The sequence below is a fragment of the Sphingomonas sp. BL-S-30 genome (assembly GCF_055521475.1).
In genome coordinates this window covers 3,334,326-3,445,305 of record NZ_CM145481.1, presented here as the reverse complement: position 1 = coordinate 3,445,305, position 110,980 = coordinate 3,334,326, and the positions used below count along the sequence as shown (strand labels likewise).

The 110,980-nt window shown below is 66.4% G+C and carries 111 protein-coding genes and 1 pseudogene (1 of these 112 running past the window's edge); 54 read left to right on the top strand and 58 right to left on the bottom strand.

Translation table 11 applies throughout. The annotated features are described in order from the left end of the window. Positions 1-161, bottom strand: partial view of an alpha-hydroxy acid oxidase gene (locus ACZ1I5_RS16040; protein ID WP_465170235.1) — the start only. 988 nt of this gene lie to the left of the window's left edge; the window shows 161 of its 1,149 coding nt (coding positions 1-161); it begins with the start codon at positions 159-161; its stop codon lies beyond the left edge, outside the window. Between the two features lie 210 nt (positions 162-371). Between ACZ1I5_RS16040 and ACZ1I5_RS16035 the strand changes: the two genes are divergently transcribed. From ACZ1I5_RS16035 to ACZ1I5_RS15980, 12 genes are all read left to right on the top strand, one after another. Beyond that, entirely contained in the window at positions 372-1,157 is a 786-nt protein-coding gene (locus ACZ1I5_RS16035) for a succinate dehydrogenase iron-sulfur subunit (protein WP_465170234.1), read from the top strand. Between the two features lie 73 nt (positions 1,158-1,230). Next, on the top strand, positions 1,231-1,629 hold the full coding sequence (locus ACZ1I5_RS16030) for a PaaI family thioesterase (RefSeq protein WP_465173985.1): 399 nt from the start codon (positions 1,231-1,233) through the stop codon (positions 1,627-1,629). A 109-nt stretch (positions 1,630-1,738) separates the two neighbouring features. Next, complete coding sequence (gene zapE, locus ACZ1I5_RS16025) at positions 1,739-2,851, top strand: cell division protein ZapE (protein ID WP_465170233.1); 1,113 nt, start codon at positions 1,739-1,741, stop codon at positions 2,849-2,851. A 58-nt stretch (positions 2,852-2,909) separates the two neighbouring features. Next, positions 2,910-3,236, top strand: a complete 327-nt coding sequence (locus ACZ1I5_RS16020; RefSeq protein WP_465170232.1) for a YbjQ family protein — start codon at positions 2,910-2,912, stop codon at positions 3,234-3,236. Continuing rightward, a complete protein-coding gene (locus ACZ1I5_RS16015) occupies positions 3,233-3,532 on the top strand; it encodes a hypothetical protein (protein ID WP_465170231.1) in 300 nt (99 codons plus the stop codon). Before ACZ1I5_RS16020 ends, ACZ1I5_RS16015 begins: the two co-directional genes overlap by 4 nt. A gap of 134 nt (positions 3,533-3,666) precedes the next feature. After that, on the top strand, positions 3,667-4,629 hold the full coding sequence (mdh, locus tag ACZ1I5_RS16010; RefSeq protein ID WP_465170230.1) for a malate dehydrogenase: 963 nt from the start codon (positions 3,667-3,669) through the stop codon (positions 4,627-4,629). Positions 4,630-4,702: 73 nt separating this feature from the next. Further along, complete coding sequence (locus tag ACZ1I5_RS16005) at positions 4,703-4,999, top strand: GIY-YIG nuclease family protein (protein WP_465170229.1); 297 nt, start codon at positions 4,703-4,705, stop codon at positions 4,997-4,999. A 50-nt stretch (positions 5,000-5,049) separates the two neighbouring features. Then, positions 5,050-5,934, top strand: coding sequence for a succinate--CoA ligase subunit alpha (gene sucD, locus ACZ1I5_RS16000; protein ID WP_465170228.1), 885 nt, complete (start codon positions 5,050-5,052; stop codon positions 5,932-5,934). 66 nt (positions 5,935-6,000) lie between these two features. After that, on the top strand, positions 6,001-8,937 hold the full coding sequence (locus ACZ1I5_RS15995; RefSeq protein ID WP_465170227.1) for a 2-oxoglutarate dehydrogenase E1 component: 2,937 nt from the start codon (positions 6,001-6,003) through the stop codon (positions 8,935-8,937). Positions 8,938-9,066: 129 nt separating this feature from the next. Next, a complete protein-coding gene (odhB, locus tag ACZ1I5_RS15990; protein ID WP_465170226.1) occupies positions 9,067-10,320 on the top strand; it encodes a 2-oxoglutarate dehydrogenase complex dihydrolipoyllysine-residue succinyltransferase in 1,254 nt (417 codons plus the stop codon). Positions 10,321-10,487: 167 nt separating this feature from the next. Further along, a complete protein-coding gene (gene lpdA, locus ACZ1I5_RS15985) occupies positions 10,488-11,879 on the top strand; it encodes a dihydrolipoyl dehydrogenase (RefSeq protein ID WP_465170225.1) in 1,392 nt (463 codons plus the stop codon). Positions 11,880-11,892: 13 nt separating this feature from the next. Then, on the top strand, positions 11,893-12,318 hold the full coding sequence (locus tag ACZ1I5_RS15980; RefSeq protein WP_465170224.1) for a hypothetical protein: 426 nt from the start codon (positions 11,893-11,895) through the stop codon (positions 12,316-12,318). Here the strand turns inward: ACZ1I5_RS15980 and ACZ1I5_RS15975 are convergent. Beyond that, entirely contained in the window at positions 12,315-12,992 is a 678-nt protein-coding gene (locus ACZ1I5_RS15975) for a YoaK family protein (RefSeq protein ID WP_465170223.1), read from the bottom strand. The genes ACZ1I5_RS15980 and ACZ1I5_RS15975 overlap by 4 nt on opposite strands. 76 nt (positions 12,993-13,068) lie before the next feature. Here ACZ1I5_RS15975 and ACZ1I5_RS15970 point away from each other — a divergent pair, with 76 nt between their 5' ends. Then, the gene (locus tag ACZ1I5_RS15970) at positions 13,069-13,701 is read left to right on the top strand and encodes a trimeric intracellular cation channel family protein (RefSeq protein WP_465170222.1); all 633 of its coding nucleotides are present in this window, start codon (positions 13,069-13,071) and stop codon (positions 13,699-13,701) included. A 1-nt stretch (position 13,702) separates the two neighbouring features. On the opposite strand, the gene ACZ1I5_RS15965 is transcribed toward ACZ1I5_RS15970, so the two are convergent. The 9 genes from ACZ1I5_RS15965 to ACZ1I5_RS15925 form a co-directional block, all read right to left on the bottom strand. Continuing rightward, on the bottom strand, positions 13,703-14,509 hold the full coding sequence (locus ACZ1I5_RS15965) for a hypothetical protein (protein ID WP_465170221.1): 807 nt from the start codon (positions 14,507-14,509) through the stop codon (positions 13,703-13,705). A gap of 91 nt (positions 14,510-14,600) precedes the next feature. Beyond that, positions 14,601-15,065 carry a GFA family protein gene (locus ACZ1I5_RS15960; protein ID WP_465170220.1) on the bottom strand — a complete coding sequence of 155 codons (465 nt, stop codon included), beginning with the start codon at positions 15,063-15,065 and terminating at the stop codon, positions 14,601-14,603. Next, positions 15,062-16,438 (bottom strand): glycoside hydrolase family 47 protein, encoded by a 1,377-nt coding sequence (locus ACZ1I5_RS15955; protein ID WP_465170219.1) that lies wholly within the window; start codon positions 16,436-16,438, stop codon positions 15,062-15,064. The genes ACZ1I5_RS15960 and ACZ1I5_RS15955 overlap by 4 nt, the downstream gene beginning before the upstream one ends. Positions 16,439-16,506: 68 nt before the next feature. Continuing rightward, on the bottom strand, positions 16,507-18,183 hold the full coding sequence (locus ACZ1I5_RS15950; protein ID WP_465170218.1) for a hypothetical protein: 1,677 nt from the start codon (positions 18,181-18,183) through the stop codon (positions 16,507-16,509). A 106-nt stretch (positions 18,184-18,289) separates the two neighbouring features. Beyond that, positions 18,290-19,852 (bottom strand): flavin monoamine oxidase family protein, encoded by a 1,563-nt coding sequence (locus ACZ1I5_RS15945; RefSeq protein WP_465170217.1) that lies wholly within the window; start codon positions 19,850-19,852, stop codon positions 18,290-18,292. Continuing rightward, the gene (locus tag ACZ1I5_RS15940) at positions 19,849-20,346 is read right to left on the bottom strand and encodes a Rid family hydrolase (RefSeq protein WP_465170216.1); all 498 of its coding nucleotides are present in this window, start codon (positions 20,344-20,346) and stop codon (positions 19,849-19,851) included. Before ACZ1I5_RS15940 ends, ACZ1I5_RS15945 begins: the two co-directional genes overlap by 4 nt. A gap of 201 nt (positions 20,347-20,547) precedes the next feature. After that, positions 20,548-22,365: a tyrosinase family protein gene (locus ACZ1I5_RS15935; protein ID WP_465170215.1), complete on the bottom strand. Its 1,818-nt coding sequence runs from the start codon at positions 22,363-22,365 to the stop codon at positions 20,548-20,550. A 389-nt stretch (positions 22,366-22,754) separates the two neighbouring features. After that, on the bottom strand, positions 22,755-22,946 hold the full coding sequence (locus tag ACZ1I5_RS15930; RefSeq protein WP_465170214.1) for a helix-turn-helix transcriptional regulator: 192 nt from the start codon (positions 22,944-22,946) through the stop codon (positions 22,755-22,757). Then, entirely contained in the window at positions 22,943-23,338 is a 396-nt protein-coding gene (locus ACZ1I5_RS15925; protein ID WP_465170213.1) for a hypothetical protein, read from the bottom strand. Before ACZ1I5_RS15925 ends, ACZ1I5_RS15930 begins: the two co-directional genes overlap by 4 nt. A 134-nt stretch (positions 23,339-23,472) precedes the next feature. On the opposite strand from ACZ1I5_RS15925, the gene ACZ1I5_RS15920 reads away from it, so the two are divergent. From ACZ1I5_RS15920 to ACZ1I5_RS15905, 4 genes are all read left to right on the top strand, one after another. Beyond that, positions 23,473-24,555, top strand: coding sequence for a sensor histidine kinase (locus tag ACZ1I5_RS15920; RefSeq protein ID WP_465170212.1), 1,083 nt, complete (start codon positions 23,473-23,475; stop codon positions 24,553-24,555). Then, a complete protein-coding gene (locus ACZ1I5_RS15915) occupies positions 24,552-25,292 on the top strand; it encodes a LytR/AlgR family response regulator transcription factor (RefSeq protein ID WP_465170211.1) in 741 nt (246 codons plus the stop codon). Before ACZ1I5_RS15920 ends, ACZ1I5_RS15915 begins: the two co-directional genes overlap by 4 nt. A 96-nt stretch (positions 25,293-25,388) precedes the next feature. Next, positions 25,389-27,290, top strand: coding sequence for an alpha/beta hydrolase-fold protein (locus ACZ1I5_RS15910; protein ID WP_465170210.1), 1,902 nt, complete (start codon positions 25,389-25,391; stop codon positions 27,288-27,290). After that, positions 27,274-27,816, top strand: coding sequence for a DUF6265 family protein (locus tag ACZ1I5_RS15905; protein WP_465170209.1), 543 nt, complete (start codon positions 27,274-27,276; stop codon positions 27,814-27,816). Before ACZ1I5_RS15910 ends, ACZ1I5_RS15905 begins: the two co-directional genes overlap by 17 nt. Here ACZ1I5_RS15905 and ACZ1I5_RS15900 read toward each other — a convergent pair. Further along, the gene (locus tag ACZ1I5_RS15900; protein ID WP_465170208.1) at positions 27,813-28,712 is read right to left on the bottom strand and encodes a LysR family transcriptional regulator; all 900 of its coding nucleotides are present in this window, start codon (positions 28,710-28,712) and stop codon (positions 27,813-27,815) included. The two genes, ACZ1I5_RS15905 and ACZ1I5_RS15900, sit on opposite strands and share 4 nt — an antisense overlap. Positions 28,713-28,829: 117 nt before the next feature. Here ACZ1I5_RS15900 and ACZ1I5_RS15895 point away from each other — a divergent pair, with 117 nt between their 5' ends. From ACZ1I5_RS15895 to uvrA, 3 genes are all read left to right on the top strand, one after another. Beyond that, complete coding sequence (locus tag ACZ1I5_RS15895; RefSeq protein WP_465170207.1) at positions 28,830-29,750, top strand: alpha/beta fold hydrolase; 921 nt, start codon at positions 28,830-28,832, stop codon at positions 29,748-29,750. A gap of 14 nt (positions 29,751-29,764) precedes the next feature. After that, positions 29,765-30,238, top strand: a complete 474-nt coding sequence (locus ACZ1I5_RS15890) for a cupin domain-containing protein (protein ID WP_465170206.1) — start codon at positions 29,765-29,767, stop codon at positions 30,236-30,238. Positions 30,239-30,339: 101 nt separating this feature from the next. Beyond that, entirely contained in the window at positions 30,340-33,378 is a 3,039-nt protein-coding gene (gene uvrA, locus ACZ1I5_RS15885; RefSeq protein WP_465170205.1) for an excinuclease ABC subunit UvrA, read from the top strand. 512 nt (positions 33,379-33,890) lie between these two features. Here uvrA and ACZ1I5_RS15880 read toward each other — a convergent pair. After that, on the bottom strand, positions 33,891-35,222 hold the full coding sequence (locus tag ACZ1I5_RS15880) for a hypothetical protein (protein WP_465170204.1): 1,332 nt from the start codon (positions 35,220-35,222) through the stop codon (positions 33,891-33,893). Between the two features lie 13 nt (positions 35,223-35,235). Between ACZ1I5_RS15880 and ACZ1I5_RS15875 the strand changes: the two genes are divergently transcribed. Further along, positions 35,236-35,442, top strand: coding sequence for a hypothetical protein (locus ACZ1I5_RS15875; protein ID WP_465170203.1), 207 nt, complete (start codon positions 35,236-35,238; stop codon positions 35,440-35,442). 333 nt (positions 35,443-35,775) lie between these two features. Beyond that, positions 35,776-36,080: pseudogene (locus tag ACZ1I5_RS15870) on the top strand (transposase); the annotation flags it as partial. A 101-nt stretch (positions 36,081-36,181) separates the two neighbouring features. On the opposite strand, the gene ACZ1I5_RS15865 reads toward ACZ1I5_RS15870, so the two are convergent. From ACZ1I5_RS15865 to ACZ1I5_RS15850, 4 genes are all read right to left on the bottom strand, one after another. Continuing rightward, on the bottom strand, positions 36,182-36,562 hold the full coding sequence (locus tag ACZ1I5_RS15865; RefSeq protein WP_465170202.1) for a hypothetical protein: 381 nt from the start codon (positions 36,560-36,562) through the stop codon (positions 36,182-36,184). Between the two features lie 361 nt (positions 36,563-36,923). Beyond that, positions 36,924-37,589 (bottom strand): hypothetical protein, encoded by a 666-nt coding sequence (locus ACZ1I5_RS15860; RefSeq protein WP_465170201.1) that lies wholly within the window; start codon positions 37,587-37,589, stop codon positions 36,924-36,926. Between the two features lie 352 nt (positions 37,590-37,941). Next, on the bottom strand, positions 37,942-38,787 hold the full coding sequence (locus ACZ1I5_RS15855) for an IS3 family transposase (protein ID WP_465169739.1): 846 nt from the start codon (positions 38,785-38,787) through the stop codon (positions 37,942-37,944). A gap of 23 nt (positions 38,788-38,810) precedes the next feature. Next, positions 38,811-39,221 (bottom strand): transposase, encoded by a 411-nt coding sequence (locus tag ACZ1I5_RS15850; protein WP_465169738.1) that lies wholly within the window; start codon positions 39,219-39,221, stop codon positions 38,811-38,813. A 209-nt stretch (positions 39,222-39,430) separates the two neighbouring features. Between ACZ1I5_RS15850 and ACZ1I5_RS15845 the strand changes: the two genes are divergently transcribed. The 5 genes from ACZ1I5_RS15845 (at position 39,431) to ACZ1I5_RS15825 (ending at position 42,239) form a co-directional block, all read left to right on the top strand. After that, positions 39,431-39,697, top strand: coding sequence for a hypothetical protein (locus tag ACZ1I5_RS15845; protein ID WP_465170200.1), 267 nt, complete (start codon positions 39,431-39,433; stop codon positions 39,695-39,697). A 14-nt stretch (positions 39,698-39,711) separates the two neighbouring features. After that, positions 39,712-40,197 (top strand): hypothetical protein, encoded by a 486-nt coding sequence (locus ACZ1I5_RS15840; RefSeq protein WP_465170199.1) that lies wholly within the window; start codon positions 39,712-39,714, stop codon positions 40,195-40,197. Positions 40,198-40,334: 137 nt separating this feature from the next. Continuing rightward, positions 40,335-40,562 carry a DUF6429 family protein gene (locus ACZ1I5_RS15835; RefSeq protein WP_465170198.1) on the top strand — a complete coding sequence of 76 codons (228 nt, stop codon included), beginning with the start codon at positions 40,335-40,337 and terminating at the stop codon, positions 40,560-40,562. 213 nt (positions 40,563-40,775) lie between these two features. After that, the gene (locus ACZ1I5_RS15830) at positions 40,776-41,243 is read left to right on the top strand and encodes a hypothetical protein (protein ID WP_465170197.1); all 468 of its coding nucleotides are present in this window, start codon (positions 40,776-40,778) and stop codon (positions 41,241-41,243) included. A gap of 165 nt (positions 41,244-41,408) precedes the next feature. Then, positions 41,409-42,239, top strand: a complete 831-nt coding sequence (locus tag ACZ1I5_RS15825) for an NYN domain-containing protein (RefSeq protein WP_465170196.1) — start codon at positions 41,409-41,411, stop codon at positions 42,237-42,239. Between the two features lie 39 nt (positions 42,240-42,278). On the opposite strand, the gene ACZ1I5_RS15820 is transcribed toward ACZ1I5_RS15825, so the two are convergent. Beyond that, complete coding sequence (locus ACZ1I5_RS15820) at positions 42,279-43,103, bottom strand: sterol desaturase family protein (RefSeq protein WP_465170195.1); 825 nt, start codon at positions 43,101-43,103, stop codon at positions 42,279-42,281. A gap of 142 nt (positions 43,104-43,245) precedes the next feature. Between ACZ1I5_RS15820 and ACZ1I5_RS15815 the strand changes: the two genes are divergently transcribed. The 6 genes from ACZ1I5_RS15815 (at position 43,246) to ACZ1I5_RS15790 (ending at position 47,896) form a co-directional block, all read left to right on the top strand. Further along, the gene (locus tag ACZ1I5_RS15815; RefSeq protein WP_465170194.1) at positions 43,246-43,962 is read left to right on the top strand and encodes a TonB-dependent receptor; all 717 of its coding nucleotides are present in this window, start codon (positions 43,246-43,248) and stop codon (positions 43,960-43,962) included. 20 nt (positions 43,963-43,982) lie between these two features. Beyond that, positions 43,983-44,750, top strand: coding sequence for a hypothetical protein (locus ACZ1I5_RS15810; protein ID WP_465170193.1), 768 nt, complete (start codon positions 43,983-43,985; stop codon positions 44,748-44,750). A 234-nt stretch (positions 44,751-44,984) separates the two neighbouring features. Beyond that, positions 44,985-45,209, top strand: a complete 225-nt coding sequence (locus ACZ1I5_RS15805) for a hypothetical protein (protein WP_465170192.1) — start codon at positions 44,985-44,987, stop codon at positions 45,207-45,209. Then, on the top strand, positions 45,209-46,150 hold the full coding sequence (locus tag ACZ1I5_RS15800; protein WP_465170191.1) for a hypothetical protein: 942 nt from the start codon (positions 45,209-45,211) through the stop codon (positions 46,148-46,150). Before ACZ1I5_RS15805 ends, ACZ1I5_RS15800 begins: the two co-directional genes overlap by 1 nt. A 115-nt stretch (positions 46,151-46,265) precedes the next feature. Then, positions 46,266-47,351, top strand: coding sequence for an LLM class flavin-dependent oxidoreductase (locus tag ACZ1I5_RS15795; protein WP_465170190.1), 1,086 nt, complete (start codon positions 46,266-46,268; stop codon positions 47,349-47,351). Between the two features lie 86 nt (positions 47,352-47,437). Next, complete coding sequence (locus tag ACZ1I5_RS15790; RefSeq protein ID WP_465170189.1) at positions 47,438-47,896, top strand: PA2169 family four-helix-bundle protein; 459 nt, start codon at positions 47,438-47,440, stop codon at positions 47,894-47,896. Positions 47,897-47,944: 48 nt separating this feature from the next. Here the strand turns inward: ACZ1I5_RS15790 and ACZ1I5_RS15785 are convergent, their stop codons facing one another. From ACZ1I5_RS15785 to ACZ1I5_RS15775, 3 genes are all read right to left on the bottom strand, one after another. After that, positions 47,945-48,436, bottom strand: coding sequence for a hypothetical protein (locus tag ACZ1I5_RS15785; RefSeq protein WP_465170188.1), 492 nt, complete (start codon positions 48,434-48,436; stop codon positions 47,945-47,947). A 479-nt stretch (positions 48,437-48,915) separates the two neighbouring features. Further along, positions 48,916-50,277, bottom strand: coding sequence for an aminotransferase-like domain-containing protein (locus tag ACZ1I5_RS15780; RefSeq protein ID WP_465170187.1), 1,362 nt, complete (start codon positions 50,275-50,277; stop codon positions 48,916-48,918). Next, positions 50,270-50,710, bottom strand: coding sequence for a DUF983 domain-containing protein (locus ACZ1I5_RS15775; RefSeq protein WP_465170186.1), 441 nt, complete (start codon positions 50,708-50,710; stop codon positions 50,270-50,272). Before ACZ1I5_RS15775 ends, ACZ1I5_RS15780 begins: the two co-directional genes overlap by 8 nt. 119 nt (positions 50,711-50,829) lie before the next feature. Here ACZ1I5_RS15775 and ACZ1I5_RS15770 point away from each other — a divergent pair, with 119 nt between their 5' ends. Then, on the top strand, positions 50,830-51,405 hold the full coding sequence (locus tag ACZ1I5_RS15770; RefSeq protein WP_465170185.1) for a hypothetical protein: 576 nt from the start codon (positions 50,830-50,832) through the stop codon (positions 51,403-51,405). 1 nt (position 51,406) lies between these two features. On the opposite strand, the gene ACZ1I5_RS15765 is transcribed toward ACZ1I5_RS15770, so the two are convergent. The 6 genes from ACZ1I5_RS15765 to ACZ1I5_RS15740 all read right to left on the bottom strand — a co-directional run bounded on the left by ACZ1I5_RS15765 (position 51,407) and on the right by ACZ1I5_RS15740 (position 55,892). Further along, positions 51,407-52,459 (bottom strand): phosphatidylinositol-specific phospholipase C1-like protein, encoded by a 1,053-nt coding sequence (locus tag ACZ1I5_RS15765; RefSeq protein ID WP_465170184.1) that lies wholly within the window; start codon positions 52,457-52,459, stop codon positions 51,407-51,409. 27 nt (positions 52,460-52,486) lie between these two features. Continuing rightward, a complete protein-coding gene (yghU, locus tag ACZ1I5_RS15760) occupies positions 52,487-53,362 on the bottom strand; it encodes a glutathione-dependent disulfide-bond oxidoreductase (RefSeq protein ID WP_465170183.1) in 876 nt (291 codons plus the stop codon). Between the two features lie 85 nt (positions 53,363-53,447). Beyond that, entirely contained in the window at positions 53,448-53,843 is a 396-nt protein-coding gene (locus ACZ1I5_RS15755) for a hypothetical protein (protein ID WP_465170182.1), read from the bottom strand. A gap of 9 nt (positions 53,844-53,852) precedes the next feature. Next, positions 53,853-54,683 (bottom strand): TIGR02587 family membrane protein, encoded by an 831-nt coding sequence (locus ACZ1I5_RS15750; RefSeq protein WP_465170181.1) that lies wholly within the window; start codon positions 54,681-54,683, stop codon positions 53,853-53,855. A gap of 94 nt (positions 54,684-54,777) precedes the next feature. Then, complete coding sequence (locus tag ACZ1I5_RS15745) at positions 54,778-55,200, bottom strand: hypothetical protein (RefSeq protein WP_465170180.1); 423 nt, start codon at positions 55,198-55,200, stop codon at positions 54,778-54,780. A 92-nt stretch (positions 55,201-55,292) separates the two neighbouring features. After that, positions 55,293-55,892, bottom strand: a complete 600-nt coding sequence (locus ACZ1I5_RS15740) for a DUF4126 domain-containing protein (RefSeq protein ID WP_465170179.1) — start codon at positions 55,890-55,892, stop codon at positions 55,293-55,295. Positions 55,893-55,993: 101 nt separating this feature from the next. Here ACZ1I5_RS15740 and ACZ1I5_RS15735 point away from each other — a divergent pair, with 101 nt between their 5' ends. The 3 genes from ACZ1I5_RS15735 to ACZ1I5_RS15725 all read left to right on the top strand — a co-directional run bounded on the left by ACZ1I5_RS15735 (position 55,994) and on the right by ACZ1I5_RS15725 (position 58,131). Beyond that, a complete protein-coding gene (locus ACZ1I5_RS15735) occupies positions 55,994-56,296 on the top strand; it encodes a hypothetical protein (RefSeq protein ID WP_465170178.1) in 303 nt (100 codons plus the stop codon). Between the two features lie 59 nt (positions 56,297-56,355). Continuing rightward, entirely contained in the window at positions 56,356-56,778 is a 423-nt protein-coding gene (locus tag ACZ1I5_RS15730) for a glycine zipper 2TM domain-containing protein (RefSeq protein WP_465170177.1), read from the top strand. Positions 56,779-56,904: 126 nt separating this feature from the next. Further along, a complete protein-coding gene (locus ACZ1I5_RS15725; RefSeq protein ID WP_465170176.1) occupies positions 56,905-58,131 on the top strand; it encodes a hypothetical protein in 1,227 nt (408 codons plus the stop codon). Here the strand turns inward: ACZ1I5_RS15725 and ACZ1I5_RS15720 are convergent. After that, positions 58,086-58,766, bottom strand: coding sequence for a TMEM175 family protein (locus tag ACZ1I5_RS15720; RefSeq protein WP_465170175.1), 681 nt, complete (start codon positions 58,764-58,766; stop codon positions 58,086-58,088). The two genes, ACZ1I5_RS15725 and ACZ1I5_RS15720, sit on opposite strands and share 46 nt — an antisense overlap. A 109-nt stretch (positions 58,767-58,875) precedes the next feature. Between ACZ1I5_RS15720 and hslV the strand changes: the two genes are divergently transcribed. Then, positions 58,876-59,430 (top strand): ATP-dependent protease subunit HslV, encoded by a 555-nt coding sequence (hslV, locus tag ACZ1I5_RS15715; protein WP_465170174.1) that lies wholly within the window; start codon positions 58,876-58,878, stop codon positions 59,428-59,430. Positions 59,431-59,559: 129 nt separating this feature from the next. After that, entirely contained in the window at positions 59,560-60,858 is a 1,299-nt protein-coding gene (hslU, locus tag ACZ1I5_RS15710; RefSeq protein ID WP_465170173.1) for an ATP-dependent protease ATPase subunit HslU, read from the top strand. 3 nt (positions 60,859-60,861) lie between these two features. Here hslU and ACZ1I5_RS15705 read toward each other — a convergent pair whose 3' ends face one another. The 11 genes from ACZ1I5_RS15705 to ACZ1I5_RS15655 form a co-directional block, all read right to left on the bottom strand. Continuing rightward, positions 60,862-61,245: a hypothetical protein gene (locus tag ACZ1I5_RS15705; RefSeq protein ID WP_465170172.1), complete on the bottom strand. Its 384-nt coding sequence runs from the start codon at positions 61,243-61,245 to the stop codon at positions 60,862-60,864. Further along, positions 61,245-61,637 (bottom strand): hypothetical protein, encoded by a 393-nt coding sequence (locus ACZ1I5_RS15700; protein ID WP_465170171.1) that lies wholly within the window; start codon positions 61,635-61,637, stop codon positions 61,245-61,247. The genes ACZ1I5_RS15705 and ACZ1I5_RS15700 overlap by 1 nt, the downstream gene beginning before the upstream one ends. Positions 61,638-61,684: 47 nt before the next feature. After that, positions 61,685-62,419, bottom strand: a complete 735-nt coding sequence (gene gloB, locus ACZ1I5_RS15695; RefSeq protein ID WP_465170170.1) for a hydroxyacylglutathione hydrolase — start codon at positions 62,417-62,419, stop codon at positions 61,685-61,687. Then, positions 62,416-63,471 (bottom strand): NAD(P)H-dependent flavin oxidoreductase, encoded by a 1,056-nt coding sequence (locus tag ACZ1I5_RS15690; protein WP_465170169.1) that lies wholly within the window; start codon positions 63,469-63,471, stop codon positions 62,416-62,418. Before ACZ1I5_RS15690 ends, gloB begins: the two co-directional genes overlap by 4 nt. Before the next feature lies 1 nt (position 63,472). Continuing rightward, on the bottom strand, positions 63,473-63,889 hold the full coding sequence (locus ACZ1I5_RS15685; RefSeq protein WP_465170168.1) for a VOC family protein: 417 nt from the start codon (positions 63,887-63,889) through the stop codon (positions 63,473-63,475). A 59-nt stretch (positions 63,890-63,948) separates the two neighbouring features. Beyond that, the gene (locus ACZ1I5_RS15680; RefSeq protein ID WP_465170167.1) at positions 63,949-64,743 is read right to left on the bottom strand and encodes a tetratricopeptide repeat protein; all 795 of its coding nucleotides are present in this window, start codon (positions 64,741-64,743) and stop codon (positions 63,949-63,951) included. Then, positions 64,740-65,474, bottom strand: a complete 735-nt coding sequence (locus ACZ1I5_RS15675) for an alpha/beta hydrolase (protein ID WP_465170166.1) — start codon at positions 65,472-65,474, stop codon at positions 64,740-64,742. The genes ACZ1I5_RS15680 and ACZ1I5_RS15675 overlap by 4 nt, the downstream gene beginning before the upstream one ends. A 319-nt stretch (positions 65,475-65,793) precedes the next feature. Beyond that, a complete protein-coding gene (locus ACZ1I5_RS15670) occupies positions 65,794-66,732 on the bottom strand; it encodes an alpha/beta fold hydrolase (RefSeq protein WP_465170165.1) in 939 nt (312 codons plus the stop codon). Then, positions 66,729-66,938, bottom strand: coding sequence for a helix-turn-helix transcriptional regulator (locus ACZ1I5_RS15665; protein ID WP_465170164.1), 210 nt, complete (start codon positions 66,936-66,938; stop codon positions 66,729-66,731). The genes ACZ1I5_RS15670 and ACZ1I5_RS15665 overlap by 4 nt, the downstream gene beginning before the upstream one ends. Next, a complete protein-coding gene (locus ACZ1I5_RS15660) occupies positions 66,935-67,141 on the bottom strand; it encodes a hypothetical protein (protein ID WP_465170163.1) in 207 nt (68 codons plus the stop codon). The genes ACZ1I5_RS15665 and ACZ1I5_RS15660 overlap by 4 nt, the downstream gene beginning before the upstream one ends. Continuing rightward, the gene (locus ACZ1I5_RS15655) at positions 67,138-67,545 is read right to left on the bottom strand and encodes a hypothetical protein (RefSeq protein ID WP_465170162.1); all 408 of its coding nucleotides are present in this window, start codon (positions 67,543-67,545) and stop codon (positions 67,138-67,140) included. Before ACZ1I5_RS15655 ends, ACZ1I5_RS15660 begins: the two co-directional genes overlap by 4 nt. Before the next feature lie 376 nt (positions 67,546-67,921). Here ACZ1I5_RS15655 and ACZ1I5_RS15650 point away from each other — a divergent pair, with 376 nt between their 5' ends. Then, positions 67,922-68,191 carry a hypothetical protein gene (locus tag ACZ1I5_RS15650; protein ID WP_465170161.1) on the top strand — a complete coding sequence of 90 codons (270 nt, stop codon included), beginning with the start codon at positions 67,922-67,924 and terminating at the stop codon, positions 68,189-68,191. Positions 68,192-69,125: 934 nt separating this feature from the next. On the opposite strand, the gene ACZ1I5_RS15645 is transcribed toward ACZ1I5_RS15650, so the two are convergent. After that, positions 69,126-69,929: an AraC family transcriptional regulator gene (locus ACZ1I5_RS15645; protein WP_465170160.1), complete on the bottom strand. Its 804-nt coding sequence runs from the start codon at positions 69,927-69,929 to the stop codon at positions 69,126-69,128. A 150-nt stretch (positions 69,930-70,079) separates the two neighbouring features. On the opposite strand from ACZ1I5_RS15645, the gene ACZ1I5_RS15640 reads away from it, so the two are divergent. From ACZ1I5_RS15640 to ACZ1I5_RS15630, 3 genes are all read left to right on the top strand, one after another. Continuing rightward, the gene (locus ACZ1I5_RS15640) at positions 70,080-70,769 is read left to right on the top strand and encodes an O-methyltransferase (protein ID WP_465170159.1); all 690 of its coding nucleotides are present in this window, start codon (positions 70,080-70,082) and stop codon (positions 70,767-70,769) included. Next, positions 70,766-71,515 (top strand): siderophore-interacting protein, encoded by a 750-nt coding sequence (locus ACZ1I5_RS15635; protein WP_465170158.1) that lies wholly within the window; start codon positions 70,766-70,768, stop codon positions 71,513-71,515. The genes ACZ1I5_RS15640 and ACZ1I5_RS15635 overlap by 4 nt, the downstream gene beginning before the upstream one ends. Positions 71,516-71,807: 292 nt before the next feature. After that, positions 71,808-73,091: a serine hydrolase domain-containing protein gene (locus ACZ1I5_RS15630; protein ID WP_465170157.1), complete on the top strand. Its 1,284-nt coding sequence runs from the start codon at positions 71,808-71,810 to the stop codon at positions 73,089-73,091. 46 nt (positions 73,092-73,137) lie between these two features. Here ACZ1I5_RS15630 and asd read toward each other — a convergent pair whose 3' ends face one another. From asd to ACZ1I5_RS15600, 6 genes are all read right to left on the bottom strand, one after another. After that, positions 73,138-73,989: an archaetidylserine decarboxylase gene (asd, locus tag ACZ1I5_RS15625; RefSeq protein WP_465170156.1), complete on the bottom strand. Its 852-nt coding sequence runs from the start codon at positions 73,987-73,989 to the stop codon at positions 73,138-73,140. A gap of 346 nt (positions 73,990-74,335) precedes the next feature. Beyond that, the gene (locus ACZ1I5_RS15620; protein WP_465170155.1) at positions 74,336-76,645 is read right to left on the bottom strand and encodes a TonB-dependent receptor; all 2,310 of its coding nucleotides are present in this window, start codon (positions 76,643-76,645) and stop codon (positions 74,336-74,338) included. Then, entirely contained in the window at positions 76,642-77,136 is a 495-nt protein-coding gene (locus ACZ1I5_RS15615; RefSeq protein ID WP_465170154.1) for a MarR family winged helix-turn-helix transcriptional regulator, read from the bottom strand. The genes ACZ1I5_RS15620 and ACZ1I5_RS15615 overlap by 4 nt, the downstream gene beginning before the upstream one ends. Positions 77,137-77,289: 153 nt before the next feature. Further along, positions 77,290-80,100, bottom strand: coding sequence for a TonB-dependent receptor (locus ACZ1I5_RS15610; RefSeq protein ID WP_465170153.1), 2,811 nt, complete (start codon positions 80,098-80,100; stop codon positions 77,290-77,292). A gap of 59 nt (positions 80,101-80,159) precedes the next feature. Continuing rightward, complete coding sequence (locus ACZ1I5_RS15605) at positions 80,160-81,131, bottom strand: FecR family protein (RefSeq protein ID WP_465170152.1); 972 nt, start codon at positions 81,129-81,131, stop codon at positions 80,160-80,162. Next, positions 81,098-81,676, bottom strand: coding sequence for an RNA polymerase sigma factor (locus ACZ1I5_RS15600; protein ID WP_465170151.1), 579 nt, complete (start codon positions 81,674-81,676; stop codon positions 81,098-81,100). Before ACZ1I5_RS15600 ends, ACZ1I5_RS15605 begins: the two co-directional genes overlap by 34 nt. Before the next feature lie 272 nt (positions 81,677-81,948). Here ACZ1I5_RS15600 and ACZ1I5_RS15595 point away from each other — a divergent pair, with 272 nt between their 5' ends. Together ACZ1I5_RS15595 and ACZ1I5_RS15590 are read left to right on the top strand one after the other, a co-directional pair. Continuing rightward, positions 81,949-84,444, top strand: coding sequence for a TonB-dependent receptor (locus ACZ1I5_RS15595; RefSeq protein ID WP_465170150.1), 2,496 nt, complete (start codon positions 81,949-81,951; stop codon positions 84,442-84,444). A gap of 2 nt (positions 84,445-84,446) precedes the next feature. Next, a complete protein-coding gene (locus ACZ1I5_RS15590) occupies positions 84,447-85,973 on the top strand; it encodes a CehA/McbA family metallohydrolase (RefSeq protein WP_465170149.1) in 1,527 nt (508 codons plus the stop codon). Between the two features lie 11 nt (positions 85,974-85,984). Here the strand turns inward: ACZ1I5_RS15590 and ACZ1I5_RS15585 are convergent, their stop codons facing one another. Together ACZ1I5_RS15585 and ACZ1I5_RS15580 are read right to left on the bottom strand one after the other, a co-directional pair. Beyond that, positions 85,985-86,239 carry a DUF6356 family protein gene (locus ACZ1I5_RS15585; protein WP_465170148.1) on the bottom strand — a complete coding sequence of 85 codons (255 nt, stop codon included), beginning with the start codon at positions 86,237-86,239 and terminating at the stop codon, positions 85,985-85,987. 35 nt (positions 86,240-86,274) lie between these two features. After that, positions 86,275-87,696, bottom strand: coding sequence for a glutamate ligase domain-containing protein (locus tag ACZ1I5_RS15580; RefSeq protein WP_465170147.1), 1,422 nt, complete (start codon positions 87,694-87,696; stop codon positions 86,275-86,277). Positions 87,697-87,746: 50 nt separating this feature from the next. Here ACZ1I5_RS15580 and ACZ1I5_RS15575 point away from each other — a divergent pair, with 50 nt between their 5' ends. After that, the gene (locus ACZ1I5_RS15575) at positions 87,747-88,565 is read left to right on the top strand and encodes an LD-carboxypeptidase (protein WP_465170146.1); all 819 of its coding nucleotides are present in this window, start codon (positions 87,747-87,749) and stop codon (positions 88,563-88,565) included. Here ACZ1I5_RS15575 and ACZ1I5_RS15570 read toward each other — a convergent pair. Genes ACZ1I5_RS15570 through ACZ1I5_RS15560 form a run of 3 tightly spaced genes read right to left on the bottom strand, consistent with a single transcriptional unit; the run spans position 88,562 to position 89,657 of the window. After that, complete coding sequence (locus ACZ1I5_RS15570) at positions 88,562-88,948, bottom strand: VOC family protein (protein ID WP_465170145.1); 387 nt, start codon at positions 88,946-88,948, stop codon at positions 88,562-88,564. The genes ACZ1I5_RS15575 and ACZ1I5_RS15570 overlap by 4 nt on opposite strands. Positions 88,949-88,979: 31 nt before the next feature. Then, on the bottom strand, positions 88,980-89,273 hold the full coding sequence (locus tag ACZ1I5_RS15565; RefSeq protein ID WP_465170144.1) for a YciI family protein: 294 nt from the start codon (positions 89,271-89,273) through the stop codon (positions 88,980-88,982). 3 nt (positions 89,274-89,276) lie between these two features. After that, positions 89,277-89,657: a VOC family protein gene (locus tag ACZ1I5_RS15560; protein WP_465170143.1), complete on the bottom strand. Its 381-nt coding sequence runs from the start codon at positions 89,655-89,657 to the stop codon at positions 89,277-89,279. Between the two features lie 38 nt (positions 89,658-89,695). Between ACZ1I5_RS15560 and ACZ1I5_RS15555 the strand changes: the two genes are divergently transcribed. The 4 genes from ACZ1I5_RS15555 (at position 89,696) to ACZ1I5_RS15540 (ending at position 95,844) form a co-directional block, all read left to right on the top strand. Further along, a complete protein-coding gene (locus ACZ1I5_RS15555) occupies positions 89,696-90,139 on the top strand; it encodes a MarR family winged helix-turn-helix transcriptional regulator (protein ID WP_465170142.1) in 444 nt (147 codons plus the stop codon). A 68-nt stretch (positions 90,140-90,207) separates the two neighbouring features. Beyond that, complete coding sequence (gene thrS, locus ACZ1I5_RS15550; protein WP_465170141.1) at positions 90,208-92,196, top strand: threonine--tRNA ligase; 1,989 nt, start codon at positions 90,208-90,210, stop codon at positions 92,194-92,196. A 111-nt stretch (positions 92,197-92,307) separates the two neighbouring features. Further along, the gene (infC, locus tag ACZ1I5_RS15545; protein ID WP_299913759.1) at positions 92,308-92,844 is read left to right on the top strand and encodes a translation initiation factor IF-3; all 537 of its coding nucleotides are present in this window, start codon (positions 92,308-92,310) and stop codon (positions 92,842-92,844) included. A gap of 255 nt (positions 92,845-93,099) precedes the next feature. Next, a complete protein-coding gene (locus tag ACZ1I5_RS15540; RefSeq protein ID WP_465170140.1) occupies positions 93,100-95,844 on the top strand; it encodes a TonB-dependent receptor in 2,745 nt (914 codons plus the stop codon). A gap of 180 nt (positions 95,845-96,024) precedes the next feature. Here ACZ1I5_RS15540 and ACZ1I5_RS15535 read toward each other — a convergent pair whose 3' ends face one another. Both ACZ1I5_RS15535 and ACZ1I5_RS15530 read right to left on the bottom strand, forming a co-directional pair. Next, positions 96,025-96,405 carry a VOC family protein gene (locus ACZ1I5_RS15535; RefSeq protein ID WP_465170139.1) on the bottom strand — a complete coding sequence of 127 codons (381 nt, stop codon included), beginning with the start codon at positions 96,403-96,405 and terminating at the stop codon, positions 96,025-96,027. Positions 96,406-96,425: 20 nt separating this feature from the next. Then, the gene (locus ACZ1I5_RS15530) at positions 96,426-99,173 is read right to left on the bottom strand and encodes a [protein-PII] uridylyltransferase (RefSeq protein ID WP_465170138.1); all 2,748 of its coding nucleotides are present in this window, start codon (positions 99,171-99,173) and stop codon (positions 96,426-96,428) included. Positions 99,174-99,316: 143 nt separating this feature from the next. On the opposite strand from ACZ1I5_RS15530, the gene ACZ1I5_RS15525 reads away from it, so the two are divergent. Beyond that, entirely contained in the window at positions 99,317-100,072 is a 756-nt protein-coding gene (locus tag ACZ1I5_RS15525) for a DoxX family membrane protein (protein ID WP_465170137.1), read from the top strand. 127 nt (positions 100,073-100,199) lie between these two features. Here the strand turns inward: ACZ1I5_RS15525 and mutS are convergent, their stop codons facing one another. Next, a complete protein-coding gene (gene mutS, locus ACZ1I5_RS15520) occupies positions 100,200-102,779 on the bottom strand; it encodes a DNA mismatch repair protein MutS (protein ID WP_465173984.1) in 2,580 nt (859 codons plus the stop codon). 668 nt (positions 102,780-103,447) lie between these two features. On the opposite strand from mutS, the gene ACZ1I5_RS15515 reads away from it, so the two are divergent. Continuing rightward, complete coding sequence (locus tag ACZ1I5_RS15515) at positions 103,448-104,572, top strand: MBL fold metallo-hydrolase (RefSeq protein ID WP_465170136.1); 1,125 nt, start codon at positions 103,448-103,450, stop codon at positions 104,570-104,572. 7 nt (positions 104,573-104,579) lie between these two features. Here ACZ1I5_RS15515 and ACZ1I5_RS15510 read toward each other — a convergent pair whose 3' ends face one another. The 3 genes from ACZ1I5_RS15510 to ACZ1I5_RS15500 form a co-directional block, all read right to left on the bottom strand. Continuing rightward, positions 104,580-105,494 carry a hypothetical protein gene (locus ACZ1I5_RS15510; protein ID WP_465170135.1) on the bottom strand — a complete coding sequence of 305 codons (915 nt, stop codon included), beginning with the start codon at positions 105,492-105,494 and terminating at the stop codon, positions 104,580-104,582. A 337-nt stretch (positions 105,495-105,831) separates the two neighbouring features. Further along, entirely contained in the window at positions 105,832-106,719 is an 888-nt protein-coding gene (locus ACZ1I5_RS15505) for an AraC family transcriptional regulator (RefSeq protein WP_465170134.1), read from the bottom strand. Positions 106,720-106,903: 184 nt separating this feature from the next. Next, a complete protein-coding gene (locus tag ACZ1I5_RS15500) occupies positions 106,904-107,476 on the bottom strand; it encodes a phage tail protein (protein ID WP_465170133.1) in 573 nt (190 codons plus the stop codon). Positions 107,477-107,639: 163 nt separating this feature from the next. Between ACZ1I5_RS15500 and ACZ1I5_RS15495 the strand changes: the two genes are divergently transcribed. Then, entirely contained in the window at positions 107,640-107,945 is a 306-nt protein-coding gene (locus tag ACZ1I5_RS15495; protein ID WP_465170132.1) for a hypothetical protein, read from the top strand. Positions 107,946-108,125: 180 nt separating this feature from the next. Here ACZ1I5_RS15495 and ACZ1I5_RS15490 read toward each other — a convergent pair whose 3' ends face one another. After that, positions 108,126-110,057 (bottom strand): TonB-dependent siderophore receptor, encoded by a 1,932-nt coding sequence (locus tag ACZ1I5_RS15490; RefSeq protein WP_465170131.1) that lies wholly within the window; start codon positions 110,055-110,057, stop codon positions 108,126-108,128. 343 nt (positions 110,058-110,400) lie between these two features. On the opposite strand from ACZ1I5_RS15490, the gene ACZ1I5_RS15485 reads away from it, so the two are divergent. After that, positions 110,401-110,946 carry a hypothetical protein gene (locus tag ACZ1I5_RS15485; RefSeq protein ID WP_465170130.1) on the top strand — a complete coding sequence of 182 codons (546 nt, stop codon included), beginning with the start codon at positions 110,401-110,403 and terminating at the stop codon, positions 110,944-110,946. Positions 110,947-110,980 lie beyond the last annotated feature (34 nt).

Below are 110,980 nucleotides of genomic sequence, written 5' to 3'. Positions count from 1 at the left end.
ACGCTCGGCACCAGGTCGCACGACTCGAACGCCTCGGTGTTGCGGCGCTTGGTCGCCTCGTCATCGGCGGCACCGTCGATATAGTGATACACGGGGCCGGGCAGGCGCTTGCGGGCGAGGGTGCGGAAATCCTCGACATTGTGGCAATCGCTCAGTCTCATATTTTGCCCCGTTTGGTCATATGCTGGACTTCGCCCTACGATTCTTGCCCGGTGCCCGCAACGCCGGCGATGATGCCTGCTCCGTCGCGGAATTTGCAATCATGCGGTGATCCGACGCCGCGGACCGCGCCAAAGGGTTGCACGCGCGCGCCGAAAGGCATAGCCGCTTTCCGCGACGCACCATTTCGTTTCCGCCGGAGACTTTCAGGCATGGCCGAATTCAGACTGCCCCCGAACAGCCGACCCAAAAAGGGCGGCAAGGTCCACAAGGCAGCCGCCGAGGCAAAGCGGGTCAAGAGCTTCAAGATCTATCGCTACGATCCCGATGCCGGCGAGAACCCGCATTACGACATTTTCGAGATCGATCTCGACAATTGCGGCCCGATGGTGCTCGACGCGCTGATCAAGATGAAGTCGGAGCAGGACAGCTCGCTGACCTTCCGCCGCTCCTGCCGCGAGGGCATTTGCGGGTCGTGCTCGATGAACATCGACGGCAAGAACGGCCTCGCCTGCACCACCGCGATCGAGGACGTGAAGGGCGATATCCGCATCACGCCGCTGCCGCATATGGAAGTGATCAAGGACCTCGTTCCCGATTTCACGCATTTCTACGCGCAATATTCCTCGATCAAGCCATGGCTGCAGACCGTCACGCCGCCGCCCTCGGGCAAGGAGCGGCTCCAGTCGCCGGCCGATCGCGAGAAGCTGGACGGCCTGTACGAGTGCATCCTGTGCGCCTGCTGCTCGACCGCCTGCCCGAGCTATTGGTGGAACAGCGACAAGTTCCTCGGCCCCGCGATCCTGTTGCAGGCCTATCGCTGGCTCGCCGACAGCCGCGACGAGATGACCGGCGAACGACTCGACGAGCTGGAGGATCCGTTCCGCCTCTATCGCTGCCACACGATCATGAACTGCGCGAATGTCTGCCCCAAGGGCCTCAACCCGGCCAAGGCGATCGCCGAGATCAAGAAGATGGAAGCAGAGCGAGTCGTCTGAGGCTCGTCGCGTGACCGAAACCAGCGCGCCCGCTACCTTCCTCTACGAGGAGGATCCGGATCATCCCGGCTGGATGCGGTGGGGCTTCACTGATCCATCGCGCTACAACAGCTTTCTCGGCCCGATGATGGTGCGGGTCGAAGGCGGCATTGCCCGGGTGCGCATGACGCCGGAGCGGCGCCATTCCAATCTGCGCGACAGCGTGCATGGCGGTGCGCTGCTCGGCTTCATCGATGTCGCGCTGTTCGCTGCCTCGCGCAGCTTCGGGCTGATCACCGCGGGGTCGGCGGTGACGCTCGACCTTTCGACTCAGTTCATCGGCGGCGGCCGCATCGGCGAGCTGCTGGAGGCGCAGGTCGAACTGCTGCGCGAGACCGGGCGGCTGCTGTTCCTGCGCGGCCTCGTCGTGCAGGACGAGGACAAGGTCGCGAGCTTTTCCGCCACGATCCGCAAATCGGCCCCGAAGCAATGACTTCTATCTCCGTTCGTGCTGAGCGTGTCGAAGCACTGTTCTTTTTCACGTGGGTCGCAAAGAAGAACAGCCCTTCGACAAGCTCAGGGCGAACGGGCGGAGCGCTGTAGTGCCCAACGTCCTCGCCCGCTACCAAGCGCTGATCGCCGCGGGGGAGCTCCGGCCCGATCCCGAACAGGAGGAAGCCGCTCGTCGCCTCGACGCTTTGGCGACCGAACTCGAGGCAGCGCCGAAGCGCGGGTCGGTGCTGTGGCGCGCGCTGGGCCGGCGGCCCGAGGCGCCGGCGGGCATCTATCTCTGGGGCGGGGTCGGCCGCGGCAAGTCGATGCTGATGGATCTGTTCTTCGGCTGCATCAACATGCGGCGGAAGCGGCGCATCCACTTCCTCGAATTCATGCTCGACGTCCATGCCCGCCTGCGGGTCGAGCGGGAGAAGGAAGTCGGCGACCCGATCCTCCCGGTCGCCGCCGCGATCGCCGAGGAAGTGAAGGTGCTCTGCTTCGACGAGATCATGGTCACCAACAGCCCCGACGCGATGATCCTGTCGCGGCTGTTCACCGAGCTGCTGCGCCACGGCGTGACGGTGGTGATGACCTCCAACCGGCCGCCGACCGATCTCTACAAGGACGGGCTCAACCGCGAGCATTTCCTGCCCTTCATCGACCTGATCCAGACCAGGATGCAGGTGCTCGCGCTCAACGGCCCGGTGGATTACCGACGCGACCGGCTCGGCCAGGTCGAGACCTGGCTGGTGCCCAACGGGCCCGAGGCGACCGCGCAGCTTTCCGCCGCCTTTTTCCGCCTGACCGACTATCCGCCCGAGGACCGCGACCATGTGCCCTCGGAGGAATTGCCGGTCGGCGGCGGACGCACCTTGCATGTGCCCAAGAGCCTGAAGGGCGTCGCGGTCTTCTCGTTCAAGCGGCTGTGCGGCGAGGCCCGCGGCTCGGCCGATTATCTCGCGGTCGCGCGGCGTTTCCACACCATCATCCTGGTCGGCATCCCGCGGCTCGGGCCGGAGAACCGCAACGAGGCGGCGCGTTTCGTCCAGCTGATCGACGCGTTGTACGAGCACAAGGTGAAGCTGCTCGCCGCTGCCGATGCGCCGCCGGGCGAGCTGTACGAGAAGGGTGACGGCCGTTTCGAGTTCGAGCGCACGATCAGCCGGCTCGAGGAAATGCGCTCCGACGACTATCTCGAACTGGGCCACGGCGCGAACTGACCTTCGCCATCGCCCGACCATTTGCTATCGTGCCGCGGCCGGCCATGGAGGGAAGAAGATGCTCGTCACCACCACCGAGAATGTCCCGGGCCATACCGTACTCAAGACGCTGGGTCAGGCATTCGGCGTCGTCGTCCGCAGCCGCGGCATCGGCGGCAACATCACTGCCAGCCTGCGCTCGATCGTCGGCGGCGAAATCCCCGAATATACCCGACTGGTCGAGGATACGCGGCGCCACGCGATCGACCGCCTCGTCGCCAATGCTGCGCTGATGGGCGCCAACGCCGTCGTCATGATGCGTTTCGACTCGGGCGAGATCGCCCAGGCGATGAACGAGGTGGTCGCGTACGGCACCGCCGTCATTCTCGATCCCGCGCCCGAATGATGCTGCGTACCTTCGTCCTGGTGATCGCGATGCTGTTGTTCACCGCGGCGGTGATCGGCGCGGTGATCGATCCGGCGGTGTGGCCGACGCTGATCGCGGCGACGGTCGTGCTTGCCGGCATCATGCTCGAACGCCGCCGGTACGGCGCTTCGCAGGCGAAACCGATCGGCGGCGGGTGGCGCGAGACGTCCGAACGTTTCGTCGACGACGCCAGCGGTCGTGCCGTGACGGTATGGTATAATGACGCGACCGGTGAGCGTCGCTACGTCGATCCCGAGAATGATCAACCGGCGTAAATGCACTTGCGAATTAGTTGCAATAAACACGTGAAAATATCGGGTTTTAGCGGTTGCCCCTACGGCCAAACGCGCCTAAGCCGCCGCCCAGTTTCGCCGCGCGCGCGGCTTTATCATTGCCGAAAGGACGAGGAATGGCCCGCAAGAAGATCGCGTTGATCGGTGCCGGTAACATCGGCGGCACGCTTGCTCATCTCGCAGCACTGAAGGGCCTGGGCGACATCGTCCTGTTCGACGTGGTCGAGGGCGTGCCCCAGGGCAAGGCGCTGGATCTCAGTCAGTGCTCGCCCGTCGAAGGCTTCGACGCCAAGATCACCGGCACCAATGATTATGCCGACATCGCTGGCGCGGACGTCATCATCGTCACCGCCGGTGTCGCCCGCAAGCCGGGCATGAGCCGCGACGACCTGCTCGGCATCAACCTGAAGGTCATGAAGGCCGTGGGCGAAGGCATCGCCGCCAACGCGCCCGACGCGTTCGTCATCTGCATCACCAACCCGCTCGACGCGATGGTCTGGGCGCTGCGCGAATTCTCGGGTCTCCCGCACCAGAAGGTCGTCGGCATGGCCGGCGTGCTCGACAGCTCGCGCTTCAGCCATTTCCTCGCCGAAGAGTTCAAGGTCTCGGTCAAGGACGTCACGTCCTTCGTGCTCGGCGGCCACGGTGACACCATGGTCCCGGTGATCAGCTACTCGACCGTTTCGGGCATCCCGGTTCCGGACCTGATCGACATGGGCTTCTCGACGCAGGAGCGCATCGACGCGATCGTCGCGCGCACCCGGTCGGGCGGCGGCGAGATCGTCGCGCTGCTCAAGACCGGCTCGGCCTATTATGCCCCCGCCACCTCGGCGATCTCGATGGCGGAGGCCTATCTCTACGACCAGAAGCGCCTGCTCCCGGCAGCGGTCCACCTGACCGGCCAGTACGGCGTGGACAATCTCTATGTCGGCGTGCCGGTGGTCATCGGTGCCGGCGGCGTCGAGAAGGTGGTCGAGATCAAGCTCGACGAAGAGGCACAGAACAACCTCGATGTCTCGGTCGAGGCGGTCAAGGAATTGCTGGTCGCGTGCAAGGCGATCGACGGAAGCCTGGCCTGACCTCATTGTGCTCCCGCGAAGGCGGGAGCCCAGTCTGGGTCCCCGCCTTCGCGGGGACCCAAGGAGGCGGGCGGTGCGAGAGGATAAACCCGGCTTCGTCTACATCATGGCGAAGCAGAAGAACGGAACGATCTATATCGGTGTAACCAGCGACCTGCCTGCCCGCGCGTACCAACATCGCAACGGCCTGGTCGAAGGCTTCACCAGAAAATACGACTGCAAGCTGCTCGTCTGGTACGAAGCCCATGATACGATCGAAGGGGCCAGACATCGCGAATTGCAGCTGAAGAAATGGAATCGGCAGTGGAAGCTGCGAGAGATTGAAACGATGAATCCGGACTGGGACGATCTGTTCGAGTCTTTGTTTTAGGTCTGGGCTCCCGCCTTCGCGGGAGCGCGGCAAGTGGGAACGAGAAAAATATGGCAATCCTCGTCGACAAGAACACCAAGGTCATCACCCAGGGCATGACTGGTGAGACCGGCACGTTCCACACCCAGCAGGCGCTGGCTTATGGCACGCAGATGGTCGGCGGCGTGACGCCGGGCAAGGGCGGCACCGAGCATATCGGCCTGCCGGTCTATGACACCGTTGCCGAGGCCGTTGCGAAGACCGGCGCGACCGCGTCCGTCATCTATGTGCCGCCGCCCTTCGCGGCCGACTCGATCCTCGAGGCGATCGACGCCGAAGTGCCGCTGATCGTCACCATCACGGAGGGCATTCCGGTGCTCGACATGGTCAAGGTGAAGCGCGCGCTCAGCGGTTCCAAGTCGCGCCTGATCGGTCCGAACTGCCCGGGCGTCCTGACGCCGGGCCAGTGCAAGATCGGCATCATGCCCGGCAGCATCTTCAAGCAGGGCTCGGTAGGCGTTGTAAGCCGCTCCGGCACGCTTACCTATGAAGCCGTCTTCCAGACGTCGAATGCGGGCCTCGGCCAGACGACCGCGGTCGGCATCGGTGGCGATCCGGTCAACGGCACGAACTTCATCGACGTGCTCGAACTCTTCCTCGCCGACGACGAGACCAAGTCGATCATCATGATCGGCGAGATCGGCGGCTCGGCCGAAGAGGAAGCCGCGCAGTTCCTCCGCGACGAGGCCAAGCGCGGCCGCAAGAAGCCGATGGCCGGTTTCATCGCGGGCCGCACGGCGCCTCCGGGTCGCCGCATGGGCCATGCCGGCGCGATCGTGTCGGGCGGCCAGGGCGGCGCCGAGGACAAGATCGCGGCGATGGAAGCGGCAGGGATCAAGGTAGCGGACAGCCCGTCCGAACTGGGCACGACGCTGCTGTCGGTGTTGAAGGGTTAACCAGGCCCCGCCTCGGGCGGGGACAAAGCAGCATCACCTCCCCAGGGATGCGCCGAGGAACAGCCAATGGGCTACGAAGGCCAGGATTTCGCTGACATCGCCGGGGGCGTGAGCCCGGCGTTCATCGATGCGCTCTATGCGCGGTACAAAGTGTCTCCGGACAGCGTCGAGCCGGGCTGGCGCGGCTTTTTCGAAGGCCTGGAGGGCAATGCGACCGGCCCGAGCTGGAACCAGTCCAACTGGCCGCTGAGCTCGACCGACGATCTGACCGCGGCGCTCGACCCGACCCAGATGGAGCCGGCGCCCAAGCCCGCCAAGGGCGGCGCCAAGCCTGCCCCGGCACCGGCGGCCGCCGCGCCCTCGCAGGACGACATCGTCCGTGCCGCCGCGGATTCGATCCGTGCGATGCTGCTGATCCGCACCTATCGCGTGCGCGGCCATCTTGCCGCCAATCTCGATCCGCTCGGCCTGTCCAAGCGCGAGATGCCGGCCGATCTCACCACTGAATATCACGGTTTTTCCGACACCGATCTCGACCGCCCGGTCTATCTCGGCGGCACCATGGGCCTGCAATGGGCGACGGTGCGGGAGCTCGTCGGCATTCTGCGCGCGAATTACTGCGGCAATGTCGGCCTCGAATATATGCACATCTCGGACGTGGAGGAGCGCCGCTTCCTCCAGGAACGGATGGAAGGCAAGGACAAGGCGATCGAGTTCAGCCCGCTGGGCAAGAAGGCGATCCTCAACAAGGTGATCGAAGCCGAGCAGTGGGAGAAATTCTGCGGCCGCAAATATGTCGGGACCAAGCGTTTCGGCCTGGACGGCGGCGAGAGCATGATCCCGGCGCTGGAAAGCGTCATCAAATATGGCGGTCAGTTCGGCGTGCGCGAGATCGTGTTCGGCATGGCGCATCGCGGCCGTCTGAACGTGCTGTCCAACGTGATGGCCAAGCCGTTCCGCATCATCTTCCATGAATTCGGCGGTGGCTCCGACAATCCCGACGACGTGGCCGGTTCGGGCGACGTGAAATACCATCTCGGCACCTCGACCGACCGCGAGTTCGACGGGATCAGCGTGCATATGTCGCTGGTCGCCAACCCCTCGCATCTCGAGGCCGAGGATCCCGTCGTGCTGGGCAAGGTCCGTGCGATCCAGACGATCGCCGGCGACCTGAAGGAGCACAAGGCCTCGCTGCCGGTGCTGATTCACGGCGACGCGGCGTTTGCGGGCCAGGGCATCGTGTGGGAATGCCTCGGCTTCTCCGGCATCCGCGGTTACAATACCGGCGGCTGCATCCATTTCGTCATCAACAACCAGATCGGCTTCACGACCAGCCCGCAATTCGCGCGCTCGTCGCCCTATCCGTCGGATGTGGCGAAGGGCGTCCAGGCGCCGATCTTCCACGTCAATGGCGACGATCCCGAGGCGGTGACCTTCGCCACCAAGATGGCGATCGAGTTCCGCCAGCGCTTCCACCGCGACATCGTGATCGACATGTGGTGCTATCGCCGCTTCGGCCATAACGAAGGCGACGAGCCGAGCTTCACTCAGCCGCTGATGTACGATCGCATCCGTGCGCATCCGCCGGTCAGCGAAATCTATGGGACCAAGCTGATCGAGCAGGGCGTGATCGATCGCGCCTGGATCGACGACAATATCGCGCAGTTCACCACCCTGCTCGAAGGCGAGTTCGAGGCGGGCGCGAGCTACAAGCCGAACAAGGCGGACTGGTTCGCCGGACGCTGGTCGGGCCTGCATGCGCCGGCCGATGCCGAGAGCGCGCGCCGCAATGTCGAGACCGGGATCGAACCCAAGCTGTTCGACTCGCTCGGCCGCACGCTGACCACCGTTCCCGACGACCTGACCATCCACAAGACGCTCGGCCGCGTGATCGACGCCAAGCGCGAGATGTTCAAATCGGGCGCCAATTTCGATTGGGCGACGGGCGAGGCGCTCGCTTACGGCTCGCTGCTGTCGGAAGGCTATGGCGTCCGCCTCTCGGGGCAGGATTCGGGCCGCGGCACTTTCTCGCAGCGCCACGCGGTGTGGATCGACCAGAAGGACGAGCACAAATATCTGCCGCTCGCGCAGCTCGAGCATGGCCGTTTCGAGGTGCTGGACAGCCCCTTGAGCGAATATGGCGTGCTCGGCTTCGAATATGGCTATGCGCTGGCCGACCCGAAGACCCTGGTGCTGTGGGAGGCGCAGTTCGGCGACTTCATGAACGGCGCGCAGATCATGATCGATCAGTTCATCGCGTCGGGCGAGGCCAAGTGGTTGCGCGCCAACGGCCTGGTGATGCTGCTGCCGCACGGCTATGAAGGCCAGGGTCCGGAACATAGCTCGGCACGCGTCGAGCGTTTCCTGCAGCTGTGCGCGCAGGACAATATGCAGGTCGCGAACTGCACCACGCCGGCGAATTATTTCCACCTGCTGCGCCGGCAGATGCATCGCAGCTTCCGCAAGCCGCTGATCATCTTCACGCCCAAGTCGCTGCTGCGCCACAAGCTGGCGGTATCGAGCGCGGCCGATTTCCAGGGCGACAGCCACTTCATGCGGCTGTTGTCCGATCCTTCGGCGCCGGCGGACCTGGACGTGAGGCGACTCGTGCTGTGCACCGGCAAGGTCGCTTATGACCTGATGGAGGCGCGTGATGCGGCCGGCGACAAGAACACCGCGATCGTCCGGGTCGAGCAGCTCTATCCTTTCCCGAGCGAGCCGCTGACCGCGCGCCTGCAGAAGCTGCCCAACCTCGAAGAAGTGGTCTGGGCGCAGGAAGAGCCGAAGAACAACGGCGCGTGGAGCTTCGTCGAGCCGTTCATCGAGGAATGCCTGGTCGGGGCCGGGGTCAAGCCGGTGCGCGCGCGCTATGCCGGCCGCGCCGCCGCCGCATCGCCGGCGACCGGCCTGATGAAGCGTCACCAGATGGAACAGGCCGCGCTCGTCGCTGACGCGCTCGGCCATAATGTCCGCGAAGAAATCCGCCGCACGCGGAAGAGCTGAAGCATTGGGGCTGTTCCCCGGCGAAGGCCGGGGCCCAGTCGGGAAACGGATGTGATGACTCGCGGCGCTCGCCAATGATCGCTGCGTAACTGGGCCCCGGCCTTCGCCGGGGAACAAGGGAAGTAAGAGATGGCAACCGAAGTAAAAGTGCCCGTCCTGGGCGAATCGATCACTGAAGCGACGCTCGGCGAATGGCTCAAGCAGCCCGGCGATGCCGTGGCGATGGATGAGCCGATCGCCAGCCTGGAGACCGACAAGGTCTCGGTCGAGGTACCGAGCCCCGTCGCCGGCGTCATGGGGGAGCAGGCGGTGAAGGTCGGCGATACCGTCCAGGTCGGCGCGATGATCGCGACGATCGACGCTGGCGCGGGCGCTCCCAAGGCCGCCGAGGCGCCGCAGCCTGCCGTGACCGCGGCACCTGCTGCTCCCGCTGCGCCCGCTCCCGCTGCGCCGGCCCCCGCCGCGCCGGCCGGTGACGGCCCGGCCGCGCTCTCTCCTTCAGTGCGCCGCGCGGTGCTCGAGCACGGCGTCGATCCCTCGACGGTCAAGGGCACCGGCAAGGACGGCCGCATCACCAAGGACGATGTCGTCGCCGCCGCTTCGGCCGCGCCGGCGCCCGCTCCCGTCGCGGCGGCAGTCCCGGCCGAGCCGCAGGTCGCGCCCTCGGTCGCCGCCTCGACCGGCCGCAAGGAAGAGCGCGTGCGCATGACGCGCCTGCGCCAGACGATCGCGAAGCGCCTCAAGGAAGCGCAGAACACCGCGGCGATGCTCACCACCTTCAACGACGTCGACATGACGGCGGTGATCGAGGCGCGCACCAAGTACAAGGATCTGTTCGAGAAGAAGCACGGCGTCCGCCTCGGCTTCATGGGCTTCTTCGCCAAGGCCGCCTGCCTCGCGCTGAAGGACGTGCCCAGCGTCAACGCCTCGATCGAGGGCGATGAGATCGTCTATCACGATTATGTCGATATCTCGGTCGCGGTGTCGGGCCCGGGCGGCCTGGTCGTCCCCGTCGTGCGCGATGCCGACCAGCTTTCGGTCGCCGGGATCGAGCGCACCATCGGCGACTTCGGCAAGCGCGCCAAGGACGGCACGCTCAAGATGGAAGAGATGAAGGGCGGCACCTTCACTATCTCCAATGGCGGCGTGTTCGGCTCGCTGATGTCGACCCCGATCATCAACCCGCCCCAAGCGGCGGTGCTTGGCCTTCACCGCATCGAGGATCGCCCGGTCGTCCGCGACGGCCAGGTCGTGGTCCGCCCGATGATGTACCTCGCGCTCAGCTACGATCATCGCCTGATCGACGGCCGCGAGGCCGTGACCTTCCTCGTCGCGCTGAAGAACGCGATCGAGGATCCGACGCGGATTTTGATCGACCTTTGACCCCACCGCCGTTCGTCCTGAGTAGCCATTGAGCTTGTCGAAATGGCGTATCGAAGGACAGGCCTCACGCCATGTCCTTCGATACGGGTCTTCGACAAGCTCAGCCCCTACTCAGGACGAACGGGAGTGCTTACGTGTCGTTACGCACCATGCGATTGAGATAGACAATGGCTGACTATGATTTCGACGTCCTGGTAATCGGCTCCGGCCCGGGCGGCTATGTCGCCGCGATCCGTGCGGCGCAGCTTGGGCTGAAGACTGGCTGTGTCGAGAGCCGCGAGACGCTGGGCGGCACCTGCCTCAATGTCGGCTGCATCCCGTCCAAGGCGATGCTGCACGCGTCCGAGCTGTATGACGAGGCCGTTTCCGGCCGGCTCGCCAAGCTGGGCGTGAAGGTCGAGACCAGCCTGGATTTGGAGACGATGCACGGCCAGCGCCTCGACGCGGTCAAGCAGCTCACCGGCGGCATCGCGTTCCTGTTCAAGAAGAACAAGGTCGAGTGGATCAAGGGTCGCGCGACCTTCACCGGCAAGGACAGCGTCAAAGTCGGCGATCGCGAATATCGCGCGAAGAACATCATCATCGCGACCGGCTCTTCGGTCACCCCGCTGCCGGGCGTGACCATCGACCAGAAGATCGTGGTGGATTCGACCGGCGCGCTCGAACTGCCCGCGGTGCCGAAGCATATGGTCGTGATCGGCGGCGGCGTGATCGGGCTCGAGCTCGGCTCGGTCTGGCGGCGCCTCGGTGCGAAGGTGACGGTCGTCGAATTCCTCGACCAGATTCTGCCCGGCTTCGACGGCGAGGTCCGCAAGGAAGCCAACAAGATCATGAAGAAGCAGGGGCTGGAATTCCGCCTCTCGACCAAGGTCACCGGCGTGGTCGTCAGTGGCGACACTGCCACGCTCACGCTCGAGCCAGCCGCCGGTGGCGAAGCGACGACGCTCGAAGCCGATGCGGTGCTCGTCTCGATCGGCCGCCGTCCCAACACCGAAGGCCTCGGCCTCGACGCTGCGGGCCTCGCCACCAACCAGCGCGGCCAGGTCGAGACCGATCACCGCTTTCAGACCTCGGTTCCCGGCATCTGGGCGATCGGCGACGTCATCCCCGGCCCGATGCTGGCGCACAAGGCCGAGGACGAAGGCATTGCGGTCGCCGAGAACATCGCCGGCCTCACCGGCATCGTGAACCATGATGTGATCCCGAGCGTGGTCTACACCAATCCCGAGATCGCCGGCGTCGGCCTGACCGAGGAGGCGGCCGGGGAGCGTGGCGAGGTGAAGGTCGGCAAGTTCCCGATGCTCGCCAATTCGCGCGCCAAGACCAATCACGAGCCCGACGGTTTCGTGAAGGTCATCGCGGATGCGAAGACCGATCGGGTGCTCGGCGTCTGGGTCATCGCCTCGGTCGGCGGCACGATGATCGCCCAGGCCGCGCAGGCCATGGAGTTCGGCGCGACCTCCGAGGACATCGCCTATACCTGCCACGCCCATCCGACGCATTCGGAAGCGATCAAGGAAGCCGCGATGGCAGTGCTGGGCAAGCCGATCCACATCTGACGGGGTGCGCGGGGTGAAGGATCAGATCGAGTTCGAGCCCCCGACACAGTCGACTTGCCAATGCTGCGGCGATGTCACCACCCATCTGGTCCGCTTCGTCAGCCGAGACGAAGCGGCCCTTGCAGTATATTTTGCGGACTACTCGGAAGGGCATGATTTCGTCAGCGTACTGGTCGGGTTTGGCGATTGGGCTGATGACGCAACACCGGACGATCGACTGGCTTTTGCCTTTCGTATCTGGATTGCCGAGAATAGCTATCAGGTCGGCCTCGTCGATGCGGCGGAAGCGATGTATCCGACGTCCTATCTCGGCCGCATCCTCGATCGGGATGAAGCTCTCGGCCATGCCCTGAAATCCGAGGTGTTCGATCTCAGCGACCATATCGTGGCCTGTGATGAGCCGGTGATCGCGTTCCTCAACCGCAAAGCCGCTACCTAAACCGCCCGGGCACCCCATGGCCCGACCGGCTCCGTGCCGCGCGCCATTACCGCGACCACCACCGTCAGCAGCGCCGCCGCGCCGGTCGCCAGCCACAGCGCGCCGGTGTCGAACGCGCCGTAGCAGCGCGCCCCCATCACCACGCCGCTGACGAAACCGAGCCACAGCAGCAGATACCGCAGCCAGGTCCAGCGGTCCGCATCGCCCATCAGCGCCCCGGCCAGCCGCTGCGCCATACGCACGAGCGATCCGGTCATATAGGTGAGCCCGATGCTCACTTCGCCATCGCGCAGGAACAGGCCGTTCTCCGCGCCCATCGCCGCGGCGAGCAGCAGCAGCGCCCTGGTGTTCGGCTCGAAATGCATGATCGTCGCGGCGAGACCAAGCAGCAGCGTCACCGCGATCATCACCGCTGCCTGGGCGTGCTTTGCCCAGCGTCGCGCGATCACCGTCGCGATCATCACCCCGCTGACGAAGCTCAGCAGCAGCGCGCCGGCCATCCGCACCTCGTCATAGCGCTCGGTCGCGACGGCGACGCCCAGCCGCGTCGTATTGCCGCTCATGAACGAGGCGAAGAAACCGCCAAGGCTCGAATAGGCAAGGGCATCGACGAAACCGGCAAGCGCGGCAAGGCAGATGGCAAGGGCGATCATCGACGGGCGATAGCGTTGCATGACACTGCTATGTCGCAGCGCGCGCCGAGTTTCCAGCCGCCTTTGCGCGGAGCCGTCGCTGGCGATAGAACGCGCCATGCTTCCCCACGCCCCCTGGCAATTCGGATCGATCCTCCCCTGGCTCGACCTGTTCGGCATCGCGGTGTTCGCGACCACCGGCGCGCTCGCCGCGACCCGGCGCGGACAGACCTTGGTCACCGCCGCTTTCTTCGCGCTGATCACCGGCGTGGGCGGCGGTTCGGTCCGCGATCTGCTGATCGGAGCGCCGGTCTTCTGGGTGCATGATCCGCTGGTCGCCGCGATCTGCCTCGCGGTCGCCGGGCTGGTCTGGATCACGCCCCAGGTCTGGTGGCAGGACAAGGCACTCGACTGGCTCGATGCGGTCGGCCTCGCCGCTTATGCCGTGTTCGGCGCGGCCAAGGCGCTGGCGTTCGGCATCCCGCCGGTGCCGGCCGCGCTGATGGGGGTGATGACCGCCTGTGTCGGCGGCATCATCCGCGACGTGCTGGCGGGCGAGCCGTCGATCCTGATGCGCCCCGAACTGTACGTGACCGCCGCCGCGCTCGCCGCGGGTCTGCACGTTGTCTTGGTGTCCGCGGGTGTCCCCGCCTTTGCCGCGGCGGTGGTGGCGGCCGCCGCCGGCTTCAGCCTGCGTGCCGCCGCGATCCACTGGAGGCTCGCGCTCCCCAGTTATCGCGGGCGGCGCTAAATCAACCCTTGGGATCGCCCGGCAGATACTGCCCGGTCACCAGCTTGTAGGCGTCCGACGTGCCCCGCCCGCACCAGCCATCGACCTTGACGACGACGCCCTTGAAGCTGCCCAGCCAGGTCTGCAGGGTCATGCCGGCGGCGATCACCGCCGGATCGGTCGGCTTGGCGGTGGCGAAGCGCGAGACCAGCGGCCCGGTGACCACGGACGGCAGGGGCTCGTCGGTGAAACCGATCAGCTGTTTCTCCGCCATCCGCCGCAACAGCACCGCCGCCCCGCATTGCGCGGAGGTCGCCGTATCGGACCAGGTCCCGTCGGCGACATATTTGCCCTTGGTATAATGGTTGGAGAAGCTCCACAGATAGGGCGACTTCACCTGCGGATGGTATAGCCGGTAACCCGAGCCATTATAGCGTTCCAGCTTGAACAGCGCCCCCGCCACCGACCAGTCGGTCCATGTGTTGAAGCCCTCCAGCGTCAGCGCGTCGGTCGCGCTGGCTTCCCAGGTAAAGGGCGGCGATCCCGTCTTCGGCCGGCCGGCGGGCACCTGTTTCGTGCGCGCGGTCAGCGGATCGCCATTGTGCAGGTGTTTCGCGAAGTTCTGGCTCGCTTCCATATTGTGGATCACGGCGACGAAATGCCAGGGAATGCCGAGCGGCCCGCCGACCGCCTCATAGCGGGCCCGGTTCGCGACGAGCTTGGCCACCAGCGCTTCGACCTCCGCTGCGCGTGCGGGGTTGACGGTGCAGCTGTCGAACAATGCCTTATATTCGACGCGGAGCGCATCGGTCAGCGAAAAGGTCGCCATCTCGTCTCTCCCGGAGGACCAGCGAGCGCGGAGTGTGGTGCGTTGCCGTACCGAGTCCAGCGGGAATAGAACCGAAAAGGGGCAATCTTGCCTAGGCGACCAGTGCTTCGCGCCGCATCAGGCTTGCTTCAGGCCAAAGCGCCGCGCGGTCGTAATAGATCTCCACCGCCGGCACCTCCTCGGGGAGCGCGACCCAGGGCAGCTTCGACCGGGTGAAGATATGGACGTCGGGCGGCACCGCGCCTGGCGCGTCGAGCGTACCCACGCGCACGAACGCCAGCTTGCGCCCGAGCGTGGCATAGTGGCTCCACAACGCGACATGACAGTCGGGGCAGCGCATGATCTCCTGACCCGCGCCGCTTTCCGACGGAGTCATCACGGCTTTCGGCGCGCCGGCAAGGAGGTCGATACGATCCCCCTCGATCAGCGCATTGATCACGAAGGCCGATCCGGTTTCGGTCTGGCAGCTCGTACAGTGGCAGCAATGCACGAACATCGGCGCGTCGTTCAGCCGGTAGCGCACCACGCCGCAGGTGCACCCGCCCTCAAGGCTCATCGCTTCAGCCCCTTCAGCACATTGCCTTCGGTCGACAGATAATTGTCGCGATAGTCGAAGCGCGGACAGTCGCTGAAGATCAGCCAGTAATATTTCATCTGCTCGGACCACCAGTAACCGGGGCAAGCATCGTTCCATGCCCCGGCCACGGTGACGTCGCGCAGGCCGGAATAGCCATGGGCGACCTTGCTCGTGCGTTTCATGGCAAGGAAGTGCGTCCGCGCGACCTGCCGCCAATGCTCGTCGCGATCGTGCAGCCAGAGCGTGAAGGCTGAATCGGCCAGCTCGGGGCGCAGTGCATTGCCCCTGGACGTGATCGACCAGTTGGTGGGGTCGAACGCCTCGGGCAGTACGCCGAACCTGTCCTGCGCCTTTTCCCAGCCGCGCATCGCCGCTCTGGCCTCGCCGGGCTTGCCGCCCTCGCGGAGCAACCCGGGATAGAAAGCGGACAGCTCGCTCTGCACCAGGTCGAGCTTCTCGCCGGTCTCGAAATCCACATTGGCGAACCACAGGTCGCCGGTCGTGCGGTCGGTGAGATGCGCCAGGATCGCGGCGGTGCAGCTCGTGTACGCGTCGCGCAGGCGCGGATCTCCGGTCAGCGCCCATGTATCCCACAGATATTCGAAATAGCTGTCGGTCGGCGGGCCGATGGTGGCGACGCGCGTGGTCCAGGCACCGGTGGTCACGTCGATCGTATCGGCGAGCAGGCCGATTTTCGACCGTTTCCCATACAGCGTGAGCATCGCGTCGACCGCCGCTTCGCCGAAGCGCTTCTCGCCGGTGAGTTTCGACAAGGTGAGGAATTCCGGCGCGAGCCCGCCGCCGATCTCGGCGGGGAAGCTCAGCGGATCGCGGGTCTTGCGGGTGCGGAGATTGACGTAGCGCATCGGCATGCCGGTCGGCGTATCGAAGGCGGGCATCATCCGCGTCGCGAGATCATGCGCCAGTTCGAGCAGCTTGGCCTCGCCGGTCGCGAGATGGCCGGAGAGCAGCCCGCCGACCAGCCGGATCGTCGCCTCGAACACCTGCGCATCGCCGTCGAGATCGAAGCGCAGCGACTGCTTGATCCAGCGCACCCCGTCCTCGAGCTCGGCGTCCAGCCCCATCAGCCACAGCGTGTCGAGTGCTTCGACGATCGACAGCCCGACCGTCTGGCCGGGAAACAGGAAGGACTTGCTGGTGCCCGAGACTGGCCTGATCTCGTCCTGGCCCCAGGCCAGTTGGCGATATTCGGCCCAGGCCCAGGCCATCTCCGCGCGGACCTCCCGTGCCAGCGCATGCCAGTCGGTGCGCCCGGTCCGGGCAAGGGCGGGGGAGGCCGCCAGCGCCGCCGAGGCGGCGGCGCTGGCCAGGACATGGCGACGATCGATCAAGGCGCACCCCATGAAGAACGAGCCGCCAACTCTACACCGTCACAGGCTCCCTTCAACTGCGCAGCGTGTCAGCGATTGTGATCCCTGCCGTTCCCCGGGCCAGGCTGTGGGCGTTGCGCGGCGGCGCGTTGCTGCGCTTGTTGGGCCTGTTGCGCGGCGCGCTGCTGTTGCTGGGCCGCCTGTTGCTGGGCCTGTTGCGCCGCGCGTTGCTGCGCCGCTTGCTGCTGCGCCTGTTGGCGTTGCTGCACCTGTTGCTGCTGGGCGGCGCGTTGTTGCGCCCGCTGCTGGTCGGCCTGTTGCCGCTGCGCCGCGCGTTGCTGCTGCATCTGCTGGCCGCGCTGTTCGGCGGCGCGCTGGGCTTGTTGCTGCTGCGCGGCCCGTTGGACGCGTTGCTGCTCGGCCTGCTGGCGCTGCGCCGCGCGTTGCTGCTGCATTTGCTGACCACGCTGCTCGGCGGCGCGCTGCTGAGCCTGCTGCGTGCGTTGCTGCGCCGCTTGCTGCTGGGCCTGCTGGGGCTGCTGCGCGGCGCGCTGTTGTTCGACCTGCTGGCGTTGCGCGTCGCGCTGCTGGCGCATCTGCTGACCGCGCTGCTCGGTGGCGCGTTGAGCCTCGAGGACATGCTCGCGCCGGGCCTGATCGCGCCGCGCAGCCTGTAGCTGCAGTTGCTGCTGCGCCGCCGTCTGCTGCCCGGCGGCATCGCGCCGGGCATCGGCCTGCGCGCGCTGGGCGTCGCGTATCTGCTGCTGTGCCGCCTGTTGCTGCTGGCGCTCCTGGATGGCGCGCTGCTGCCCCATCTGGCGCTGTGCCTGCTGCTGCAGCTCGGCCGCGCGCTGTGCCTGCTGGCGCGCCTGCTCGATCTGCCGGGCGCCCCCGCCGCGATCGGCCGGCACATAGAGCTGCGGCGGCGGCCCGGTCCGGCCCTCGCGCTGCCAGGAGGCGAAGCGCTCCGCCGCCCGTTCGCGGACGATCCGCTCGGGCTGGAGTCGCCGGCTTTCCTCGGCCGCATTGCGCTGGCGATAGGCCTGCCAGTCCGGCACCCGCTGCCGCGCGTCGCGCCAGTCGGTACGGGCCGCCGCGATCACCGGGCGGCGTGCCGCCCATTGCGCCGCGGCCACGCCGCGACGGTCGCGGTCCCGCGCCGCCGCGCGCAACGCCTGTGCCCGGGCATAATAGCGCGACGCCGCCTCGGCCTGGCGCTGCGCCTCGGCCGCCGCGAGATAGCGGCCCTGCCGGTCATAGACGCTGGCGATCCGACCGTCGCGATAGCCATAGGTGTAGGAAGGATCGCGCACGAGATACGGATAGTCGGCGCCCGGCTCGTAATAATAATAGCGATAGCCGTCATCGATCGGCTCGGCATAGGTCATGTAATCGCCGCTGGTTTCCCACGCCCAGGGCTCGACACCGTCATAGTCGAAATAATAATCGGGCGGGGCGTCGCCGATCGTGTCGCTGATCCAGTCGGCACGGTCGATCCAGGCGTAGCGATCGTCATAGGGCGCGTCGGCATAGCCGAGCCGCTGCACCGCCGGCAGCGCGGCGGCGCGCGGCGCGGAACGGATCGGTGTCGCCGGTCCCTCGGCCAGCGGCTGGACGACGGGCAGCGGCGGCAGCGCCGCTGCGGCTTGCGTGTTGGTGGGCGCGTCGACGCTCGCCTGTCGGGCCTGCTGCCCGCACGCGGCAAGCACGAGGGCAAGCGCGGTGGCGCTGGCGAGCCTCAGCGTGAGATGGGTCTTTCCGGCCATGGCTTATGCTCCTCTGGCTGTGAATCTGGCCAAGAGGTGGCACAACGCATCTGAACCCGCTCTGGACCCGCGGTTCATCGGAGGTTGTGGGGATCGGGAAAGGGGCTCAGGCCAGCTTGCTGCTCGTCATCCGGTCCGCGACCATGCGCGTGTGGAGCAGGCTCATCGCTTCGTGCGCGGACAGCGCGGCGCCTTCCTGCCACGCGCCGATATAGCTCAGATGCTCGCCCGCGAAGAAGATACGGTCCTCCGGCCGGCACAATTCGGCATAGTCGGTCTTGCGCTGCTCCGGCGTCCAGCGCGCGGCGATGCCTTCGCTCCACGGCGTCTCGTTCCACGCGACCGTCACGCCCTTGGTCAGCAAGGCCGATTTGCCCGGATGCATCCGCTCGATCACCTCGCGCGAGACCCGCAGCCGCTGCGCATGCGGCATGCCGGAAAAGCCTGACGCATTGCCCAGGCCGCCCGCGGCATAGGCGCCGATCAGGATGCCCTTGGGCGCATTCCACCCGCCGCTCGGATACCAGATGAGCTGGCTCGGCGCGTCAGTGAAGGCGAGGCCGCCATAGATCCCTTCCTGCTCCCAGAAGCGCGGCGCTTCCCAGGCGACCTTGGCGGAGGGCGCATAGACGGTGTTGGCCAGCGCCGCCTTCTTCGCCGGCGACAGCGGCATGTCGATCTTCTTCACCATGGTGGCGGGCAGGGTGCAGAGGCAATAATCCGCCTCGACCGCGCCGCCGTCCGCCAGCAGCACGCGCACGCCGCGCGCCATCGGCCGCACCGCCTTGACCGGCGTGTTGAGCCGCACATCGTCCTTCACCCGCGCATAGATCGCATAGGCGATGCGATCCATGCCGCCGACCGGCTGGAACATCGGCGCCTGCTGGTCGAACGTCTCCTCGAAGGTCAGCCCGCCGCCCCAGAAACCGTCGGCGACGATCTGGTCGAGCGTCAGCGGATCCATCGGAACGCCGGGATTGGCATAGCCGCCGGGATTGTCGCGAAAGCCCGCCCGGTCCGATCCGCGATAGACGCCCTTGGGGTCGAGCGCCCCCCATTGCTGGAGATAGGCGCGCAGCTTCTCGCGGTCCGCCTGAGTCACCTGCGCATCGAGCGCGCCCTGGTCCAGCGCCTTGGCGATCAGCTCGGCGAAGCGGCCCTTGGTGTCGTTGACCGCCTGGCGCTCCGTGATCGAGCGGCCGCCGAAATCGAGCCGGGCGGCGCGGTTGACGTTGACCATCACTTCGATCGGCACGTCGAATTCCCGGGCATAGCCCAGGATCGCGGTATGCGCGGTCGGCAGCCGGGCCGCGCCCGCATTGAAATAGAATCCGTTGTCGAAGGTGCAGATCTGGTCCTCGCGCCCGGTCTGCTCGATCCGGTCGCCGCCGCGGATCGACCAGACCCGCCCGCCGACTCGCCCGCGCGCCTCGAGCACGGTGACCTTGTACCCCGCCTTGCCCAGTTCATAGGCGGCGACCAGCCCGGCGATGCCCGCCCCCAGGATCGCGACGGAGCGCCCGGTGCCCGATCCCGCCGGCAGGTCGACGATCCGCGTCGCGCCCATCGCCGGCATGGCCAGCAGGCCCATCGCCTGCATCGACAGATAGACCGCGCTATAGCCGCCGGCCCTTCCCATCGCCTGCAGGAAGGCCCGGCGCGTCGTCACTTGGCGGGGACCTTGGCCGCGGTCACCTCGACCTCGACGAGATAGTGCGGCGCGACCAGGGCAGCGACCTGCACCGTCACCCTCGCCGGCTTGAGCGGCTGGTCCGGGGTGCCCCACACTTCCTTGTACGCGGTCATCATCCCCGCGAAATCCATCGCCGACGCGCCGGGCGGGGCGGCCAGATAGACGCGCATCATCACCACATCGCCCGGCTCCATGCCCTTCGCGGCGAGTGCTGCCTTGATCTTGGCGAACACCGAACGCGCCTGGGTCTCGGTATTGCCCCAGCGGCCCGGATCGGTTTCCGCCGTGCCGGGGACGGGATCGGGCAGCAACCCGCTGACATAAAGCGTGGTCGCGCCCGCCGGCACCGTTACCGAACCGGCGATCGCCGCGGTGGGCGCGCCGTCATGAACCACCTGCGCGGAAACGGGGGAGGCACCGAACGCCGCCGCCAGGCTGCCGGCGATCACGCACTTGAACGGTCGGACCATCTCTCTCCCCCTTGAGTCGAGCGTGCAGTCTATGCTGCGGCGCAGCACCCGCAAGGGGAGGGCGAAGATTGCAGGATCGCGCGCATGGGCGGCGATTTCGTGGGGAAAAACGTCAATCCGGAGGGGTGGAAATGCCTTGGCCGCCGGAATTCGCATTCCGGCGGCCGTCGGCGGCCAGCACCCGGGGAGGGGATGCCGGTGCTAGCGCAGCTCGATCCGTGCCGAGCTGAAGCGGACATTGGCCTTCGGGCTGATCTGCCGTGCGGCGAGATTGGGGGTGGTGCCCGTCACGCCGGTGCTTGGCTCGATCACCAGGGAGGTGTCGTCGCTGCCCAGCGCCTTCAGTGCCTCGGTCGCGTCGAAGCTCTTTTCGTCCGGCGCGTTCGCGGTCATGCCGGCCATGTCGCCATGGTCGCCATGCGGCGCGGTGAGGTTGAAGAAGTTGATCACGCCCAGCAGCACGCGCTTGCCCCCGGCGCCCTGGATATAGACCTCGTAGAGCACGCCCGGCGCTTCGTCATAGGTGAAGCCGTCGATCACCACCACCGATCGCGGCGCCTCGCCATTCTTCTGCGGCGTCGCGGTCAGCATCGATGCCTTCATCTCGGGCGCGATCTTCAGCGGCAGCACGGTGGTGCCGCGCTGCAACGGGGTCGGGCCGACTAGGGGATAGACGCGTAACGGTTTCTCCTGGAGCACCGCAGTCGGCAGGTTGATCTTCAGCGTCGCCGGACAGCCGCCACCACCGGCATAGCTGTAGCCAAGCTGCGCGGTGGTGAGCATGTCCTTCACCGTGCGCGTCACCAGCGCCCCGCTGCCGTCGATGAAGTTGAAATTGGTGCCCAGCTGGTTCGGGTTGTTCGGCAGCCGCGCCGCCTGGTTCACCTGCAGCCAGCATTCGTAGAGCCGGTCGATATTGGTGTGGTGAGTGTAGAAGATCGGGTCGTTCCCCGCCGCCGGCACTGCACCCATATAGCCGGTCGGGCAGTTCGCCACGCCGACCGCGCAGTGCACCGCCCCGTGCGGCGTCTGCTCGATCGCGCCGTTGAAGGGGCTGTAGCTGGTCTGCTGCATCGCATTGGTGGTCGAGACGACCGACGGGGCGAGGTTGCTCGTGCCCGCATTGAGCTGCGCCTGGCGGTTGGGGATATACAGCGGATTGGCCACGGTCTGGCCGCCCGAATTCACATAGGTCTGGTCGCGATAGGCGGCCGGCATCTGGGCGTTGGACTCATAATCCCAATAGGGCAGCCGGAGATTGGCGTCGCCCGCCGCGCTCTGCAGCACCTGCTCGAAATAATAGAGGAACATGCGGTGCCAGGTCAGGAACTGGATCGTGCCGTGCTGGCAGGTGCACCAGGTCGCATTCTCGTCGGCATTGCTCTTCGCTTGGGCCGCAAGCCCGCTCATGCCCGCGGCGCTCAGCCCCGAGACATTGGCGCATCCGGTGCCGAAATAGGCATGCATGTTCGCCCAGTAGATCCAGCTGCGGCGGAAATTGGCGCTGCCGCGCGGCTCGCTGTTCCACGCCTTCATCTGCGCGACGCCCTTGCGCAGGCTGGCCAGTTCGGTCGCGCTCAATTGCAGGACCGACTTGCGCTGGGTGGTGACGCGCACCGGCGTGATCCGCACGCTCTGGAACTTGTTCCCGGGAGGGGCGCCGGCGGGATACATGTCGAAGGTCAGGGTCGATCCGGCGCCCGCCTTGAAGGCGAAGCTCGCGCTGCCCGTGCCGCTGGCGTCGGTACGAACCTGGCCCAGCCCGCGCTGGCATTTCCAGTAGAAATCATAGGAGGTGTTGGGCGTGCCGCGGCTGATCTGCACGGCGGCGATGGTGTCCCCGGCGTCGGTCTGGGTGATCGTCACCTGGCCGCCATTGTTCGCGGGGTTGGATCCGTTGACATTGTTGTTGCCACAATCGGAGAAATCCTGGCGGACCAGCGGCCCGGACGCCTGCAGGCTGCCCGATTGCGCCGAGGCTGTGGGGACGACAGCCAGCGTGCCCATGACAAGCAACATGGCGACGCTTCCATGGAGGGCCGTAAGCCGCCCTTTTGGTATATAAGACATATCAAGCCTCTCCATCTCGTTTTCTCAGAAAACGCGCAGACGCCGGACGCGCAATCCATTAATGGAATGGCACCATGTCTTGGACGACGACTCGATCGCCTGAACTATATTCTTGAAATGTACGCCTGGTGCGACGCGCAGTCTTGCAGAACTGCCGCCAATATCGACAGCAAAGTCTATCCGGAATCCGTTCTATCCGGATCGATGCTTGACGCCGTTATTTGCCGGTCGCGGGTCGGGTCATTGCGCCTCGGAAAAGCTCGTGACGCCCGGCACTTCCACGCTGCTTGTCGCGTTCGGGCCGACAATCCGGCAACGGTCGTACCTCGAACGAAACGTCAGTCCGGAAAGAACAGCTCTTCGATCGTCATCCCGAATACCTTGGAAATATCGAAGGCGAGCGGCAGGCTCGGGTCGTATCGGCCATTCTCGATCGCGTTGACCGTCTGCCGCGAGACCTTGAGCAGCGCCCCCAGATCGACCTGGGACCAGCCCCGCTCCGCCCTCAATGCCTTTAGCCGGTTCCTCACCGGTAACGGAACCACTGAGTCCAGATGCACCCGGTCCAGATCAGGCTGAGCAGGATCAGCGGCACGTACATCGGCAGCCGGGGCCAGCCGACCACTTCGAGCAGGGCATAGGCGACCATCAGGAACAGCGCCGCGCCAAACGCCCAGGCCACGGCTTCGAGCTGCTTGCGCACCAGCATCTCGTCCATCCTTCGGAATTGCCGGACGGTGGCGCGCAGCAGCCCCGCGGCGGGGATCAGCGGAACCAGCATGACGGCACTACGCCACGCATCGAGTCCGTCGACCTTGAACGCGAGCAGCACGGCCGCCAGCAGGACGGCGATATAGGCCAGCGTCCAGCCGAGCTGCGCCGCCAGCGCGACGCGGATCACGCGCCACTGTTCCGAAGTCATTTTGGGGCCTCCTATGGAAAGTTTCTTTTCCATATCCGAGTCGTTCGGCAATGACAAGCTTCTTTTCCATCGGCGCCGGGACCGCGGCGGAATCGCGTCTATCCCGCGTCGCGCCGATCGGGCATGAAACGGGCATGATCGCGCCAGTCACAGGACAGCCGGCCAGGGGAAACGCGCTCGTCCGGTTCGCCGGAATCTGGGCGATCTGGCTCGTCATCGCGCTGATCACCTCGGTCCAGGGCTATGTCGCCGGGCTCACCGCCGGAACGCCGCAACCCTGGCTGCCCGCCTTCGGCAATGGCGTCGCCTGGTATTCGGCCTGGGCGGTGCTGACGCCGCTGGTGGTGGCGGTGGCGCGCCGCTTCGCCGGGGAGCGGCGCATCGCACGGCTGCTCGCGATCCATCTCGGTGCGGGCGTTGGCGTCGCGGTGCTGCACTCGGCGCTTTACGCGTCGCTCAACGCGATGGTGTACGGCAAGGCGGCCTGGGCGCCGTGGAGCAAGGACCTGTTGCTGCTCAAGCTCACCAGCAGCATCCATGTTCAGCTGATGATCTACGCGATCATCGTCGGGATCGTGCTCGGCGCGCGTGCCTATCGCACCCTGCGCGACCGCGAGGTCGCCGCCGCCCGGCTGGAGACAAGGCTCGCCGAAGCCGAGACGGCGGCGCTGCGGGCGCAGCTCCAGCCGCATTTCCTGTTCAACACGCTCAACGCCATCTCCGCGCTGGTGCCGGACGATCCGGTCACCGCGCAGCGGCTGATCGCGCGGCTCGGCGACCTGTTGCGGCTGTCGATCGACCAGCACCGGTCGCAGCGTGCCGCGCTCGCTGACGAGCTCGACTTCACCGACGCCTATCTGGCGATCGAGGAGGCGCGGCTGGGCTCGCGGTTGCGTATCGTCCGGCGCATCGCGCCCGAGGCGCTGGTCGTGCCGGTGCCGGCCCTGCTGCTCCAGCCGCTGGTGGAAAATGCGGTGCGGCACGGCATCGCGCCGGTCGTGGCGGGCGGCACGCTGACGATCGAGGCGGCACTTCAGGACGGGCAGCTGCGGCTGATCGTGGCCGACGACGGCAAGGGCGCCGCCGAGATCGTCGAAGGCGTCGGGCTCGGCAATGCCCGGCTGCGCCTGCGCCAGCTTTATGGCGACCGCCAGTCGCTCGCCATCGACACCGCGCCGGGCGGCGGTTTCCGCGTGACCGTCGTGATGCCGCGATGATCCGCACCCTGATCGTCGACGACGAGCCGCTCGCTCGCCGCGCGGTACGCGCGCCGATCGAGGCGCATGGCGGGTTCGCAGTGGTGGGCGAGGCGGATCATGGCCGCGCCGCGGTCGAGGCGATCGGTGCGCTGCGACCGGATCTCGTGTTCCTCGACGTCCAGATGCCGGAAATGACCGGTTTCGACGTGATCGAGGCAGTCGGCGTGGAGACCATGCCGCTCACCGTCTTCGTCACCGCGTTCGACGAGCATGCGGTCCGGGCGTTCGAGGTGGAGGCGCTCGATTATCTGCTCAAGCCGTTCGACGATCTGCGCATCGGTCGCGTGCTCGAACGGGTCTGCCGCCAGCTCGCGACCGGCGCGCCGCACGGCGCCAGGCTGCGCGGGATGCTGGACGGGCTGGCCGGGCCGCCCGGGCTGGTGGTGCGGTCGCATGGCAGCGTCAGGCTGATCCCGCTCGACCAGATCGACTGGATCGCGGCGGCGGGGGACTATGCCGAGGTCAATGCCGGCGGCCGCGCCGCGCTGCTCAATGAATCGCTCGCCTCGCTCGAGGCGCGGCTGCCGGCGGAAGCGTTCGCCCGCGTGCATCGCTCGGCGATCGTCCGTCTCGACCGGCTGGCCGAAATCCGCCCGGCCGCGCATGGAGATGCCGTGCTGCGCCTGACCTGCGGCGCCGATCTGCGTCTCAGCCGGCGCTATCGCGCGGCGGTCGACCGCTATTTAGCCCGCTGATCCCGCCCGGCGAGCCCAGGGTCCCGCCCGGCGAAAGCACCTTGCCGCCCGCCGCCGCCGCATGCCCCGATGCGCGGGCAAGCGGGGAGGGTATCCATGCGCCACATAGGATTGTTTTTCGGCCTGTTGCTGGCGCTGCTCGCGGCGCCCAGCCTGGCGGAGGCGCAGAGCCGGCTGGTGACCAGCCAGCTGCGCTCGGTCAGTTTCGGCGAGAGTCGGATCGGGGTCTCGCCGCTGCGCAACGTCACCGTCTATCTGCCGCCGCATTATGCCGACGGATCGCGGCGTTTCCCGGTGATCTATTACCTCAATCATTTCTTCGAGGATCATCGCGAGCCCTTTGCCAGCCATGATGCGCGCGCGCTGTTCGACAAGGCGATCGGCGCCGGCGTGATCGGCGATGTGATCGTGGTGACGGCGGACTTCTCCACGCCGGCGGGCAGTTCCTGGTACGTCAACTCCTCCGCCACCGGGAATTGGGAGGATTTCATGGTGCGCGAGCTGGTGCCCTGGGTCGATGCGACCTATCGCACGCTCGCCACCCGGGATTCGCGCGGCGTCGTCGGGGACGGGGTCGGCGGCTATGGCGCGGTCCGTTTCGGCATGCGTCATCCCGAAATCTTCGGCACGGTGTATGGGATGCAGGCGGTCGGCACCGGGCCGGGCGTGCAGACGACCTATAGCCGCCCGAATTTCGATCTGCTCGCTCGTGCCCGCTCGCTCGACGATCTCGGCGACGACAGCTTTTCGCGGATCTTCACCGCTATCTACCAGGCTTTCTCGCCCAATCCCGATCGGCCGCCGCTCTATTTCGATCCGCCCGCGCGCCGGGTGGACGGGCAGCTGCTGGTCGACAGCGCGGTGATGAAGCGATTCCATGAAGACATGGATCTGGCCGGCCTCGTCCCCGACTATGCGGACAATCTGAAATCGCTGCGCGGGCTGAAGATCGACTGGGGCCGGGGCGACACCATCGCGGACCATATCGCCGGCAACCAGGCGCTGTCGCGCCAGCTCGCCGAGTTCGGCGTGCCGCACGAAGCGGAGGAACATGCCGGCGGCTTTCGCGACCGGCATTGGGGGGAGGACGGGCGAGTCTATACCGACGTGCTGCCCTTTTTCGCCCGGCACCTGCTGTTCGGGCCGCCGACCGCGCCGCGCGACCGCGTGACCGCCGCGCATGGCCGGCTCGGCGCGGCGATGATCGCCGGCGACGCGGACGCGCTCGCCGCGCTGTACCTGCCCGACGCGATCAGCATGCCGGAATATCAGCCGGCCCTGTACGGCCGCACCCGGATCGCGGCCTATCAGCGCGCCATGTCCGTCCGCCGCCGCGTGACCGGCTATGTCCCGGTGGCGGCGGAGGTGATCGATCTCGGCAAGGGCGTGCTGGTCGAAACCGGCCTCTTCACCATCGCCTGGCGGCTGTCCGGCGGCGGGATCGAGGAGGAGCGCGGCAAATATGTCAATGTGTGGAGCACCGGACCGGACGGCGCGCTGAAGCTCAAGGCCGATGTCCGTGGCTATCTCCGGCCACTGGCGGACCCGTCGTCCTTCGTCGTCGCACTGCCGGCGCAGGCACCCCCGGCGTCTCCCGCCGGCGGGCCGCTCGCCGCCCGGCTCGATGCCCTGAACCGGGCCAATGCCCGCGCCGTGCAGGATCATGACGTGGCCGCGCAGCTCGCGCTTTATGCCGATGACGGCATGTTCATGCCCTTCGCCAACACCCCAAGGGCGGGGATCGCGGAGCTCCGCCCCTTTCTCACTGCCTATGTCAATGCGGGGCGCGGCGCGACTTTCGACTCAGTGCGGGTCTGGAATACCGGCTTCGAGGATTTCGGCGGCTATGTCCTGGAATATGGGAAGTTCCGCGTCGCCTGGCGGGCGGGCGGGTCGTCCGGGGTCACCCGGGGCGGCGGGCTGCGGCTGTGGCGCCGGGGCGCGGACGGCGCGCTCACGATGCTGCGCCAGATCGGGACGCATGACCATGCCGGCTGACGGCCTCGCGCGACGCGCGGTCCTGTGCGCGCTCCTCGCGGCGCTCCCCGCGACCGCCGCCGCGCAGACCAGTCCGCGTTCGATGATCCGCCTGCTCGACCAGCGCCGGCCGGCGCCGCCGGCGAGGATCGCCGACATGGCCTGGATCGAGGGCCATTGGATCGGTGCCATGCCGGAGGGGCCGGTCGAGCATGTCGTGCTCGGCGCGGCGTTCGGTCACATGCCCGGTTTCGTCCGCGCGGTCAGCCCGCAGGGCGTGGTCTTTTACGAGATCAGCGTGTTCGTCGAGACCGGCGATTCGCTCGCGGTGCGGGTCAAGCATTTCACGCCGGCGCTTGCCGGATGGGAGACGCAGCAGGGCTATGTCGATCGCCCGCTGGTCGCGCGCGACGGCGATCTTTTCTATTTCGACGGCATCACCTTCCAGCGCACCGGGCCGGACGGCTTCACCGTCTATTTCCTCGACCGCCCCGGCGGCGTGGAGCGTGCCACTTTGGTCATCCCGTTCCGGCGGAAGAGTAACTAAGCCCGGTCCCAATAAGGCGGGTCGCCGAAGCTGCGCCTGAGGCTCGCGGTCAGCGCGGCGATCTTGGTCGAGGCGCTGCGGTCGCGCAGATAGGCGATGAACAGCTCGGCGCCCTCCGCCTCGATCCCGATATCGACGATCTCCAGCGCCCCGCTCGCCAACTGCTCGTGCACGAAGAAAGTCGGCAACAGCGTGATGCCCAGCCCGGCCAGCGCCGCATCGCGCATCACCAGGCCGTTGTTCACCCGGAGCGCGGCGCGCGGCCGCAGCACCGTCCAGCCGTCCGCCCCGGCGAAGCGCCAGTCGGCGTCGCGATTGGCGTAGAGGATGCCGCAATGCCCCGCCAGTTCGGCCAGGGTGCGGGGCCGGCCCTTCTCCGCCAGATAGCGGGGCGTGGCGACCAGCACCCGCCGGGTCACCGCCAGCCGTTTCGCCACCAGCCGCGTGTCGCCGACCGGACCGTGGCGGATCACCGCGTCGAACCCGCTCGCCGCCGCATCGACGAATCCGTCGTCCAGCTCCAGCGTCAGGTCGATATCGGGATGGTCGCGCAGGAACTGGTTCAGCGCTGGCCCCAGATGCAGGATGCCGAAGCCGACCGGTCCCGATACCCGGAGCGGCCCGGCCAAGGTCCCCCGCCGCTGCGCCAGCTCCGCCGCCGCCTCGCGCGCCTGGTACAGGATCTGCTGCGCGCGCGGCAGGAAGCTGTGGCCGTCCTCGGTCAGGGTCAGCTTGCGGGTGGTGCGCTGGATCAGTCTTGTGCCCAACGTGCGCTCCAGCTCGGCCAGCCTTTCGCTCACCACTGACTTGGCGAATCCCAGCCGCCGCGCCGCCGCGCTGATCGATCCGGCCTCAGTGATCGCGGCAAAGGCGCTGAGCCCGTCCATCTTCATCATCGTTCGGTTATCCCGGACACAAGTTTCAGCTTTATGCTACTAGTCCGAACAACCGATAGCGATCATTTTCCTCGGCAAGACGGGCGGCCCCGATGGCGCCCAAACAGGGGAAATCCGATGCTTCGTTCGTTGATGCTCGCCGGCGCCGCGCTGATTATGGCGGCGCCCGCCGCCGCCCAGGTGCCGCCTTATCCGGCCGCCTTCCATACCGAGGAGATCGCCACCAACGGCGCGACCATCCATGTCCGGGTCGGCGGCAAGGGCCCCGCGGTCGTGCTGCTGCACGGCTATGGCGAGACCGGCGACATGTGGGCGCCGATGGCGGCCGACCTGATGCGCGACCACACCGTGATCGTGCCCGATCTGCGCGGCCTCGGCCTGTCCTCCAAGCCGTCCGGCGGGTTCGACAAGAAGAATCAGGCGGGCGATGTGCTCGGCGTGCTCGACCGGCTGAAGATCGCCAGGGCCGATCTGGTCACGCATGACATCGGCAACATGGTCGGCTTCGCCTTTGCCGCGCTCCACCCCGACCGGGTCGGCCGCTTCGTGCTGATCGATGCGCCGGTGCCCGGCGTCGGCCCATGGGAGGAGATCCTCAAGAACCCGCTGCTCTGGCATTTCCGTTTCGGCGGGCCCGACATGGAGCGGCTGGTGGCGGGGCGCGAGCGCATCTATCTCGATCGCTTCTGGAACGAATTCTCCGCGGTGCCCGCGCATTTCACCGAAGGCTCGCGCGAGCATTATGCAAAACTCTACGCCATGCCCGGCGCGATGCACTCCGGCTTCGCGCAATTCGCCGCCTTCGATCAGGACGCGATCGACAACCGCGCCTGGCTCGCCGCGAACGGCAAGCTCAAGATGCCGGTCCTCGCGCTCGGCGGCGAGAAGAGCTTCGGCCTGACCATGGCGGTGGTGATGCGCGCCGGCGCCGAGAATGTCACCGAAGGCGTGGTCCCCGGTTCCGGCCACTGGATCATGGAAGAGAATCCCGACGCGACCGTGACGCTGGTTCGCGGCTTCCTGGACGCGGGCAAGTGAAGGCGCGGCTCTGGTTGGCGACGGCACTCCTGCCGCTCGCCGCCACCAGCGCCGCCCAAACAGGGGCGGGGCAGTCGGGGGAGGGCGGTCACCTCCGCCTCGCCCCCGCCGACATTGCCGCGCTGCCCATGCTAGGCGCCGGCGCCGGCACCTCGGGCGTGGCGGGCATCCGCACCCGCATTCTCTCCGGCGACCCGACCAAGGCCGGCCTCTACACCATCGCGCTGACCGTCCCCGCCAACACCCGCATCGCCGCCCACCGCCACCGCGACGATCGCACCGCCACCGTCGTCGCCGGCACCTGGTATTTCGGCTATGGCGACAAGGCACCGGACGCCGCGTTCAAGCCCCTCCCGCCCGGCAGCTTCTACGCCGAACCCGGCGACGTCGCCCATTTCGCCCGGACGGGCGCCGATCCGGTGACGCTCTACATCACCGGCATCGGGCCGACCGACACCCGCTATGTCGAGGCCAGCGCGAGCCCTTGATCGAAAGCAACACGGTCGCGGCTCGAAACCGCGCCGCGCGTTCCTATATTGCCCGGTAGCGGCTCTTGCCGAATCCGAACAAATATGGAACATAACGGTCTATGCTGACCCATATCTCCGTGCGCGGCGCGCGCGAGCACAACCTCAAGGATGTCTCGATCGACATCCCGCGCGACACGCTCACGGTGATCACCGGCCTGTCCGGCTCGGGCAAGTCGAGCCTGGCCTTCGACACCATCTATGCCGAGGGGCAGCGGCGCTATGTCGAGTCGCTCTCGGCCTATGCCCGCCAGTTCCTCGAGCTGATGCAGAAGCCCGATGTCGACCATATCGAGGGCCTGTCGCCCGCCATCTCGATCGAGCAGAAGACCACCAGCCGCAACCCGCGTTCGACCGTCGCGACCGTCACCGAGGTCTATGATTACATGCGCCTGCTCTGGGCGCGCGTCGGCATTCCCTATTCGCCCGAGACCGGCCTGCCGATCGCAGCGCAGACCGTCAGCCAGATGGTCGACCGGGTCATGGCCCTGCCCGAGGGCACGCGCCTGTACCTGCTCGCCCCCGTCGTGCGCGGCCGCAAGGGCGAATATCGCAAGGAAATGCTCGAGTGGCAGAAAGCGGGCTTCACCCGCGTCCGCATCGACGGCGAGCTCTACGAGATCGACGAAGCCCCCGCGCTCGACAAGAAATTCAAGCACGACATCGAGGTGGTGGTCGACCGCCTCGTCGTCGGCCCCGACATGTCCACGCGCCTCGCCGACAGCTTCGAGACCGCGCTGAAGCTGGCCGAGGGGCTGGCCTATGTGGATCTGGTCGATACGACGGTGGCCGAAATATCCCCCTCCCGCTCGCGGGAGGGGCTAGGGGAGGGCCTGTCCGCAAGCAGCGCCGCCCTTGGTGACACGCCCTCCCCCGACCCCTCCCGCAAGCGGGAGGGGAGTAAGGTCAAGGAAGCCCCCCAGACCTTCGTCCCCGAAGGCAAGATGAAGAACACCGGCATCCCCGCCAACCGCATCGTGTTCTCCGAAAAATTCGCCTGCCCGGTCTCCGGCTTCACCATCGCCGAGATCGAGCCACGCCTCTTCTCCTTCAACGCCCCGCAAGGCGCATGCCCCGCATGCGACGGCCTCGGCGAGAAGCTGCTGTTCGACGAGGAACTCGTCGTTCCCAACCATGCGCTCTCCATCAAGAAGGGCGCGATCGTCCCCTGGGCGAAATCCAACCCGCCTTCGCCCTATTACATGCAGGTGCTGGGCAGCCTGGCGCGCGAATTCGGCTTCAGCCTCGACACGCCCTGGGAGGATCTGCCCGGCGAAGTGAAGCTGATCATCCTGCACGGCACCGCCGGCAAGCCCGTCACGCTGACCTTTATCGACGGCAAGAAGTCGTACGACGTGCGCAAGCCCTTCGAGGGCGTCATCGGCAACCTCAACCGCCGCATGCTCCAGACCGAAAGCGCCTGGATGCGCGAGGAGCTGTCGAAGTACCAGAGCAGCGCCGCGTGCGAGGTCTGCCACGGCGCCCGCCTCAAGCCCGAGGCGCTGGCGGTCAAGATCGGCATGCGCGACATCTCCTCGGTCACCCATTTGTCGGTGGTCGATGCGCTCGCCTGGTTCACCGCCATCCCGTCGGATCTGACGACGCAGCAGAACGCCATTGCCGAACGCATCCTCAAGGAGATCCTCGAACGGCTCGGCTTCCTCAACAATGTCGGGCTGGATTATCTCAACCTGGATCGCACCTCGGGCACGCTGTCGGGCGGTGAGAGCCAGCGCATCCGCCTCGCCTCGCAGATCGGCTCGGGCCTCTCGGGCGTGCTTTACGTGCTCGACGAGCCGAGCATCGGCCTGCACCAGCGCGACAACGACATGCTCTTGAAGACGCTCCGGCGCCTGCGCGATCTCGGCAATACCGTGCTGGTGGTCGAGCATGACGAGGATGCGATCCGCTCGGCCGATTACATCATCGATATGGGCCCCGGCGCCGGCGTCCATGGCGGCGCGGTCGTGGCCGAGGGAACGCTCGACGACATCCTGACGTCGACGGGCAGCGTCACCGCGGATTATCTCAACGGCACACGCGAGGTCGCGGTGCCCACGACGCGACGCAAGGGCAACGGCAAGAAGCTGACGGTGCACAACGCCACCGCCAACAATCTGCGCGGCGTCACCGCCAGCCTGCCGCTCGGCACCTTCACCTGCATCACCGGTGTGTCGGGCTCGGGCAAGTCGAGCTTCACCATCGACACGCTCTATGCCGCCGCCGCGCGCCAGCTCAACGGCGCGCGCGTGCTCGCCGGCAAGCATGAGAAGATCAGCGGCCTGCAATATCTCGACAAGGTGATCGACATCGATCAGTCGCCGATCGGCCGCACCCCGCGCTCCAACCCCGCGACCTATACCGGCGCCTTCACGCAGATCCGCGACTGGTTCGCCGGCCTGCCGGAAAGCCAGGCGCGCGGTTACAAGCCCGGCCGGTTCAGCTTCAACGTCAAGGGCGGCCGCTGCGAGGCCTGCCAGGGTGACGGCCTGCTCAAGATCGAGATGCACTTCCTGCCCGACGTCTATGTGACGTGCGACGTGTGCCACGGCGCCCGCTACAACCGGGAGACGCTCGAGGTGAAGTTCAAGGGCAAGTCGATCGCCGACGTGCTCGACATGACGGTCGAGGACGCGGTCGAGTTCTTCAAGGCCGTCCCCCCGATCCGCGACAAGATGGCGATGCTGGCGGAGGTCGGTCTCGGTTACGTCAAGGTCGGCCAGCAGGCGACGACTCTGTCGGGCGGCGAAGCGCAACGCGTCAAGCTGGCCAAGGAACTGTCCCGCCGCGCGACCGGCCAGACCCTCTACATCCTCGACGAGCCCACCACCGGCCTGCATTTCGAGGACGTGCGCAAGCTGCTCGAAGTGCTGCACGCCCTGGTCGACCAGGGCAACACGGTGGTGGTCATCGAGCACAACCTGGATGTCATCAAGACCGCCGACTGGGTGCTCGACCTCGGGCCGGAGGGCGGCGTGAAGGGCGGGGAGATCGTCGCCGAGGGCACGCCGGAGAAGGTGGCGAAGACCAAGGGATCGTTCACCGGGCAATATCTCGCGCCGCTCTTGGAGCGCGGGCGGGAGCGGGTGGCGGCGGAATAATTTCTCTCCCTAGTCTCTCTCTCTCTCTCTCTCTCTCTCTCTCTCTCTCTCTCTCTCAGTCAGAAGGAGGGGAGGGAGCCGTGCAGCCGCGGAAGGCTGAGTGTGACACCCGCGAAATCACCGAGTCGCCAGAAGGCAGGGGGCAAGCAAGAGGGTCTGCATCGACCCGAATTCGAAGCTGCCTTCCGCCCTTCGCCCGCGAGTGAGGCCATGAAACGAGCGGCTGGAATCTGAGATCACCTTCTCCGCTCGCCCTGAGCATGTCGAAGGGTTGCTTTTCTCCGAAGGAAAGAAAAGCAAAGTTCGACCAGTCGGTATCACCGTCGCCGCTTCTCTCTTACTACCCCCGCAAACGTCGTCTGCGTTCATCCCACATCCAACTATTCCCGTGACGAGGGATGGCGGAGATGAAAGAATCCTTCGAGAATGCGCTGTTTCGAGATCGTTTTCACATGAGCGTGAGGCGTTGTGAGTGACTTCACGACGCCTCACATCAGGCGAGGGTCAATCCGTCACGATCCGCCGCAGAAATAGTCGAGACTGTAGCTGCTAGAAGCGGTCAGAGCCGCACCGGGATAAAACGTGATGCCAGACGTCGCCGCGACCTTGGCGACAAGGAGGGGCGTGGGCGGTGCTCCATTTCTTTGCAGGCTGATGGCGCAGTTCGGAATACGGCCCCGTCCGATCCCGAAAGTCAGCGTTAGGACAGGGCCGATTGAGAGTGAGCCGCTGCCCGTATTGAGTGTATAAGTCCCGGAGACTTGATCGCAGCTATGGCCTGTTGCGCAGGCGACGGAGGCTCCGGAGCCGACGAAACCAGGTCCGGCAAGTGTGACGGCCGAGTTGTTCGCGGTCCCTGTAAGGGCAACGGCTGCAACCGGCTGAAGGGCCGTAACCTGCGACGCGTTGATCTGAAGCTGACTGGAGCCGGCAACGACGAACTCCCAGCCTTGGATCGTCGCTTCATTGGATATCCAGTCGTTTCCGAGTGCAGTGGGAAAGCGAAGGTTGGGGTCCGAATTGGTTGTGTTGCCGTAAATGCGCTGGCCCCTCGCGATGGTGAGCGCGGCTTGGTCGGTGCCGAACGTCGCACCTGAGAAATCGAGGCCGAACCGATATTTGCCGGTGGCGCTCCACGCGGTGTCGACAGCTCCGATGCCTTGCTGCTGCAGCCTGACGCCTGCCCACATCGTGCCGAGATTCCCGATCGCGCTTGTACGCCGCAGGTTGAACACCGCACCGATGCCAGCAACGTCATTGCCTTGGTCATCGAGATTGATCTCGATGGGATTGAGATACACTCCGTCTTGACCGGCAAAGGCATCGCCCGCGAACAGGCTGCACGCGGGGTTGGCGAGAAAATTGGTGGCGCCGGCTCGTTGCCCCGTCACGAAGCACGTACCACTGAAATTGATCAGATCGCCTTGCCCCGCCTGATAGCTTTGAATGCGATAGCCGACCGCCGCCGTGCGCCCGTCATTGCCTGACGTTGATTGATTCCAGCCGGATGCATTGTAGATCGAAAGATAATGCGGCGATGCCTCGGGCGTGAATTGGTATCCCGTAGAAGGCTGGCCGAGCGTAGCGGCGCCGTAGATGCGGTACTCTTCTCCAGCGGCGTGACGCCAATCACCATTGAATGCGGTGTCGGGCGATGAATATGTTCCCAAAGCTGATGGTGCCTGCCTTATCAGGTCGAATTTTGGCGCCCGCCAATTTCCCGAGGAATCTCCAATCTGGCCAACCCCTTTCAAAGGAGCGGGCATTACTGAAGAGCCGATATTCGTCGGAAAGCGCCCTTCGGGCACATAGGCGACCCCGGCGGCATTGACTATGTTAGTCAAAGCTGTCGCGTTGATGGACGATGATGCCGTCGTCGCCCCGCCGGGCATTCGAATATCCAACAACGTGGTCGATGCAAGCCAGCATTTTCCGTTTGCACTGGGCACCTGGGACACGCCGTCGCCTGCGCCGCTGTTCAGGGCACACGCGCTGGCACTGGCGGTAAAAGTGACAGGTGGAGAATCTCCCGCCGTCGAGAACCCATCGCGTATGATTCGTTGAAGAGTGACAGTGGATAATGTTTGAAGGGCGGTGTTGTTCGAAACATGTTGCAGGGTCGTTTGTGCGCAGGCTGGCCAGCAAATGCCGGAGAGTATTAAGTACAGCCACCGGGGACGAATTTTTAGAATATACATGAATCATATCTCCCGGTTGGTACGAGGGCATTTCATGGCGACGGCATAACTGAGTGCCATCAGCGTCATCCTTAAAGAGTTCGGTGGCCGTCGCATGAGGCCAATTAATCTCTGGTACCGTACATTTTAATCGAGCGTCGAATTGCACAGTCTTTATCCCCGCATCAACCCGTTGACGAATTACATGGGGTGATCGCGGGCGTTGCGCGGCCAGGCCGCTGACCTCAGCCGGCAGCTCGTCGCCACAGCGCGCACCAACGCATCGTGCCGACTGCTGATGTCGATCCTCGGGGTCGGCACGGTCAGTGCGACGTCCTTTGTCACAGCGATCGAGGAGCCGCAGAACGTCAAGAAAAACCGCGCGATGGGGGCGTGGCTGGGGCTAACCACCCGGCGATATCCAATCGGCCGAGGTCGATTATGACGGCCATATCTCGCGGCGCGGCGACCGGCATCTGCGCAGCCTGCTCTAACGAGGCGGCAACCGTGATCCTGACGCGCGCAGTTGCCGAATTACAGTGACGAATTACAGTGACGGTGCACTAATTGGCCGCAACGCCGCCTTCAGCGTCGTTCGGCCTCAACCTCAACCCCACCTATGTCGATCAGCCCCGCTCCACCGCCTCCGCGATATCGGTCGGGCTGGTATTGAAGCCCAGCCGCGCACCGGCCGTCGCCGCCGCATTGACCAGCGCCTCGAGCATCGGCGTCGATGCCGGGTCCAGCCGGACGCCGCCGCCGATCACGACCAGTTCGGCGGGTCTCGCGGCCAGTCGTTCGCGCAAACGCGCAGCCTCGGCCGCGGGGTCGCCGGAATAGGACACCATCACCCATTCCACATCGTGCCCGGCCGCCGCCACCCGTTCGCGGTCCGCATCGATCCCGGCCTGGATCGATTGCGCCGTGATTGGCTTCCCGCGAAAGAAGTCGCTCGTGAAATCGATGCTGGCCGGATCGAAGCCGACCACGATTACCTGCTTGCCCATATCCACCCCCATTTCAAAGCGCGCCGCCAAAGCACGCCAGCAGCCTGGTCGCCGCTGCAATGCTCGATCCGCGTCTCGCGCATTCACGGGCACGCCGCCTGATCGGAGGGATAACATAGACCAGTGTCGCGCTCGTTACAGCACAGAACAAATGGGTCGGCGTGCGATGCAGTCGTGAGAATTACGGTCAGGAATGACGGTGTCAGTCTACTGAGTAGGGCGCGAACTCATAAATCCCCCGCCCTCCCGTTTCCGTGGCGCGTGCAACACCCGACCTTACGCCCGCTCACCGCCACCCGCATATGAGCGTGCAAGGCACACCCGTTCCGGCGAACGGGTGCGTCCTCATTTCAACCGCGCGTTATCGCGCCTGAACGCTCGCCGCCGGCTGCACGGCCGGCGCAGCAGGCGTCGGGACCGCTACAGTCATCGACGCGGCGACGGGAGCTACCGTCAGCGGGGCTGGCGCGTTGGCGGCCGCAAAGGAGAGTGGCACATCCTCATCGACAAAGCCCTTCACGTTTGCGCCCATCGGGATGTTGGCGCTGGTGCCGGTCGTGAAGAAGCCGGCGATCGGCACAAAGGCGATGGCCGCTACCACGCCGGCGGTGCCGGTGACGCCCTTGTCGTCGAAAGTCCCGCTCATGCGGATCTGCCGTCCATTAACCTGGACGTACAGGATTTGCGCGCCGACATGGCCGGATTTTCCCCACATGCCCTTGTTCCGCACATCGGTCACTTCGCCCATTGCCGGGCTGCCTACCGGGATGACCACCTGTCCGTCGACCTTCACGTCCTCGGCGACGGTCATTCGAAACCGCTGGCCTACGCGGACCGCCTTGTTCTTGGTTGTCAGTCCCTCGCTCATGCGTAACGGCACTTCCGTGCCGGTCCGCAATACCGCCTGTCCGGCGGGCGCAACCGGCGGCAGTACCGACGCTGGAGATGCCGGTACCGGCATTGTCTGGGCTTGCGCCGCGGACGCAAGGCATGCCGCGCCGAAAGCGGCGATCTCAAAAACACGCATTCTATTATCCCCTCCGTTTGGCTCTCCCCAGAGCCTGACGCTGACGAAGGACATTCAGAGGGCGAGGTCAAGGTGATTCGCGTTCGGGGCTGATCGAGGTTTTGAAGATATACTAGGCGGGGTGTCTGGCTTGAAGATGTTGCTAATGCAAAGACTTCTCATCAAGCTGCGAGATACGTCATTGATCGAGATCTCGCGTCGGGATTACAGTGACGATGTGCCCTGTTCGTGCGCACACCCGAATTTCGGTCGAATTTCGGAATTTCGGTGACAGATTTCATGTCGACGGTAAAATGGGTGGTGGAGTGCACCCCAGTGTTGAGACACGATAATTAGGGACAGCGCGTTGCTGTCATGGCGAGGGGCTGCTGCGCAGCACCCCTGGCGACATTTCTTCATACTCGTCCGGTGACAGATAGGCCAAGGCGGAGTGCAGGCGCTGTCGGTTGTAGACCTGCTCGATGAAGGCGCCGATCTCGGCCCTGGCATGCGCGAGATCGCGGTAGTCTGCGCCGTTTACCTGCTCCTGCTTCAGCGTCTTCATGAAGCTCTCGGCCATCGCATTGTCATACGGGCAGGCGATCCGGCTCATGCTGGGCAGGATACCGACGGCCTCCAGACGGGCGATGTAATCGCCACACGCGTACTGAACGCCGCGGTCGGAGTGGTGGACCAGCGCACCCGATACGACCGGGCGCCGCTCCAGCGCCATCGCAAGCGCATCGAGCGCCAGCTCCGCGCGCAGGTGATCCGCCATTGCCCAGCCGACCACCTTGCGACTGAACGCATCGAGGATCACCGCGAGATAGACGAACGCCTCGGCCAGGCGGACATAGGTGATGTCCGCCACCCACAGCTGATTGACGGCGGTGGGCATCAGATGACGCGCCAGGTTGGGCCACACCCGCCAGCCATGGCGCGAGTCTGTGGTGGCCGGCCGGAACAGTGGCTTCCTCAGGCACAGCAGGTTGTCCTCCCGCATCAGGCGAAGCACGCGCTTGTGGTTGATGACCCAGTCATCGCGCCTGAGCAGCGCTACGATCCGGCGATAGCCGTAATGCCGGTGCGTGATGCAAAGGCGTTGCAGCCGATCGCGCAGCGCCGTCTCCTCGACCTTGGGGGCGCTATCGTGCCAACGCCGATAGAAAGCGGCCCGGCTCACCAGAGAGAGCCGGCACAACTGCTCCACCGACAGCATCGATCCACAGCCTTGCAGACCTGTCATCGCCTGAATCTGGGCGATGACCCCGTCACGCCATTGCCGTCGCTCGGCTGACGTGACGCCTCGATACGCTGCAAGGCACCCCTGAAAAAATCCAGCGCCACCTGCTGCTCGCCGACCTTGCGCTCCAGCTCGGCAATCTGCTGCCGCGCTTCGCTCAGGTCACGCGCGCGCGCCGCCGGACCTCGCGCCAGCGCCATCGCTGCCTTCTCCACGCCGTTGGGGCGGCCGGGGCCATCGCGTAGCGCTTCTTCGCCACCATCGCGAACCGCATCACGCCAACGGTACAGGATCGTCCGCTTGATCCCCAACTCGCGCGATAGCGCCGTCCCGCTCTCGCCCGCCGCCATGCGAGCGACCACCTCCAGCTTGAACGCTCGGCCAAATCTTCGTCGAACAATCTTGGACATCAAACCCTCCTCCAAAAGGGCTGTCCCTAATTTTACTGTCTCAATCTAGGGGTGCACTCCAGTGGGAATTACGGTGCTGAATTACGGTGCCAGTTTACTAATTGCGACCTCGATTGCCTACCGCAATGGGCCCCACCTAGGGAATCGCAGAGTGGTTTCTAGGACTCAGCACGAACCCAATGCTCGCCGAGCGAACCGCAAGACAAGGCATGTCCCCCGCGCTAGCCTGCCTTCATCATGCCGACACGCCGGAAAAATGCATCCGCAACTATGGCAACGCCATCTATCCGCGCGCCTATGATGGCGCGGAGGATGATGCGGAACTGGTCGACCTTGCCCGCTATCTGGCCAGCCTGAAGGACGAGCCGAACGTCCGCACCATCGAAAAGCGGCGCTGGCGGGACAGGCTGAGCATGCTTGATCTCCCCTCAGAACTTGGAGAGGAAGTCGCGGTGTCACGTATGGGCTGCCGTTAAAAGAGGGGAGGGTTATGCGCCAGTTATTCATTGGATCGGCGCTGGCGTTGGCGGCCTGCGGCCAACAAGCGTCCCATACTCCGGAGCCCAGGCCTCCGAGCCGGGCCATCCTGCTTTCCTGTAACGTCATGAGCGCGCAAGTTCACAGCTTCGGAACCGGTGTTCAACAGAACGTCACGACCTTTTTCGTCAGCAAATTCCGCGTCGACGAGCCCGCGAAGACGGTCGAACTATGGGACTTGGGAACAAAGCGTTTCGCTCCTTGGTGCAGCACGGGGTGCAAGTATGAATTCAGCCCGCAGACAATCTCTCTGAGCAGCACTGTTAAAGACGGAAATGATGTCGATACTCACAGGGTGCTGATCAACCGGGAATCGGGAGTGCTTCAAGGTCAGGTTGTCCGCAAGACAGGGGCGGGCAAAGACATGATCATCGTCCAGGGAAAAGACGATGGGACCTGTACGAAAATCGATGAGGCAGGCCTGAAGGCGAAATTCTGAAGCGCGTGGGCGAGAATTGTGGCGCCGGGGCACCAATTGGCTTCCGTTCGGAATGATGGTGCAGCGCACTTCATCCACCCATCGAGGCCCGCACCAAACCCGTTGACCGCCGCCGCAATCTGAGGTCCAATCCCGCCATGCCGATCGACCATGACAGGATCGATGAAGCCACGCTCGCGCTGCTCTATCTCGGGTTGCACGACGACTTTCGCGCCTGGAAGACTTTCGACTGGGGCGCCACCGATCGATTGCACGCAAAGGGATTGCTGGACGATCCGCGGAACAAGACCAAATCGGTGACCTTCACGAACGACGGGCTTGTCGCGGCGAAAACCGCCTTCGCCACGCTGTTCGGCGAGGACTAAGAGACCCGCCTATCCCGAACCGCGACGCCCGAATGCCCTTTGCGATCCAATCAGATTTCCAGTTAAGCTATTGAACAATAAAGTAATATTTCCAAAATCCCCGCCGACGCAGATACGCGACAACCGGTGTCCCATATCTCCCCCGGCTGCCTCCCCGAGCACCCGTCACCGCTCGATTCAAACCACCGAACCACGCGGCTAAAACCCCGCCGCATGACCGAGACCCGCCCCGTCCCCTACAAACCCGCTTTCGCCCGCCGCGCCCGCGAGCAATGCGCCAATGGCTTCACCGATCGCGAACTCGCCGCCGAATTCGGCGTCCCGCGCGCCACCATCGTCCGCTGGCGCGCCGCTTATCCCGACTTCGCCGAGGCCACCGCGCTCGGCAAGGCCAGGGCAAACGAACGCGTCGAGCGCGCACTCTACGAACGCGCCATCGGCTATGTGGAGGAAGCGGTCCGCGTCTTCCTGCCCGCCGGCGCCACGGCCCCGGTCATCGTCCGCTATGCCCGTGAAGTGCGGGCGGATGTCCGCGCCGGGCTGCAATGGCTGCGGGCCCGCGATCCGAAGACATGGGCCGGCGTCGGCGGGCCCGACGCCGAGTCCGATGGCCTGGTCGAGCGCCTGCGCAAGGCCATGGCCCGCGTCGCCGACAGGCAGGTGCCCTATGTCCCGGGCTGATCATCCCGCACGAAGCGGCAATCCCCGCCACCCTATGCTACCCTCATCCGGCACCGGCGACTCACGCACCGCCATCACGCCATCCACCAAGCGCCGCCGGAACATCGCGCCGCGCCCCATAAGCGGGCCCCGACAAACGATCGGGCCCCGACACGAAAGAACATCATGGAAGACTATCAACCCACCACCCCGGCCCCCAATCGCCGCATCGCGCTGCTGATCGACGCCGACAATGTCTCGCACACCAAGATCGCCTTGATCCTGGCCGAGCTCTCCAAATACGGCACCGCCAATATCCGCCGCGCCTATGGCGACTGGGGCAGCGCCGGCCTGAAGGGCTGGAAGGAGAAGCTGCACGCCTTCGCCATCCGCCCGATCCAGCAGTTCAGCTATTCGACCGGCAAGAACGCGACGGACATCGCGCTCGTCATCGACGCGATGGAACTGCTCTACACCCAGAAGCTCGACGGCTTCTGCATCGCCTCCAGCGACGCGGATTTCACGCCGCTCGTCATGCAGCTCAAGGCCAACGGCCATGACGTCTATGGCTTTGGCGAACGCAAGACGCCCGATCCGTTCGTCAACGCCTGCACCACCTTCCTCTATCTCGACAGCCTCGCTGATCCCGCCGCACCGGCCCCCGCCGCGCCGCCCGCCGAAAAGAAGGACAAGGCCGCCGGCGCCGGCGCAAAGGCCAAGGCCGAGGCGTCCCCGCCGAAATCGCCGGGCAAGGTCCTCGCCCAGGACGCCACCCTCGTCACCATCCTTCGCGGCGCGGTCGAGGCGGCCGCCTGGGACGATGGCTGGGCCTCGATGCCCGCCGCCGGCAGCGCGGCCAAGCGCCAGGCCTCGATCGACCCGCGCAATTACGGCATGCGCAATTTCCCCGAGCTGTTCGAGGCGATCGGCCTGTTCGACATCTACAAGGGCGAGGGCGGCCACAGCTTCGTCGCCGACAAGCGCAACAAGGACAAGGCACCACGGCCGTCGCGGTGAGGCCGGGTCACCGCCGCCGCGGCGGCACGGCGGCGTGGCTCAATGGACCAGCGCGGACTCGGCCGGTTCGTCCGGGCGCCCGCGCCGGAACCTGATCGGCAGGTCGACCCAAGCCCGCAGGCTGCGCGGCTGGTCGATCTCCGCCAGCCCCGTGTCGGGCCATTCGTTCCTGGCGGGGAACCACGCCGTGCCGAACAGGCGATCCCACAGGGTGGTGAAGGCCCCGAAATTGCGGTCGAAATGCTTCTCTTCGAGCGAATGGTGGATGCGATGGAACTGGTTGTCGCAGAAGAACACGCGCAACGGCCCGAGATTGATGCGGGTCGGCGAGTGAAGGAAGGACGCCTGGAGATGCAGGATGATCAGCATCGCCGGAACGGTCGGGCCGGTATCGGTCACGATCAGGCTTACCGGCAGCAACAGGAACACCGCCTGGAAGATCGGCTCGCTGACATGATGGTAGGAATTGGCGGCGTTCAGCTCCCGGATGGAGTGGTGCACCGCATGAAAGCGCCAGGCGAGGGCGTGCTGGGCCCGGTGGAACCAGTAGAAGAAGAAGTCGTAGATCAGCGCGGCCGCGATCGGCGCCATCACCATCCCCGGGATTCCCGCCCAGTCGAAGGACATGGGCAAGCTTATCAGCGGCCTGATGCCGATCGCGACCCACAGATGATGGAACAGCTTGTAGATCACCATGCTGATCGGCACGTAGAACGCCCAGATTCCCAGTCCCATCAGCCTCTGGTGCAGCGACTGCTTCTCGCGCGGGAACAGAAGTTCGAGCGCCGTCATCAGCGACAGGCTGAACGCGCTCACGATCGCGACCGGCCGGGCCTGGGCCCATATTTCAGCGAGCAGCGTCACCGTACCGCCCTATGCCGTCGCACGACAACAAGCGGTTAATGCGCGTGTCCGCACGCAAGCCCGGGCACCGTCGCATTGCCGCTTGCCATCCGCGCCGAATCGACCGACCCTCCTCCCGGGAGAGACGATGATGAGACCAGGGATGAGACCAGGACTTTTTCTGGCGGCCGCGATCCTTGGTGGGGCCGCCGTTCCGGCCCTTGCGCAGGATGCGCCTGCACCGCCCCCCGGGCTGGGTGAAGTCGTCGTTACCGGCAACCGGCTCAACGCCCGCTATGCGCAGCAGGACCGCCCGGTCGTCGGGCTCCGCCGGCAGGCGGACGCCGCGGTGCTGCAGATCGCGGTCGCGTCGGACTCGCGCGACGAGGCGACCCGCAAGCGCGAGATCCACACCATGGTGCTCGCCGCGCTGGATCGTGCCGGGGCCGCGGGGGTCGAGCTGGTCACGGGCGGCTTCGAGCTGGTTCCGGTCACCAGGGCGACCTATCAGGATCTGCCGTTGGTCTCGGCCGGGCGCGTCGATACCAGCCAGGCGACGCTCATGGTCAAGGTCAGGCTGGCCGGGTCGATCGCCGATGCGGAAAAGCGCCTCGATGCCTTCATCAAGAGCGTGCCGCGCTCGGGCCGCGGCACCGTGGACAAGTCGGGCGCGCTGGCGCTCACCATCGTCAATCCGGATCAGTATCGCGACGCGATCGTGCAACTGGTGGCGGACAATGCCCGCCATTATGCCGCGATGTTCGGCCCCGAATATGCCGTCCAGGTCAGCGGCGTGGACGGCCAGGTTTCCTGGTCGCAGGTGAGCGGCACCGATGTGTTCCTCTATGTGCCCTATCGCTACATGATCCTTCCCAAATGATGCCGGTCGGGAGAAGAGCCATGAAAGCCTTTGCCTGCGCGGTGCTCGGCTGCCTGGCGTTCGTCGCCGGCCCCTCGTTCGCGCAGGATGGGGGCGGTGAGATCGTCGTCACCGGCCAGCGTATTTCCGCCCCCGGCACCGTCGTCCGCCCGCCGCCGGTGATCGGGTTGAAGCGCATGGCGGATTCCGCCGTGCGGACGATCGAGATCGTGTCGGATTCGCGCGAGGCGGACATGCGCAAGCGCGAGGTCCAGGCCATGCTGCTCGACGCGATCGACCGCGCGAAACGCGACGGGTTCAGCCTCGTCACCGGTCAGTTCGAGCTGGTCGAGGTGACGCGCGCCAACTGGCAGGACCGGTTTCCCGCCCTGGCCGGCAAGGCCGATGCGACCGACGACGAGGATGACGACGATGACGACAACAAGCCGCCGCCGGGGTTCGAGGATGACGGCAGCATCGCGACCGTGCATCTCAAGGTGAAGACGAAGCTGGAAGGCTCGATCGGCAACGCCCAGCAAAAGATCAACGGCTTCGTCAAATCCGTGCCCGCCACCGGCCGCTCGCAGATCGCGCAAAAGGGCCAGCTCGCGCTCACCATCATCAACCCGGAGCAATATCGCGACGACATCTATCGCCGCATCGCCGCCGGCGCTCAGCACGCGCTCAGCTTTTACGGGGCGGACTATGGTCTCGACGTCACCGGTCTGGATCAGGCCATCGCCTGGCAGCAGGTGAGCAATACGGAGCTGTTCCTGTACATCCCCTATGGCTTTTCGGTCAGGAAATAGCCGGCGATTGCTCTAGCCGTATCGCTCGATTCAACTGGACCGGCGGCTCGCCTACAAATCCCGATACGCACCCGCCGGGCGCGCGCTGTTTCTCATCGCCGGCAAAAAATCTACCCGCAGGCAAGGGCGGTTCCGCGCATGGCCGATCGGCGCCTCGCCATGCCTCGCCGCATGCTCCCCAATCCCCCCGAATACTGCTATGCCGGTCAGGTCTGATCTGTGGGGGAATAGGCGATGAGCAAGACTGGCTCGGGCGACACCGGCTTTTTCGCGGGGCTTGTGCGGCGCGTGCTGCGCCTTTTCGGCATCAAGCCGAAACAACAGCAGCAGCAGCAACAGCAGCAACAGCAACAACAACAGCAACAGCAGCAGCAGCAGCAGCAGCAGCAGCAGGAATGGGCCCCGGATAGCGCGCCGATGGCCGGGCCGCACGGGTCCGGCACCTCACCCGACGATTGATGAAGCTGCCGTTCGACATCGCAACCAAGCTCATCCTCCGTCTCGTTCTGCCGGGGGCGCTGTTTTCCGCGATATTATGGCCGCTCATCACCGCCGCGCTGGCCGCACTCCGCGTCACCGTGGCGGAAAGTGTCAGCTTCCCGGTCGCGATCCTCTGCCTCGGCTGGCTCACGCTCCTGCTCGACATGCCGATCTACATGGTGTTCGAGGGCCGGCGCTACTGGCCCGCCCGGCTCTGCGCCTGGGGCGTCGTCTGGCAGCAGCGCCGCCTCGCGCGCCTGCGCACGCGCGCCGATGCGCTCGACCGCGCCGATCCGCGCTGCACCGAGCTGCGCCTGATGATCCGCGAATATCCCGCGGGGCCCGACGGGGTCGAACGCGCGCTCTACCCCACGCGCATGGGCAATCTGCTCAAGGCCTTCGAATCCTATCCCGACCGGAAATACGGGCTGGACGGCGTCTTCGCCTGGTATCGCCTCTGGGTCTCGATCGACAAGGATCTGCGCGGGGAGCTGGACGACCAGCAGGCCATTGTCGACAGCGCCATCTATGCCAGTTTCGGCCTGGCGCTGGCCGCGCCGGTCTGCGCCGCCTATGCCGCGACCGGCTGGTTGACGGGCACGCGCTATCTCACGGTGCTGCCGCCGCCGCCCGCCTTGCTCTGCCTCGCCCTGCTCGCCCTGGTGATGAGCTGGGCGCTCTACCACATCTCGCTTCACGCCCAGGCGCAATATGGCGAATTGCTCGCCGCCCTGTTCGACCAGCATATCGACAAGCTGCAATTCACCCCGCTGCTCGAGGACCTTGCGGAGAAAATGGACGATCCCGGCCTGCTCGTCGCCGATCGCCGCACGAAGAACCGGGCCGCCGTCCGCTTCCTCAAATGGCACCGCCACCGCAACCCCGGTGAGACGGTCAACCGCATCGTCGAGGGCTGGTAACACGCGGCCATTGCCGCGGCCGATCCGCACCTTCTTTCCGCCCCCGCATTCACCCGTTGCGCTCCAGCATCTTAATTCCTATCAGATCGATAGGAATACTCCAGCAAGGTGCGTCATGAGCAGCGATTCCGAATTCCTCTGGTACATCCCCAATCAAATCGGCGCCGGCCATCGCGGCGACACCACGCCGGCGGGCGCCAGCAGCCTGGACACGCTGACCGAGCACGCCAAAGCGCTCGAGGATCATGGCTGGAAGGGCGCGTTGCTCGGCACCGGCTGGGGGCGGCCCGATACCTTCACCCTTGCGACCGCGCTCACCGCGCGCACCACCAGCTTCGAGCCGCTGATCGCCATCCGCCCCGGCTATTGGCGCCCGGCCAATTTCGCCTCGGCCGCGGCGACGCTCGACGATCTGAGCGGCGGCCGGGTGCGCATCAACATCGTGTCGGGCCAGGACAATCTCGCCGCGTACGGCGACAGCGAGGGCGATCAGGCGCAGCGCTATGCCCGCACCAGGGAATTCATGCAGCTCGTCCGCCGCCTCTGGACCGAGGAGGAGGTGACCTATGCCGGCGAGTATTTCCGCGTCACCCGCTCCACCGTGGCCCCGCGCCTTCAGGCCCGCGGCGACCGGCGTCACCCGCGCTTCTATTTCGGCGGCGCCTCCGCCGCGGCCGAGCGGGTCGCCGCGACCGAGGCCGATGTCCAGCTCTTCTGGGGCGAGCCGCTCGACGGCGTGCGCGAGCGGATCGATCGGCTGAAGGGGCTGAGCCGCGATCTCGACCGCAATCTCCCGCCGCTCGAATTCGGCCTGCGCATCACCACTTTGGTGCGCGACACTACCGAACAGGCCTGGGCCGATGCCGAGGCCAAGGTCGCCGAGATGGCGAAGGGCGAGGGCAGGGGCTGGAACGACCACCGGACCTGGGTCGCGACCGGCCAGCAGCGCCTGCTCGATCTCCATGCGCGCGGCGAGGTGCTCGACGACAATCTCTACACCGCGCCCGGCAAGTTCGGCGGCGGCGGCGCCGGCACCACCTGGCTGGTCGGCTCGGCCGCCGATGTCGCCGCGTCGCTGCGGAAGTACGAGGCGCTCGGCATCACGCATTTCGTGCTGTCGGACACGCCCTATCTGTCCGAGATCAGGCGCCAGGGCGATCAGCTCCTGCCGCTGCTGCGGCGCGTGCTCGTGCCCGCTTGATCTCGATCAGCGAGAAAAACCCGCGCTGATACGGCCCCATTCTCCGGCGTGCGCGTTCAGTCCGCTCACGCAATCAGGAGCTCTCCATGACTGAGACCAGCCACGACATCCGCACGCTCAACGGCCTGATCGCCACGACGCTCGACAGCGTCGACGGCTATACCGAGGCAGCGAAGGACGCCGAGAACAGCCGTTACGGCCAGCTGTTCACCGCCCGCGCGACGGAGCGCCGCCAGGTCGTCTCCGCGCTCCAGGCCGAAGTATCGCGCCTCGGCGGCAATCCCGAGGATGATGGTACGCTACTCGCCGGTGCGCACCGCGCCTTCCTGAACCTGAAGGCCGCCGTCACTGGCCAGGACGACGCGGCGATCGTCAACGAGGTCGAGCGCGGCGAAGATCATATCAAGGCGAAGTTCGAATCCGCCCTTGACGATCAGGACCTGTCCGCCGGGACGAAATCGGCGATCCAGACTGCCTATGGCTCGGTTCGCGCCGGCCATGACGAGATGCGCGATCTCAAGCACGCGCTCCAGGCCACCGGCTAGACCCTTCGGCGGCGGCGTGGTTCATGTCCGCGCCGCCGTCGATCCCTCTTATCCCCGGCAACCCTTGGCCCGTTGCAGGCCGCGCAGGAAGCCGCGGCGCGCAAAGCCCGCGTCGAACGCTGCATTCAGCCGTCGCTCGGCCGGCGCTGCCCCGCTCACTTCGCGCACGAGCCCGCGGAACGGGATCAGCGAATTGACCACTGCCTCGCCGCCGGCCTTGGCGAGGTTGCGCTTCTTCGGCGTACCGTCGGCATCGAAATCCGGGCCGAGCACGCCGTTCAGCGCCGAGATCGAGCTGGCGATCTGCCGGCAGGTACCGGCGCCGCGCGTTGTGTAAGGCGCCTCGCTCACCTGGACGAGCAGCGGCGGGATTTTGGTCTTCGCCACGCCCACGTCGCGCGCCGGTTGCGAGACGATCCGCCCCGCCTCTTGCTCGGTCGTTCTGTTCTGCTGCGCCTGGCCCGCGCTTGCCGGTGCCGCGATGCCCGCGCACGCCGCGGCGAGTGCCGTTGGCAGGATCCATGCTGTCCGTATCGTCATTGCCGTAAGACTCCTATGGGCGAGATTGCGGCCCACCCCCACCGCGCCAAAGCGGGAGTATACCCGGCCGGCGCCGCCACGAAACCGTCGCTCGTGATCGGCTGTGCCAAAACGCTCCAACACACCGCGCCTGTTTTGTGTCCGCGTTCCCCTCGTTGACTCGCGATTAGAGCGGCGAGCGTTAAATCTGATCCGTTCGTCCTGAGTAGGGATCGACGTGCCGAAGGCGTATCGAGAGCCCGTATCGAAGGACAGGTTGTCGCGCGGAACCTGTCCTTCGATACGCCCTCTCGATACGACGCTACGCGGCTACTCGATGGCTACTCAGGACGAACGGGGTGTTGGTGGCCCTGATGTAATGCAAGCTACTCTAGGCTATGGCGGAGCAGCGGGCGAGGGCGGCTGCCGACCTTGATTCAACCCTTCCGCCGCACGCGCTATCCAGCGTCCATGCAACCAGGCTGTAATCGATCGCGCCCTCAGACCAGCGGGAGCGCCTTGCCCAGCGGTTGGCCGAGATGCCCGTGCAGGACGCGCAGCGCCCGCGCCAGTCGCTCGCGGTCGAGCAGCCCGCCCAGCGACACGCGCACTGCCTGGCTATCGTCGCGCCCCACCGCGAAGCTGCCCGAACCCACCACCGGCAGACCGAGCGGTCGCATCGCTGCGGCCAGATCATCGGCGCGGAGATGGGCGGGCAGGGGCAGCCACAGATGATAGCCCTCACCCGAGCGCCCGCCCGCCAGACCGCCGAGGACATCGTCCGCCAACTGTCCCCGCCACGCGATCTCGCCGCGCATCGCCGCGACCAGCCGCTCGAACGTCCCGTCGCTGATCCACCGGGTCACCATCGCCGCGTTGAGCGGCGGCGCCATGATCGCCGTCTCGTGCACGTCCGCGGCGAGGCGGATCGCGCTGCCGACGCTCGGCGTGCGGACAAAGGCGACGCGCAGCGCCGGCGTCACGATCTTCGACAGGCTCGCGACATACCAGCAGCGCTCGGGGGCGAACGCGGCGATCGGCGGGATCGGCTCGCCGGCGAGCAAGCCATAGGCGTCGTCCTCGATCACCTGCAGGTCATGGCGCCGCGCCACCTGCGCGATCGCCTCGCGCTCGGCCGCGACGATCGTCGCGGTGGTCGGATTGTCGTTGGTCGGCACGACATAGAGCGCGCGCACCGGAAGCGTGCGGCATGCCGCATCGAGCGTCGCGGCCTCGATCGCTTCGAGTGGCAGCAGGACCAGGCCCAGCCGCGCCGCCAGCGCCTTGAAGCCGGGATAGACGAACTGCCCGCATGCCACCATGTCGCCCGCGCCGAGCGTGGCGGTCAGGATCGCGTGCAGCGCATTCTGCCCGCCCGCCGTCACGATCACCTGCTCCTCGCCACTCGCCAGGCCGCGCCGGGTCAGCAGCGCGGCGCCGGCGGCGCGGTCCTGCGCCGCGCCGCCGGCCGGCGCATATTGCAGCCACGCCATCTCGGATCCGGCGAGCAGCGCGGCGGATGTCTCGGTGATCGCCCGGCTCAGCAGCCCGCCCGGAATCTCCGGCGGCATGTTCATGCCGGTATCGACCAGCGGCGGCGGCACGATCGGCTCGTGCGTCGTGGCAACGAAGCTGCCCGCGCGTCCCCGCGCTTCGATCAGCCCGCGCCGCGCGGCCGAGTCATAGGCCCTGGTCACCGTGGTCAGGTCGACGCCCAGCCTGGCGGCGACCGCGCGCTGCGGCGGCAGCCGGTCGCCCCGGCGCAGTTCCCCGCGCGTGATCGCTGCGTCGATCGCATCGGCGATGGACTGATATTTGGCGCCGCTGCTCCGCGCGAGATCGGGCAGCCAGGCGTCAGTCATCGAAATTCCCGGCGCCTTCCTCCGGCGCGCGGCCGTGCAGCTTGTTCCACAAGGCGCCGGTGCCTGCCTCCTGCGCCCGGTTCACATATTGCGAGGCGACCAGCCATCCCTTGATCGGCCGGAGCGGCAACAGGCACCCAATCACCATCAGCGGAATCGACGTCACCAGATGCACCCAGAGCGGTGGGTTATAGACCACTTCCATCCACACCAGCAGGAAGGTCAACGGAAAGGCGACGATGCACAGCGAGAAAAAAGCGGGGCCGTCATCCGGCGCGGCGAATCGGTAATCGAGGCCGCACACCTCGCATTCCTTCGTCACCTTCAACCAGGACGTGAACATATGCCCCTTGCCGCAGCGCGGGCACAGGCCCTTCCACCCCGCCTTCAGTATCCAGCGGAACCTGTCCGAGTCATTCTCCAACCGCATCATCGCATGCTTTCTGTATCCATACATTAACCCATACATAGTATGGGCCGCGCGCGGAATCCAGTGGTCGCGCGATTGCCCGCGGTCGCGCGATCTGCCACCTTCCCGGCACGAGGACGCTCATGGCCAATGATCTTTTCCTGCACGTTCGCGTCATCGTCGGGGTGATCCTCGGCCTGAGCGTCAGCCGGCTGCTCCTCGGCCTCGCCGCCTTTGTCGAGCATCCCGGCAGGCGGAAGCTGAGCATCGTCCATCTCGGCTGGGTGGCCTGGGCGCTGCTTTCGGTCATCGGCTATTGGTGGTGGGAATTCCGCCTCAGCCATATCACTGACTGGACGTTCGGCCGCTATCTCTTCATCTTCGCCTATGCGTCCTGCTATTTCCTGATCTGCGCGATCCTCTTCCCCGGCGATCTGGACGGCTATGACGGGTATGACGATTATTTCCTGTCGCGCCGCAAATGGCTGTTCGGCCTGATCGCGCTGACCTTCTTCCTCGATATCGGCGATACGCTGCTGAAGGGCGTGGCCTATTTCGAGGCGAATGGGCTGATGTACTCAGCCCGCGCCCTGCTCTCGATCCTGGGCTGCGCGCTCGGCGCGGTCACTGTCTCGCGCCGCGTCCAGCTCGGTCTGGTCGCGGTCGCCATCCTCGGCCAGCTCGGTTTCTTCTTCGTCTATTTCGACCGGCTCGGCTGACTCAGCGCTTCTCCAGGCGCCCGGCCGGACAATGCGCCGCGCGCCGCACCGGGTTGCACCGCGCCGTCACCCCGCCCGGCAACCGCACCTGATAGCCGCCGGCGAACCGCGCATCGGGCCACAGATAATCGGTCGAGACATAGTGCGCCCCGCTGGCGAAGGCCGCGTCACGCCGCTTGGTGTCGTTGACCCGCGCTTCCTTGGTATCGGCATCCGCCCGCGTCCGCACCAGATAGCCCGCCGCGACGTCGCGGCGGATGCGATCGCCCTCGGCAACCGGATCGTTGATGGTAAGATAGGCCGCCGCTGGCGAGTCCTCGTCAGTACTGATGAAGAACACCCGCCCCTCGAGCGACTTCCGCGTGCCGCGATAGCTGGCCACCTTCTCCGGCGTCTCGTCGAGCGTGAACAGGAAGCGCCCGCGCGCCTTGTCCAGGGTCGGCCAATTGCCCGCGCGCACCGCGTCGCGCAGCGTGGGGTATTTGCCCTGAACCTCGTCCGGCACGATCATCTTCTTCGCCGGCATCACCGACCGGATCTCGGCGTCCAGCGCATCCCACGCCGCCGCATCGAACGGCAGCGCATCGATCCCGCCGCGCCAGGCATTCTTCTCGTCCTTGGCGTTGAACATCAGCATGATCGGCACGTGCCCGGGATGCTTGTCGGACCAGCGCAGGATGATCCGCAGGCACTCGGTCAGCAGCACGCAGCTGCTCGAATTGTCGATGCCCGGAATGTGCAGCACCTTGAACCCGGGCTGCAGCAGCTTCGGGTCGTTCGATCCCTTTGCGTAGAAGCCGCCCTTGGGATCGTAATTGACGTCGATCTCCAGCTGCCGCGCGCCCGCGTCGAGCTGCTCGGCCAGCGGCCGGTGCGCATAATCGAGCATCTCGGCGATCGGCACGCTGACCGCCCGCACCTTCGCCATGGTCTCGGCCGGCATCGCCAGCTTGTAGCTGTTGTGCGTGCCGACCACGCTCACATCGTTCAGCCGCAGCGGCGCCGGTTTCGGAGCAGGCGCCGCGCCAAGCAATGCGATCAGGGGAAAGATCATCTGTGTCTCCGGGCCGGAGAGCACCGACTACTCCGCCGGCGCGAGCTTGTCCTGCGTCTTCGTCAGGAAATCCGCTGCGTCGTGGCGCTCGTGCAGCTGGCTCGCCGGATCGCCCATCACGCGGTTGACCATCCGCCCGCGCGCCACTGCCGGCCGCGCCGCGATCTGGTCGGTCCAGCGCTGCAGGTTCTTGTAGTCCTGCACTTGCAGGAATTCGCCCGCATCATAGGCCAGGCCCTTCGCCAGCGCGCCATACCAGGGCCAGGTCGCGATATCGGCGATGGTATAGGCGTCGCCGCCGAGATATTCGTTCTCGGCCAGCCGTCGGTCGAGCACGTCGAGCTGGCGCTTCACTTCCATCGCATAGCGATCGATCGCATATTCGATCTTGATCGGTGCATAGGCGAAGAAATGGCCGAAGCCGCCGCCGAGGAAAGGCGCGCTGCCCATCTGCCAGAACAGCCAGGACAGGCACTCCGCGCGGGCCGCCGTCTCGGTCGGCAGGAATTCCCCGAACTTCTCGGCGAGATGCATCAGGATCGCGCCGGATTCGAACACGCGGATCGGCTCTGGTCCGCTGCGGTCCATCAGCGCGGGGATTTTCGAATTGGGATTCACCTCGACGAACCCGCTGCCGAACTGGTCGCCCTGGTTGATGCGGATCAGCCAGGCGTCATACTCCGCGCCCGTATGGCCCAGCTCAAGCAGCTCCTCGAGCATGATCGTCACCTTCACGCCATTGGGCGTGCCCAGCGAATAGAGCTGGAAGGGGTGCTTGCCGACCGGCAGGTCCTTGTCATGCGTCGCGCCGGCGATCGGCCGGTTGATATTGGCAAAGGCGCCGCCATTCTCCTTGTTCCAGGTCCAGACCTTGGGGGGCGTGTACGCAGGCGTATCGGTCATGCTGGGCTCCTCACTATCGCGCAGGAGATAGTTGCTTTCGGTCGCGTAACCAGTGCGGCTCGAAATAAACCGTGCCGCGTTCGGGTCAGGGGGTCTGGAACCCCAACGCCCGCACTTCAAGGTCCGCCTTGCGCGGGTCTTCGTGGAAGAACAGCCCGCCCGTCGCCTTGCCCTTGCCGGGCAGATAATCAATCGTCGCGCCGCTCGTCTCGATCTCGGCACCGCCCGCTTTCAGCACGCCTTCGATCTCCACCGCAGCGGCAGTCCCGTCAGTGCGGTTGCGCGCTTCGAACGAGACGACATAGCCCGATGCCGCCGGCGCCACGTCGGTGACCGCGACCTCGATCTGCGGCAACTGCGCCGCCTCGCCGTTCAGCGCCTCGCGTCCGATCACCGCGATCAGGAACAGCAACAGCACCGCGCCGATGCCGGCGGCGATCCACTCGAGCGGGGGCGTGTCGATCTTCTTCGTCCCGGCCATCGCCGACTCCTATACGACCAGCCGGGCCACGGCCGCGCCGATCGCCGCCGGGAAGCCGAGCACCACTACCGTCGCCGCGATCGCGCCGATATCGCCGCCATCTGCCCGCCCGAAGGTCCACAGCGTGTAGAAGCTGACCAGCAGCGCGATGGCGTAGCCAGGTACGGTGTAGATCAGGAAGCGCCGGTCGAACCCATAGCCCTTGGGCGCCTCTTCCTGCCCGGCAAAGCCGACCGAGAAGACCAGGGCATGCAGCAGCGCCAGCGACACGGCGATCAGTGCCAGACTGTGCCACGGCGTCATCTTGAAGCCGATCAGGATCATTTCCTCGGTCGGCGCGACGTTGAAGGCGAGGAATAGCGCGCCGGCCATCATCAGGAACAACTGCCCCGCATAGCCGGCGGAGCGCGCTTCATGCTCCGCATTCTCGTCGCTCTCGCCCGCGCCGAGCTGCTTGCGCGCGATCATCGCACCGAAGCTCCCGGGCACGCTCTGGATTGCGATCATGCCGGCCATTTCGTCGATCGGCATGGCGGGCTTGAGCACTCCGAACAGCGCCAGCACCACCGCCGATGCGATGATCCCGACGCCGTACGCCGCCAGCCCGTCGAGCATATCCTCCACCAAGGTCGAGGTGCGCTCAAACCCGCCGAAGCGCGACAGGATGACCAGCACGACGAAGTTCAGCACCATGAACAGCAGCAGCCGCGCCGGATGCGTGTAGAGGCCGAGCGACCACATCTCCATCGTCATCAGCAGGGGGAGGCCGAACAGAATCGCCCCGGCAAAGGCCCGCGCCAGGCCGTAAGCATAGTCGCGGTTGGGCGTGGCGGCGGTCATGCGATCCTTCGGGCTAATCGGCCATGGTGATCCGGACGTTTATACGATCGTCTGCCGACACTAGGTCCGTACGCGCAACGGGCGTTCCGCTGCCTCACCAGTAATTGGCGGGGTCTGGCGTCGGCGCCTTGCAGGCGCGATTGCTGCCATGCTTGCAGGCATAGACCTGGCGGCGCCAGTCGCGCATCGCGTCGGCATAGGCACGTTCCTGGCGATCGGCGATGCGGGCGTCGCGTGCGACTTCGCGGTGATGCGCGCGCAGGGCTTCGCGATAGGCGGCGAGATCGGCGGCGTATTGCGTGTCGGCACTCGCCTGCGTGTCGGCATTGACCTCGGCGACGGCGCTCTGGCGGGCGGCGGCCTGCGCCGCGACATCCTGGTTGGCGGCTGCCACGTCCGGGCTGTTGACGTCCTTCTCCGCGCCGGACGTGGCAGGGGCGGGCGGCGCGGTCTGGGCGGTTGCCGTGGCGGCGCTGCCCAGCAGGGCAAGCGCCAGTGCGATGCTTTTCGTTTTCATGATCCAACTCCGTACACGGGGCCAGCTAAACGGATGCGCGAGGTCACTGTTCCCTGTGCGCACCGCCTGGCGTCCCGTCGGACCTGTCGCGATCATCCCGCCGGCGGCGTTCCTCGCCGCATCGCCCAGCGCAGCGCGCGGCGCAGCATCACCAGCGTCGCGATGGCGCCCGCCAGCAGCAGTAGCGCCACGCCGATCGCGATGATCGGATTGGCCAGCGCCAGGATCAGCAAGCCGCCCGTCGCCACATCCTCGGTCGTGGACACCAATATATTGCTCACGGGTTCGGGGCTGGCATTGACCACCGCGCGCGTGCCGGCCTTCGCGCTGTGAGTCAGCAGTGAGGCACCGCCGCCCAGGATGAGGGCGATCACCTGCCATTTGGGATCGCCGGGGTCGACGATCGCCAGAGCAAGCAACGCCCCGCCAACGGGGCGGATCAGCGTGTGGACCGCGTCCCAGGCACTGTCGATCCACATTACCTTGTCCGCGAGGAACTCGGCCAGCGCCGCCACCCCCGCGACGCCGATCACCCAGGGACTGGCCAGGATGTCGAGTTGATGGAGGTGCGCAGGCAGGGCGAGCCAGCCACTGTGCATCGCGACGCCGGTGGCAAAGATGCAGAGATAGAGCCGCCAGCCCGATAACAGGCTGACGCTCGCAGCCAGGCCGAGGATCTCCGCTACGCCCATGACGCGAGGATCACATGCCGCGTGCCGGTACGCAACCGTCGGAACACGATGCCAGACCGCCCGTTGATGCCGCAACATCCTCAACCAGCATGGGAAAGATCATGGCGCCGCGAACGACGAGCAAAGCCAAACCAAAGCCGCCGATCGGGCGCACCACCGCCATCTCGCTCGGCGCCGCGGCGGTTGCGATCGGCGGGGTGCTCGTCACCCTTCTGGCGCGGGGCCGCAGCTATGCCGCATCGGCCGAGCATGCAGCGCCCGATCTTGCGCTCGACCAGCCTCATCCCGGCCCGCAAGACCGCGCGCCGCTCGCCTTCCGCCCGGATCCGACGGCGGCGGTCACACCCGGCGAACGTGAAGCGCTGCGCCCGCCATCGGGTTTCCCGTCGATGACGACTCACTAGGATTGCAACCATCCTCGTGCCTGCCGCGTTGCGCAGGCATAACGAAACGGGAGAGTGATATGCGTACCATGACCCTCGGCCTGCTGGCCGCGGCTACCCTCAGCGCCGGCCTTGTCTCGGGCTGTACAAGCTATGGCGACGAAGGGGTCGATCCCCGTTATCGTACATACCGGCAATATGATTATAACCGGCCGGACCCCCAATATAACGGCTATTATGCCGACCGGTATTATCGCGATTCGCCGCGCTATCGGGAACGCCGCCTGTCGCGTAACGACCGCGTTTATCGTGGTCAGGACGGCCGTTATTATTGCCGCCGCTCGGACGGCACGACCGGCTTGCTCGTCGGTGCGGCGGTGGGCGGCCTGCTCGGCAACATCATCGCGCCGGGCGGTTCCAAGACGCTCGGCACCTTGCTCGGCGCGGCGGGCGGCGGCGTTGCCGGCGCCTCGATCGACGCCAACAACACGCGCTGCCGTTAACTGACGCGCCGGGCGCGGCCGTGCCGCGCCCGGCCACGTCGCGTTCCTCCTAGCGCGAGATCGGCGGCACCTCTATCAAGTCCCGGTCCGGCCCCATATCGTCGGGGCTGGTTACCGGGGGGAACGATGGCCGATCTTCCAGCGAAGGCAGAACCGCGGGCGATGGTGCCGCAGCCCCGGGGCGGCGCGCTCGCCTCGATGAAACAGCGCTCGGCCGAGCTTTGGGGCAGGACCCGGACTGGTCTTTCCGAAGGGCTGCAGACCGCCGGTGCCACGATCGAGAGCGTTCATCGCCGCCTCGTGCTGGTGGTTGCCGCGATGATCGCGCTGCTTGTAGCGGGCGCCCTCTTCCGCAGCCTCGGCCTGCCGCAGCTCAACTATCTGCTCATCGCGATTTTCGGTGTCGGCGCGCTCTATGCCTTTCTCAACCCGATCCATGTCGTCGGCATGCTGCTGGTCAGCGGTGGCGTCGGCGCGGTGCGTGGGGTGGACGGCGCTCGCGATGCGCTGATCGGTTACGCGAAGCTGCTAGGCCGGGTCATCCTCGCCTTTCTCGTGCCCCTGCTGTTCTTTGCGCTCGCGCCGGGCGACCGCTCGCTCGGCACTTCCCTCACTTTCCTCGTGCTCGCGCCGGTCGCGGTGCTGGTCGTCTGGCTGTTCGGCCGCGTCGCGCCGAAGGTGGAGCGGGCGGTGTTCGTCGTCATCCCGCTGGGCGCGCTGCTGCTCGCCGCCGCCAACATGCTGATCCCGCAGCATGTGCTGGCGGCCGTCGGCGTGCCTGCCTGGCTCCGAGCGGATCGGCCCCAGGACGAGGAGCTGGCGCGGCTCGAGACCCTGATCGAGAAGCGCAGGAATGAGCAGCGCGCGGCCGAACTGCGCGCGATCAGCGCGAAGATCGAGGCCGGGGAAAAACTGACGCCGGAGGACGAGGCGATCGTCGCCGCCGCCCAGGCCGACCGGGTCACGCTGACCGGCTGGATCGGCAAGAATTACGACGCGGCGCTCGCCGGGATCGGTGAACGTGTCGCGGCCCAGCGCCAGGCCGCCGCCGTGGCCAAAGCCGCGCGGGTCGTGCCGCCGCCGGGCCTGGTCCGCCTGCCGGACCGGGGCTGGTCGCTTCCGGTCGCGGTACCGCCCGGGTTCAGATTGTGCCCCCTGGCCGATCGCGGCGCGCGTAGTTACCGGGCGCAATGCCACCTGCGCGGTGCGTCAGATGGGCTGTGGTATGCAGCGGACTCGGATCGCTGCGAGCCGGCCGTCATCGACCGCGCCCGTTTCCGCAGCCGTGGCAGCGCGCAGGACGTCCGTTATCGCTTCGTGGCGCTTGCCGGCTCCTGCGCCGGTCCGGCATGATCGGCGCCGGTAGAGTGCAGTCGGGTCCGGTGCTGCAGCAGGATACGCCATAGCGGGATGGTGATCAGCGCGATCTGGCTGAAGCGCGGATCGACGAAGCACAACAGCAGCGCGCAGGCGGCACCCAGCATCACTGACCAGCCGCGCACGCGCGTCAGCGCGACGGTCAGCGGTTCGGCGTGCTCGCTGACCACGGGCGCGGTCGTCACCATCCGGTTGAGGCGGACGTTGAGCAGCCCGCAGACGATCAGGGTCAAATCGTAGAAGACATGCGGCACCAGCGTGCCGAGATTGCCCGCCATGAAGGCCGTGGCGAAGGGCATGAAGACGATCGCACAGAGAAAGGCGAGGTTGGGTCCGAGCAGCGCGTCGCGGTAATGCGCGGCGAGGCAGAAGGCGCGGTGATGCCCGGCCCAGAAGGCGGCGATCACCCAGAAGCTGACGAAGAACCCGAAAAAGCTCGGCAACAGATGCTCGAGCGCGACGAGATAGTCGTAAGAGGTCGATTCCGGAGGGAGGCGCGGGACATGAATCTCGATGATCAACAGGGTGATCGCGATCGCGAACACCGCGTCCGAGAAGAAGACGAGCCGCTCCAGCGCATGCTCGGGTCCGCTCGAATGCTTCATCTCCATTGCTTTCCCCCAGGTCGGTGCCGCTCTTATCGGGCAAGCCCATGCTGCGGCGCAACGCCAAAAACAGGCCCGGATTGCGCACCCGCTTTCGCCATCCCATATGCGCCCCATGAGTGGAAACGACACAACGTGGCACGGCACGACAATTCTCTCCGTGCGCAAGAATGGACGCGTCGTCGTCGCCGGAGACGGCCAGGTGACGCAGGGCCAGACCGTGATGAAGCCCAATGCGAAAAAGGTCCGCCGCCTCGGTGACGGATCAGTGATCGGCGGTTTCGCCGGCGCGACGGCCGATGCCTTCACCCTGTTCGAGCGGCTGGAACGCAAGCTCGAACAGCATCACGGCCAATTGCTGCGCGCGGCGGTCGAGCTCGCCAAGGACTGGCGGACCGACAAGTATCTGCGCAACCTGGAGGCGATGATGATCGTCGCCGACAAGGAAGTGACGCTGATCCTCACCGGCAATGGCGACGTGCTCGAGCCCGAGGCCGGCGTCGCCGCCATCGGATCGGGCGGCAATTATGCCCTCGCCGCGGCGCGCGCGCTGGTCGATTATGAGGAAGATGCCGAGACGATCTGCCGCAAGGCGATGAAGATCGCGGCGGATGTCTGCGTCTACACCAACGAGCGCCTCACGGTCGAAAGCCTGGATAGCGCGACCTGATCCTTACTCCCCTCCCGCTTGCGGGAGGGGCTGGGGGAGGGCCTGTCCTCCCCCGATCCTTTCATGGCTGACAAGCCCTCCCCCGACCCCTCCCGCAAGCGGGAGGGGAGTTGAGAAGAACCCAGAAGAATGAACGAAGCACTTACCCCCAAAGCCATCGTCGCAGCCCTGGACGAGCACATCATCGGCCAGAAGGACGCCAAGAAGGCAGTCGCGGTCGCGATGCGCAATCGCTGGCGCCGGCAGCAGCTCGGCAGCGATCTGCGCGACGAGGTTACCCCCAAGAACATCCTGATGATCGGCCCGACCGGCTGCGGCAAGACGGAGATCAGCCGCCGCCTGGCCAAGCTGGCCGATGCGCCCTTCGTCAAGGTCGAGGCGACCAAGTTCACCGAGGTCGGCTATGTCGGTCGCGACGTGGAGCAGATCGCGCGCGACCTGGTCGAGGAAGCGATCCGGCTGGAAAAGGAACGCCGCCGCGTTGCGGTGAAGGACAAGGCCGAGGAAGCCGCGCTTGCGCGCCTGCTCGACGCGCTGACCGGCAAGGGCGCCAGCGAGGCGACGCGCGAGGCGTTCCGCCAGCGCTTCCGCGACGGCCATCTCGACCAGACCGAACTCGAGATCGAGCTGGAAGCGCAGGCCCAGATGCCGTTCGAGATTCCCGGCGGCGGCGCACAGATGATCAATCTCGGCGAGATGATGGGCAAGGCCTTTGGCGGCGGCGGCCAGATGAAGCGCCGCAAGCTGACCGTGCCGGCGGCCTGGGAGAAGCTGGTCGAGGAGGAAGCCGACAAGCGCCTCGACCAGGACGAGGTCAGCCGCATCGCGCTCGCGGACGCCGAGGCGAACGGCATCGTCTTCCTGGACGAGATCGACAAGATCGCGGTCAGCGACGTGCGGGGTGGTTCGGTCAGTCGCGAAGGCGTGCAGCGTGACCTGCTGCCGCTGATCGAGGGCACGACGGTGGCCACGAAATATGGGCCGATGAAGACCGACCATATCCTGTTCATCGCGAGCGGCGCTTTCCATGTCGCCAAGCCGAGTGACCTGCTGCCCGAGCTTCAGGGGCGACTGCCGATCCGAGTCGAGTTGAAGGCGCTGACCGAGGATGATTTCGTCGCGATCCTGTCGGACACCAAGGCCTCGCTCACGCAGCAATATGTCGCGCTGATCGGCACCGAGGGCGTCACGGTCGAGTTCACCGAGGACGGTATCCGGGCGGTCGCCAAGATCGCCGCCGAAGTGAATGGCGAGATCGAGAATATCGGTGCGCGCCGGCTGCAGACGGTGATGGAGAAGCTGCTCGAGGAAGTCAGCTTCGACGCCGAGGACCGCAAGGGCGAGACCCTGGTGGTGGACGGCGCCTATGTCGACAAGCAGCTCGCCGTGATCGCCCGCAATACCGATCTGTCGCGGTTCGTGCTCTGAGTCTCAGGGTTTCGGCTTGTCATAGGGCGTGAACTTGCCGAGCCGGCAGATCGGGCCGGGCACGACGCTGCCCGGCTCGGTCGGCCGGAACAGGTCGTTGCGGCACATCTGGCTGCCATGCGCCTCGATCACCAGGATCGAGGTCTGACGCAGCGAGGGGCAGCTCGCTTCGAGGTCGTTGCGGTAGATGTGGCGACCGGACCGGTAGAGCAGGGTCTTGTCGTCGATGATCTGCGGCCCGCCGGCGAAGGACCGGTCGATACAGTCAACCGCGACACCCGGCGCGCGCCCGGCGAGCGCCTTGTCGAGATCCTTGCTGCTGTCGGCAGCGGTCGCACAGGCCGCGATCGTCACGGCGGCCAGGCCCAAAGCGGGACGGCGGCGCATCACTTTACCTTCCTGTACGGGGTGAACTCGCCGATCGCGCAGCTGCCGGTCGGGAAGCGCGAGGTCGGATCATAGGTTTGGCCGATATCGCCGCTGCACAACCGCCCCGAGGGGCTTTTGGTCACGAGGATGTCGCCGCGGCCGATCTTCTCGCATCCGCCGCCGGTTTCGGTGCGATAGACCAGGTCACGACCGACCTTGTAGAGGATCGTCGGGCCATACGCCTTGATCGAGGCCGATCCGGAATCGCTGATGCAGGACACCGGCTTTTGCGGGGTCAGCCCGGCCAGGTCGGCGGCCAGCCTGGCCTCGTCGCTGACCTTGGCCTGCGGCGTCGCCGACGCCGCGCACCCGCTCAGGACGACGGCAAGCAAGGGAAACAGGATACGCATGGCATGCTCCTCGATCCGGCGCCCCCGTCATCGCCGATATACCCTAATCAGCCGCGAAAATCATCCTTGGCTGCACGTCTAAGACGGAGCTGTTCGGCGGATTCCGCACGCAGGAAGGGGTTGGTCGCCAGTTCCGCGGCGATCGTCGTCGGCACCGTCGCCTCGCCGCGTGCCCGCGCTGCGTCGACCGTTTCCATCCGTTGACGTATCGCGTCATTGTCCGGCTCGGCGGCCAGCGCGAAACGGCCGTTCGACTGGGTATATTCATGCGCGCAATAGACGATCGTCTCGGGCGGCAGCTCGGCCAGGCGCTGCATGTTGGCGAACATCTGCGCCGCGTCGCCCTCGAACAGCCGGCCGCAGCCCATCGCGAACAGCGTGTCGCCGGTGAACACCACCGCATCGCCTGGCAGATGGAAAAGGATGTGCCCGGCGGTGTGCCCGGGCGTTTCCAGCACGGTCGCGACATGATCGCCGATCCGGACCTTGCCGCCCTCGGACAGTTCCACGTCGAGCGTCGGAATCCGCGCCGCTTCGGCGGCCGGGCCGGACACGATCGCTCCGGTCGCTTCCTTGATCGCGGCATTGCCGCCGGTATGGTCGGGGTGCCAATGCGTGTTCCAGATCTGCCCGATCCTCCAGCCGCGCCGGTCCGCCTCGGCCAGCACCGGCGCGGCCTCGGCCGGGTCGACCACCATGGTCTCGTCGGACACGGGATCGTGTACCAGCCAGATATAATTGTCGCTCAGCGCCGGAATGCGGACGATCTCGAGGTCAGTCATGCGAGGCTCCCGATAAGGGCGGCACTGCCCAGGCGGTCGGTAAGGGCAGCGGCCGAGTCGGTACGGGCGAGCGCCGCACCCTGGCCGGCCCAGAGCGGCGAATAATCGCCCCGGCCGTCGCGCTCGGCATGGCTGCGCAGCGGGGCCAGCGCCGCGCTCGAATAGGGGAAGGGCGGGGCAGCATCGCTGACCGGGCCAATCGCCTCCATCAGCTTGTTGCGCAGCCCGCGTGCGAGGCCGCCCGAGAACAGATTGGTGAAGATGCTGTCGTCGGCCGTCGCCGTTTCCATCGCGCGGCGCTGCACCGCGCTCGGCCGGGCTTCGGGCGTGCGCAGATAGGCCGTGCCGACCTGCACCGCCGCCGCGCCCAGCGCGATCGCCGCGGCGACGCCGCGCGCATCGGCGATGCCGCCCGCCGCGATCACCGGCACATGGACCGCATCGACGATCTGCGGCACCAGCGCGATCAGCCCGACCGGGCGGTGGCCCATCAGGAAATGCCCGGCATGGCCGCCCGCCTCGAACCCCTGCGCGATCACCGCGTCGCAGCCATGCTCTTCGAGGTAGCGCGCCTCGGCGACATTGGTCGCGCAGCCGAATATCAGCGCGCCGGTCGCCTTCACGCGCCCCAGCAGATCCTGATCGGGCAGGCCGAAATGGAAGCTGACGATCTCCGGCCGGACGGTGCCGACGGCCTCCGCCATCGCCGCGTCGAACGGCCGGCGCAGCGGCGGCGCGCCGGTCGGCGGTGCGACGCCCTCTTCGATATAAAAGGGTTCGAGGGTCGCGCGCCACACCGTCTCGTCGGGGGGCGGACCCATGTTATGACAGAAGAAATTGAGGTTGAGCGGCCCGCTTGCCGCCGCGCGCACCGTGGCCGCCTGCGCGACCACGGCATCGGCATCGAGCACCGCGCAGGGCAGGGATCCGACCCCGCCCGCCGCCATCGCCGCGATCGCCAGGTCGGTTCCGGCGAAATTGGCCATCGGCGCCTGCACGATCGGCAGGCGCGCGCCGGTCATGGCCAGGAAGGCGCGGGTCGCCGCGCCCATCTTACCAGACGCCGGTATTGGGCATCGACACCCAGGGCTCGGCCGGCGGCAGGTGACCGTCCTGGAGCAGCTCGACCGAGATATTGTCGGGGGTGCGCACGAACGCCATGTGCCCGTCGCGCGGCGGGCGGTTGATCGTCACGCCGCCGTCCATCAGCCGCTGACAGGTCTCGTAGATATTGTCGACGCGGTAGGCGAGATGCCCGAAATTGCGGCCGCCCGAATAGTCCTCCGGGTCCCAGTTGTGCGTCAGCTCGACCTCGGCTTTCCCCTCCTCGCCCGGCGCCGCCATGAAGATCAGGGTGAAGCGGCCCTGCTGGCTGTCCATCCGCCGCACCTCGTTCAGCCCGAGCAGGTTGAAGAAACGGATCGTCGCGTCGGGATCGGTGACGCGGATCATCGTGTGCAGATACTTCATCGGCATGCCTCCTTGGTCCCCGCGCGAGATAGGCGCGCGGCGCGAGGCTTGCCAGTGCCCTATTGCTTCGCCGGCGTCGTTGCCGGTGCCGCCACCGGCGCATCGAACTGCTTCAGCGCGTTGCGGGCATTGCGCGCCGCCTCGCTCTCCGGCTTGAGCTTCGCGGCCTGATTCCACGCCGTCTTCGCCCCCGCCTCGTCGCCCAGGGCGGCGGCGATGTTGCCCGCTTCGAGCTGGACCGAGGGGTCGTCGCCGGCGAGCCGGATCGCCTCGGCGATGTCCTTCTTCGCGCGCGGCATGTCGCCCGTCCGCCGCGCCAGCGTCGCCGACAACAGCCAGCCGAGCGGATCGGCCGCGGCATCGACCAGGGCATGGTCGAGATCGGTGCGCGCATCGGCCAGATCGCCGCTCGCGACAAAGGCGCGGGCACGGTCGAGATTGGCCTCGCCGCGCTGCATGCCCTGAAGCGTGCCCGAGGCCAGCGCGGCGTTGAGCGCACCGCGTGCCTTCATCGCTTCGCCGCCCGCCAGCCAGGCATTGCCCGCCTGCGCCCAGTAATTCGCCGCGCGCTTGTCCCGCACGATCTCGCCGCCGCGCGCCGCGGCCTCGAACTCCGCCGCGGCGGCGGTCCAGCGCGTCTGGTTGGCATAGGCGATGCCGAGGCATTGATGCGACAGGAAGCCGCCGCCATCGCGCTGCCAGCGCCCGGCCTCATCCTCGGCCGCGCGCGGATCGCTTTCGGCGAGATCGACGCACCGGTCGAAGCGTTGCTCGACCGGATCGGGCGGGCCGGAGACCTGGCCGGGGACGGGGGCGGCACTTTGGGCGGCAAGCAGCAACAGGGGCAGGATCATAAGCGCTGAATCACATCCTCGACCGCCCCGATGAGCAGCGCGATATCCATATCGCGCGACAGGCGGTGGTCGCCGTCCTTGACGAGCATTGTCTGCACATCGGCTGAACGCAGCAGCTCGGCGAGCCGGACGGTGCGGTGCCAGGGCACGTCGGGATCGGCCTGGCCCTGGATCAGCCGCACCGGTCCGTCGAACGGGATCGTGCCGGACATGATCCGGTTGGCCTCGCCCGATTGCCAGAAGCGCGCGGTATAGACGGTCGGCTGGTCCGAATAGATGGAGGGCCGCTCGATCCGGCCGTGCTGCAGCAGCGCCAGCTTCTCGTCGGTGGTGAAGCCCCAATCAGTGAAATCCGGCGCGGGCGCGATGCCGACCAGCCCGGCCACCCGGTCGGGCCGGGCCAGCGCGGCGAGCAGCATCAGCCACCCGCCCATCGACGACCCGACCAGCACGACCGGCCCGGTGACGGCCCGGTCGATCATCTCGAGGACGTCGTCGCGCCAGCCGGCCAGCGTCTGATCCTCGAACGCGCCCTGGCTTTGTCCGCAGCCGCCATAATCGAAGCGCAGGAAGGCGCGGCCTTCCTCCTTCGCCCAGGCCTCGAGCGCGAGCGCCTTGCTGCCGGTCATGTCCGAGGCATAGCCGGGCAGGAAGACGATCGCCGGGCCCGCGCCCTCGGTCAGGTGATAGGCGAGGGCGGGGCGGACGGAGATTGGCGCGGGATCAGTCATGAGGCCCCTTATACCGACTGCCTTGCGCCGTGGAGGGAAAGTCTTGGTCGGGGCATAGCGCCGGCACTGAAATCGTTGAATCGAGCACCGGCCCTGTCGGACCCATCGTTGCCGCGGGGAGATATGGGACACCAGCATGTCCCATATCTTTTTCCCGGGTATTTAATATTATCGTTATATATCAGTATGTTGTCGATAAGGGGCGACGACACGTTCCGGCCGACGGCTTCAGAACCGGAACCCGCTCGCCCCTTTCCGATCCGGATCCGCCGGCAGATCGATCGCAGGCTCGCTTGTTCCTGCGGCGTCAGGATCGGCGTCATTTCGCGTCGGCAAAGGCCTTGAGCGCCGCGGCGAAGGCGGCCGGCTGGTCGAGCATCACGAAATGCGCCGCGTCGCCGACATCGACATAGGTCATGTTGGGCGCGGCGGCATAGGCGCCCTTGTAGAGCATGTCCGCCATCGGCTTTGTTGCGGCGGTGCGCCACGGATAGACGAGCGTGATCGGCGTCCTGATGCCGGCCAGATCGGGCCGGAGATCAGTCGTCAGATCCTCATACATCGCCTGACCAGAGACGCGCGGATCGGCAGCCATCGCCCAGGCCTTCACCTTCGCGCGGGACTCGGGCTTGAGCGAGAGCTGGTTGGCGACTGCCTCGGCCTGGGCCGGGTCGGCCGGCTTGCCCCAGCTTGCCGTCATCTGGTCGCGCATCGCCTTGCCGCGCGGCTCGATCATCGCGACCGTCGCGGTCGGGCCGAACAACATGCCGTAAAAGGGCAGGGCATCGACCACCATCAGCCGCGACAGATGGTCGGGATGCGCCCTGGCGAACATCAGCCCGACCAGTCCGCCGAGCGAGTGACCGACGACCGCCGCGTCCTTGATGTTGTGGCTGGTCATATAGGCGTCGAGTTCCGCGACCACCCCGTCGAGAATGCCCGGCTTCAGGTTCGCGCCCGGCGCGTCGCCGCCGAAACCATTGATCTGCACCACATAGACCCGGTGCGTCTTCGCCAGGTCGGGCACCAAGCCGTCCCACACCGCGCGCGGGCTGGACAGGCCGGGGATCAGGAAGATCGCGGGGCCGGTGCCGGTCGCCTCGATCGAGATATGGTCCATCGTCGCGGCCGGCGCGGCGACCATGGCCGCCTGGGCCGGCGCGGCATGGGCGGGGAAGACGTTGAGCAGCAGCAGCGGCAGGGCGATGGTCGCGATCAGGCGGGCCCTATTGGACCGAGTCATTTTGGCGGGGGTCATTGCATGATCTCCTTGGATGGGCTGGTGAAGATGTCTTCGATCGAGAGCTCGAACAGCTCGGCGATCCTGAAGGCGAGGGGGAGCGAGGGGTCGTAGCGGCCGGTCTCGATCGCGTTGACGCTCTGGCGCGAGACTTCGAGCCGGTCGGCGAGATCGCCCTGGCTCCAGTCGCGTTCGGCGCGGAGCACCTTGAGGCGGTTCTTCATGCCTGGCCTCCGCGGTGGACGAGCAACACGCCGGCGGCCGCGCCGGCCGCAAGGCTTATGATGGCCCAGAGAAGGGCGCCGGGGGCGCTGGTCCTCCGGATCAGAAGCGGTGTCGCGCAGACCAGGACGACATAGAGGAGGATGACAGGCCCGAAACGGCGCAGATAGCTGCCCAACCCGGGGTCGACGCGATCGCGGGTCATGCCTCCCCTCCTGCTGCCTGGAGCTTGTTGACGCAGGCGCCGATGCCCAGCCCGGCGAACCACAGGATCACGGCATAATAGGCATAGACATGCGGCACGAGGCCGAAATTCTCGAGAAACCCCCAGGCGGTGGAAATGCTGAGCGCGAAGCCGGTCGCGATCAGCGCCTGGCGCACCATCATGTCGCGCAGATATTCGTCGGTCTCCTCGGTCAGATACCGCCCGATGACGACCAGCATACCGATGATCGGCAGCGCGGGCAGGATCGCGACGATCCAGGCGACCGGGCCGCTCAGCAGCTGGTGCTTGAAGCCATAGACAGCGCCGATCAGCGCCGCCGCGTAGATCAGGCTCAGAATGATGACCCGGCGATTATACCGCCCGATCGCTTTGCTTTTGGCCATGAGTAAAGCTCCCTTTCGAATCAGTAATGTAAGCTTTACAGGCAAGGTCGCTTGTCTGTCAAGTGAGGTTGTCAATTAGACGCGTGTGGTTGTCATGCGCGCTGCGAGGAAGGAAGCTTCCGGCCCTTTTCTCTGCTGCGCTTTGTTCTTTACTTGTTCCGATAGAACGAAATGAGCACAAAAGACTCGACTCGTTACGCTTTTTTAACGATAACTCAGCCTGACGTGATTTGGGCCGGCTGTGGCGGCCCCGGCTCGGATCATCCGCTAACGAGTGCAATCCCCAGCGGACTAGCGTGTTATGCCGGGATAAAATGTCCCTTAAAGGCGATAGGCCAAGGCGGTTGCATCATCCCAAGAAGGGAAAATGCACGTCATGCCCAACTATATCGTTACCTACGATCTCAACGCGCCGGGGCAGAACTACAACGCGCTCTACACCGCGCTAGAGGCGTATCCCAACCATTGGCATTATCAGGAATCAGCGTGGTTCGTTGGCCCGTCAGGTAGCGCCTACGATGTCGCCGAAAGCATCAGGATCCACTTGGATACAAACGACACTCTGTTTGTGACCCGAGTGACAGAGGACTCTGCGTGGTGGAATTTTGACGACAAGGCATCTGACTGGTTTCGCGGGGTGATTTGAACGCGCAGCCCGCCATAATGGGCGAGCCGCAGCGGTAAATGTCATTCGAATGGGTCACTGGTATCAGGATACATTCAAGACTTCGCGTTGCCGCAGAAATGATCGCTGGCATGTCGAATCGCCTTTGGGAGATCGCGGACATTGCGCAGCTAGTCGCGAATGCAGAAGTAGCTCCAGAGCGCGCGGCGCTTACAAGAAGCGGACAATGTGATAGCTTTCCCGCGAAGGGGGAAAGCTATGCGAATCACCTCGGTAAAAACCCTTGTGCTTTGCTCGCCGTTCCTGATGTTTGCAGCCCCTAGCGCCGCTCATGCGCAGGCAGGGCCTGTGGGCGCACCCGGACGCTACATCATTGTTCACAGTCCTCACGTTCAGCGTGATACGGTGCTGCTTGATACGGCAACGGGGAAAACATGGCAGCTTCAGACGTATTCGTCTCGGGAAGGCGAGCCTGTGGTGGGTTCCATTGGCGAGACAGGACAACCCGGCTGAGATGGCAGCATTTTTCCGGGACAACCCCTCAAAAACCAAACCCACCCCCTGACCCATTCAAACTGACCCGCTACCCGTAAACCCATAAACTTGCACGAACCAAGCTGACGGACATAGACTGAGCGTTCTCTCAGCCGAGCCGGGAGGCAAGACTTGGCGAGGGGATCAGCTGGGGCTCCGAGAGGAGCAAAGGGGTTTCTCCCGCCCTCCCAGCACCAGCTCGCAAACCGCGAGCGCGCCGGTGCCTTGGTCAGAACCAGAAGACCTGCCTCAGTCATGTCCTGAATAATTTCGATCCAAACGCCGGCCTGTCACCGGCTGCCCTGCTCATATGCCTGCTTTGTCATGTAGATGACGTCCTGCGTGATTGTTATGCGAGCTTGCCGGGCTCGGGCTGGGGATCGCTTCCGGTGGCAGGAAAAGCGGCAGACAAAACGTCCCTTCACCCGGAATATCGCTCCGCCATGTACCGCCCCGGTGACGTCCCGAGTGCCTTGCGGAACATCGTGACGAAGCTCGGCACGCTCTCATAACCCAGGTCGCCGGCGACCTGCTGGATCGAGGCACCGCCCGCCAGCCATTTCACCGCCAGAACCACGCTGAGTTGCTGGCGCCAGCGGCCGAAGCTCATGCCTGTCTCCCGGCTGATCAGCCGCACCAGGGTCCGTTCGCTCATGCCCGCGCGCTGCGCCCAGCTGTCCAATGTGCCCCGGTCCGCCGGCGACGCCATCATCGCATCGACGATCCTGCGCAGGCGCGTGTCGGTCGGCATCGGCAGGTGAAGATCCTCGACCGGCGCCGCCGCGAGCTCGTCGAGCAGGACCGCCACCAGCCGCGCCGTCGCGCCGCCTTCCTCGTAGAAATAGGGCAGGTGCGCGGCGCGGGTCAGAAGCTCGCGGAGCAGCGGTGTCACGGACACCGCACAGCAGGTGTCGGGCAGGCCCGTGCCCGCGTCGGGATCGACAAAGGCGTTATAGCCTTCGAGCACGCCGGTCGCCCTGATGGCGTGCAACGCATTACCCGGTATCCAGATCGCGCTGCGGGGCGGCACGATCCACAGCCCGCCGTCCACCTCGCAACTGAGCGCGCCGCGCTGCACGTACAGCATCTGGCCTTTCCGGTGGCGATGAGGCTCGAGCTCGAAGCCCCCGACGTCCGACATCATCGCGCCGAAGGCCACGATCGGCCGGGGAACGTCGTCGGGATCGACCCATTCGAAATCCTGCAGCTCGTTCAGGATCGGCATGACGGCGCACCGGGCAAATGGGAGTGCGTGGCGAGATCGAATAACATTCTGTCCAGCCTTCGTAATGACGCCAAATCCGGTTCCCGGTAATCGATCCGCATGCGCCCGTCGAGGCCGGCGGCGCCCCCGGAATCGAAAAAAGGACATGTCGTGGACACATTGAGCAGCCCTCGCGTCGCGGCGCTTCTGGGCAATTTGCATCGGGATGCCGAAGCGGCGGATCGCGCGCATGCGGACGCGATGCGGGCGGCGATCGACGCGCCGGGCGTGTCGATCGAGCAGCTGGTCGCCGATCTGCTCGCCAGCGAAAGGGATTATCGAACGACCTATCGCAGCTATGCCGACAATTTCCTCGCCGTCTCGCCGGACTATGGCCGCTTTCTCTATGCGACCGCGCGCGCCTGCAGGGCGAGGCGGATCGTGGAGTTCGGCACGTCGATGGGTATCTCGACGCTCTATCTTGCCGCCGCGCTTCGCGACAATGGCGGCGGGCATCTGATCGGCAGCGAGATGGAGCCGGCCAAGGTGGCGCGGGCACGCGCCCATCTCGACGCGGCCGGCCTGGGCGATCTGGTCGATATCCGCGCGGGCGACGCGCTAGAGACGCTGCGGGACGTCGGCGGCGATGTCGACCTGTTGCTGGTCGACGGCGCCTTCTCGCTCTACCTGCCCGTGCTCAAGCTGATCGAGCCCCGGCTGAGGGCCGGCGCGGTGATCCTCGGGGAAAACGCGTTCGAGCCGGGATATCGGGATTATGTCCGCGATCCGGCGAACGGCTATATCTCGCTGGCGCTGCCGGACGAAGGCCGCGGCAATGAATTCACGGTGAAGCTGTCATGATGCTGGCGGCGGACTCGCCCGAACGCTCCGGCACCAGGGAGCCGGGGAGGATCGGCAAGGCGTTGATGCGCCTGCTGATGAAGCGCGCGACGGTGGTCGCGAGCGAACGGCTGGCCGATCGTTTCTGGCTGATCACGCTCGAAGGCCCCGCGCTCGAGGGTGTCGCCTGGGCGCCGGGGCAAAAGGTCCAGATCGCGATGGGCTCGGCCTTCTTTGCCCGAACCTATACGCCGATCGAATGGAATGCCGCGACCGGGCGGACCTGTCTGCTCGGCTATGCGCATGGGGACGGCCCGGGAAGCGCCTGGGTCCGCGCGGCCAGCCCTGGCGATCCATGCGATATCTTCGGTCCGCGCGCTTCGCTCGACCTGCGGCGCCTGGCCGGTCCGCTCGCGATCATCGGTGACGAAACCTCGATCGGGCTCGCTTATGCGGCGACTCATCGGGAGGGGGCACGATCCGTCGCGTGCCTGTTCGAGGTCGATGATGTGGAGGGTGCAGAACATGTCGCGTCGCAGCTCGGCCTCCATGATGCCGCGTTCTTCGCGCGAAAGGCGCATGACGCCCATTGGGCGGAAATGGAGGCCGCGCTCCCCGCGCTGGCTGCGGCCGGCGCATCGTTCGTGCTAACCGGAAAGGCCGGCACGATCCAACGGCTGCGACAGGGCCTGAGACAGCAGGCGGTCCCGGCGGCACGACTCCTGACCAAGGCCTATTGGGCGCCCGGCAAGACCGGCCTGGACTGAGCGTGAACTGCGTTCGTTCGATGAATAGTTGAATGCCGTCATGCTGAACGGTTTCAGCATCCAACGCTCCCCAGGCGGCGGCATTGGTTGTTGCACCTTGGATGCTGAAACGAGTTCAGCATGACGGCAGGTTCGTAACCGAACGACCTTCAGATTCAGGACACTGGCGATCGCGACCCTGACAGCGCTCGTTCGTCCGCCGGTTATGGCCAAGCCCGCGCCGGGCGGCTAGGCGGACCGGCAGTCAGAACAATGCGTGCCCGAAACGCCATTTCGGGAAGGTCGGAGACGGATGAGCGGGTCAGGGAAGCGTTGGTACGGAAACAAGCTGGTCATGGGCCTCGCGCTTGCCCTCATCCTGGGTGGGGCCGCGATGCTGGGCATCACCTGGTCGCGGCTGTTGCCCGGCAAACACGCGCGGACGGCCTCTCACGTGCTGTCGATCGACATCCCGCCGCCCGAAATGCCGTCGAAGGTCGATTATAGCCTCCTGGAAAAACGCATCGCCGGCCTCATGCAGGAGCCCGACATGGTCGGGCTGGCCGTCGGCACGGTCGAGCATGGGCGGGTGCGGTTCCTGCGGGGCTATGGCGAGACGGTCGCGGGCTCGGGCAATCCCGTTACGCCCGACACCGTGTTCCGCTGGGCCTCGCTTTCCAAGGCCGTGGCGTCCGCGCTCGTCACCAAGCTGGCGGAAGACGGCAAGCTGTCGCTCGACGCGCCGCTGGCGTCGATGGGCACGACGCTCACGCTTCCCGGCGATTCCCGGGCGGTGACGGTCGCGGATGTCCTGTCGCACCGGGTCGGTCTCGTCCGCAACGCATGGGACGAGCGGCTGGAGGCAGGGGAGGATCCGAAGGCGCTGCGCGCGGCGCTCGGCACGCTGCCGCCCTTTTGTCCGCCCGGCACCTGTTATGCGTACCAGAATATCGCCTATGACACCGTGAGCGAGATCGTCGAGCGCGTGACGGGGCGCGACTATGCCAGCGTCGCACGCACGAGGCTGTTCGAACCGCTCGGCATGACTCATGCGAGCATCGGGCGTGCCGGCCTGGAAGGCGCGGCGAGCTGGGCGCATCCGCACCATCGGAACAAGATCCCGGCCACCGTGACCGACATTTATTATCGCGTGCCGGCGGCGGGCGGGGTCAACTCGTCGATCCGCGATCTCGCGCAATGGATGCGCGCGCAGATGGGCGAGGCGCCGACGATCTTGTCGCCGCGCGCGCTCGAGACGATGCATCGCGCCAGGGTGCCGACGCCGCCGCATGGCCCGCGCGGCCCGATGGATCGCGCCCTGACGAACGCCGCTTATGGGCTGGGCTGGCGCAGCTTCACGTATGCCGGGCATGCCCTGGTCGGGCATCGCGGGTCGGTCGACGGCTATGGTTCGCTCATCCTGTTCGATCCCGCGGAAAGAAGCGGCATCGTGATGTTGTGGAACAGCAGCGGGGGCAAGGCGGCGCGGCTTCAGCTCGAATTCTTCGACATGCTGTACGGCCTGCCGGCGCACGACTGGCTCGAGCTGGCGGTTCCGAAGCCGGGGGCGAAAACCCCGGGCGCCGCGCCGCGATAAAGCGGGGCCCGTCGCGCGGGTCGTCCATGCGGCGTCGGAAACGGGCTCAGCCCGGGCTGTTGCCCATCATCTCGCCGAGGCGCACGGGCCGTTCGGGCGCCCAGTCCCGGTTGAAGGCGATGGCGCCGCGACGGAACAGCATCACGATCGTCGAGCCAAGCAGGAAGCGGCCCATTTCCTCGCCCTTTTTCAGCAGGATGTCCTGGCCGTCATAAGTCCAGTCGGACATCTTGCCGGTGCGCGTCGCATTGACCACGCCGTGCCAGACGGTGGCCATGCTGCCGACGATGGTCGCGCCGACCAGGACCATCACGAACGGGCCGTGTTCGGGCGAGTCGAACACGCACACCACGCGCTCGTTGCGCGCGAACAGGTTGGGCACGCCGCGCGCCGTGATCGGGTTGACCGAGAAAAGCGCGCCCGGCACGTGGATCATCCGGGTCAGCTTGCCGTCGCAGGGCATGTGCAGGCGGTGATAATCCCGTGGCGACAGGTACAGATTGGCAAAGCTGCCATGACGAAACGGAGCCGCCAGGTCGCTGTCGCCGCCCAGCAGATCAGTGGTGGTGAAGCGATGCCCCTTCGCCTGAACCATATGATGGTCGTCGATCGCGCCGAACTGGCTGATCGCGCCGTCCACCGGACAAGTGAAATCGGCCTCGGCCAGGGGCCGGGCGCCTGGCTTGAGCGGGCGGGTGAAGAAGGCGTTGAAGCTGGCATAGCTGGCGATGTCCGGATTCGCGGCCTCGCTCATGTCCACGCCGTACCGCCGGACGAACCAGCGGATCAGCGGGAGCGTCATCGCGCTTCGCTCCGCCCCCGCAACATGACCGGCGAAGCGGGTCAGGCGTTGTTTCGGCAGCAGGTGCTGAAGCAGGATCTTGAGGCGATCGGACATGGTCGGGCTCGAATGAGGGGCTTTTGCGGGGCAAGCGTTACCGCGCGCTTCCCGCGCGGATGCGTCCAAATGGCGGAACTGGTGGTCAGCGGTGCGGCAGCTTTCCGACGATAGTCCGTGGAAAGCAAGGCGGCCCGTCCAGGCAGGGTGATCGCATCTGGAGCGGGGCGGGTTGGAAAGGCGCGGAAGAAGGGTTTCACGCGAAGGCGCGAAGGCGCGAAGATGTTCGGATGCCATCGAATGGACCGCGTATCGCGGACGGACGATCCAAAAACTTCGCGTCTTCGCGTCTTCGCGTGAACCAGCTCTTCCTTTTTGCCACGCCAGATACAAGAACGCGGTGCGCTCAGAATTTGAAGGCGGCGCTTACCCCCCATTCGCGCGGCCGCCCATAGCTCGCCTCGGCCAGGCCGAATGCGCCGGAGACGTTTCCGGAGACCAGGTACAAGGTGTTCGTCAGGTTCGTGCCGAACACCGCGAGCGTGATGGCGCGGCCCGGCAGCGCGTAGCTGAGCCGGGCGTTGAGCAGCCCATAGCCGTCGTCAGTGATGATCGGCGAATTGGCGACATCGTGATAGATGCGGCTGTACATGGTGTAGTCGATGCGCAGCCCGGCCTCGCTCCCGTCCGAAAACTCGTGGCTGAGATCAAGACCCGTGGTGACGGTCCATTCCGGCGCCTTGACGAAATGGCTGGCGAGCGTGATCGGCAGGATCTGGGTCGGGCCGAGGCCCTGGCCGATCGAGGTGTATTTGGCATCGAGATAGCCGACCCCGGCGTTGAAGGTGAGCCATTTTGCCGGGCGCATCACCGTCTCGAATTCGGCGCCGTTGATTTCGCCCGCCGCGGCGTTCGCGACGAAATTGGTCGGCGTCTGGTTCACCGTGAGCTGGATGTCCTTGTAGATCGAATGGAACGCCGCGATGTTGGTGGTCAGCTGGCCATCGAGCCATTGTGCCTTCAGCCCGGCCTCCCAGGTGGTCAGTTCTTCCGGGGCATATTGCGTGACTTCGGCATCGCTCACCAGCGGTCGACCGTTGAAGCCGCCCTGCTTGAAGCCCTTCGAATAGGAGGCGTAGAGCAGCACGTCCTCCGCCGCCTTGTAGTTGATGCCGAAGCGCGGCGTGAACTTCTCGAAGGTCGCTTCCTTGGTCACGTTGGTGAACTGCACCAGGTCGCGCTGGCGCACGTTGATCGAGGTGAATTCCTTCTTGTCGCTGGTGTAGCGTCCGCCGACCGTCACGCTCAGTCTCGGCACGATCTCGAAATCGATCTGGCCATATGCGGCAAGGCTGCGGTTGTCGGTGTAGTTCCGGATGAACACGGCGGGCGTGAAAGGCGGCGGGGCGGCCGGCGCCTGAAGCCCGATCGCCAGGTCGGCGGTCGCGATGTCGGACGCCTTTTCCTTGAAGTAGAAGCCGCCCAGCACATAGCTCAGGCGCCCGTCGAGCGCCTTGCCGGTCAGCTGCAGCTCCTGGCTGAGCTGCCACTGCCTGTCGCGGTTGGTGGTCTGGCGGAAGACGAACGGCGTGTTGTCGCCGTCGCGCGTGAAATAGGCCTTCATGTGGCGGTAGGCCGTGATCGACTTCAGCGTCGCGTCGCCGATATCGTAGGAGACGATGCCCTGGACGCCCCACAGGTCGAGATCATTGTCGTTGGGCCCGCCGGCATAGGTTTCGAACGGGCTCGCCGTGATGAAGCTCGGGTTGAGGGTCTTCGCGCCGTTCGGGGCGACGATGCCCCGGCTGGGCGCGACATAGGTGTTGTAGTTGGCGAGGAAGGGGATGCCGGTGATCCCGGGCGCGTTGCCGACCGCGAGCAGATCGGACGGGGCCGATGTCTCCCGGGCCCGGGTATAGTCGGCGCCGATATCGATCGTCAGGCCGCTTCCCTCGGGCTGGATGCGCAGCTTGGCGCGGATCATCTGCGCCGAGCGGTCGCCCTGGGTGTCGCCGTCGACCAGCCGCTTCACATAGCCGTCGCGGTTGAGCGTGGCGCCGGAGAGCCTGAGGCCGACCACGCCCGGCACGATCGGCACGTTCACCGCGCCCTTGACGTCGATCCGGTCGAAACGCCCATAGGTCGCCTCGATTCGTCCCGACGTCGTGTCGACATTTGGCGAGGCCGTGTTGATCAGCACCGCGCCGCCGATCGTGTTCTTGCCGAACAGGGTGCCCTGCGGCCCGCGCAGCACCTGCACGCTGTCGATGTCGACCGCATCCATCACGCCGCCGATCGAGCGCGCATAATAGACGTCGTCGACATAGAAGCCGACGCCGGGGTCGCTGAAGATCGCGAAGTCGTTCTGGCCGACGCCGCGCACGAAGACCGTGGCGTTGTAGTTGCCGCCCGACAGGGCGGCGGCGCCGTCGAAGCGGATGTTCGGGGTGAATTTGGCCACTTCGTCGAGGGTCGCGACATTGCGCTCGGCCAGCGCGGCGGCGCCGAACGCGGTGACCGCGACGGGAACGTCCTGGAGGCGCTCCGACGTGCGCCGGGCCGTGACGAGGATGTCGTTCCCGTCGATCGGCACGTCCTGTTCGGCACTGGCCGCGCCGCCCGACGGATCGGCGGTCGGACCAGTATTCTGCGCATGCGCCGCGCCGCTCGCCAGCATCGCCGCGACCGCGATGCCGCTCGAAAGAAGACCCCTCATTTCACCCTCCTCAATAACGCTCTCTTGCTCGATGGCAGGCGTGGTTCGACTGAACTATGTGCTTGGCGGAGCTTGAGCAGCAGGCGCCTGAGCTCGGCCCGTTCGTCCCCGGTGAGCGGCGCGAAGAACCATTCTTCGTGATCCGCGGTCAGCTGGACGACTTCGGCGCGCAGCTGGTGGCCCATCTCGGTCAGGTGGAGTGCGTTGCTGCGCCGGTCCCGCCCGGGCCGCCGCTCGACCACGCCGATCGCGACAAGATTGTTCACCGCGGCCATCGTGCTGGCGCGATTGATGCCGAGGACATTGCCCAGCTCGGTCTGATCGCAGCCGGGGTGCAGGCCGATATAGGCCAGCGCGGTCGCGCGGCCGGGAGGAACGCCGAGCTTGGACATCTCGTCCTGCAGCGCTTCCATCGAAAGCATGTCGACGCGGCGGAGCTGATAGCCCGTCCGATCGGCGATCTCGCCGAGGCGAGCGTCGTCATTCTTCATCGATTCTCCCCTTCTGCCACTCGCGAGCAGTTATGAGAAGAATGTACGTCAGCCATACAGTTATGGCAACTAGCAATTAGAACGGAGACCCGAGCAAGTTTTCGGGCCCTGATTTACTCGAGGGTCCGCTCGGCGCCCGGCCGCAGGCAGGTCTCAATAGGACAGGCTGAGCGTCGCGCGGACGGTCCGGCCGAATTCCGGCCGGGCGAGGAAATAGCTGCCCATGCCGTTCACGTCGAAGGAGCCCGCGCGCGGATTGCCTTCGGTCAGGCCGAGCGTGTTGGTGAGGTTGGTGACATGGAGCGCGCCGCTCAGCCGCTTCGTCAGCGTCGCATTCGCGTCCAGGTTGATCAGCGAGAAGGACGGCAGGCGCTGCGAATTGGCGATGTCGGCGAAGCGCGCGGAATGATGCACGACGTCGGCATCGAGGCGCAGCCTGCCATGGAACAGCGTCAGGCTCGGCGTGGCGCGCAGCGACAACTCCGGCATGCGGATCAGCTGGTTGCCGGTGACGTTGCGCGTGACCGGCTGGCCATAGACCAGCTCGACATAGCTGAAATTGCGGTAGCGCGGGTCCTGCAGCGTCGCCTGCACGTCCAGCTTCAGCGGGCCGATCAGATCGGCATGCCCGGCCAGTTCCAGGCCGATGGTCGAGGTGTCGGCGATCGAGGTGCGGTCGACATAGCTGTTGGTGTCGGGATCGAAGCGATGATCGGTAAAGGGCAGTCGCGCGAAGTGGGTGCGGAACGCGACCGCCGACAGGTTCCAGTGCCGATGGCGCAGGGTCAGCCCGGCCTCTGCCATGGTGATCGGCACGACGGCTTCGTCGGTGCGGTTCGGCGCTGCGTTGAACTCGCTCGCGCTGGGCAGCCGGGCGATGCGCGTGACGCGCAGGAACATGCCCGTGCTCGGCACCGGGTTGAAATTGACGCCCGCCGTCCAGCTGAGGCCGGAGAAACGGCGGCGGATCGGCTCGAACACACCAGTGCCGGTCAGCACCGCATCGTCCGCCAGCGTGGTCGGATCGCCCAGATCGACCGGCGTCGAATCCTCGACCCTGCCGCCGATCCGGACTCGTTCCCACCGGCCGCCCAGGTCGATCCGCCAGTGCGGCGCCACTTTCCACTCGTCGGCGAGATAAAGCGCGACGTTGGAGGTGCGCAGCGTGACGGCGTCGAACAGCGATCCGTAGCGCGTGAATCCGTTATCCGTCAGCGCGCCGAGTTCGCGTCCATTCGGGTCGACCGCCACCACATCGAGCCGCCGCGCCTGGCCGCGCACGTCGAGCAGCACGGTGCCCATCGTCCGGTCGAAGTCGAGTCTGGCATCGTCATAGGTCACGCCCAGGGCAAGGTCGTGATGGCCCCAGCGATCGACACTGCGCGTCAGCCGCACATCGCCGACCCATTCCCGCATCGGCATCCAGACCGACAAGAGATTGGCGCCGACCACCAGGCCATTGCCGTTGCTGCCGGGCAGGAAAGGCGCGCTGGTATCGGCGTAGCGGATCCGCGCGGACGCAGTGCCCGGAAAGGCCGCGGTCAGTTGCGGGAGGACGCCCGAGACATAGTCCGTGCCCGCCATCATCGGCCGGCCGACCGGGAACAGCCCGTTACGCAAGGTGCTGCCGGTGCGCAGCCGCGCCTTGACCTCGAGCGCGCCCCGGTCGCCGAGCGCGAGCCGGCTCGTCATGGTATAGACGGTGATCCGGCTGTGCGTGCCCTGCGACAGGTCGAAATCGCGCGGGCCGGCGGCGGTCCTGATCGGCACATGCAGATTGTCCGGCCCGGCTAGCGTATCAGTCAACGGGTCGAAGCCGGGAATGCCGCGGACCTGGCCCGTGCTGTCGAACCGGAGCGGCACGGGCAGATAGAGGATGACGCGGTCGTCGAGCCGCTTCACGTTGAACGACAGCCGGGCATGGCTGTCGTCATAGTCGATCCCGGCGCGGATCTGGCCGCCGCGATCGGCGGGATAGCCGGGATCGCGCAAACCGTCGTCGCGGCGGTAGAAGCCGCCGATCGAGACGCCCAGGTTCGGGGCGATCCGCGTGCCGGCGAATCCGTCGATCCGCGCATAGCCGGCGCTGCCGCCGGTCGCCGACAGGGCATAGCCAGCGTCGCGCAGCCCGGTGCGGGTGACGAAATTGATGCTGCCGCCCGGCGCGTTGGGTGTGAAGATCGCGGAAGGGCCGCCGCGCACTGCCTCGACCCGCTCGACGGTCGAATCGATGCGGTAGATCTGGTCGGTGTTCAGATAGCCGAGCCCGCCGTCATATTGCACCGGCAGGCCGTCCTCGAGCAGCGCGACCGAGGAATAGCCGTCGGTCGGAATGCCGCGCGACCGGACATTGTTGCTGGCTTCGCCCCCGGTCGATTCGACCCAGAAGCCGGGGATCTGCTTGAACAGGTCGGCGGTGGACAGCGGACCCTTGCGCGCGAGCGTGGCGGCGTCGATCTGGGTGACTGCATAGCTCAGCTCGGTGTCGGCGAGCGGCGCTTCGGCGGCGCGGCCGGTCACCACGATATCGCCCTGCTCGGGCGGTGGGGGCGGCGCGGGTGCCGGTCTCGGCACGGGAGTCCGCCGGACCGTCCGAGCCGGCGCAGGCGCCCGGCGCAAGGTCACCACGCGGTCGCTGAAGCGCGCGATTTCGAGCCCGCTGTCGCGCAGCAGCCGGTCGAGCGCCACGCGCACCGGCATCTCGCCGCGCAGCCCCGCGCCGCGCCGCGTGGCGGCCGCCTCATAGGGATAGAGCAGCTGGACTCCGGCCTGCCGCGCGAACCGGTCCAGCGCGTCGGCGAGGTTCTGCGCCGGAATGTCGAACCGGGCCGATCGCTCCGCCGGCGCCGCGTGCACCGGTGCCGCGAGCATCACCGCCGCGCCGCACAGCATGGCACCGGCCATGCGCAGGGCATGGCCAGCCACTGGCCCGAGAAAAAAGCCTATGCCGCGGATCGGACGCATGAGTCTCCAGTGGCGTCCCTGCGCGACAGCTTCGTGTCACCGCGCGACGACGCGTCGAGTCAGCCCTTTCGGCGGAATAGCAGGATCCGGCCGTCCTGCCGGCGATGGTCGATGGCGAAGCTCTCGTGCAGCGCCGTCAGGAAGCTATCGGGATCGTCGATCAGGAACTCGCCGCCAAGCCGGGTCGGGGCAAGACCTGTGTCCTGCAGTACGATCTTGTCGGGCAGATAGCGGTTGAATTCGGCGACCGCCCGATCGAGCGCCATGCCGTTGAACACGATCCGGCCATTCTGCCAGGCAGTGGCGGCCGCGATCGCGTCGGGCGACCATGGTGCGACGCGCGCCGCGCCGCCATCGACCGTCAGCGCGGTGCCGGCATGGATCGTCTCGGCGAGCGTGCCGCGATAGACTGCGGCGGCCCGGCCCTCCAGCACCAGCAGCTCGCCGCCATCCGGCGCGACCCGGAGGTTGAACCTGCCGCCGCTCAGCCGCGCATCGATCGGGTCGCTGTACACGCGCAACGGTTTCGCTGCCTGGCGGACGAGCAGGGCGGCCTCGCCGCGCTCGATCCACAACTCATGCTCGTCGGCAAAGCGCCAGGCGACGCGCGTATCGGTGTTGAGCGTCGCATGGCTGCCATCGGGCAGGCGGATCGTCTTGCGCTCGCCGACATTGGTCGAGGCATAGGCCCGGCGCGGCCAGGCGAGCAACGCGCCCGCGCCGCCAACGCCCAGCGCGGCAAGCAGGCCGCCGGTCACCGCCCGGCGCGAGAAGGTCCGCGGCATCGCCTGCTCGGCCTCGGCCTGCGGCGGGGGGCTTGGCTCGACCGGTGCATCGAGCATCGCGGACAGACGCGGATCGGCGGTTCGTCGCCACGTCGCGGCGACCTGCGCAAAGGCCGCAGCGTGCCGAGGGTCCGCATCGCGCCAGGCATTGAACGCCTGTTCGTCCGCGGTGCCGCCATCAAGCGCCACCAGCCAGTCGATCGCTTGCTCGCTCAGCTCCGCTCCAGCCTTTCCGTGGTCTCCCATGCAGTCGCTTGCTCCGTCTTCGCCTGTTCTTCTTGCCGATTCAGCGTGCGCGTCAGCAGGCGAAGGGCCTTGATGAGATGTGTCTCCACCGTTGAGACGGAGATGTTCATTCTTTCCGCTACTTGGGCCGGCGGCAAGCCCTCAATTCTTCTCAGGACCATTGCCTCGCGCATGCGCGGCGGCATGTCCTGCAGCACCTTGACGACATGGCGCAGCTCGGACCGGTCCATCGCCACCACGTCCGGGGTCGGCTCCTGGTCGGGGATTTCCAGCGCGTGCAGCACCGCGCCCCGGTCGATCCGGACCACGTCGGCCCGGCGGAAACGCTCGATCGCCAGGTTGCGGACGATCCGCATGGTAAAGGCGTGCGGGTTGGCGATGCCGGCCCAGTCGTCGAGCGCGAACAGCCGCGCATAGGCTTCCTGCACCAGCTCCTCCGCCTCTTCCAGCTGGCGGACCAAGCTCATCGCATAGCGGCGCGTCTGCTGGTGGTGGATGAAGACGCGGTCGGCGAACCAGATGTCGATGTCACGCAGCCAGGCCATGTTTAGCGCCCCATCGCAGTATCGGATGAGCGGCGCCTAGTGTGTGCATATGACAGATGGTTGACAGTGCGCGGCGCCTGAACCGCCGGGCCCCGCCTTTGCCCTTGGCGAAAAAATTTTTCGACCGGCGATAGCGGAAACCGCTCCCCGTCCCGTCTGCGCGGCGAAGCACAACCGAAAGCCAATCGCCGTCGCGCACCCGCGCGGCGGAACGGCCGGCCGCGTCCGTCGCGGTCCGGGCGAGCCCGATTGGAAACCAAAAGGGGACTATCATGAAGCCGTATCTGATGACGACGTCGCTGCTCGCCCTGCTCTGCGCCGGCGTGGTGCCGGCATGGGCGCAGGAAGCGCAATCCGGGGCCCAGGACCAGCAGGCGGCACAGGACCAGCAGGCGCAGGGTGACGACGGCGACGACATCATCGTCACCGGTCGCGCCGGCACCGGCCAGCGCACCAAGGCCGAGATGAGCTATTCCGTCACGCGCATCGACGAGGAGGCATTGCGCCTGCAGGCGCCGACCAGCGTGACCGAAGCGCTGAAGTCAGTCCCCGGCTTCTGGGTGGAATCCTCGGGCGGCGAGGCCAGCGGCAACGTCCGCGCGCGCGGCGTGCCGGTCGACGGCTTCGGCTCGATCCAGCTGCTCGAGGATGGCATCCCGGTCCAGCACGATCCCGCGCTCGGTTATCTCAACGCCGACCAGGTATTCCGTCTCGACGAGACGATCGACCGGATCGAAGTGGTGCGCGGCGGCCCCGCCTCGCTCTTCTATTCGAACGCGCCGGCCGGCGCGGTCAACTTCATCCCGCGCCAGGTGAGCGACCATGCCGAGGGCCTGGTCAAGGCGTCGATCGGTGCCGACAGCATGTACCGCGTCGACTTCTGGGCCGGCGCGCCGATCGGCGAATGGAAGTTCGCGCTGGGCGGTTTCTACCGCTCGGAAGGCGGCGTGCGTGATCCCGGCTTCACCGCCAATCGCGGCGGCCAGGTCCGCGCCACCGTGTCGCGCGAATGGGAACGCGCCAAGGTCAGCCTCGACGTCAAGCGCATGGACGATATCGTCGGCTTCTACACCGGCATCCCGATGCGCACCTATCCGGACGGCAAGATCCGCGCGGTGCCCGGCTTCGATGGCCATTACGGCACCGTCGCCGGCCCCGAGACCGAGCGCGTCCGCATGATCCAGGGTGACGGCAGCACCTATAATTTCGACAACAGCGTTGGCACCCAGGTGAAGCGCACCCAGATCACCGGCAAGTTCGAATTCGAGCCGTGGGACGACTGGAAGATCGCCAACACCACGCGCTACAACGACACCCGCACGCAGCGGAACGGCGTGTTCCCCAACACGCTGCAAAGCGCGACGAGCCTGCTGACCGCGCAGGCCGGGCTGCTGAGCCAGGTGCCTGGCGCCAGCAAGCTGCAGTTCCGCTACGCCACCGCGCCTTCGCAGGTCTTCGATACCGCCAACCAGAACGGCAACGGCCTGGTCATCGTGGGCGGCCTGCGCGGCGTGACGATGCCAGTGAAGGAGTTCATGAGCGACACCCGCCTGTCGCATCGGTTCGACATGGGCTCGACCAGCCACGACATCACTTTCGGCTATTATTTCGCGCATATCGACGAGGATTTCAGCCGCTATTCCTCGACCGCGCTGCTCGACGTGCGCGACAATGCCCGGCTGCTCGATCTGGTCGCGGTGGATGCCGCCGGCAACGTCCTGAAGACCTTCACCGACCATGGCATCTACAAATATGGCTATGAGTGGGAAGACGCGCATGGCGAACAGACCACCAATGCGCTCTACCTAGCCGACGAATGGCAGATCACCCCCAACCTGCGCGTCGATGGCGGCGTGCGCTGGGAAACGATGCGCGCACGCGGCACCGTCGCGCTGAAGAAGACGGTCAATCTGGGCACGCCGGCGACCTCGTCGATCATCACCGGCAGCGGCGTCTACGCCAATTACGACAATGATTTCAGCCACACGACCTGGACCCTGGGCGTCGACTATCAGTTCAGCAAGCACGCCGGCATGTTCGCTCGCTATACCTCGGCCAATCGCCTGCCGAGCCTGGGCAATTACCTCACCAGCCCGACCGCGACGCCGGTCGTCCAGACGATGGACTTGGGCGAAGTGGGCCTGAAATATACCAGCCCGCTGCTCGACATCTATGCGACCGGTTTCTGGACCAAGTACAACAACGTCTCCTTCACCAATTATCGCTTCGACCTGAACGGCCCGGCGATCAGCGAGACGCGCTATGCCGACACCCAGACCTTCGGCGTCGAGCTGGAGGGTACATTGCGGCCGGTCCGCTGGTTCGACCTGTCGGCCACCGCGACGCTCGAGGATCCGCGCTACAAGGGCCTCACCTATGTCGACGCCTCGAACAAGACGTTCGACTTCGACGGCAATCGCCTGATCCGCGTGCCGACCGTCAGCCTGCGGCTTGTGCCGGGCCTCAACCTGCTCGACGGCCGCATCCGCCTTCAGGGATCATGGGAATATGAAGGCGCGCGCTATGTCGACACCGCCAATTCGGTGCGGCTGCCGGCTTATGGCACGATCAACCTGAGCGCCCGGTTCGACGTCTCGCAGCGGCTGTCGGTTTATGGCTATGTCGACAATCTCAACAACTCGCTCGGCCTGACGGAAGGCAATCCGCGCGCGGGCGAACTGCAGAATGGCGAAGCCGGGGCAAACACCTTCATCGCGCGTCCGCTGATCGGGCGAAATTTCCGCGCGGCCGTGATGTATCGTTTCTGATCATGACCCTGCGACTCGCGTCCGCCTTTCTCTTTGCCCTTGCCTTGGCCGGGCCTGCCGTTGCGCAGGCCGGCCAGGCGGGGCCGCCACCCGGGCGGGCAGACGCGGGTGTGCCCTGGCACGTGCTCAAGGGCGAACTGACCCGCGCCAGTTTCGAACATTATACCGACGTCCCGTTCGATCTGCCGGCCGGGGTGACACGGATCACCATCCGCTTCACCTATGCCGGCAAGGAACAGCGCTCGGTCATCGACCTGGGCCTGCGCGATCCACAGCGTTTCCGCGGCTGGAGCGGCGGCACGCGCGACCATATGACGCTCAGCACCGAGGACGCGACGCCGGGCTATCTCCCGGGCCCGCTGCCCGCCGGGCGCTGGAACCTGATCCTCGGCGCACCCAATATCCGCGAGGGCGCGCACGCGCCCTATGAAGCGCGGATCTTCATCGAGCGCCGGCCGACCGTAACCGAATTCGCGGACGCCCCGATCGCGCCCGGGCCCGGCTGGTATCGCGGCGATCTCCACATGCACAGCGGCGACAGCGACGGGAAGTGCAAGGCCCAGTCGGGTGCGAGCATTCCGTGTCCGGTCTATCGCACGGTCGAGGCAGCAGCCGCGCGTGGCCTCGATTTCATCGCGCTCAGCGATCACAACACCACCGCGCACTATAACGCGCTGCGCGAATTGCAGGGCGCGTTCGACCGGCTGCTGCTCGTGCCGGGGCGCGAGGTCACCACCTTCTGGGGTCATAGCAATGTCTTCGGCCCCACCGATTTCCTCGATTTCCGCATGAACGGCCCGCGCTGGGACCAGGCACGCACATGGATCGACGCCGTGCACCGCGAAGGCGGGGTGGTGTCGATCAACCATCCCGGCGCGCCCTCGGGCGAGCTCTGCATGGGTTGCGGCTGGCGGGTAGACGACCTGCCGGACGGCGCGGTGGATTCAGTCGAGGTGGTCAATGGCGGCACGATGCGCGAGACGCGGGCCGCCGACACCCCGTTTCAGGGCTTTGCTTACTGGACGAAGCTGCTGAACATGGGCCGGCACGTCACCGGCATCGGCGGCAGCGACAGCCATGAGGCCGACCGCCCGGCGAGCGAGCCCGGTGCCATCGGCAGCCCGACGACGGTGGTCTACATGACTGAGCTGTCAGTACACGGCTTCCTCGCCGGCATCCGCTCGGGCCGGGTGTTCATCGATGTCGAGGGGACGAAGGACCGCTTTCTCGACCTGACGGCATCCGCCGGCGAGCTCCATGCCGGGATGGGGGAGACGCTACGCCTGAGTGCTGGCCAGGCCGTGCAGTTTGCCGTCGCCCTCAAAGGCGTGGCGAGCGGTTCCGTGCAACTGGTAATCGATGGGCGCGCAGAGCCGGCCTATCGCGCGCCATTCGAGGCAGGCCAGCCCGTCTCGCTCGCTTCGTGGCGCAGCGACGGACGGCCGCACTGGATTCGCGCCGAAGTCCGCGACGACGGGGGGCGGCTGCTGCTGATCGGCAACCCGGTCTATATCGCGCGGGCGCAATAGGCCGCCCGCAGTCAGATCACATATTCGACGGTGGCCATCTGAGTCTGCGCCGCCCGCGCGGCGTTGCGCTTGGTCACCAGCTCGGCGTGCAGCGCGGAGACGGTGTCGCTGCCGGCGGTCTTGAACAGGAACGGCAGGAAGGCGTGCAGCCAGCAGCGCAGGCCGCCCCACATCATCTTCATCCCGAAGCGCGAGGCCACGCCGAAATGCTCGGTATAGCTTTCGCCGACCGATTTCGGGTGATCGAGGAACAGGCGGCGGAACATGGCGGGCCTCATCATTTGCGCGTGTTGTCGCGATATCATGCCTGTGGCCGGTTGCCAGTCTTGTTCGCGATACTTGCCAGCATATCCGCGGCAAGCTGACTGAGCGTGTCGTCGCGCGCGCCCATCACCACCACACGGTCGCCCGGCCGCGCTTCAGCGACGAGATGCGCCGCGGCGGCCTCGCGCGCCGGGATGTGCAGCGCGTTGCGCCCAGTCGCCGCGACATCGGCGATGATGTCGGCGCTGGTCACCTCGCGGTTGACGGTGCCGCCCATATAGACCGGGTCGGGCAGGACGAGCAGGTCGTCCTCGCCGAGCTTGTCCGCCAGGGTTGCGACCAGCTCGCGGCGCATCACCTTCAACGGGCCGTATCCATGCGGCTGGAACAACACCAGCAGCCGCCCGGGAAAGGCGTGGAGGGTGTCGAGCGTCGCGGCGATCTTGTCGGGGTTGTGGCCGAAATCGTCGATCACCGCCACGTCGTTCGCTTCGCCGACCAGCTCCATCCGCCGCCTGAGGCCAGTGAAGCCGCCGATCGCGCGTGCTGCCTCGGCCAGCGACAGGCCCGCCGCCCGCGCCGCGCCGATCGCAGCGAGCGCGTTCGAGACATTGTGGCGGCCGGGCACCTTCAGCGACACCGCGACCGGTGCCGCGCCGCGTTCGGACAGGCTGAAATCCACGCCGAACGGCCGCTGCACCAGCCCGGTCGCGACCAGGTCGGCTTCCTGGCCAATCGAGAAGGTCAGGCGGCGCTGCGGCGGCAAGGTCATCGCCAGGGCGGCGCCGTCGCCATTGTCCAGGTTGATCACCGCGGTCCCGGCCCGTGCGATGAATTCGCCGAACAGCGCGCGCAGTTCGTCGAGCGACTTGTGGTCGAGGCTGACATTGTTGAGCACTGCGACCTTCGGCCAATAGAGCGCGATCGATCCGTCGCTCTCGTCGACTTCGCTGACGAACGCGTCGCCCTGGCCAACCAGCGCGCTGGCGAAGGGCGCGTCCGGACTCGCGAAATTCTTCATCACCGCGCCGTTCATCACCGTCGGGTCGCGCCCCGTCGCGTGCAGGATCCAGCCGATCATGCCCGTCACGGTCGATTTGCCCGAGGTGCCGGCGACGCCGATCGGCAGCGGCGCGGCGTTGAACAATTCGGCGAGCAGCTCGGCGCGGCTCATCCGCTGGGCGCCCACCGCGTCCGCGGCGACGATATCGGCGACGGTCGATTCGACCGCCGCGGAGGCGACCACGGTCTGGTTGGCCGAGATGATGCCGCTGCCGTCCTGCGGGAACAGCGCGACGCCCTTGGCGCGCAGGTCCTCGAACTTGGCGGGCAGCCTTGCCTGGTCGAGGGTCCGGTCGGAGCCGGCGACCTTCGCGCCCTGGCCGGCGAGGATCATCGCCAGCGGCATCATGCCGCTGCCGCCGATCCCGACGAAGAAGTAGGATTTGCCGTCGTGCATGGCTGGGCGCTATCGCGGGATTTCGACATCGGGGCAAGCGAGAGGGAATAATGCGGATCGGAATCGTCGCGCCGGGAAGGCCGATCGACCGGATGATCGCCGATCGTGCCGCCGCGGCCGCGGCGATCTGGTTTCCCGGCGTCGATCTCGTCTTCCATCCGCAATGTTTCGACAGCGATGGCGGGCATTTCGCCGGCGCGGATTCAGTACGCGCGGCAGCCTTTCTGGAATACGCCAATGACGCGGCGCTCGATGCCCTGTGGTTTGCGCGGGGCGGCTATGGCGCCAACCGAATCCTGCACGCGGTCATGCCGAACCTGTCGGCCGCGGCGGGCAACAAGCTGTGGTGCGGCTATTCGGACGCGGGTTTCCTGCTCGGTGCGCTCTACGCTGCGAAGATCGGGCGTCCGGTCCATGCGCCACTCGTCAGCGACATCGCCCGGGTCGGGGGTGACGCGTGCTTTGCCCGGACTCTCTCCTGGATGACCGCGCGCGACCATAAAGTGCTCGAGCCGAGCCTGGGCGGGCAGCCGGCCGTCGCCTTCAACCTGTCGATCCTGAACGCGCTGGTCGGCACCAACTGGCTGCCCGACCTGGCCGGGCACGTGCTGATGATCGAGGAGATTTCGGAACCGCTCTACCGGATCGACCGCATGCTGTTCCAGATGGCACACGCAACCCGGTTGCGCGGGATCGCCGGCGTGCGGCTCGGGCGGATGAGCGACATCATTCCCAACGATCCGCCCTTTGCCGAGCAGGCGCCGCAGATGATCGAACGCTGGTGCCGCGAGATGGACGTGCCGTTCCTGGGGAGAGCGGACATCGGCCACGACGCCGACAACAAGGTCGTGCCGTTCGGCGCCTTCTAGTCGATCGACGCATCCGCCTGGCGCGGCGTGACGTGCCACAGCACGCCGGCCGGATCGTACAGATAAGCCACCACCAGCCCCCAGGGCTGCAACGCCGGCGCGCGCGGCGGCTGCACCCCGAACCGCGCCGGCAGGTCGAGCGACTGGAGATGCGCCCACCACGCATCGAGATCGTCGACCAGCAACTGCATCATGGAGTTTTCCGCCCATTCCTTCTGATAATAGTTCTGGAGGACGAACCCGCCGGCACCGATCCCGAAGATGGCGACCTCGCCATCGAGCAGCTTGAGGAAGCCCAGCGCCTCGTAGAACGCCTTGCTCTGCGCGAAATCCCGTGCCGGCAGGAAGGGGCGGGCGATCTCGTTACCATCGGGAACATGCATGGTCGGCTCCATCCGGTAGGAAGGGATTGATTCAATCGCGCGGTAATTCGCGGATTTCGATCGTGCCACCACATTCGAACACGGGATTGCCGGTCAGCAAGGCGCGCGCTGCGGTCAAATCCCGGGCTCGTACGCGCAGATAGCCACCCAGATGGGAACTCAAGGTGGCGGGGACACCCTGTTTCCGGAAAGTCTCGCCCGAGCCGATCGCGCTGCCACCATCGAACATGCCGGTTTCGCGCAGGGACGACAGGTAGCTGGACCACATTTCCGGTGTCAGCGGGGCAACGGCGTCATTGTGCATCAGCAGGATGAAATCGCGCATGACCTATCGTACCAGCCTGCTCGGCCAGCCGATGCGGACCAGCGTCTCATCCGGGTCGCTCAACGCGAATTCGTACATGCCCCAGGGCTTGTGAGTCGGTTTCTTCTCTTTCCCGGTGATCTCGTCGCCGAACGCCGTGGCGAGCGCATCGACTTGCTCGGTGTAGAGATACAGGCCGAACGGGTTTCGGCCCGGCACCAGCCACCCCTCAACCGCCGGCTGGAGATGGATGTCGCCGCCCTTGCCGTCGGTGAGCATGCGATACTCCTCATAATCGCTCGCGCTCCCGGGCGGCCGGGCGAAGCCGAGCCGGTTATAGAACGCCTCGGTGGCATCGAGATCGTTGCACGGCAGGATCGCGGTCAGACGATGCATGTGGGACATGGGAAACCTGCTGGTTGAGTCGCTGCAATCGATACGCTATGCGTATCATTATGTCGAGCGTCATGGACCGGGATTCCGATATCGCCCTCATCGCTCGCGCGGTGCTCAAGCTCAGCCGGCGGATGCGCACGGACGCGTCGCCGGGTGAGCTCACGCCTGCTATGGTCGGCCTGCTTGCGACGCTCCACCGCGAAGGCGCGATGCCGGGCGTAACGCTCGCCGCGAAGGAGGGGCTCAAGCCGCAATCGCTCACCCGACTGCTTGCCGCGCTGGAGACGAGCGGCATGATCGAGCGGGCGCCCGATCCGGAGGACCGCCGCAACCTGATCATTGCGATCACGGTGCCTGGCCGCCAGTCGCTGCGCCGGGCGATGCAGCAGCGCCGCCACTGGCTCGCCGAGGCTGTGGCCGATCGCTTGTCCGACGAAGAACGCGAACAACTGGTCGCGGCGGCAGGGCTGATGCTTAGAATCGCTCACTGACTTGCCTATATGAGCCTTGCGTGCATAAGCCCGCGCTCCTTGCAGACACAGAAAGTACCGATTTCGTCATGTCCGAGATGTTCCGCATAACGCTGCCCGACGGTTCCGTCCGTGAGGTTGCGCCGGGGACTACCCCCGCGGACATCGCCGCGGCGATCGGTCCGGGCCTCGCCAAGGCGGCGATTGCCGCGCGCGTCGACGGCGACCTTCGCGACATCATGCGCCCGCTCGAGGGCGATGCGCACCTGGCGCTGGTGACCAGCCGGGACGAGGCGGATGCGCTCGAACTGGCGCGGCACGACTATGCGCATGTGCTGGCCGAAGCGGTGCAGAACCTGTTTCCGGGCACGCAGATCACCTTCGGCCCCTCGACCGACGACGGCTTCTATTACGACTTCGCGCCGAAGGACCGGCCGTTCACCGAGGAGGATCTGCCCGCGATCGAGCAGGCGATGCGCGATGTCATCGCCCGCAACGAGCCGCTGGTCCGCGAAGTCTGGCAGCGCGATGACCTGATCGCGCTGTGGCGCAAGCAGGGCGAGACGTTCAAGGCCGAATGGGCCGCCGAACTCCCGGGCGACGAGGAGCTGACGGTCTACCGTGCCGGCACCTGGCTCGACATGTGCCGCGGGCCGCATCTCGCCTCGACCGGCAAGCTCGATCCCCAGGCGTTCAAGCTGACGCGGGTGTCGGGCGCCTATTGGCGCGGCGACCAGAACAACGCGATGCTCAGCCGCATCTACGGCACCGGCTGGCTCAACAAGAAGCAGCTCGACCAGCATCTCTTCCGCCTGGAGGAGGCGGCCAAGCGCGACCATCGCAAGATCGGCCAGGAGATGGACCTGTTCCACCTCCAGCCCGAAGCGCAAGGCTCGGTGTTCTGGCACCCCAAGGGCTATATCCTGTGGCGCCAGCTCGAGGCCTATATGCGCCGCCGGCTCGATGCTGCCGGCTATGACGAGGTGAAGACGCCGCAGCTGATGGACGCGCGCCAGTGGGAGCAGTCCGGCCATTGGGGCAAGTATCGCGAGAACATGTTCGTCGTGCCGGACGAGATTCCCTCGACCGACGACGACGCGCCGATCCTGTCGGGCAAGTCCGACCTGATGGCGCTGAAGCCGATGAACTGCCCGGCGCACATCCTGATCTTCCGCCAGGGCATCAAGTCGTACCGCGACCTGCCGATCCGCATGGCCGAATTCGGCTGCTGCCACCGCAACGAGCCGCACGGCGCGCTGCACGGCATCATGCGTGTGCGCCAGTTCACTCAGGACGACGCGCATATCTTCGCCCGCGAGGACCAGCTGATCGACGAGATCAAGGCGTTCTGCGACCTGCTCGACAGTGTCTATCGCGATCTCGGTTTCGAGAAATATGCGATCAAGCTCGCGTTGCGCCCGGACAATCGCTTCGGCGACGATGCGATGTGGGACCGGGCCGAGCAGATCCTGCGCGACGCGGTCGAAGCGACGGGCCGCGCGACCGAGGAATATGGCTGGGAAGAATTGCCGGGGGAGGGCGCCTTTTATGCGCCCAAGCTCGAATTCCACCTGACCGACGCGATCGGCCGCACCTGGCAGGTCGGCACGATCCAGGCGGACACCGTGCTGCCCGAACGACTCGACGCGAGCTATGTCGGCGAGGACGGCAATCGCCACCGCCCGGTGATGCTCCACCGCGCGATCCTCGGCACGTTCGAGCGGTTCATCGGCATCCTGATCGAACATCATGCCGGCCGCTTCCCGCTCTGGCTGTCGCCGGTGCAGGCGGTCGTCGCGACGATCGTCTCGGATGCGGACGATTATGCGAAGGTGGTGGCGGACAAGCTCGCCGCGGCCGGCCTGCGCGTCGAGACCGACCTGCGCAACGAGAAGATCAACTACAAGGTGCGCGAGCACAGCCTGGCCAAGGTCCCGAATCTTCTCGTCGTCGGCAAGCGCGAGTCGGAGGAAGGTACGGTCGCGCTGCGCCAGCTTGGCAGCGATCGGCAGCAGATATTGAGCCTCGACGAGGCGATCGCCATGCTGAAAAAGGGCGCGACACCGCCCGATCTTTAAGCTGACCTGTGCGTTGTCCCCGGTTAGCGCCGGGGGCATCTTCCCCAACACGCCAAAAATCACTATATCGCCCTGTCCAACCACCAAGGAGCAGTACCTATCCGTCCTCCCATGATCCGGCGCCCGCAAGGGGCGCCCGTGCCGCTCAACGGCCCGCGCTTCAACGAATTCATTGTCTCGCCCAAGGTCCGCGTGATCGATCAGGACGGCGAGAACCTCGGTGTCATGTACACCCGCGAAGCGATGGAGCAGGCGCAGAGTGTCGGGCTCGACCTCGTCGAAGTGTCGCCCAACGCGGATCCGCCCGTCGCGAAGTTCCTCGACGTCGGCAAGTTCAAGTACGAGGCGCAGAAAAAGGCGAACCTCGCGCGCAAGTCGCAGAAGACGCAGGAGATCAAGGAGATCAAGATGCGTCCGAACATCGACGATCACGACTATGACACCAAGATGAAGAAGGTGATCGAGTTCATAGGCGAAGGCGACAAGGTCAAGATCACCCTGCGTTTCCGCGGCCGCGAGCTCAGCCACGGCCAGCTCGGCATGGCGCTGCTCCAGCGCGTCCAGGCCGATGTAGTCGAGACCGCGAAGGTCGAGGCCTATCCGCGCATGGAAGGCCGCCAGATGCTGATGGTCCTCGCGCCCAAGTAACGAACCGGCAACACGATTTTTTTCCGCGGCGACGGCGTCGCCGCGGAACTTTTCGCGCCACCCGGCCCATCTCCAGCATTCCGTAGCGTAAGCCCATCGGCCAACAGGACCGACCCGGGCCCTTTGTGGCGTCCCTGCATCACCGATATTCAAAAATCGAGGTCGTATCGATCTCGCTTTGGACGAATACGCCTTTCGGGCTATCGGATGAGGATACCCAATACTCAAAAAACAAAATCTGGAGAGAATGTCGCAATGCGTAAATCCGCGTACCTGCTGTCTGTCGCCATCGCGTTCACCGTACCCGCTTTTGCGCAGGACGTGCCGGCCACTCCCCAGTCCGAGACGCCTGCCGCCGCGCAGGATACCGCCGATGAGAGCAGCGCCGACATCATCGTCACCGCGACACGCCGTGCCGAGCGCCTGGCCGACGTGCCGATCGCCGTCTCGGCGGTCAGCCAGCAGGCCCTGCAGAATTCGGGCGCGACCGACATCCGCGCGCTGGCGCAGCTCGCGCCGTCGCTGCTCGTCTCCTCCACTGGCAGCGAAGCCAACGCTTCGGCGCGCGTTCGCGGCATCGGTACGGTCGGCGACAATCCCGGCCTGGAAAGCTCGGTCGCGGTGTTCATCGACGGCGTCTATCGCAGCCGTACCGGATCGGGCCTCAACGACATTGGCGAGGTCGACCGGATCGAAGTGCTGCGCGGGCCGCAGGGTACCCTGTTCGGCCGCAACGCGAGCGCAGGCCTGATCAACGTCATCACCAAGGCGCCGGCGTTCGAATTCGGCGGCTATGGCGAGGCAAGCTACGGCAATTACAACAATATCCGCGTCGCCGGTGCCGTGACCGGCCCGATCACCGACACGCTCGCCTTCCGCATCGACGGCGTCTATGGCAAGCGCGACGGCTTCTATTACGACACGGTCAACAAGACCGACTATAATGACCGCAACCGCTATTTCGTGCGCGGCCAGCTGCTGTTCCAGCCAAGCTCGGACTTCTCGATCCGCCTGATCGGCGATTACACCTATCGCAACGAGAAATGCTGCGGCGCGGTCTATGTCGATCTGCGCGAGAAGACCGACCCGACCCCTGGCGTGCCCGGCGACTATGCCGTGTCGGCAACCAACCGCATCGTCGACATCATGACGAGCATGGGCGCCGTCTTCCCGAGCGCGAACGATCCGTACAACCGCCGCATCGCGAACACCGCGGGCCGCGCCTATAGCAACGTGACCAAGGATTATGGCGGCTCGGCCCAGATCGACTGGAATTTCGGCGGCGCCTCGCTGACCTCGATCACCGCCTATCGCGAATACAAGGCGGGCGGCGCGTCCGACATCGATTATGGCAGCCTCGACATCGGCTACCGTCCTGCGGACGGCAATAATTACCGCCAGTTCCATACCTTCAGCCAGGAATTGCGGCTGAACGGTTCGGCGTTCGGCGACAAGCTCGACTGGCTGATCGGCGGTTATTACAGCCGTGAGGACCTGCAGGTCGTCGACAACCTGAAGTTCGGTACGCAATACGGCATGTTCGCTGCCTGCCGCGTCGTCTCGGGCGTCAGCCCGGCGGCGGTGCTGCGCAATCCGAACGCGCCGGGCTGCCTGAGCGCGACCGGCATCGCGACGCTGAACGGCGCGCTCGGCGCCGCGGCGCCGCTCGTCATCGGCAACCTGAACCGGCTGAGCACGCTCAACGACCTCGGGTCGATCCGCGATGTCTACAATCAGCGCAGTGAGAATTTCGCGGCCTTCACCCACAATATCTTCAAGGTCACCGACCGGCTGAGCATCACTATCGGCGCGCGCTACACGCATGAGAAGAAGGACTTCAACGCCAGCTTCCAGAACAACAACACGATCTGCCCAGCGCTTCAGGCTGGCACCGCGCAGGGTGGTCTCGGCGGGTTGCTGACCAATCCGGCGCTGGCGTCGACGGCAGCGGGCATCATCACGCTCGGCTGCACCGGCAACTCGACGATCGGGCTCAACGGCAAGACGATCAGCGACAGCCTGAGCGAAGGCGAGTTCACCGGCACCGGCGTCGTCTCGTACAAGCCGGTCGACGGGCTGATGGTCTATGCGAGCTATTCGCGCGGCTACAAGGCGGGTGGCTATAATCTCGACCGTTCGGACCTCGGCCCGGCCTATCTCGCCTCGACCACGGCGACCCCGAATGCGGCGCTGCTGCGCTTCGACCCGGAGACGGTCAATTCCTACGAGGTCGGCCTGAAGTACAGCTCGCGCAAGTTCACCCTGAACGTCGCCGGTTTCCGTCAGGAGTTCAGCAACTTCCAGCTCAACACCTTCAACGGCACCAACTACATCGTCCAGAATATCGGATCGTGCAAAACCAGCCTCAACGGTGCGGACGGCGACAACAGCGCGGCCACCGGTACCTGCACCGCGGGCGTGAAGTACGGCGTGCTGTCGCAGGGCGTGGAGATCGAGGCGGGGCTGTACCCGGCGCGCAACTTCGCGGTGAACCTGGGCTATACCCTGGCTGCGACCAAGTACCGTAACAATCTGGTCGGCAGCAAATCGGGCGAGGCGCTCGATCCGTTCCTCGCGCTGCTGCCGGGGCAGCAGATGTCGAACGCGCCGCGCAACGTGGTGACCATGTCGACCAGCTGGACGCCGGAAATCGGGACCAGCGGCATGTCGGCGCTGTTCTATGTCGATGGCCGTCTCAGCTCGGACTATAACACCGGGTCCGACCTGTTCGTCGAGAAGGCGCAGGACAGCTTCTTCCTGATGAACGCGCGTATCGGCCTGCGCGGCGCCGACCAGAACTGGAGCCTGGAATTCTGGGCGCAGAACCTGCTCGACACCAAGTACGAGCAGGTCGCATTCAACGCGCCGTTCCAGGGTGCCGGATCGCAGTCCCAGGTGCAGAAGTTCGGCGCGCCGGCTTTTGCCACGGGCAACCAGATCTTCTCCGCCTTCCTGGCTGAGCCGCGTACGTACGGCGTGACCCTGCGCAAGCGTTTCTGATCGAGCGCGGTGGCGTTTCGGCGCCACCGCGGGCTTTGTCGGGGGGCTGCCTCTCCCCGTTCGCCCTGAGCTTGTCGAAGGGCTGTTCTTTCTTTTGTCGTCCAGGAGAAAGAGCGGTGCTTCGACAAGCTCAGCACGAACGGGAAGGGCTGCTCTACCCCGCAGCGTACGCCGTTTGAATCAAGCCGGCGGCTCCCACAGCTCGATCGCATTGCCTTCCGGGTCGTGGATGCGGGCGAACTGGCCGACCGAGGGGTCGTTCCATTCGGGCTTGGTGATGATGTCGATGCCGGCGGCGTTGAGCTGGTCGAGCAGTGAGTCGAGATCGCTGACGCGCAGGTTGATCATCCACTGCTTGTCTTCGGCGAAATAATCAGTGCTTTCCTTGAACGGCGCGAAGACGACCGGGCCGCCTTGCGTCGTCCACGACCATTCGTCCGGCGTGCCTTCGGCGGTGGCCATGCAGCCCGCCCCGACATTCAGATGCTCGCGGTACCAGGCGGACAGGGCGTCCGGATCCTTCGCGCGGAAAAACAATCCTCCAATTCCCAGTACCGGCATGTCGTTTCTCCCATGTCAGATCAGGCGGCTTCCCTCGCTGGCGTGCCCGCCGCCGCGTCGAGCAGGCGTTTCTCGATGGCCTTGAGGCGCGTCCCGCCGGCGATCTTGTCGCCGATCAGGTCGGTCAGATAGAAGGTGTCCACCGCGCGCTCGCCATAGGTGGCGACATGCGCCGAGTGAATCGTCACCTTGGACTGGAACAGCGCATGCGCCAGCTGATGCAGCAGCGCGGGCCGGTCGCGCGCATTGACCTCGATCACGGTGAAGCGGTTCGAGGCGCGGTTGTCGATCAGGACGTTGGGGGCAATGTCGAATGCCTCGGCACGGGTGCGGGGCAGGGGCTTGGCCATCAGCCGGTCGGCGAGCCTCGAACGGTTGGCCAGTGCATCCTCGATCGCACCCTTCAGCCGGTTGAGCTGCGCTGAATCGTCGAACGGGCGGCCGACGGGATCCTGGACGAGGAAATTGTCGAGCGCCATGCCGTCGCGCGTGGTGTGGATGCGCGCATCGATGATGTTGCCGCCCGCCACGCTGATTGCCCCGGCGATGCGGTAGAACAGGCCGGGATGGTCGGCGGCATAGACGGTGACGAGCGTCGCGCCGCGTTCGGGATAGACCTGGGCTGCGATAAACAGCTGGGCCGAGCCGGCTTCCTCGATGATCCGGGCGTTGCGGACCAGCACATCCTCGGGCTCGGCGACCCAATAGGGTTCGGGCAGGCGTTTCACCAGCGCGGCGAAGCGGGTGTCGTCCCAGCCGAGCGCCGCCTGAAGTGTCTCCTGTTTGGCGGCGACCCGTTCGCTGCGGCCCTTCTGCTTGTGCCCGAGGCGGAGCACTTCCTCGGCCGATTCGTAGAGGTCGGACAGGAGCTGGCGTTTCCAGCCATTCCACACGCCCGGCCCGACCGCGCGGATGTCGACCACGGTCAGCGCGAGCAGGAGGCGCAGCCGTTCCGGGCTCTGCACGATGTCGCAGAAATCGAGGATGGTCTTGAAGTCCGACAGGTCGCGCTTGAACGCGGTCGCCGACATCAGCAGGTGCCAGCGGACCAGCCAGGCGACCGTCTCGGTCTCGGCCGGGTTGAGGCCGAAGCGCGGGCCCAGGCGATGCGCGACATCGGCACCGAGCAGCGAGTGGTCGCCGCCGCGGCCCTTGGCGATGTCGTGCAGCAGCACCGCGACATAGAGCACGCGGCGCGAGACGATCTGCTTCATGATCGCCGAGGAGAGCGGATGATCCTCGCTGAGCTCGCCGCGCTCGATCTTTGCCAGCAGGCCGATGGCGCGGATGGTGTGCTCGTCGACGGTATAATGGTGATACATGTCGAACTGCATCTGCGCGACGACCTTGCCGAAATCGGGCACGAAGCGGCCGAACACGCCGGCCTCGTTCATCCAGCGCAGCACCGTCTCCGGATCGCGCGGTGACGTCAGCACTTCGAGGAACAGCGCATTGGCCTCAGGATCGCGGCGGATATCGTCGGCCAGCTTCGCGTCGCGCGCGGCGGCGCGCATGGCGAGCGGATGGATTTCCATGTGGTGCCGGTCGGCCAGCGCGAACATCTCGATCAGGCGCACCGGTTTTTTCCGCAGGAAGTCGTCCGAAGGCAAGGCGAGCCGGCCGCGATCCACAGTGAAGCCGTTGAGCTTGCCCGGCGCCCGGCGCAGCGTGGGCAGGCCGAAGCGGCGGCCGCGCGCCGCGAACTTCTCGTCGAGATGCGCGAGGAAGACGCCGGTCAGGTCGCCGACCGTCTTCGCCTGCAGGAAATAATATTGCATGAAGCGCTCGACGCTCGACTTGCCCGGGCGGTCGGCGAAGCGCATCCGTTCGGCGATCTCGCGCTGCAGGTCGAAGGTCAGCCGGTCCTCGGCGCGCCCGGAGATGCTGTGCAGGTGGCAGCGCACCGCCCAGAGGAAATTACCGGCGCGGTGGAACAGCCGGTATTCGGCGGGGCTGAGCAGATCGGCGTCGACGAGCTGCGCCGGCTCGCTGACATTATAGGCATATTTGCCGATCCAGAAGAGCGTGTGCAGATCGCGCAGGCCGCCCTTGGCTTCCTTCACATTGGGTTCGACGACGTAGCGCGTGTCGCCCATCTTCTTGTGGCGCACGTCGCGCTCGGCGAGCTTGTCGGCGATGAACTGGCGGGCGGTGCCGGCCTGGACCTCGGCGTGGAACTTGGCCGCCGCCTCGTCGTACAGTAGCTGATCGCCCCAGACGTAGCGCGCCTCGAGCAGGGCAGTGCGGATCGTCACGTCGCCCTTGGCCTGGCGCACCATCTCGTCGAGCGAACGGCTGCTATGGCCAACCTTCAGGCCGAGGTCCCAGAGCGCATAGAGCATGGTCTCGATGACCTGTTCCGCCCAGCCGGTCTGCTTCCAGGGCGTAAGGAAGCCGATATCGATGTCGGAATAGGGCGCCATCTCGCCGCGGCCATAGCCGCCGACCGCGATCAGGGTCAGGCGCTCGGCGACGGTCGGGTTGCTCAGCCGGTAGAGGCGGGTGGTGGTGAAATCGTAGAGCAGCCGCAGGATCTGGTCGGTCAGGAAGGCCTGGGCGGCGGCTGCCTCCAGCCCACGCGACGGAAACTCGATCAGGCGGCGGCCGATCTCGGCACGGCCGGCGTCGAGCGCGGTCTTGAGGATATCGGTCGCGGCGCGGCGAAGCGCGAGCTTGTCCTCGCCTTCGAGCGCGGCGAGCGCATCGGCCAGGGTGCGGCGATCGATGATCGCGCGGCGATGGGGGAGGGAGTCGAAGCGGCCGGTCATGATCGGGAGATAGGGGCTTCGGTGAGTGGCGTCACGTTCGCGCTGTTCCCCCGGACGTTGGCGGGCAGCGGAATTGCGTCCGGACCCTCTTTGGCACAGCATTCACCCGGGCAGGCGCGGGGCGCCGCCTGGGGAGGGACGACATGGACGCAACGCCATCGCGGCTTCAGTCGCTGATCGATACGGACGGGCTGGCAATCGGCCTGGGCGCGGTGGGGCTGGGCGTGCTGGGGCTGATCTCGCGGGACTTCGCGTTCCAGTGGCAGCCGGTGCCGATGGGCTGGCCGGCCCGCGAGGCGCTGGCACTGCTGAGCGGGGCGGTGCTGCTGCTTGGCGGGGTGGCGGTCATTGCGCGGCGGACCAGCGTATTCGGAGCGGCGGTGCTGGCCTTGTGGTTCGGGCTGTTCGCGATCGGGCTGCATCTGCCGCTGGTGATCGGCGCGCCCGGCGTCGCGCCGCTGCTCGGCCTTGCCGAGCAGGGTGCGATCGCACTGGGCGCGGCGCTGCTGCTCGCGGTTCGGGCGCCCGGGCGTTTGCCGGAAAGGAGCGTGCCGGTGATGCGCGTGCTGTTCGGGCTGTGCGCGATCGAGTTCGGGACGGCGCATTTCGTCTATGCCGACTTCACCGCCGCGATGGTGCCGGGCTGGATCCCGGGGCATCTGTTCTGGGCTTATGTCACGGGCGCGTGTCATTTTGCGGCCGGGGTGGCGATTCTGGCGGGCGTGCGGGTGCGGCTGGCGGCCGGGTTGCTGGCCGTGATGTGCTGGGGGTTTGCGGTCCTGCTGCATCTGCCGCGGGTTGTCGGCGATCCCGGGAGCCGGATGGAGTGGACGATGTTGTTCGTGGCGCTGTCCATTGGGGGCGCGGCCTGGGTGGTGCGGTTGGTGGGGCGACAGTAGTTCTTCTCCCCTCCCGCTGGCGGGAGGGGTCGGGGGAGGGCCTGCTGGAGCCGCGCCGGGTCGCGTGAGGACAGGCCCTCCCCTAGCCCCTCCCGCAAGCGGGAGGGGGATAAGGGGCCCGCTCCACTCACGACTCTCTCGCCAGCGCCTTGAGCCGGTACAGCACCTCCAGCGCCTCTCTCGGTGTCAGCGCATCGACGTCGATCGCCTCGACCTCGGCCTTCAATGCGTCGGTTTCCTCCTCCACCTCGGCCGCCATCGCGGCGAACAGGGGCAGGTCGTCGAGCCCCGCCGCCAGCCCGCCGGTCTTGGCGCGCCCGGCCTCCAGCTTGGCGAGGACTGCCCTGGCCCTCGCGATGGTGATCGGGGGCAGGCCCGCGAGCCGCGCGACCGCGAGGCCGTAGCTGCGGTCGGCCGGGCCTTCGCTGACTTCGTGGAGCAGGACGAGCTCGCCCTTCCATTCGCGGGCGCGGACATGATGGAGAGTCAGCGCCTCGCAGCGTTCCGCCAACCTCGTCAGCTCATGGTAATGCGTCGCGAACAGGCAGCGGCAGCGATTGTCCTCATGGATCGCCTCGACCACTGCCCAGGCGATGGCGAGGCCGTCATAGGTGCTGGTGCCGCGGCCGACCTCGTCGAGGATGACGAAGCTTGTCGGCGTCGCCTGGGCGAGGATCGCGGCGGTCTCGACCATTTCGACCATGAAGGTCGATCGGCCGCGCGCGAGATTGTCCGAGGCGCCGACGCGGCTGAACAGCCGGTCGACCAGGCCGAGCGTGGCAGCGGTCGCGGGGACATAGGCCCCGGCCTGGGCGAGGACGGCGATCAGTGCGTTCTGGCGCAGGAAGGTCGATTTGCCGCCCATGTTGGGGCCGGTGACGAGCCAGAGGCGCGAATCCTCGGAGAGGTTGCAGTCATTGGCGACGAAGCGCTCGCCGCGGGCGGCGAGGGCGTTCTCGACCACGGGGTGGCGGCCGCCCTCGATCTCGAAACAGCTATGCTCGACCAGCGTGGGCCGGACCCAGCCGCCCTCCGCTGCGCGCTCGGCGAGGCCGGCGGCGACGTCGAGGCGGGCGAGCGCATCGGCTGTGGCGGCGATCGGTTCGCGGCGGTCGAGGGCAGCGGCGGTGAGGTCCTCAAGATGCGACGCCTCGGCGGCGAGGGCATGAGCGCCGGCCTGAGTCACCTTCATCGCCACGTCGTGCAGCGCGGGGGCGTTGAAGCGGACCACACCGGCGAGCGTCTGGCGGTGGGTGAAGCCGCTGTCCGCCTTCATCAGCGGGTCGGCGGCGCGGGCGGGCACTTCGATATGATAGCCGAGCACGCCATTGTGGCGGATCTTGAGCACCGACACGCCGGTCTGGGTGCGGAACTCGGCCTCCAGCGCGGCGATGGCGCGACGGCCGCCGGCGCCGGCATCGCGCAGATCGTCGAGGGCGGCGTCATAGCCTTCGGCGATATAGCCGCCGGCCGAGGCGTCGATCGGGGGCGAGGGGACGAGCGCGCGGGCGAGGAGGTCGATCAGGCCGCCATGGCCGCGCAGCTGCGGGGCAAGCTCGGCGAGCAGGGTGGGGGGCTGATCGATGCGGTCGAGCCGTTCGCCGAGCTTCCACGCGCCGTCCAGGCCGTCGCGGAGCTGGCCAAGATCGCGTGGGGAACCGCGGCCGGCGGCGAGGCGGCCGAGCGCGCGGCCCACATCGGGCAGGCTGCGCAAGGTGGAGCGCAGCGCCTCGCGCAGGCCGCTATCGTCGTGGAGCAGCTGGACGAGATCGAGCCGCGCCTCGATGCGGGCGCGATCGACCAGCGGCGCGCCGATATCGGCGGCGAGGGCGCGGGCACCGGCGCCGGTGACGGTGCGGTCGATGGCGTCGAGCAGGCTGCCCTTGCGCTGGCCGGAAGCGGTCGCGGTCAGCTCCAGGCTTTCGCGCGTGGCGCCGTCGATCGCCATCTGCTGCGCCGCCTGGAGCAGGCGCGGCGGGCGGAGGAACGGCAAGGCGCCCTTCGCGGTGTGATCGAGATAGGCGACGAGCCCGCCCGCCGCGGCGAGCCCTGCGCGGCTGAACTGGCCGAAACCGTCGAGCGTGGCGACGCCGAACAACGCCTTGAGCCGCGCTTCGCCGGTCGCGCTGTCGAACTCGCTGCGGGGGCGCAGCGTGGTCGCGGCTTCGGCAAAGGCGCTGGTTTCGGAGGCGATCGTCTCGGCCGGGGCGAGGCGGGCGAGTTCGGCGCCGAGGCCCGCGGCGTCGGTCTCGATCAGCTCGAACCGCCCGGTGGAGACATCGGCAGCGGCGAGGGCGACGCCGCCTGCCACTTCGCCAATGGCGACGCACCAGTTGGCGGTGCGGGCGTCGAGCAGCGCCTCTTCGGTGAGCGTGCCCGCCGTGACCACGCGGATGATCGCGCGGGAGACGAGCGCCTTGGAGCCCATGCGCGCCTTGGCCTCGGCCGGGCTCTCGGTCTGCTCGGCAATGGCGACGCGGTGGCCGGCCTTGATCAGCCGGGCGAGATACCCCTCCGCCGCATGGATCGGCACGCCGCACATCGGAATCGGCGCGCCGTCATGCTCGCCGCGCGCGGTGAGCGCGATGTCGAGCACGGCGGCGGCGATCTTCGCATCCTCGAAGAACATCTCGAAGAAATCGCCCATGCGGTAGAAGAGCAGGCAATCCGCGGCCTCGGCCTTCAACGCGAGATATTGCGCCATCATCGGAGTCGGGGCGGGGGAAGAGGCGTGCATCCCGGGCTGGGTAGCGGGATTTTCCGGCGTCGTCATGGGGCCTGTGAGCGCGCCGCCGGGGAATGCGCAGTGGCGGTGTTGGAGGGGCATGCGGGCGTGCAGTAACCGGGTGGAACAGGTGTTGGAGACGGTCCCGGTTTGCGGAAAAGGCTCGAGTATTCGTCGAATTTCGCGAGGTACCTGCGAAGGGGGAAGAATCGGGTGTTTCTTGGTGACTGTACGCGAATTAGTGGAACGTGCGACATCACAGATTCGCGAATAGGAACGAAAGGCCGCCCGCCGCGCGGTTGCATGCTTCACCCGTATTTTAGATTTATTCGACGAATTACGCGAGGGGTGTCGTTTTTTCATCAGGCTCTTCTTCGGGTCGAAAATGAATAGTGTTGGCGGATATCGTCGAGATCGGCGCAGGCCGGCACGTGGCGGGAGATTTCAACAGAGATGGGGCTATGGTTGAATCGACCGGGAGCTGCGCGACCAGCGCCGTTTCAGAGACCTTTCCAACTGGGCCCCGGCCTGCGCCGGGGAAGCAAAAAAAGAATAGAGGCAGGCGCGTCCAGGGGCGCTGCTTCGGCGCAAGATGTGCTTAGGTGCGTGTACCGATGTCGTGATAGCTTCCGCTCGACAGGAGGCACGGAATGGCGGATTCGCAGAGGCTTGTCTTGACACGGCGTGCGGTGCTTGGGGCGGGAGCGGTGGGGTTGCTCGCCGCGGCCACGCGGTCAACTGCCGCTCCGCCGCTGCTCGCCGTGCCCGAGGTCGACAGCCTGAGCGTGCAGGTCGTGACCGACAACGCCACCTTCGGGCCGTTCCTCGAAAATCTGGACTTGCCGGGCATGAAGGTGCTGCGCACCGGCGGCGGGCCGGCGCATTCGCCGCGCATGCTGCCGCACGCCTTGCTGGGCGAGTTCGGCCTGTCGATCGTCGGGGAATCGCGGCTGGCGGGGCAGGTACGCCGGGTGATGATCGATTTCGGCTATTCGCGCGAGGTGCTGGCCAACAATCTGGCACTGCTGGGCATCGATCCGGACTCGATCGACGCGGCGGTGCTGAGCCATGGACATCTCGATCATTATGGCGGCTTTCCCGGCCTGTTCGGCGGGAAGGCGCCGGCCCGGCCAGTGCCGCTGACGGTCGGCGAGGAAGAGACATTCTGCGAGCGGGTTGCGATGGTCGGCGATCCGCCGCCGGTGATGGGCGCGCTCGATCGCGCGGCGCTCGCCAGGGCCGGCTTTGCCGTCAGCGTGAACCCCCGACCGACGATCATCGCGGATCAGGCCTTCACGACCGGGGTGATCCCGCTGGAGAGTTTCGAGCGGGCGGCGATCCCGACCCGGATGCGGCCGGGCGTGGGATGCGATCGCGCGCTGCTCTCGCCGGCCAAGCGCGATCTTGTCGAGCCGGCCGATGACGGCGAGCACGAGTTGGCGACCTGTTATGCGGTGAAGGGCCTGGGGCTGGTGGTGATCGCCTCGTGCAGCCACCGCGGCGTGATCAATTCGGTGCGGCGCGCGCAGGCGGTGTCGGGCATCGACAAGGTGCATGCGGTGATCGGCGGTTTCCATCTGGTCCGTCCGCGCACCGAGGACGAGGCGCGGCGCACGGTCGCCGAATTCGCGCGGATCGACCCGACCTATATCATCCCGATGCACTGCACCGGCGAAGTGTTCATCGCCGAAGCGCTGCGGCTGATGCCGCAAAAGGTCGTGCGGCCCTATGTCGGGTCGCGCTTCGTGTTCGGGGCGGCGCGCGCTCCGGGATGATCGCTGTTTATGGAGCCGGTGGCGTCGGTGGCTCGTCCTTCGAGGGGGTCGGGGGCGGCGCCTTGTTGCCCAGCACCGACGCCCGCAGCCCCTTCCATGCCGCGACCAGCGCAGCCGCCGCCACCAGGACGGCAGTGAGCGCCTTCAGCCAGTCGGGAAAGCCGGTGAGCCAGCCCCACAAGGTCGCCGCGCCGATCGAGACATGGATCGGTTGTGGCTCGACCGTGGGCCGCAGTTCCTGCGCATTGCCCTGGCTGTCGATCATCACGACGGTGGTGCGCAGGACGAGCGAGAGGTCGCCGCGGGACCGCGCGGTGACCGACCAGCGCCAGAGCGCGTTCGAATCCTCCGACACGGTCTGGATCTCGGGCGAGAGCGGCTTCACCTCGAAGCCGGCGCCTTCGAGCGTCGCCTTCATCTTCTGGCCGACGAACGGGTGGTAATCGACCGTGGTGCCGGTGCCGCCGGCCTCGTCGGCCATCTCGTGCGGGGTGCGGTCGCCGGGCAGGGGACGCAGCGCCGCGGTCTCATTGCCTTCCGGGGTGCCGTCCTCGGCTGCCGTCTCGTTGCCCGTTGCCGGGGTCTGGCTCGCGGCGGGGGTCGGGGTGGGTGTCGGTGCAGGAGGCGGGGCCGGCGCGGTGCCGAGCGCAAGCGTCACGAAGGTGGTTTCGCCCTGGCGCATCTTCGACGGCGCCTTGAACGACGCGTTGCCGCGGCGCGACCGGTCGAGCCAATATTGCGCGTCGGCGCAATCCTCCTCGGTGAGCCGGGTGCCGGTGACGCGGCACGGATGCAGCGTGCCTGCGGCGACGGCCTCGTTCTCGACGATGGCGACCGTGTTCGTGCTGGCGGAACGCTGGTCGCACCCCGTCTGGGTCAGCAGCAGCGCCGACAGCAGAAGCGTGGTTGCACGCAGGTTCATTGGCGGGTCTCCCCCCATGTTCGGCACCGTGACCATGCGCCTGAGGAAGGCGGCCCGCAATCGGTGCGCGACGGAGAAGCGTCGAACCGGTGGCGTTTATTGCGCGCCATATTGCGGGGCTGGCGGCTGGAGTCGCTTGCAGTCCACATCGGAGGCGAGATGGCGGTTTTGGAATTAAGTAAACTGTCACCGAAATAACCGCTTTCGCGCGTGGTCGTATCCGGGTTGAAGGGCTGTAACTGGAGTGATTGGCGCCGGTCCGCTTTCCGATCGCGAACGGATCGACCGAGCGGAACGCGCCTGCCGCTGCCGTCTGAAGCGACAGGCCGTCCGCGCCCTATTTCAGCGGCAGGAACAGTTCGGCGATCACATCAGGTCCCGGCGCGTCCGGTGACATGGACAGGTATCGCCGGCAATAGAGCGGGAAGTCGCGCGTTTCCTCGCCGCTGGCCGGGAGCCAGTCGCGATAGAGGTAGAGCGCGGGTGCCTCCAGATTGTGGCTCGCGCCGTTGACGCGCAGCACCGCGCAGCGTCCGCCGGGGATCAAGCCGGCCTTCATCGTCGCATCGTCGGCGGCGATCGGCCGGTCGGTCCCGACGCAGATGTCCATGCTGTACTCGGCCGGGTTCGCAGGGGTCCGTTCCGACCGGAAGATATTGAAGGTCGGGCTGCTCGCGGGCGACAGGCCGGCGGCCTTGCGCCAGGCAATGAACCGCTCGATCGTGTCGCCGAGCAGGGCCCGGTCGCCGCGATGCTCCAGGATCGCCACCGGGATCGGCGGCTCGTCGCGGATCGTCACGTCGTCGTTGGTAAAGGTCTTTTCCATGAGCTTGCTCCTTGCGTTGTCGAAGGGCCCGAAGGCCGCGAGCCACGGCTGCCAGTCCGGCGCCTTGCGGAATGACGATGGCGACTGCCCGAACCGGCGCCGGAAGGCGCGGGCAAAGGCATCGGGCGCGTCATAGCCCGCGTCCATCGCGATATCCGTGACGCTCTGGGCATTGCCCCGGTCGGCGAGCCGGTGCGAGGCGCGCTTCAGCCGGGCAAGCTGGACATAGCGATGCACGGACAGCCCGAAGGTCGCCCCGAACTGCCGGTGGAAATGGAATTTCGAAAAGGCCGCGACGCGGCTTACCGTCTCCAGGTCCAGATCGCCGTCGAGATGCCGGTCGATATGGTCCAGCACCCGCTGCATCCGGGCATGATAGGTCTCGAGCGCCGCCTTCATCGTCCATTCCTTCCGTGGCGGCGCCAGCTAGGCGCTCATGGCGGGGGCGCGCTCGACCGATCTTGCGCTTTGGCATGGGGCGAGCAGGAAAGGGTGAAGCACGGCGCGCAGGCGAGAGCCGACCGCTGCGGAAAGGCAATATTGGTCGCCACGGGTGGCCGCTCTCGTGCGTGGGCGGCGCGGATCACGAGCCCGCATATTTGATGATGTAATGGACCGCGATGTTGGCCGGGCGGGTTTCGTACCGGCTGGTGCGGATCGGCTGATCCGAGTCCTTGGCCGGGACCGGGCGGCCGGTCGTTCGGGCCGCCTGCAGGGTTGGGCCGCCGGGCGCCGCGCCGGGCTCTCCGCCCGACTGGGCATCGACCGCCTGATAGCTGTGCCCATGATCCTGCAGCGCGCTGTCCTGAGTCGATCCGGCGCCGGTGCCGCTGCCCCCCGCCGGCGCGCGGCGGATGGCGGCGTCGGGATCGTTGCCGCTGCCCAGATCGGTGCCGCGCAGAAAGGCGCCGCGATAATCGGGGATGTTGAAGGTGCCGTCGCCGCCGCCATAGAGCGTGCCGAGCACGGCGAAGAGCTGGGGATACTGCGCCGCCGGCAGCGCGCGGCCGTCGCAGATCATCCAGCCCGAGGCCTCGAGCGCCGCGCCGCCCCGGTCCGGATCGATCTCGCCGGCATAGGCCGAGACGGCGCCGACGGGCAGGCCGCCGAGGCCCGCCCGGCCGGGAACGGACGCGTTCAGGGGATGGTCGGTCATGGCACGGCCCTTCGCTGCAAAACCCGAGCATCGGGCGGGGCGCGGGCAGCGTCAACCGGCCGGCGGTAGCTGTACCCCGGATGACTGCCGCGTTCAGCGTCCCGACGCGATCGCCGGCATAGCTTCTGCCTGCCCGACTCAGCGGGCAGGAAGGGACCAGACGATGAAGATCTCACACATCTTTGCCGCAACCGGCCTGGCGGTTGCTTCACTCACTATCAGCACGAGCGCCGACGCGCAGCGATGGGACGGCCATCGCGGCGGCTGGAACGATCGCGGCTATCGCGGCGATGATGGCCGCGGCTGGGACCGTGGCTGGCAGGGCCGGGACTATCGCGGCTATCGCGGCGGCTGGTACGGGCCACGCTATCGGCACCGGCCTTATCGCTGGCGCGGCGGCTATGGCTGGTATGGGCCGCGGTGCTGGACGGAATGGCGGTATGGGTACCGGGTGCGTATCTGCCGCTAATGCTCGCGGATCGGCGGGAGGCGCGGGGCCCGCCGGTCTGGGGGTTGGCTTTGCCGGTTCAATTGGCGGGAGTGGCGCGCGAGCCTTGCTCCGTCACGTCCGGCTGGTCGCGGCGAAACTTTCTTCGAAGCGTCATTTCCCGATGTATCGAACCTGGCGAAGCCACGTCTGACCGCGCGCTCAAACATCCACCGCCAGATACCCCGTCAGATACCGCCCCGAATTCGCCGCATAGACCCCCGGCCCGTTCGTCCCGAACCCCTGCTGGTCGAAGATATTGCCCGCCTGCAGCCGGAAGGTCGCCGGCTTGCCCGCCAGTTTGAACTGATAGCGCCCGCCCAGGTTGAGCTGCGCGCGGGAGGGGATGATCACCAGGTTGTCGATGCGCGCGGCGACGGTGCCGCGGTGGAACAGCGCGGCGTCGAGCGACAGGCCCTCGAGCATCGGCGTGCGCCAGTTGAGGTTGAGGTTGAACAGGTGGTCGGGCAGCCCGACCGGGCGCCTGCCGATGGTGCCGGTCGCGGTCGCGTCGCGGGTGATGCGCGGGCGCAGGAGGAAGCCGCCGGCGACCATGCCGAGCCGCGGCGTCAGGTTGCCCGAGACCGAGAATTCCGCCCCCTGGCTGCGTGTCGTGCCGGTCTGGGTATAGATATTCGCCGTGTCGAAGCTGAAATAGGGGCGGCGCAGGTCGAACACGCCTGCCACCGCCTTGATGTTGCCGGTGACGAGCCAGCGCACGCCGGCATCTTTCTGCTCGGTCAATATGGTCGGCAGCGGCTGGTTGCGGTTGGCGGCGTTGGGCGGGGCGAGGCCACTTTCCTCCAGCCCGCGCGCATAGCCCGCATAGAAGGTCAGCCGCTTGATCGCGGTGATCGCCAGGGTGCCGTTGTAGAGCCATGGGTGCGAGCGCGCCGTTACGGGGGCGAGGCCGGGCAGGCTCGTGGTCTTGGTATAATCGGCGCGGGACAGGCCGATGCTCAGTTCGCCCACATCCTTCCAGCGGCCGTCATAGGCGGCGCCCCAGGTCGCCTGGCGCACCCGGTCGTGTGCCTGCGGACCGAAGACGAAAGCGGGGCGCGGCGCGGTGACCGGCGTGCCGATGCGGGTAGGGCCGAGATCGACCTCGTCCGATCCGCCGAACATCCGCCGCGCGTCGCGCTGGCGCATGCTGAGATGGAGGACGTGAAGGCGCGGGCCGTCGGCGATGCTGTGGGTGACGCGGGCCTCGCCGCTGAGCGAGACGTTCTTCGCACGGGGATCGGCGATGATCAGGCGGCTGGCGGTGCCGTCCGGCTGCACGTCGATCAGCAGGTTGGTGAAGCTGGTCGCCTGGTCGAACACCGAGCGGAACGCGCCGATACGGATCACCCAGTCCTTGGCCGGGACAACCGAGGCGAGCACGCCGTGATTGGTCGCGCTGTAGCGGAAATCGGCCCAGCCCGGGCCGTCGAACCGGCGCGCGGGCGGCTGGGGCGGGAGGTACGCGCCGGCGGAGATGTAGAAGGGGCCGGCCTCATCGTTATAATCGTTGGAGAGCGTCCAGAAGGGCAGGATCTCGACGCCCGGCGCCGGGGTCCAGCGGGCGAGCAGGCCTTGGGCATGGTTCCAGTTGTCGGTGCCGTCGGGGAATTCGACATGATTGACGGTCAGGCCATAGCCGAGCGAGAGATTGCCGGTGACGGGGAGCGAGCCGTCGATCTCCAGCCCGAAGCTGCCATAGGAATCGCCGTTGAGCACGATCGACGCGGAGGATTTGGCCGAGGGGCGGCGCAGCGTATAATCGACGATGCCGCTGGGCGCGGCGAAGGGATAGCCCTGCGCGGACAGGCCGACCTTGATGCTCGAGGATTCGGAGACGATGCTGGTCAGGGTGAATTGCGGGTCGAAATACAGGCCGTCGATGCGGACGTTGCCGGCGGACGTGGGCGAGAAGCCGCGCGCGCTGTTGGCGGTATAGATGCCGATCGATTCCCGCCCGACGCTATAGCCGAACGCATCCTCGGCCTGGGTGACGGCGTTGTCGCTGCTGCGGTCCTGGGCGGCGGCGGGGAGGGCGACGAATAGGACGGGGCACGCGGCTATCCCGAGTAGAATTGTCGTTTTCCGGGCCATGAGCGCTCCCCACGCTGCGCGTTATGTTGTTTTATGACACTAGGACGGCGGCGTGCGGGCGCCAATCGGGTTCCCACCAACGACACATAAGCGGGGTCGAACGTCCCGCTGTGTTTAGGCGAGTGGAGTAGGAAGAGGTTTCGCGCGGAGGCGCGGAGGCGCAGAGAATTTGAGGCGCGATGATCGCGCACAAGTTCGTTCCGGACGGGCCAGATCATTAGCACTATCTGCGTCCCGGCTCTTCTCTGCGCCTCCGCGCCTCTGCGCGAACCATCATATCGCGGCTCGTCTTTGGTCGAGCGCGCGTGCTATCCGCGGGGGTGATGCGAACGGGGAGGCACCTTTGATCCACAGCTTGCGCGCCATTGGCGGCCTTGGCGTCCTGTCGATGCTTGCGGCCTGCGGGTCGGCGGAGGAGGCGCAGGCGCCCGCCGCGGCGCCGGCCAAGCCGAGCTTCGACCAGACGGTGCCGGGCGTGCGGGCGACGATCGCCGGGCTGGGCGCGCCCTGGGCCAAGCCGAGCAAGGACGAGATCGTGCCCGATCCCGCGGGCGGGACGATCATCGCGACCAGCGGGGATGGAGGCGATGCGAAGCTCTATCGCTTGCCCGATGGCTGGATCCGGCAGGTCGCGCTGACCTCTGGTGTGGGCAAGAAGTGCGGCGATCCGGCGGATGTCGAGCGGGCGATTCCGCTGCTGCTGACCGGGCTTGCGACCAAGGTGAGTTTGACGCCCGCTCAGGCGGTGCGGCTCAAGGTGGGGCTGGCGGAGGCGGCGCCGGTGTCGATGGATATCGGTGCGGTGCGGATCGCGGTGCAGGGGGGCTGTGTGCAGCAGGTGACGGTGACGGCGATTGGCTCCTTCACCCCGGCGGCCAAGCGGCTTTAGGGACCGATCACCACGTCGCTCGAAACGAACGGAA

Bases quoted from the DNA above. Each gene is read 5' to 3' on its own strand.
- ACZ1I5_RS15755 (WP_465170182.1), bottom strand. From the start codon at position 53,843: ATGGCCGGGACGAAGAAGATCGACACGCCCCCGCTCGAGTGGATCGCC.
- ACZ1I5_RS15575 (WP_465170146.1), top strand. From the start codon at position 87,747: ATGCGGATCGGAATCGTCGCGCCGGGAAGGCCGATCGACCGGATGATC.
- ACZ1I5_RS15765 (WP_465170184.1), bottom strand. From the start codon at position 52,459: ATGATCTTTCCCCTGATCGCATTGCTTGGCGCGGCGCCTGCTCCGAAA.
- ACZ1I5_RS15845 (WP_465170200.1), top strand. From the start codon at position 39,431: ATGTCCCCCGCGCTAGCCTGCCTTCATCATGCCGACACGCCGGAAAAA.
- ACZ1I5_RS15940 (WP_465170216.1), bottom strand. From the start codon at position 20,346: ATGGTCCGACCGTTCAAGTGCGTGATCGCCGGCAGCCTGGCGGCGGCG.
- ACZ1I5_RS16030 (WP_465173985.1), top strand. From the start codon at position 1,231: ATGCGGTGGGGCTTCACTGATCCATCGCGCTACAACAGCTTTCTCGGC.
- ACZ1I5_RS15720 (WP_465170175.1), bottom strand. From the start codon at position 58,766: ATGGAGATGAAGCATTCGAGCGGACCCGAGCATGCGCTGGAGCGGCTC.
- ACZ1I5_RS15910 (WP_465170210.1), top strand. From the start codon at position 25,389: ATGCGCCACATAGGATTGTTTTTCGGCCTGTTGCTGGCGCTGCTCGCG.
- ACZ1I5_RS15770 (WP_465170185.1), top strand. From the start codon at position 50,830: ATGGCCAATGATCTTTTCCTGCACGTTCGCGTCATCGTCGGGGTGATC.
- ACZ1I5_RS15865 (WP_465170202.1), bottom strand. From the start codon at position 36,562: ATGGGCAAGCAGGTAATCGTGGTCGGCTTCGATCCGGCCAGCATCGAT.
- gloB (WP_465170170.1), bottom strand. From the start codon at position 62,419: ATGACTGACCTCGAGATCGTCCGCATTCCGGCGCTGAGCGACAATTAT.
- ACZ1I5_RS15915 (WP_465170211.1), top strand. From the start codon at position 24,552: ATGATCCGCACCCTGATCGTCGACGACGAGCCGCTCGCTCGCCGCGCG.
- thrS (WP_465170141.1), top strand. From the start codon at position 90,208: ATGTCCGAGATGTTCCGCATAACGCTGCCCGACGGTTCCGTCCGTGAG.
- ACZ1I5_RS15735 (WP_465170178.1), top strand. From the start codon at position 55,994: ATGGCGCCGCGAACGACGAGCAAAGCCAAACCAAAGCCGCCGATCGGG.
- ACZ1I5_RS15905 (WP_465170209.1), top strand. From the start codon at position 27,274: ATGACCATGCCGGCTGACGGCCTCGCGCGACGCGCGGTCCTGTGCGCG.
- ACZ1I5_RS16015 (WP_465170231.1), top strand. From the start codon at position 3,233: ATGATGCTGCGTACCTTCGTCCTGGTGATCGCGATGCTGTTGTTCACC.
- ACZ1I5_RS15970 (WP_465170222.1), top strand. From the start codon at position 13,069: ATGCTTCCCCACGCCCCCTGGCAATTCGGATCGATCCTCCCCTGGCTC.
- ACZ1I5_RS15700 (WP_465170171.1), bottom strand. From the start codon at position 61,637: ATGCGTATCCTGTTTCCCTTGCTTGCCGTCGTCCTGAGCGGGTGCGCG.
- ACZ1I5_RS15960 (WP_465170220.1), bottom strand. From the start codon at position 15,065: ATGAGCCTTGAGGGCGGGTGCACCTGCGGCGTGGTGCGCTACCGGCTG.
- ACZ1I5_RS15860 (WP_465170201.1), bottom strand. From the start codon at position 37,589: ATGCGTGTTTTTGAGATCGCCGCTTTCGGCGCGGCATGCCTTGCGTCC.
- ACZ1I5_RS15525 (WP_465170137.1), top strand. From the start codon at position 99,317: ATGGACGCAACGCCATCGCGGCTTCAGTCGCTGATCGATACGGACGGG.
- ACZ1I5_RS15590 (WP_465170149.1), top strand. From the start codon at position 84,447: ATGACCCTGCGACTCGCGTCCGCCTTTCTCTTTGCCCTTGCCTTGGCC.
- ACZ1I5_RS15490 (WP_465170131.1), bottom strand. From the start codon at position 110,057: ATGGCCCGGAAAACGACAATTCTACTCGGGATAGCCGCGTGCCCCGTC.
- ACZ1I5_RS15850 (WP_465169738.1), bottom strand. From the start codon at position 39,221: ATGTCCAAGATTGTTCGACGAAGATTTGGCCGAGCGTTCAAGCTGGAG.
- ACZ1I5_RS15830 (WP_465170197.1), top strand. From the start codon at position 40,776: ATGACCGAGACCCGCCCCGTCCCCTACAAACCCGCTTTCGCCCGCCGC.
- ACZ1I5_RS15565 (WP_465170144.1), bottom strand. From the start codon at position 89,273: ATGCGCGATTTCATCCTGCTGATGCACAATGACGCCGTTGCCCCGCTG.
- ACZ1I5_RS15600 (WP_465170151.1), bottom strand. From the start codon at position 81,676: ATGGCCTGGCTGCGTGACATCGACATCTGGTTCGCCGACCGCGTCTTC.
- ACZ1I5_RS15655 (WP_465170162.1), bottom strand. From the start codon at position 67,545: ATGGCCAAAAGCAAAGCGATCGGGCGGTATAATCGCCGGGTCATCATT.
- mutS (WP_465173984.1), bottom strand. From the start codon at position 102,779: ATGATGGCGCAATATCTCGCGTTGAAGGCCGAGGCCGCGGATTGCCTG.
- ACZ1I5_RS15605 (WP_465170152.1), bottom strand. From the start codon at position 81,131: ATGGGAGACCACGGAAAGGCTGGAGCGGAGCTGAGCGAGCAAGCGATC.
- ACZ1I5_RS15495 (WP_465170132.1), top strand. From the start codon at position 107,640: ATGAAGATCTCACACATCTTTGCCGCAACCGGCCTGGCGGTTGCTTCA.
- ACZ1I5_RS15685 (WP_465170168.1), bottom strand. From the start codon at position 63,889: ATGAAGTATCTGCACACGATGATCCGCGTCACCGATCCCGACGCGACG.
- ACZ1I5_RS15950 (WP_465170218.1), bottom strand. From the start codon at position 18,183: ATGGCCGGAAAGACCCATCTCACGCTGAGGCTCGCCAGCGCCACCGCG.
- ACZ1I5_RS15635 (WP_465170158.1), top strand. From the start codon at position 70,766: ATGATGCTGGCGGCGGACTCGCCCGAACGCTCCGGCACCAGGGAGCCG.
- ACZ1I5_RS15650 (WP_465170161.1), top strand. From the start codon at position 67,922: ATGCCCAACTATATCGTTACCTACGATCTCAACGCGCCGGGGCAGAAC.
- ACZ1I5_RS15815 (WP_465170194.1), top strand. From the start codon at position 43,246: ATGAGACCAGGACTTTTTCTGGCGGCCGCGATCCTTGGTGGGGCCGCC.
- ACZ1I5_RS15535 (WP_465170139.1), bottom strand. From the start codon at position 96,405: ATGCCGGTACTGGGAATTGGAGGATTGTTTTTCCGCGCGAAGGATCCG.
- asd (WP_465170156.1), bottom strand. From the start codon at position 73,989: ATGTCCGATCGCCTCAAGATCCTGCTTCAGCACCTGCTGCCGAAACAA.
- ACZ1I5_RS15670 (WP_465170165.1), bottom strand. From the start codon at position 66,732: ATGACCCCCGCCAAAATGACTCGGTCCAATAGGGCCCGCCTGATCGCG.
- ACZ1I5_RS15500 (WP_465170133.1), bottom strand. From the start codon at position 107,476: ATGACCGACCATCCCCTGAACGCGTCCGTTCCCGGCCGGGCGGGCCTC.
- ACZ1I5_RS15745 (WP_465170180.1), bottom strand. From the start codon at position 55,200: ATGAAAACGAAAAGCATCGCACTGGCGCTTGCCCTGCTGGGCAGCGCC.
- ACZ1I5_RS16020 (WP_465170232.1), top strand. From the start codon at position 2,910: ATGCTCGTCACCACCACCGAGAATGTCCCGGGCCATACCGTACTCAAG.
- ACZ1I5_RS15540 (WP_465170140.1), top strand. From the start codon at position 93,100: ATGCGTAAATCCGCGTACCTGCTGTCTGTCGCCATCGCGTTCACCGTA.
- ACZ1I5_RS15800 (WP_465170191.1), top strand. From the start codon at position 45,209: ATGAAGCTGCCGTTCGACATCGCAACCAAGCTCATCCTCCGTCTCGTT.
- ACZ1I5_RS15965 (WP_465170221.1), bottom strand. From the start codon at position 14,509: ATGGCGACCTTTTCGCTGACCGATGCGCTCCGCGTCGAATATAAGGCA.
- ACZ1I5_RS15510 (WP_465170135.1), bottom strand. From the start codon at position 105,494: ATGAACCTGCGTGCAACCACGCTTCTGCTGTCGGCGCTGCTGCTGACC.
- sucD (WP_465170228.1), top strand. From the start codon at position 5,050: ATGGCAATCCTCGTCGACAAGAACACCAAGGTCATCACCCAGGGCATG.
- ACZ1I5_RS15530 (WP_465170138.1), bottom strand. From the start codon at position 99,173: ATGACCGGCCGCTTCGACTCCCTCCCCCATCGCCGCGCGATCATCGAT.
- ACZ1I5_RS15630 (WP_465170157.1), top strand. From the start codon at position 71,808: ATGAGCGGGTCAGGGAAGCGTTGGTACGGAAACAAGCTGGTCATGGGC.
- ACZ1I5_RS15610 (WP_465170153.1), bottom strand. From the start codon at position 80,100: ATGCGTCCGATCCGCGGCATAGGCTTTTTTCTCGGGCCAGTGGCTGGC.
- mdh (WP_465170230.1), top strand. From the start codon at position 3,667: ATGGCCCGCAAGAAGATCGCGTTGATCGGTGCCGGTAACATCGGCGGC.
- ACZ1I5_RS15555 (WP_465170142.1), top strand. From the start codon at position 89,696: ATGCGTATCATTATGTCGAGCGTCATGGACCGGGATTCCGATATCGCC.
- ACZ1I5_RS15515 (WP_465170136.1), top strand. From the start codon at position 103,448: ATGGCGGATTCGCAGAGGCTTGTCTTGACACGGCGTGCGGTGCTTGGG.
- ACZ1I5_RS15750 (WP_465170181.1), bottom strand. From the start codon at position 54,683: ATGACCGCCGCCACGCCCAACCGCGACTATGCTTACGGCCTGGCGCGG.
- ACZ1I5_RS15570 (WP_465170145.1), bottom strand. From the start codon at position 88,948: ATGCATGTTCCCGATGGTAACGAGATCGCCCGCCCCTTCCTGCCGGCA.
- uvrA (WP_465170205.1), top strand. From the start codon at position 30,340: ATGCTGACCCATATCTCCGTGCGCGGCGCGCGCGAGCACAACCTCAAG.
- ACZ1I5_RS15935 (WP_465170215.1), bottom strand. From the start codon at position 22,365: ATGTTGCTTGTCATGGGCACGCTGGCTGTCGTCCCCACAGCCTCGGCG.
- odhB (WP_465170226.1), top strand. From the start codon at position 9,067: ATGGCAACCGAAGTAAAAGTGCCCGTCCTGGGCGAATCGATCACTGAA.
- ACZ1I5_RS15840 (WP_465170199.1), top strand. From the start codon at position 39,712: ATGCGCCAGTTATTCATTGGATCGGCGCTGGCGTTGGCGGCCTGCGGC.
- ACZ1I5_RS15895 (WP_465170207.1), top strand. From the start codon at position 28,830: ATGCTTCGTTCGTTGATGCTCGCCGGCGCCGCGCTGATTATGGCGGCG.
- ACZ1I5_RS15780 (WP_465170187.1), bottom strand. From the start codon at position 50,277: ATGACTGACGCCTGGCTGCCCGATCTCGCGCGGAGCAGCGGCGCCAAA.
- ACZ1I5_RS15585 (WP_465170148.1), bottom strand. From the start codon at position 86,239: ATGTTCCGCCGCCTGTTCCTCGATCACCCGAAATCGGTCGGCGAAAGC.
- ACZ1I5_RS15925 (WP_465170213.1), bottom strand. From the start codon at position 23,338: ATGACTTCGGAACAGTGGCGCGTGATCCGCGTCGCGCTGGCGGCGCAG.
- ACZ1I5_RS15975 (WP_465170223.1), bottom strand. From the start codon at position 12,992: ATGCAACGCTATCGCCCGTCGATGATCGCCCTTGCCATCTGCCTTGCC.
- ACZ1I5_RS15835 (WP_465170198.1), top strand. From the start codon at position 40,335: ATGCCGATCGACCATGACAGGATCGATGAAGCCACGCTCGCGCTGCTC.
- ACZ1I5_RS15790 (WP_465170189.1), top strand. From the start codon at position 47,438: ATGACTGAGACCAGCCACGACATCCGCACGCTCAACGGCCTGATCGCC.
- ACZ1I5_RS15805 (WP_465170192.1), top strand. From the start codon at position 44,985: ATGAGCAAGACTGGCTCGGGCGACACCGGCTTTTTCGCGGGGCTTGTG.
- ACZ1I5_RS15675 (WP_465170166.1), bottom strand. From the start codon at position 65,474: ATGACTGATCCCGCGCCAATCTCCGTCCGCCCCGCCCTCGCCTATCAC.
- ACZ1I5_RS15580 (WP_465170147.1), bottom strand. From the start codon at position 87,696: ATGCACGACGGCAAATCCTACTTCTTCGTCGGGATCGGCGGCAGCGGC.
- ACZ1I5_RS15785 (WP_465170188.1), bottom strand. From the start codon at position 48,436: ATGACGATACGGACAGCATGGATCCTGCCAACGGCACTCGCCGCGGCG.
- ACZ1I5_RS15725 (WP_465170176.1), top strand. From the start codon at position 56,905: ATGGCCGATCTTCCAGCGAAGGCAGAACCGCGGGCGATGGTGCCGCAG.
- ACZ1I5_RS15615 (WP_465170154.1), bottom strand. From the start codon at position 77,136: ATGAAGAATGACGACGCTCGCCTCGGCGAGATCGCCGATCGGACGGGC.
- ACZ1I5_RS16035 (WP_465170234.1), top strand. From the start codon at position 372: ATGGCCGAATTCAGACTGCCCCCGAACAGCCGACCCAAAAAGGGCGGC.
- ACZ1I5_RS15855 (WP_465169739.1), bottom strand. From the start codon at position 38,787: ATGCTGTCGGTGGAGCAGTTGTGCCGGCTCTCTCTGGTGAGCCGGGCC.
- hslU (WP_465170173.1), top strand. From the start codon at position 59,560: ATGAACGAAGCACTTACCCCCAAAGCCATCGTCGCAGCCCTGGACGAG.
- ACZ1I5_RS15505 (WP_465170134.1), bottom strand. From the start codon at position 106,719: ATGAAGGCGGCGCTCGAGACCTATCATGCCCGGATGCAGCGGGTGCTG.
- ACZ1I5_RS15660 (WP_465170163.1), bottom strand. From the start codon at position 67,141: ATGACCCGCGATCGCGTCGACCCCGGGTTGGGCAGCTATCTGCGCCGT.
- ACZ1I5_RS15690 (WP_465170169.1), bottom strand. From the start codon at position 63,471: ATGGGCGCGGCGACCCGCGCCTTCCTGGCCATGACCGGCGCGCGCCTG.
- ACZ1I5_RS15900 (WP_465170208.1), bottom strand. From the start codon at position 28,712: ATGATGAAGATGGACGGGCTCAGCGCCTTTGCCGCGATCACTGAGGCC.
- ACZ1I5_RS15775 (WP_465170186.1), bottom strand. From the start codon at position 50,710: ATGATGCGGTTGGAGAATGACTCGGACAGGTTCCGCTGGATACTGAAG.
- ACZ1I5_RS15645 (WP_465170160.1), bottom strand. From the start codon at position 69,929: ATGCCGATCCTGAACGAGCTGCAGGATTTCGAATGGGTCGATCCCGAC.
- infC (WP_299913759.1), top strand. From the start codon at position 92,308: ATGATCCGGCGCCCGCAAGGGGCGCCCGTGCCGCTCAACGGCCCGCGC.
- ACZ1I5_RS15825 (WP_465170196.1), top strand. From the start codon at position 41,409: ATGGAAGACTATCAACCCACCACCCCGGCCCCCAATCGCCGCATCGCG.
- ACZ1I5_RS15875 (WP_465170203.1), top strand. From the start codon at position 35,236: ATGGACGATGATGCCGTCGTCGCCCCGCCGGGCATTCGAATATCCAAC.
- ACZ1I5_RS15595 (WP_465170150.1), top strand. From the start codon at position 81,949: ATGAAGCCGTATCTGATGACGACGTCGCTGCTCGCCCTGCTCTGCGCC.
- ACZ1I5_RS15740 (WP_465170179.1), bottom strand. From the start codon at position 55,892: ATGGGCGTAGCGGAGATCCTCGGCCTGGCTGCGAGCGTCAGCCTGTTA.
- ACZ1I5_RS15705 (WP_465170172.1), bottom strand. From the start codon at position 61,245: ATGCGCCGCCGTCCCGCTTTGGGCCTGGCCGCCGTGACGATCGCGGCC.
- hslV (WP_465170174.1), top strand. From the start codon at position 58,876: ATGAGTGGAAACGACACAACGTGGCACGGCACGACAATTCTCTCCGTG.
- ACZ1I5_RS15680 (WP_465170167.1), bottom strand. From the start codon at position 64,743: ATGATCCTGCCCCTGTTGCTGCTTGCCGCCCAAAGTGCCGCCCCCGTC.
- lpdA (WP_465170225.1), top strand. From the start codon at position 10,488: ATGGCTGACTATGATTTCGACGTCCTGGTAATCGGCTCCGGCCCGGGC.
- ACZ1I5_RS15665 (WP_465170164.1), bottom strand. From the start codon at position 66,938: ATGAAGAACCGCCTCAAGGTGCTCCGCGCCGAACGCGACTGGAGCCAG.
- ACZ1I5_RS15920 (WP_465170212.1), top strand. From the start codon at position 23,473: ATGATCGCGCCAGTCACAGGACAGCCGGCCAGGGGAAACGCGCTCGTC.
- yghU (WP_465170183.1), bottom strand. From the start codon at position 53,362: ATGACCGATACGCCTGCGTACACGCCCCCCAAGGTCTGGACCTGGAAC.
- ACZ1I5_RS15795 (WP_465170190.1), top strand. From the start codon at position 46,266: ATGAGCAGCGATTCCGAATTCCTCTGGTACATCCCCAATCAAATCGGC.
- ACZ1I5_RS15620 (WP_465170155.1), bottom strand. From the start codon at position 76,645: ATGAGGGGTCTTCTTTCGAGCGGCATCGCGGTCGCGGCGATGCTGGCG.
- ACZ1I5_RS15810 (WP_465170193.1), top strand. From the start codon at position 43,983: ATGAAAGCCTTTGCCTGCGCGGTGCTCGGCTGCCTGGCGTTCGTCGCC.
- ACZ1I5_RS15560 (WP_465170143.1), bottom strand. From the start codon at position 89,657: ATGTCCCACATGCATCGTCTGACCGCGATCCTGCCGTGCAACGATCTC.
- ACZ1I5_RS15995 (WP_465170227.1), top strand. From the start codon at position 6,001: ATGGGCTACGAAGGCCAGGATTTCGCTGACATCGCCGGGGGCGTGAGC.
- ACZ1I5_RS15730 (WP_465170177.1), top strand. From the start codon at position 56,356: ATGCGTACCATGACCCTCGGCCTGCTGGCCGCGGCTACCCTCAGCGCC.